This window comes from Stenotrophomonas sp. 21LCFQ19, from assembly GCF_056861425.1.
The window spans coordinates 140,599-255,941 of the sequence record NZ_JBSPUF010000004.1 but is presented as its reverse complement, the minus strand read 5'-3'; the positions used below and the strand labels follow the sequence as shown (position 1 = coordinate 255,941).

Annotated in this window: 94 protein-coding genes and 4 tRNA genes (2 of these 98 only partly in view); 51 read left to right on the top strand and 47 right to left on the bottom strand. The window is 62.7% G+C overall.

Translation table 11 applies throughout. From position 1 onward, the window contains the following. Nucleotides 1-93, bottom strand: the start of a protein-coding gene (locus tag AC13FW_RS06790) for an LEA/WHy family protein (RefSeq protein WP_481532999.1). The gene continues 384 nt to the left of window position 1, outside the view; the window shows 93 of its 477 coding nt (coding positions 1-93); the start codon lies at nt 91-93; its stop codon lies off the left edge, out of view. Between the two features lie 185 nt (nt 94-278). On the opposite strand from AC13FW_RS06790, the gene AC13FW_RS06785 reads away from it, so the two are divergent. The 6 genes from AC13FW_RS06785 to AC13FW_RS06760 all read left to right on the top strand — a co-directional run bounded on the left by AC13FW_RS06785 (nt 279) and on the right by AC13FW_RS06760 (nt 9,261). Continuing rightward, a complete protein-coding gene (locus tag AC13FW_RS06785) occupies nt 279-3,644 on the top strand; it encodes a TonB-dependent receptor (RefSeq protein ID WP_482988604.1) in 3,366 nt (1,121 codons plus the stop codon). 52 nt (nt 3,645-3,696) lie between these two features. Then, nucleotides 3,697-4,284, top strand: coding sequence for an RNA polymerase sigma factor (locus AC13FW_RS06780; RefSeq protein ID WP_296253322.1), 588 nt, complete (start codon nt 3,697-3,699; stop codon nt 4,282-4,284). Next, nucleotides 4,268-5,272 carry a FecR family protein gene (locus tag AC13FW_RS06775; protein ID WP_482988603.1) on the top strand — a complete coding sequence of 335 codons (1,005 nt, stop codon included), beginning with the start codon at nt 4,268-4,270 and terminating at the stop codon, nt 5,270-5,272. The genes AC13FW_RS06780 and AC13FW_RS06775 overlap by 17 nt, the downstream gene beginning before the upstream one ends. A 14-nt stretch (nt 5,273-5,286) precedes the next feature. After that, the gene (locus AC13FW_RS06770) at nt 5,287-7,098 is read left to right on the top strand and encodes an amidohydrolase family protein (protein WP_482988602.1); all 1,812 of its coding nucleotides are present in this window, start codon (nt 5,287-5,289) and stop codon (nt 7,096-7,098) included. 17 nt (nt 7,099-7,115) lie between these two features. After that, nucleotides 7,116-8,558 carry an amidohydrolase gene (locus AC13FW_RS06765; protein WP_482988601.1) on the top strand — a complete coding sequence of 481 codons (1,443 nt, stop codon included), beginning with the start codon at nt 7,116-7,118 and terminating at the stop codon, nt 8,556-8,558. Nucleotides 8,559-9,057: 499 nt separating this feature from the next. Next, on the top strand, nt 9,058-9,261 hold the full coding sequence (locus AC13FW_RS06760) for a hypothetical protein (RefSeq protein ID WP_482988600.1): 204 nt from the start codon (nt 9,058-9,060) through the stop codon (nt 9,259-9,261). A gap of 179 nt (nt 9,262-9,440) precedes the next feature. Here AC13FW_RS06760 and AC13FW_RS06755 read toward each other — a convergent pair whose 3' ends face one another. The 13 genes from AC13FW_RS06755 to AC13FW_RS06695 form a co-directional block, all read right to left on the bottom strand. Continuing rightward, nucleotides 9,441-9,884, bottom strand: a complete 444-nt coding sequence (locus tag AC13FW_RS06755; RefSeq protein WP_482988599.1) for a DUF4265 domain-containing protein — start codon at nt 9,882-9,884, stop codon at nt 9,441-9,443. Continuing rightward, a complete protein-coding gene (locus AC13FW_RS06750) occupies nt 9,881-13,006 on the bottom strand; it encodes an RHS repeat-associated core domain-containing protein (RefSeq protein WP_482988598.1) in 3,126 nt (1,041 codons plus the stop codon). Before AC13FW_RS06750 ends, AC13FW_RS06755 begins: the two co-directional genes overlap by 4 nt. 144 nt (nt 13,007-13,150) lie before the next feature. Then, a complete protein-coding gene (locus AC13FW_RS06745) occupies nt 13,151-15,076 on the bottom strand; it encodes a hypothetical protein (RefSeq protein ID WP_482988597.1) in 1,926 nt (641 codons plus the stop codon). Nucleotides 15,077-16,935: 1,859 nt separating this feature from the next. Then, a complete protein-coding gene (locus AC13FW_RS06740; protein WP_482988596.1) occupies nt 16,936-18,279 on the bottom strand; it encodes an McrC family protein in 1,344 nt (447 codons plus the stop codon). 8 nt (nt 18,280-18,287) lie between these two features. Next, nucleotides 18,288-20,669, bottom strand: coding sequence for an McrB family protein (locus tag AC13FW_RS06735; protein ID WP_482988595.1), 2,382 nt, complete (start codon nt 20,667-20,669; stop codon nt 18,288-18,290). 6 nt (nt 20,670-20,675) lie between these two features. Further along, nucleotides 20,676-21,440: a M48 family metallopeptidase gene (locus AC13FW_RS06730; protein ID WP_482988594.1), complete on the bottom strand. Its 765-nt coding sequence runs from the start codon at nt 21,438-21,440 to the stop codon at nt 20,676-20,678. Nucleotides 21,441-21,444: 4 nt separating this feature from the next. Then, nucleotides 21,445-24,762 (bottom strand): type I restriction endonuclease subunit R, encoded by a 3,318-nt coding sequence (locus tag AC13FW_RS06725; protein WP_482988593.1) that lies wholly within the window; start codon nt 24,760-24,762, stop codon nt 21,445-21,447. Continuing rightward, complete coding sequence (locus AC13FW_RS06720; RefSeq protein ID WP_482988592.1) at nt 24,762-26,129, bottom strand: restriction endonuclease subunit S; 1,368 nt, start codon at nt 26,127-26,129, stop codon at nt 24,762-24,764. Before AC13FW_RS06720 ends, AC13FW_RS06725 begins: the two co-directional genes overlap by 1 nt. Then, nucleotides 26,122-28,626, bottom strand: coding sequence for a type I restriction-modification system subunit M (locus AC13FW_RS06715; protein ID WP_482988591.1), 2,505 nt, complete (start codon nt 28,624-28,626; stop codon nt 26,122-26,124). The genes AC13FW_RS06720 and AC13FW_RS06715 overlap by 8 nt, the downstream gene beginning before the upstream one ends. Nucleotides 28,627-28,672: 46 nt before the next feature. Beyond that, nucleotides 28,673-29,587, bottom strand: coding sequence for a helix-turn-helix transcriptional regulator (locus AC13FW_RS06710; RefSeq protein ID WP_482988590.1), 915 nt, complete (start codon nt 29,585-29,587; stop codon nt 28,673-28,675). Nucleotides 29,588-30,785: 1,198 nt separating this feature from the next. After that, on the bottom strand, nt 30,786-31,913 hold the full coding sequence (locus AC13FW_RS06705; protein WP_482988589.1) for a hypothetical protein: 1,128 nt from the start codon (nt 31,911-31,913) through the stop codon (nt 30,786-30,788). 688 nt (nt 31,914-32,601) lie between these two features. Continuing rightward, entirely contained in the window at nt 32,602-32,943 is a 342-nt protein-coding gene (locus AC13FW_RS06700) for a hypothetical protein (RefSeq protein ID WP_482988588.1), read from the bottom strand. Nucleotides 32,944-32,996: 53 nt separating this feature from the next. Then, nucleotides 32,997-33,503, bottom strand: coding sequence for a hypothetical protein (locus AC13FW_RS06695; RefSeq protein ID WP_482988587.1), 507 nt, complete (start codon nt 33,501-33,503; stop codon nt 32,997-32,999). A 195-nt stretch (nt 33,504-33,698) separates the two neighbouring features. Here AC13FW_RS06695 and AC13FW_RS06690 point away from each other — a divergent pair, with 195 nt between their 5' ends. Beyond that, entirely contained in the window at nt 33,699-34,034 is a 336-nt protein-coding gene (locus AC13FW_RS06690; RefSeq protein ID WP_482988586.1) for a helix-turn-helix domain-containing protein, read from the top strand. 16 nt (nt 34,035-34,050) lie between these two features. Here the strand turns inward: AC13FW_RS06690 and AC13FW_RS06685 are convergent, their stop codons facing one another. Beyond that, nucleotides 34,051-35,268 carry a tyrosine-type recombinase/integrase gene (locus AC13FW_RS06685; protein WP_482988585.1) on the bottom strand — a complete coding sequence of 406 codons (1,218 nt, stop codon included), beginning with the start codon at nt 35,266-35,268 and terminating at the stop codon, nt 34,051-34,053. 303 nt (nt 35,269-35,571) lie between these two features. Here AC13FW_RS06685 and AC13FW_RS06680 point away from each other — a divergent pair. The 8 genes from AC13FW_RS06680 (at nt 35,572) to AC13FW_RS06645 (ending at nt 42,074) form a co-directional block, all read left to right on the top strand. Beyond that, a tRNA-Ala gene (locus tag AC13FW_RS06680) sits at nt 35,572-35,647 on the top strand. A 250-nt stretch (nt 35,648-35,897) separates the two neighbouring features. Then, nucleotides 35,898-35,973: transfer RNA gene (locus AC13FW_RS06675), tRNA-Phe, on the top strand. A gap of 396 nt (nt 35,974-36,369) precedes the next feature. Further along, nucleotides 36,370-36,741, top strand: a complete 372-nt coding sequence (locus tag AC13FW_RS06670) for a helix-turn-helix domain-containing protein (RefSeq protein ID WP_296248702.1) — start codon at nt 36,370-36,372, stop codon at nt 36,739-36,741. Nucleotides 36,742-36,964: 223 nt separating this feature from the next. Continuing rightward, the gene (locus tag AC13FW_RS06665) at nt 36,965-37,270 is read left to right on the top strand and encodes a hypothetical protein (protein WP_296248704.1); all 306 of its coding nucleotides are present in this window, start codon (nt 36,965-36,967) and stop codon (nt 37,268-37,270) included. A gap of 71 nt (nt 37,271-37,341) precedes the next feature. Further along, the gene (locus tag AC13FW_RS06660) at nt 37,342-38,595 is read left to right on the top strand and encodes a hypothetical protein (protein WP_482988584.1); all 1,254 of its coding nucleotides are present in this window, start codon (nt 37,342-37,344) and stop codon (nt 38,593-38,595) included. Then, entirely contained in the window at nt 38,588-39,451 is an 864-nt protein-coding gene (locus tag AC13FW_RS06655) for a hypothetical protein (RefSeq protein WP_296248708.1), read from the top strand. The genes AC13FW_RS06660 and AC13FW_RS06655 overlap by 8 nt, the downstream gene beginning before the upstream one ends. A 68-nt stretch (nt 39,452-39,519) precedes the next feature. After that, entirely contained in the window at nt 39,520-40,830 is a 1,311-nt protein-coding gene (locus AC13FW_RS06650) for an ABC transporter permease (protein WP_482988583.1), read from the top strand. Beyond that, entirely contained in the window at nt 40,827-42,074 is a 1,248-nt protein-coding gene (locus AC13FW_RS06645) for an ABC transporter permease (RefSeq protein ID WP_482988582.1), read from the top strand. The genes AC13FW_RS06650 and AC13FW_RS06645 overlap by 4 nt, the downstream gene beginning before the upstream one ends. A 126-nt stretch (nt 42,075-42,200) precedes the next feature. Here the strand turns inward: AC13FW_RS06645 and AC13FW_RS06640 are convergent, their stop codons facing one another. Then, nucleotides 42,201-42,407 (bottom strand): hypothetical protein, encoded by a 207-nt coding sequence (locus tag AC13FW_RS06640; RefSeq protein ID WP_343229769.1) that lies wholly within the window; start codon nt 42,405-42,407, stop codon nt 42,201-42,203. Between the two features lie 41 nt (nt 42,408-42,448). Between AC13FW_RS06640 and AC13FW_RS06635 the strand changes: the two genes are divergently transcribed. Continuing rightward, nucleotides 42,449-42,736, top strand: coding sequence for a hypothetical protein (locus AC13FW_RS06635; RefSeq protein WP_482988581.1), 288 nt, complete (start codon nt 42,449-42,451; stop codon nt 42,734-42,736). A 515-nt stretch (nt 42,737-43,251) separates the two neighbouring features. On the opposite strand, the gene AC13FW_RS06630 is transcribed toward AC13FW_RS06635, so the two are convergent. The 9 genes from AC13FW_RS06630 to AC13FW_RS06590 form a co-directional block, all read right to left on the bottom strand. After that, complete coding sequence (locus AC13FW_RS06630) at nt 43,252-44,217, bottom strand: ABC transporter substrate-binding protein (protein WP_482988580.1); 966 nt, start codon at nt 44,215-44,217, stop codon at nt 43,252-43,254. Nucleotides 44,218-44,243: 26 nt separating this feature from the next. After that, nucleotides 44,244-45,956 (bottom strand): amino acid ABC transporter permease/ATP-binding protein, encoded by a 1,713-nt coding sequence (locus tag AC13FW_RS06625; RefSeq protein ID WP_482988579.1) that lies wholly within the window; start codon nt 45,954-45,956, stop codon nt 44,244-44,246. Next, the gene (locus AC13FW_RS06620; RefSeq protein WP_482988578.1) at nt 45,956-46,486 is read right to left on the bottom strand and encodes a GNAT family N-acetyltransferase; all 531 of its coding nucleotides are present in this window, start codon (nt 46,484-46,486) and stop codon (nt 45,956-45,958) included. The genes AC13FW_RS06625 and AC13FW_RS06620 overlap by 1 nt, the downstream gene beginning before the upstream one ends. Then, nucleotides 46,483-47,661 (bottom strand): M20 aminoacylase family protein, encoded by a 1,179-nt coding sequence (locus AC13FW_RS06615; protein ID WP_482988577.1) that lies wholly within the window; start codon nt 47,659-47,661, stop codon nt 46,483-46,485. The genes AC13FW_RS06620 and AC13FW_RS06615 overlap by 4 nt, the downstream gene beginning before the upstream one ends. 9 nt (nt 47,662-47,670) lie before the next feature. Then, on the bottom strand, nt 47,671-49,047 hold the full coding sequence (locus AC13FW_RS06610) for an LLM class flavin-dependent oxidoreductase (RefSeq protein ID WP_482988576.1): 1,377 nt from the start codon (nt 49,045-49,047) through the stop codon (nt 47,671-47,673). A gap of 45 nt (nt 49,048-49,092) precedes the next feature. Continuing rightward, nucleotides 49,093-50,190: an MsnO8 family LLM class oxidoreductase gene (locus AC13FW_RS06605; protein ID WP_482988575.1), complete on the bottom strand. Its 1,098-nt coding sequence runs from the start codon at nt 50,188-50,190 to the stop codon at nt 49,093-49,095. An 8-nt stretch (nt 50,191-50,198) separates the two neighbouring features. Beyond that, nucleotides 50,199-50,561 carry a DUF3088 family protein gene (locus AC13FW_RS06600; RefSeq protein WP_482988574.1) on the bottom strand — a complete coding sequence of 121 codons (363 nt, stop codon included), beginning with the start codon at nt 50,559-50,561 and terminating at the stop codon, nt 50,199-50,201. A gap of 219 nt (nt 50,562-50,780) precedes the next feature. Beyond that, nucleotides 50,781-51,347 carry an FMN reductase gene (gene msuE / locus AC13FW_RS06595; protein ID WP_296248730.1) on the bottom strand — a complete coding sequence of 189 codons (567 nt, stop codon included), beginning with the start codon at nt 51,345-51,347 and terminating at the stop codon, nt 50,781-50,783. A 28-nt stretch (nt 51,348-51,375) separates the two neighbouring features. Continuing rightward, nucleotides 51,376-53,859 (bottom strand): TonB-dependent receptor plug domain-containing protein, encoded by a 2,484-nt coding sequence (locus AC13FW_RS06590; protein ID WP_482988573.1) that lies wholly within the window; start codon nt 53,857-53,859, stop codon nt 51,376-51,378. Between the two features lie 199 nt (nt 53,860-54,058). On the opposite strand from AC13FW_RS06590, the gene ftrA reads away from it, so the two are divergent. Further along, nucleotides 54,059-55,087: a transcriptional regulator FtrA gene (gene ftrA / locus AC13FW_RS06585; protein ID WP_482988572.1), complete on the top strand. Its 1,029-nt coding sequence runs from the start codon at nt 54,059-54,061 to the stop codon at nt 55,085-55,087. 71 nt (nt 55,088-55,158) lie between these two features. Here the strand turns inward: ftrA and rnd are convergent, their stop codons facing one another. After that, the gene (rnd, locus tag AC13FW_RS06580; RefSeq protein WP_482988571.1) at nt 55,159-56,241 is read right to left on the bottom strand and encodes a ribonuclease D; all 1,083 of its coding nucleotides are present in this window, start codon (nt 56,239-56,241) and stop codon (nt 55,159-55,161) included. Between the two features lie 84 nt (nt 56,242-56,325). On the opposite strand from rnd, the gene AC13FW_RS06575 reads away from it, so the two are divergent. The 3 genes from AC13FW_RS06575 to AC13FW_RS06565 all read left to right on the top strand — a co-directional run bounded on the left by AC13FW_RS06575 (nt 56,326) and on the right by AC13FW_RS06565 (nt 60,556). Then, nucleotides 56,326-58,275, top strand: a complete 1,950-nt coding sequence (locus tag AC13FW_RS06575; RefSeq protein ID WP_482988570.1) for an SUMF1/EgtB/PvdO family nonheme iron enzyme — start codon at nt 56,326-56,328, stop codon at nt 58,273-58,275. Nucleotides 58,276-58,341: 66 nt separating this feature from the next. Then, entirely contained in the window at nt 58,342-59,256 is a 915-nt protein-coding gene (locus tag AC13FW_RS06570) for a M48 family metallopeptidase (RefSeq protein WP_481509276.1), read from the top strand. An 85-nt stretch (nt 59,257-59,341) separates the two neighbouring features. Then, complete coding sequence (locus AC13FW_RS06565) at nt 59,342-60,556, top strand: virulence factor family protein (protein WP_482988569.1); 1,215 nt, start codon at nt 59,342-59,344, stop codon at nt 60,554-60,556. Here the strand turns inward: AC13FW_RS06565 and xseA are convergent. The 3 genes from xseA to queG form a co-directional block, all read right to left on the bottom strand. After that, on the bottom strand, nt 60,547-61,917 hold the full coding sequence (gene xseA, locus AC13FW_RS06560) for an exodeoxyribonuclease VII large subunit (protein ID WP_482988568.1): 1,371 nt from the start codon (nt 61,915-61,917) through the stop codon (nt 60,547-60,549). The two genes, AC13FW_RS06565 and xseA, sit on opposite strands and share 10 nt — an antisense overlap. Nucleotides 61,918-62,002: 85 nt before the next feature. Further along, nucleotides 62,003-62,377 (bottom strand): hypothetical protein, encoded by a 375-nt coding sequence (locus AC13FW_RS06555; protein ID WP_482988567.1) that lies wholly within the window; start codon nt 62,375-62,377, stop codon nt 62,003-62,005. 50 nt (nt 62,378-62,427) lie between these two features. Continuing rightward, nucleotides 62,428-63,510 carry a tRNA epoxyqueuosine(34) reductase QueG gene (queG, locus tag AC13FW_RS06550; RefSeq protein WP_482988566.1) on the bottom strand — a complete coding sequence of 361 codons (1,083 nt, stop codon included), beginning with the start codon at nt 63,508-63,510 and terminating at the stop codon, nt 62,428-62,430. 23 nt (nt 63,511-63,533) lie between these two features. Here queG and AC13FW_RS06545 point away from each other — a divergent pair, with 23 nt between their 5' ends. The 6 genes from AC13FW_RS06545 (at nt 63,534) to AC13FW_RS06520 (ending at nt 71,225) form a co-directional block, all read left to right on the top strand. Beyond that, a complete protein-coding gene (locus tag AC13FW_RS06545) occupies nt 63,534-65,006 on the top strand; it encodes an NAD(P)H-hydrate dehydratase (protein WP_482988565.1) in 1,473 nt (490 codons plus the stop codon). 8 nt (nt 65,007-65,014) lie between these two features. Beyond that, nucleotides 65,015-65,494 carry a tRNA (adenosine(37)-N6)-threonylcarbamoyltransferase complex ATPase subunit type 1 TsaE gene (gene tsaE, locus AC13FW_RS06540; RefSeq protein WP_296248751.1) on the top strand — a complete coding sequence of 160 codons (480 nt, stop codon included), beginning with the start codon at nt 65,015-65,017 and terminating at the stop codon, nt 65,492-65,494. Nucleotides 65,495-65,574: 80 nt separating this feature from the next. Next, nucleotides 65,575-67,185 carry an N-acetylmuramoyl-L-alanine amidase gene (locus tag AC13FW_RS06535; RefSeq protein ID WP_482988564.1) on the top strand — a complete coding sequence of 537 codons (1,611 nt, stop codon included), beginning with the start codon at nt 65,575-65,577 and terminating at the stop codon, nt 67,183-67,185. 307 nt (nt 67,186-67,492) lie between these two features. Further along, nucleotides 67,493-69,352: a DNA mismatch repair endonuclease MutL gene (mutL, locus tag AC13FW_RS06530; RefSeq protein WP_296248755.1), complete on the top strand. Its 1,860-nt coding sequence runs from the start codon at nt 67,493-67,495 to the stop codon at nt 69,350-69,352. Then, nucleotides 69,352-70,293 carry a DUF1684 domain-containing protein gene (locus AC13FW_RS06525; RefSeq protein WP_296248757.1) on the top strand — a complete coding sequence of 314 codons (942 nt, stop codon included), beginning with the start codon at nt 69,352-69,354 and terminating at the stop codon, nt 70,291-70,293. Before mutL ends, AC13FW_RS06525 begins: the two co-directional genes overlap by 1 nt. Continuing rightward, nucleotides 70,290-71,225, top strand: coding sequence for a TraB/GumN family protein (locus AC13FW_RS06520; RefSeq protein WP_482988563.1), 936 nt, complete (start codon nt 70,290-70,292; stop codon nt 71,223-71,225). Before AC13FW_RS06525 ends, AC13FW_RS06520 begins: the two co-directional genes overlap by 4 nt. 143 nt (nt 71,226-71,368) lie before the next feature. Here the strand turns inward: AC13FW_RS06520 and phaR are convergent, their stop codons facing one another. The 3 genes from phaR to gluQRS all read right to left on the bottom strand — a co-directional run bounded on the left by phaR (nt 71,369) and on the right by gluQRS (nt 73,738). Then, nucleotides 71,369-71,893: a polyhydroxyalkanoate synthesis repressor PhaR gene (gene phaR, locus AC13FW_RS06515; protein ID WP_296248760.1), complete on the bottom strand. Its 525-nt coding sequence runs from the start codon at nt 71,891-71,893 to the stop codon at nt 71,369-71,371. A 160-nt stretch (nt 71,894-72,053) separates the two neighbouring features. Further along, on the bottom strand, nt 72,054-72,794 hold the full coding sequence (gene phbB / locus AC13FW_RS06510) for an acetoacetyl-CoA reductase (RefSeq protein WP_482988562.1): 741 nt from the start codon (nt 72,792-72,794) through the stop codon (nt 72,054-72,056). Between the two features lie 56 nt (nt 72,795-72,850). Then, nucleotides 72,851-73,738 carry a tRNA glutamyl-Q(34) synthetase GluQRS gene (gluQRS, locus tag AC13FW_RS06505; RefSeq protein WP_482988561.1) on the bottom strand — a complete coding sequence of 296 codons (888 nt, stop codon included), beginning with the start codon at nt 73,736-73,738 and terminating at the stop codon, nt 72,851-72,853. A 92-nt stretch (nt 73,739-73,830) separates the two neighbouring features. Between gluQRS and htpX the strand changes: the two genes are divergently transcribed. Continuing rightward, nucleotides 73,831-74,697: a protease HtpX gene (htpX, locus tag AC13FW_RS06500; protein ID WP_296248767.1), complete on the top strand. Its 867-nt coding sequence runs from the start codon at nt 73,831-73,833 to the stop codon at nt 74,695-74,697. A 259-nt stretch (nt 74,698-74,956) separates the two neighbouring features. Beyond that, nucleotides 74,957-75,772 (top strand): hypothetical protein, encoded by an 816-nt coding sequence (locus tag AC13FW_RS06495; RefSeq protein WP_482988560.1) that lies wholly within the window; start codon nt 74,957-74,959, stop codon nt 75,770-75,772. A 203-nt stretch (nt 75,773-75,975) separates the two neighbouring features. Here the strand turns inward: AC13FW_RS06495 and AC13FW_RS06490 are convergent, their stop codons facing one another. Continuing rightward, the gene (locus AC13FW_RS06490; RefSeq protein ID WP_282266749.1) at nt 75,976-76,803 is read right to left on the bottom strand and encodes an inositol monophosphatase family protein; all 828 of its coding nucleotides are present in this window, start codon (nt 76,801-76,803) and stop codon (nt 75,976-75,978) included. Nucleotides 76,804-76,922: 119 nt separating this feature from the next. Here AC13FW_RS06490 and AC13FW_RS06485 point away from each other — a divergent pair, with 119 nt between their 5' ends. The 3 genes from AC13FW_RS06485 to AC13FW_RS06475 are packed head-to-tail and all read left to right on the top strand — an operon-like array spanning nt 76,923 to nt 80,812. Then, nucleotides 76,923-77,690 carry an RNA methyltransferase gene (locus tag AC13FW_RS06485; protein ID WP_282266745.1) on the top strand — a complete coding sequence of 256 codons (768 nt, stop codon included), beginning with the start codon at nt 76,923-76,925 and terminating at the stop codon, nt 77,688-77,690. Between the two features lie 60 nt (nt 77,691-77,750). Further along, a complete protein-coding gene (locus tag AC13FW_RS06480; RefSeq protein ID WP_482985832.1) occupies nt 77,751-78,668 on the top strand; it encodes a phosphate/phosphite/phosphonate ABC transporter substrate-binding protein in 918 nt (305 codons plus the stop codon). Beyond that, nucleotides 78,665-80,812, top strand: coding sequence for a putative bifunctional diguanylate cyclase/phosphodiesterase (locus tag AC13FW_RS06475; protein ID WP_482988559.1), 2,148 nt, complete (start codon nt 78,665-78,667; stop codon nt 80,810-80,812). Before AC13FW_RS06480 ends, AC13FW_RS06475 begins: the two co-directional genes overlap by 4 nt. A 42-nt stretch (nt 80,813-80,854) precedes the next feature. Here AC13FW_RS06475 and epmB read toward each other — a convergent pair whose 3' ends face one another. Next, a complete protein-coding gene (gene epmB, locus AC13FW_RS06470) occupies nt 80,855-81,883 on the bottom strand; it encodes an EF-P beta-lysylation protein EpmB (RefSeq protein ID WP_296251588.1) in 1,029 nt (342 codons plus the stop codon). A 100-nt stretch (nt 81,884-81,983) separates the two neighbouring features. Between epmB and efp the strand changes: the two genes are divergently transcribed. From efp to AC13FW_RS06440, 6 genes are all read left to right on the top strand, one after another. Next, on the top strand, nt 81,984-82,550 hold the full coding sequence (efp, locus tag AC13FW_RS06465) for an elongation factor P (RefSeq protein WP_282266739.1): 567 nt from the start codon (nt 81,984-81,986) through the stop codon (nt 82,548-82,550). A gap of 76 nt (nt 82,551-82,626) precedes the next feature. Next, nucleotides 82,627-83,217: a TMEM175 family protein gene (locus AC13FW_RS06460; RefSeq protein WP_482988558.1), complete on the top strand. Its 591-nt coding sequence runs from the start codon at nt 82,627-82,629 to the stop codon at nt 83,215-83,217. 42 nt (nt 83,218-83,259) lie between these two features. After that, nucleotides 83,260-84,603, top strand: a complete 1,344-nt coding sequence (locus AC13FW_RS06455) for a TRZ/ATZ family hydrolase (protein ID WP_482988557.1) — start codon at nt 83,260-83,262, stop codon at nt 84,601-84,603. Between the two features lie 43 nt (nt 84,604-84,646). Next, nucleotides 84,647-85,369 (top strand): bifunctional 2-polyprenyl-6-hydroxyphenol methylase/3-demethylubiquinol 3-O-methyltransferase UbiG, encoded by a 723-nt coding sequence (gene ubiG / locus AC13FW_RS06450; protein ID WP_282266737.1) that lies wholly within the window; start codon nt 84,647-84,649, stop codon nt 85,367-85,369. Beyond that, on the top strand, nt 85,366-86,055 hold the full coding sequence (locus AC13FW_RS06445) for a phosphoglycolate phosphatase (RefSeq protein WP_482988556.1): 690 nt from the start codon (nt 85,366-85,368) through the stop codon (nt 86,053-86,055). The genes ubiG and AC13FW_RS06445 overlap by 4 nt, the downstream gene beginning before the upstream one ends. Before the next feature lie 19 nt (nt 86,056-86,074). Continuing rightward, nucleotides 86,075-86,755 (top strand): phytoene/squalene synthase family protein, encoded by a 681-nt coding sequence (locus AC13FW_RS06440; protein ID WP_481533032.1) that lies wholly within the window; start codon nt 86,075-86,077, stop codon nt 86,753-86,755. 354 nt (nt 86,756-87,109) lie between these two features. On the opposite strand, the gene AC13FW_RS06435 is transcribed toward AC13FW_RS06440, so the two are convergent. The 3 genes from AC13FW_RS06435 to yidD are packed head-to-tail and all read right to left on the bottom strand — an operon-like array spanning nt 87,110 to nt 89,581. Continuing rightward, on the bottom strand, nt 87,110-87,961 hold the full coding sequence (locus AC13FW_RS06435) for a M23 family metallopeptidase (protein ID WP_482988555.1): 852 nt from the start codon (nt 87,959-87,961) through the stop codon (nt 87,110-87,112). After that, on the bottom strand, nt 87,961-89,307 hold the full coding sequence (locus AC13FW_RS06430; RefSeq protein WP_482988554.1) for a dihydroorotase: 1,347 nt from the start codon (nt 89,305-89,307) through the stop codon (nt 87,961-87,963). The genes AC13FW_RS06435 and AC13FW_RS06430 overlap by 1 nt, the downstream gene beginning before the upstream one ends. A 1-nt stretch (nt 89,308) precedes the next feature. Further along, nucleotides 89,309-89,581 carry a membrane protein insertion efficiency factor YidD gene (gene yidD, locus AC13FW_RS06425; RefSeq protein ID WP_282269833.1) on the bottom strand — a complete coding sequence of 91 codons (273 nt, stop codon included), beginning with the start codon at nt 89,579-89,581 and terminating at the stop codon, nt 89,309-89,311. A 259-nt stretch (nt 89,582-89,840) separates the two neighbouring features. Between yidD and dksA the strand changes: the two genes are divergently transcribed. Next, a complete protein-coding gene (dksA, locus tag AC13FW_RS06420) occupies nt 89,841-90,983 on the top strand; it encodes an RNA polymerase-binding protein DksA (protein ID WP_282269831.1) in 1,143 nt (380 codons plus the stop codon). A 329-nt stretch (nt 90,984-91,312) separates the two neighbouring features. On the opposite strand, the gene AC13FW_RS06415 is transcribed toward dksA, so the two are convergent. Then, nucleotides 91,313-92,035, bottom strand: a complete 723-nt coding sequence (locus AC13FW_RS06415; RefSeq protein WP_296251633.1) for a TetR/AcrR family transcriptional regulator — start codon at nt 92,033-92,035, stop codon at nt 91,313-91,315. Nucleotides 92,036-92,409: 374 nt separating this feature from the next. Between AC13FW_RS06415 and AC13FW_RS06410 the strand changes: the two genes are divergently transcribed. Next, nucleotides 92,410-93,768 carry a carbohydrate porin gene (locus AC13FW_RS06410; RefSeq protein WP_482988553.1) on the top strand — a complete coding sequence of 453 codons (1,359 nt, stop codon included), beginning with the start codon at nt 92,410-92,412 and terminating at the stop codon, nt 93,766-93,768. Nucleotides 93,769-93,961: 193 nt separating this feature from the next. Beyond that, nucleotides 93,962-96,274: a beta-glucosidase gene (locus AC13FW_RS06405; RefSeq protein WP_482988552.1), complete on the top strand. Its 2,313-nt coding sequence runs from the start codon at nt 93,962-93,964 to the stop codon at nt 96,272-96,274. 65 nt (nt 96,275-96,339) lie between these two features. Here the strand turns inward: AC13FW_RS06405 and AC13FW_RS06400 are convergent, their stop codons facing one another. From AC13FW_RS06400 to cysS, 3 genes are all read right to left on the bottom strand, one after another. Further along, a complete protein-coding gene (locus AC13FW_RS06400) occupies nt 96,340-97,575 on the bottom strand; it encodes an MFS transporter (protein ID WP_482988551.1) in 1,236 nt (411 codons plus the stop codon). After that, a complete protein-coding gene (locus AC13FW_RS06395; protein WP_296251620.1) occupies nt 97,572-98,009 on the bottom strand; it encodes a SufE family protein in 438 nt (145 codons plus the stop codon). Before AC13FW_RS06395 ends, AC13FW_RS06400 begins: the two co-directional genes overlap by 4 nt. Before the next feature lie 201 nt (nt 98,010-98,210). Then, nucleotides 98,211-99,578: a cysteine--tRNA ligase gene (gene cysS, locus AC13FW_RS06390; protein ID WP_296251622.1), complete on the bottom strand. Its 1,368-nt coding sequence runs from the start codon at nt 99,576-99,578 to the stop codon at nt 98,211-98,213. Between the two features lie 164 nt (nt 99,579-99,742). On the opposite strand from cysS, the gene AC13FW_RS06385 reads away from it, so the two are divergent. From AC13FW_RS06385 to AC13FW_RS06335, 11 genes are all read left to right on the top strand, one after another. After that, a complete protein-coding gene (locus AC13FW_RS06385) occupies nt 99,743-100,300 on the top strand; it encodes a hypothetical protein (protein WP_481533040.1) in 558 nt (185 codons plus the stop codon). Between the two features lie 302 nt (nt 100,301-100,602). Next, nucleotides 100,603-101,613 (top strand): N-acetylornithine carbamoyltransferase, encoded by a 1,011-nt coding sequence (locus tag AC13FW_RS06380; protein WP_481533041.1) that lies wholly within the window; start codon nt 100,603-100,605, stop codon nt 101,611-101,613. 146 nt (nt 101,614-101,759) lie between these two features. After that, nucleotides 101,760-102,950: an argininosuccinate synthase gene (locus AC13FW_RS06375; RefSeq protein WP_482988550.1), complete on the top strand. Its 1,191-nt coding sequence runs from the start codon at nt 101,760-101,762 to the stop codon at nt 102,948-102,950. A gap of 159 nt (nt 102,951-103,109) precedes the next feature. Beyond that, nucleotides 103,110-104,207, top strand: a complete 1,098-nt coding sequence (locus AC13FW_RS06370) for an acetylornithine deacetylase (protein WP_482988549.1) — start codon at nt 103,110-103,112, stop codon at nt 104,205-104,207. Nucleotides 104,208-104,279: 72 nt separating this feature from the next. Next, nucleotides 104,280-105,608 (top strand): acetylglutamate kinase, encoded by a 1,329-nt coding sequence (locus tag AC13FW_RS06365; protein ID WP_482988548.1) that lies wholly within the window; start codon nt 104,280-104,282, stop codon nt 105,606-105,608. Then, nucleotides 105,605-106,219: a GNAT family N-acetyltransferase gene (locus tag AC13FW_RS06360; RefSeq protein WP_482988547.1), complete on the top strand. Its 615-nt coding sequence runs from the start codon at nt 105,605-105,607 to the stop codon at nt 106,217-106,219. The genes AC13FW_RS06365 and AC13FW_RS06360 overlap by 4 nt, the downstream gene beginning before the upstream one ends. Next, entirely contained in the window at nt 106,216-107,169 is a 954-nt protein-coding gene (gene argC, locus AC13FW_RS06355) for an N-acetyl-gamma-glutamyl-phosphate reductase (RefSeq protein ID WP_482988546.1), read from the top strand. Before AC13FW_RS06360 ends, argC begins: the two co-directional genes overlap by 4 nt. 82 nt (nt 107,170-107,251) lie before the next feature. Then, nucleotides 107,252-108,550, top strand: coding sequence for an argininosuccinate lyase (locus AC13FW_RS06350; protein WP_482988545.1), 1,299 nt, complete (start codon nt 107,252-107,254; stop codon nt 108,548-108,550). Nucleotides 108,551-108,896: 346 nt separating this feature from the next. After that, nucleotides 108,897-109,154: a YciI family protein gene (locus tag AC13FW_RS06345; protein ID WP_482988544.1), complete on the top strand. Its 258-nt coding sequence runs from the start codon at nt 108,897-108,899 to the stop codon at nt 109,152-109,154. 4 nt (nt 109,155-109,158) lie between these two features. After that, entirely contained in the window at nt 109,159-110,307 is a 1,149-nt protein-coding gene (gene proB / locus AC13FW_RS06340) for a glutamate 5-kinase (RefSeq protein WP_481533047.1), read from the top strand. Between the two features lie 30 nt (nt 110,308-110,337). Further along, entirely contained in the window at nt 110,338-111,594 is a 1,257-nt protein-coding gene (locus AC13FW_RS06335; RefSeq protein ID WP_482988543.1) for a glutamate-5-semialdehyde dehydrogenase, read from the top strand. A gap of 320 nt (nt 111,595-111,914) precedes the next feature. On the opposite strand, the gene AC13FW_RS06330 is transcribed toward AC13FW_RS06335, so the two are convergent. The 6 genes from AC13FW_RS06330 to AC13FW_RS06305 form a co-directional block, all read right to left on the bottom strand. Beyond that, nucleotides 111,915-113,126: a CynX/NimT family MFS transporter gene (locus AC13FW_RS06330; RefSeq protein WP_296251443.1), complete on the bottom strand. Its 1,212-nt coding sequence runs from the start codon at nt 113,124-113,126 to the stop codon at nt 111,915-111,917. Nucleotides 113,127-113,206: 80 nt separating this feature from the next. Next, nucleotides 113,207-113,283 (bottom strand) — tRNA-Pro (locus AC13FW_RS06325). A 160-nt stretch (nt 113,284-113,443) separates the two neighbouring features. Continuing rightward, nucleotides 113,444-113,520, bottom strand: a tRNA-Pro gene (locus AC13FW_RS06320). A gap of 60 nt (nt 113,521-113,580) precedes the next feature. Beyond that, nucleotides 113,581-113,691, bottom strand: coding sequence for a cytochrome bd-I oxidase subunit CydX (cydX, locus tag AC13FW_RS06315; protein ID WP_282269734.1), 111 nt, complete (start codon nt 113,689-113,691; stop codon nt 113,581-113,583). Nucleotides 113,692-113,721: 30 nt separating this feature from the next. Further along, the gene (cydB, locus tag AC13FW_RS06310) at nt 113,722-114,873 is read right to left on the bottom strand and encodes a cytochrome d ubiquinol oxidase subunit II (protein ID WP_313169661.1); all 1,152 of its coding nucleotides are present in this window, start codon (nt 114,871-114,873) and stop codon (nt 113,722-113,724) included. A 15-nt stretch (nt 114,874-114,888) separates the two neighbouring features. Beyond that, a protein-coding gene (locus tag AC13FW_RS06305) for a cytochrome ubiquinol oxidase subunit I (protein ID WP_296251448.1) crosses the window boundary here: on the bottom strand, nt 114,889-115,343 show its 3' end. Its footprint extends 1,132 nt past the window's final position; 455 of the gene's 1,587 nt are visible here — the last part of the coding sequence; its start codon lies beyond the right edge, outside the window — the gene reads right to left on this strand; its stop codon occupies nt 114,889-114,891.

Genomic DNA, 115,343 nt, shown 5'->3' with positions numbered 1-115,343 from the left:
CGGTTCGGAGACGCGCTTCACCGGACCATTGCCGCAGGCGGTGAGTACAAGTGCGAGTACGGCCATCAAGGCGTACTGGGGGCGAAAACGCATGGGGCGTGGTCCTCGGGTCCTGAGCTTATCTCCCAAGAATACTACGGCGTATGGCGGCCTGCTGGGTACAGGTCTGCAAGATCAGCCAATATGACGATGGGATGGCGGAACCGCCGCGGTCATGCATCGACTAGTGCAGGGGGCAGAGGTTGCCGTCATTCGCGTCATTTTCTGGGGATTCATCAATGCGTTCATTCAAGTTGTTGCCGCTTGCAAGCGCTATCCGCGGCGGTCTGGCAGTTGTGGCGCTGTGCGCCTCCGTTCCGGCGCTGGCAGCGCCACCACAGTTCGATCTTCAGGCTGGCAGCATCGAGGAGGTATTGCCGGAATTCGCCCGCCAGGCTGGCGTGCAGATCATCGCCCCGGCGCATTCAGGCGGCGCCCAGCGCATCGAAGTGGCCGAGCTGAAGGGGCAGATGGAGCCGCGCCAGGCGCTGGCCCGCCTGCTCACCGGTACCGGCCTGAGTGTGGCATCGGATGACGGTCGCACCATTACCCTGCGCGCGGCAACGCCGATGCTGGCTTCGCTCGGTGGTTTGGGTGGCCTGGCCGCCGGGCAGGCAGCGGCTCCGGCTGCGCCACAGGAAGCCGCTGAACCCGCGCCAGCGCCAGCCAGTCCAAGCGTCAGCACGCTGGACCAGATCACCGTGGTCGGCAGCCAGATCAAGGGCGCCAAGACCGCCGCGATCCTGCCGGTGGCGACCTTGCAGGCCGAGCAGATCGAGGCAACCGGCGCTGTGTCCGGCGACGAGCTGTACCGCTCCATCCCGCAGATGGGCGATGTCTCGTTCAGTGGCACCAATGGTGGCAACAGCTCCAACTACGCCCGCGGCGACATCGCCTCGGTCAATCTGCGTGGCCTTGGCGTTGGCAATACCTTGCTGCTGATCAATGGTCGCCGCACCGTGGTCCATCCCACCAGCCAGGCCGATGGCAACCTGGTGCCGGTGCTGACCTACAACGCCAATGCGGTGCCGGTGTCCAACCTGCGCCGTGTTGAAGTGCTGCTGGACGGCGCGGCGGCTATCTACGGTACCGATGCGGTGGCTGGCGTGGTCAACAACGTCCTGCGCGATGACATGGACGGCGGCACCATCAGCGTGCAGAAGGGCTTCGGTGAAGGCACTGACCTGCGCGATATCGGCGTCAACGGCATGTGGGGCAAGAACTCCGAAGACCTGCGCTCCAACATCACCATCGCCTTCAATTACTACAACACCACCGGCTTGAACTCGCTGGACCAGGACTGGACCAAAAACGGTAACCGTGCGGCCGACTTCCTCGGCACGCCGTTTGAAGGCCTGGCTGGCACCGACAATCGCAATACCAACAGTCCGTGGGGCAACTTCACCGTGGTTGGCCCGCGCGTGTCGCAGAACGGAACCTGGCTGACCACCACCGCCGGTGCCTTCCATGTGCAGCCCACCAGCAACAGCGGCTGTGCGGCGACCATTGCCGATGGCCTGTGCGTGCAGTCCGGCAGCAAGGCGACTTCCGGTGCCGACGCCAACCTGCGTGACAACCAGCAGGGCCAGTATCCGCTGTCGATCAGCCCCGATGTGCGTCGTCTGAACCTGTTCGTCACCGGCAAGCATGATTTCGACAACGGCCTGTCCTTCTTCAGCGAGGCAGGCGTCTACAACTCGCGCGCCTACAGCCTGCAGAACGGCGTCAACACCATCACCGCCTTGCCGATGACGGTGGCAGCCAGCAACTACTGGAATCCCTTCGGCGCGATGTACCTGCCCGACGGTTCGCTCAACCCCAACCGCCTGCAGGGCCTGAACATCGACGCCAACGGCGTGCCGGTGACCATCACCAGCTACCGCTTCGAGCGGCCGACCCGCATCGAGGTCAACAACACCCAGGTGCGTGCCTTGGCCGGCCTGCGTGGCTTCCACTACGGCTTTGACTGGGAAAGCGCTGCGCTGTACTCGGCAGCCAGGGTCAAGGACACCCAGGATGCAGTGAGCATGTCGCTGTTCCAGCAAGCCCTGGCCAATCCCACCGCGTCGGCCTATAACCCGTTCTGTGGCGGCTGCAATGACTGGGACAAGCTGGACCAGTTCTTCTACAAGGCGCAGCGCCAGAGCAAGACCGAGCTGTTCCTGTGGGACTTCAAGGCCTCGCGCGCGGACCTGTTCAGGACCTGGGCCGGCGATGTCGGCATGGCCGCGGGCCTGGAAGTGCGGCACGAAACCCAGCGCGATGATCGCGATGCACGCGTCGATGGTTCGGTGACCTTCACCGATGCGATTACCGGCGTTGCCTATCCCAGCGACATGTACGGCGTCAGCCCGACCCCGGACACCTATGGCTCGCGCACCGTCGCCGGTCTGTTCGCCGAGTTCTCGGTGCCGCTGGTGTCGCCGGAAATGAACATCCCGCTGGTGCGCTCGCTGGACCTGCAGGTGGCCGGCCGCGCCGAGCGCTACAACGACTTCGGCAATGTCGCCAAGCCGAAGCTGGCGCTGGGCTGGCAGGTGTTTGATGGCCTGACCCTGCGTTCGTCCTGGGCCAAGGGCTTCCGCGCGCCCAACCTGGAGCAGATCAACGCCACAGTGGTGAGCCGTTCCAATACCCGCACCGACTACATCCAGTGCGAGGCGGACAAGCGCAGCGGTGCACAGCCGGCGTTCGCCAACTGCGGCGGCTACAGCTACTCCACCACCGCACGGCGCTCGGGCAACCCGGACCTGAAGCCGGAAACCTCGACCAATACCAGCGCGGGCCTGGTCTTCCAGCCGCGCTTCATCCCGGAGAACTACGGCCGCTTCACCTTCGCCGTCGATTACTACAAGTACGAGCAGGAAGGCATCATCGGCCTGTTCGGTGAAGGCAATGCGCTGATCCTGGACTACATGCTGCGCCAGCAGGGCGGTAGTAACTCGGCGGTGGTGCGTGCAGATGCGACCGCTGACGACATCGCCCGCTTCGCCGGCACCGGTCTGGCTGCTGCCGGCAAGGTGCTGTACGTCACCGACCAGTACGTCAACCTGGAGCCGCAGACCCTGCGCGGCGTGGACTACAACTTCAGCTGGAACTCGCCGGAAACCGCGATCGGCCGCTTCGATCTTTCGGTTACCGGTACCCATCTGATCGAGTTCTACCGCCAGCGTTCGCCGGCACTGCAGGCGCTGGAAGATGCCAAGTCGGCGGGGTTGGTGGATCCGTCGATCCGTATCACCGGTGGTGGTGACCTGATCGGCAATGGCGGTAACCCGGAATGGAAGTGGTCCGGCACGCTGACCTGGCGTTACCAGCAGCTGTCGATGGGCGCGAGCGCGCGTTATGCCAGTTCCTACGTCGAGAATGGCCTGACCCTGGCCGATGGCACGCCGTGGACGGTGAAGTCGCAGACGCTGGCTAACGCTTTCGTCAAGTACGACTTTGCACGCGAAGGTTGGCTCAACAACGTGGCGGTCAAGGTCGGTGCCAACAACATCGCCAACAAGCGCCCGCCGATCTCCGACGATGTGTTCGGTTACCCGTCGGGTGTCTACCAGGCCAATCCGCGTTACTGGTACGTCAACGTGAGCAAGGCGTTCTGATGCAGAAAAACGTTTCATTCCGCCACCTGGCGGGAGCCGGGCGGGTGCCGCGATGAACGCGGCGCTTGCGCGGGAACGTGCCGGCTGGTTGGCCGAGCACATATTGCCTTGCGAGCCCGCGCTGCGGGACTGGCTACGGCGGCGCCTGTCGCTGCGCCAGGACGTGGATGACGTGATCCAGGAGACCTACGCCATCCTCGCCGGGATGGCGGATGTATCGCACATCCTGCAGCCCAAGGCCTATGTGTACTCGGTCGCCCACTCGGTGGTGCTGCAGCAGTTGCGGCGTGCGCAGGTGGTGTCGATCGAGGCGGTGGCCGAGATCGACCGTGTCGCCATTGTTGGCGACGAAGTCAGCCCGGAACGGATGGCCTCATCGAGACAGGAACTGGCGCGCATAGGCGCTTTGATCGAGAGCCTGCCGGACAAGTGTCGGCAGGCGTTCGTGCTGCGGCGTGTGGAGGGCTACTCACAGCGCGAGATCGCCGAACGCATGCAGATCAGCGAGAACACCGTGGAGAAACACATCTGCAAGGGAATCCGGGTATTGATGGATTCGATGAAGCGTGATGACGACGTAATGCAGAAGAGTAGTGAGCGGTTCGCCGCGGAAGGAGCAAGGCATGCGCGTCGGCGCTGATGCGAGTATTGATGATGTAGCCGCCAGTTGGGTGGCGCGCGAGGACCGCGCGCAACTCACGGTGGAGGAACGTGCGCAACGTGATGCCTGGCTGGAAGCCGATACGCGCCACTTTGGCGCTTATGCCCGCGCCCATGCGGTGCTGGCGCGTACCGACCGCGCACGCGCGCTGTCGGCCGGCGAAATGGACCGTGCATTCACCGCACGCGCGCCACGACGGGCGCGGCGTGTGCTGCGCTGGGCAGTGGGCCTGGCCGCCGTGGTTGGCGTGCTCGCCATCGGCGTGCAACGTCAGGACGATGGGGCCGAGTACTTCGCCACCCGCAAGGGCGAGATCCTGCGCGTACCGCTGCAGGACGGTTCGGCGATCACGCTGGATTCGGACTCGCAGGTGCGGGTGCAGTTCAGCGCGACCCGCCGTGATATCCATCTGCTGCAGGGCGAGGCTTTGTTCGATGTGGCCAAGAATCCGCAACGCCCGTTCGTGGTGCGCGCGGAGGAAACCGATGTCACCGCGGTAGGCACCAGTTTCGCGGTCAGCCTCACCGAACGCCGCAGCGGCGGCGTGGAAGTGCTGGTGCGCGAGGGCATCGTCGATGTGACCGATACCCAGGGCGCGGTCGCCCCTGCACGGCTGGTGGCCAACTACCGCGCGCTGGCCAACCGCAGCCACGGCATCCGCATCGAGGCGGTGCCCACGGATGACGTGGACCAGCAACTGGCCTGGCGCGAAGGCATGTTGTCGTTCAATGGCGACACCTTGTCGGTGGCGGCGGCGCAGTTCCTGCGCTACAGCGATACCCGCATCGTCATCGATGACCCGCTGGTTGGCAGTCGCCGCATCGTTGGCTTGTATTCGGCCAGTGACCCGCGCGGCTTCGCCAATAGTGTCGCGCTGAGCCTTGGCCTGGTGGTGCAGCAGCGCGGAGACGTGGTGCGGCTGAGCTCCCCTGATGCCGCGCCGCAGGCGGCGCGGTCCATGCAATGAATCCGGATAAAGACATGCATTACAACAGCAAGCGTGGTTTCGCCTTGGCGGTGCTTACCGCTGCACTACTGGGGGCAGGGCAGGCCAGTGTGGCCGCTACTACCGGCGACAAGGCTGTGTTGATCCGCGATGCCATGGTCTTCGATGGCACCGGGCGCGCGCCTTATGCGGCCAGCGTGCTGGTCGAGGACGGTCGTATCGCTGCTATCGGCGCCGAGCTGGCAGCCCCCAAGGGCGCACGCGTGGTCAATGCGCGTGGCCAGGCGTTGCTGCCGGGTCTGTTCGATCTGCACACGCACTGGACACCGAACGCCACGCCGTCGGAACTGCCGCAGGTAGCGAACCTCTACATGGCGGCTGGCGTCACCACGGTCAGCGATTTCCACGAGCCGCCAGAAGCCTATGCGCCACGGCGTGCGTGGCTGGCTTCGATTGCCGCACCCGACGTTAAGTTCGCCGCGCGCATGAGCACGCCGCTCGGCCATGGCGCGGATTGGGGGGATGAGAACACCACGCGCTGGGTGAACTCACCCGAGGCTGCACGTGCAGGCGTGCGCGCGGTGGCCGCTTACAAGCCGGATTTCATCAAGGCCTTCACCGATGGCTGGCGCTATTCCAATGCCGCCGACAACAGCAGCATGGACGAGGAAACCCTCACCGCGCTGGTCGACGAGGCGCACAAGAATGGCCTCAAGGTGTTCACCCATACAGTGATGGTCAAGCGCGGCAAGGCCGCAGCACGTGCGGGCGTGGACGTGATCGCGCACAGCGTGCAGGACGGTGCGGTTGACGAGGAGTTGATCGCATTGATGCGCGAGCACGGTACCGCTTATGCACCTTCGCTGGCGGTGTATCTGCCCGAGCGCGTCGATGGCAGCGGACGCAACAACGGCAAGCCGGATGTGCTGGCCCAGCGCGAGCAGAACTTCGCCAACGCCTTGCATAACGTCAAGACGCTGCACGATGCCGGTATTCCGGTCGTGGTGGGCACCGATGCCGGCATGACCGGTACGCCGCATGGCACCTCAACCCTGCGCGAACTGGAGCTGCTGGTGCAGGCTGGGCTGACCCCGAGCGAGGCGCTGCTGGCTGGTACCTCGGCCAGCGCCAAGGCGCTGGGCGTGAATGACCGCGGCAGCATCGAAGTTGGCAAGCGCGCGGATCTGTTGCTCGTAAGCGGTCGCCCGTGGGAGCGCATCGGCGACGTTCGCAATACGCAGCAGGTATACGTGGCCGGTCGCCAGGTGCAAGGCAAGGGTGCGGTGTTGCCGGCCGGCAACAAGGCCTTGGCCTTGCCTGCGCAGCCGGTGCAGGCCCTGGTTGATGACTTTGAGCGCACTGATGGTCGTACCGCGCTGGACACGCTGCGCGTGGACGAAGCCGATGGCGGTAATGACCGTACCGCGCAGGTGACCGAGATCGTCGCACGCGAAACTGGCGGCAACGCATTGGCGACCCAGGCCAAGCTGTCCAGCAAGGACACTGCCTTCGCTGCGGCCATCCTGCCGTTGAGCCGTGGTTCGGTGGCGCCGGTGGATGCGCGTGCCTATCGCGGCATCCGCTTGGAGCTGCGCGGCAGCGCACCGGAACTGCAGCTGGAAGTGCGGGCGTTGGGTAACCGTCGTTTCGTTGCACCACTGCAGGCAGGGGCGCAATGGCAGACGGTGGAGATTCCGTTCACCGCACTGCAGGGCCAGCCGCCGTATCGCGCCAAGGCACCCGTGGCGGTGTGGAAGGGCGATGACCTGCAGCAGCTGGTTGTCTCCGGCAGCGGCGAACCCGGCAGCAAGCTGTGGTTCGAGATCGACAACGTCAGTTTCTATTGATGCGTGGGGCTGGCTGGATGAAGACCCGTTATCTGCGTGCTGCGTTGCTGGCAGCGTTGCTTCCTCTTGCAGGAACCACACTTGCCGCGGACGTGATCAGTACGTTGGACAGCTACGCGCAGCGGCAGGCTGAGCTTGGGGAGCAGTTGTGGCAGCAGCCTGAGCTCGGCTATCTGGAACATGCATCATCCGCGCTATTGCAGAAGGAGTTGCAACAGGCCGGCTTCCATATTCAGGCCAATGTTGCCGGCATGCCGACGGCCTTCGTCGCAAGCTTCCGCAACGGCAGCAAGGGCCCGGTGATCGGGCTGCTGGCAGAAATGGATGCGCTGCCCGGCATGGCACAGGCGGCGACGCCGGTGCGCAGCGTCATTGCCGGCCAGGATGCCGGCCAGGCCTGTGGCCACAATCTGTTTGGCGCGGCTTCGGTAGGCGCTGCCCGCGCCCTGGCGCAGTGGATGCAGCAGAGCGGTACGCCAGGCGAAGTGCGGCTGTACGGAACGCCAGCGGAGGAGGGTGGCTCCGGCAAGGTGTACATGGCCAAGGCGGGGCTGTTCGATGATGTGGATGTGGTGCTGCATTGGCATCCGTCCGACGAGAACTCCGCTGCGCAAGGCACGACACTGGCCAACATCAGCGGCAAGTTCCGTTTCCACGGGCGCGCCGCCCACGCCGCCATTGCCCCGGAACGTGGCCGCTCCGCACTGGACGGCGTGGAGGCCTTCAATTACATGGCCAACCTGATGCGCGAGCACGTGCCCGATGGCACCCGCATCCATTACGTGATCAGCAACGGTGGCGCCGCACCCAACGTGGTGCCGGATGCGGCCGAGGCGTATTACTACGTACGCCATACCGACCCGGCAGTCGTACGCGATGTGATCGAGCGCCTGCAGAAGGCAGCCGAAGGCGCAGCAATGGGCACGGGTACCACGGTCGAATTCGAGCCGACCGGTGGCGTGTACTCGCTGTTGCCCAATGACACGCTTGGGCAGGTGATGCAGACAGCGCTGCAGCAGGTTGGCGGCGTGCAATACGATCCGGCCGAGCTGGCATTCGCAAAGAAGCTGCAGGAGAGTCTGCAAAAGCGCCCGGACCTGCAAGAGGCAACACAGCTGCAGCCCTACCGAGCGGATCAGGCGGGCAGCGCATCCACCGATGTTGGCGATGTCAGCTGGAATGTCCCCACGGTTGGCGTGAGCACCGCCACCTGGGTGCCCGGAACCCCGGCGCACAGCTGGCAGGCAGTAGCGGCATCGGGCATGTCGATCGGCGCCAAAGGCGCATTGAACGCAGCCAAGGTAATAGCCCTGGCCGGCGTGCAGTTGCTGCAGTCGCCGGAGCTGGTGGCCAAGGCCAAGCAGGAGTTCGACGAGCGCCGCGGCGTAGGCTTCCGCTACGTGCCGCTGCTGCAGCGGGATGCGCCGCCGCTGGATTATCGGCGCAAGACCAAGGACTGAAGCACGCTGTCGCGCGATTGCAATCTCGGTTCTACGCAGGCTTCACCGCAGCGTGGGCAAGGTGGCGACCGGAGTGATGTTGCTGGGTAGCCCATCGCGCCCTCGGGCGGCGGCCCGATCCCCTCCATCGGGTCGCCGTTCGTGTTCGGGCAGGGCATCGGCCTTTTGCGAAGCGCAGACAACAGCGCTATGCTCGGTTCACCGTGTGGGGTGGTAGCTCAGCTGGGAGAGCGTCGCGTTCGCAAGCTGGCCGCTAAAAGCCGGAAACACCTCACCGATCAATGATTAGATCAACGCTCGCTCATCAGCGGGCGTTTTGCGTAAGGCGGTCGCGTGGTTGAGTTGGCAACCCGATACTTAGGCTGACTTCTACGATGAAGCATCAATGCGGACAAGGGCGAGGACCAGTCGCATTGACATGGGCTGGGCTTGATGATCGCTTGAACCTCAGAGCGTCTCCTAGCAGGCAGTCACGGCCTATGAAAGCGGGCAGCGGCGAGTGCCAATCTCCATGCTGCCGCTGCTGGCGGATACTCTGGCGGTGACGGTGGAAGAATTGATTGGCGCGCCGACCAAGCGCACTGGCAAGCGCGGCCCGGCACCGAAGCTGCAGCAGCAGCTGGAGCGCGTTGCTGCGCTACCCAAGGCACAACAGCGTTTCGTTATGCAGATGCTGGATACGGTCCTGCAGCAGAGCGGTTGATTCGATCAGTCAAGGCAAACAAAAAGCCCGCCAATGGCGGGCTTTTTGTTTTCTTATAGAAGGGGCATTTGCTTTCTTGCAGGCAATCATCCGTATTGGTTCAATCACTGCGAATCAAGAGATATGGATTGATTTCTTGGAATTTCTCTATGAAAGAAGCATGCGCCTCGCCCCATTATTTAATGTTGGATAGATGCCTCTTCATAATCCAATATGCCTTGATCTGCATGCTGAGCCAGAAGATTAATAATGGCCTTGTAGTCAGACTCCGGCGGAACATCAACAGAAAAGAACGATGAAATATGACTCAGCTCTGTAGAGCAGCCGTAACTCTCCAGCTCCTCCCGAATGTGCGAAACCAAATCACCGCGATACATTATGACGCGGATCGTTGAGTGGCCGCCCGGAATTAGAATATTTTGAAATACCCACTCATCATTAGCCCAGGACGCACTTACAACATCGCCAAAACTAATTAATTTTGCGTAGAATGGAATATTGTCAATGCGAAATCGTTCTGCACCAATAGGCATAGCCCACAGACCCTCCCAATCAGCAGGTGGATATCCGTCATTATCCTGCTGCAGTTTGAAAGCGATCCTTGTATGTTTGACTTCATTCATGGCATACGATCTTTAGGGGGAACCCAGTCCGTCTTATTGCTCTTGTCAATGTTACATGAACTACACAACACTTGACCATTGGAGGGAGCACCATCTCCGCCTTTCGATTTTGGAATGATGTGATCGACTCTGGTCTCAGCCGGTGAAGTGGGAACACCTCGCTGGCTTTGTTGCGCAGGAGTAGTGTTAATGTTGCAACCTTCGCATTTCGTCTGGCCACCATTGGCCTCTCGATTCGACTGAATAACTTCTTGTTTGCCCGCTCGAGTGAAGCCTTTGCCTGCACGGGGTCCCCCTGACGTTCCTTTGGGTTGCTGCTCTGCCGAATTTCTCAAAACAGCACGGGTACCCAAGGCCAACTCAGGGCCGATCACGGGGGTAATAGCAACAGCGGCAATAGCGACAGGAACGGCCACCGCCTCAAAGGGGGCACGTTCTTCAGCTGTCCACCTCCCGTAAGAATCACCAAATCTCTCAGCTGCCCGTTCCTGTCGGCCATCTGGGTCAGTGAACCGGTACGGGTTATTCGCCGCATACTTGTAACGATTGAACGCACCCACCGGGTTGCTATAGGCCGTCACCGGATCCACCGACAGGAACCTGCCGATCTGCGGATCGTAGTAGCGCTGCTGCATGTAGGTCAGGCCGGTGGCGGCGTCTTCGGCATGTCCTGTGTAGCCTGCGCCATCGCGCGCAGCGCGATTACCTACCCGACCAAATGGCTCGTACTCACTACTTTCAATGACCGTGCGCGAAGCGTTCGTCACTGCCACCGGACTGCCCAGCGCATCCGTGTGCTGATAGGTCACTGTTCCCGTGCCACCAGCTAGCGGCCGCTCAACAGTGGCAACGAGATCGCCATTGAGCATGATGTAGTCCGTCGCTTTTCCGGTGCGGTCATTGCGCTGGTACAACAACTCGCCCGCGTTCGAGTACACCGACCGCAACGATCCTCCTGCATTCCAGGAGCGTACTCGCCGTCCATGGACATCGTAACGGTAGCTCTCGACCGTCGCACCCGCGTAATGGGCAATGCGCAGCCGGTTGCCATAATCAAATGTATGCGTGGTGCCGTTTCTGTTTGCCAGATTGCCTTGCAGGTCGTACGACAGACCAATCACGGACGCGCCAGTGCATCCGCCTGTCTTGACGTTGGTCAGCTGCCACTTGGTGTCGTAACAGTAGTAGTGATCGCGTGCAGCCAAATTTGGCGTCGCCCCTACCGTTACCCGCGTCAGGTTGTCCAGCACGTCGTAGGCGTAGGCAGCGCTGCCAAACATCGTGGACGTAGCTGTCTTTAGCCGGTCTAGCCCGTCATAGGTCATGGTGCGGGTTGCTCGCCCGCCCGTACGACCATCGGTGATCTTGCTGACGTTCGCATTGGCGTCGTACGCATAGGTGTCGTTGAGCACCGCTGCGGCACCACATGCGCCATAGCTGTCGCAGCTCTGCTGGGGCAGGCCACGAGCATTCTGGCTCAGGGTGTGCGTGATAGCGTTCCCGTAGTTGAACTGCTTGACGCCACCATTGGGGAAATAGCTCACACCGGTGGCATATGTTCCTGCTTTGCTGGGCTGCCCCAAGGCATTGGGCGCATAGTCAACCAAGGTGCCAGAGGGATAATTGAGATTGCTCAAATGCCCGTTGGCGTTATAGCCGTAGCTGAAGGTACTGACCAGCTCACCGGGCTGGTTCTGGGTTTCCTGCGTAAGAAGACGCCGCTTGTTGTAGATATAGCTATTAACAACCTGGGAGGCACCTTCAGTGTTGAGCGTGGTAACGCTCAGTGGTAACCCATCGGCCGTATACGTCCAATTCTGATTTCCATTGCCATCAGGGAAGGTAATGGTTTTGAGGCGATTCCGGGCATCATAGGTGCGCGCGATCCGGCGGTTCTGGACGCCGGTAACAAGGCCAGTCTCGTGGCATACGGTTGTCGCCGCGCCCAAACCACCTGCCGACCACGATAGATTGCCCGCGCCGTCATAGCCCATGATTGCTGCGCCGGTCTCTGGCTCAATTACACGGCACAACTCCTGATTGGCGTTGTAGGTATATGAGCGAGTGGCTTGCACCGTATTCCCGCTATTCCCCCGAGCAATGGACGTCGGTTTGCCAAACACATCGCGGGTGATGGTGGTGACCGCCCCTTCCGGATGGGTGATCTTGACTGGCGCGTCATAGCTGGGCTGGTCAAACACCTGGTACCAGGTGCGGGTCTGACCACCACCGGGTACGGTCACAAGCGTATATGCGCCGGAAGCGTCGTTCAGATAGCTGGTGGTCGTGGTCAGCAAGCCCTGCTCGGAATCCTGCGCAACCGAGCGGGTTCGCCCAAGCGCGTCGTACGTGCTCCAGACGCCTTTGTCGGGATTGCTGACAGCAGAAGGATAGGCGGCGAATACAACGCGACCTTCATGGTCGTACTCGTAGCCGATGAAGCGCTCGGTCCCGGCGATATTTCCGGAGTCATACTCACGCACCAACAGCGGGCGCCATAGGGCATCGAAGTAACTGACCTTGACGCCGTTCCCGGTGGTAACCGTTTGTCTCCAGTGACCGGCCGGAATGCCGTACTCAGCTGCAGCCACCTGGACGAACGCCTGAGTCGTCGTCGCCCATGCCGTACTGTCGCCTGTCGGATAGGTCGTGCTGGCCAAGCGTCCCATGGCGTCGTAGCCATAGTTGGTGGCAAAGCCGTTTTCATCGGCTACTTGAGTGATCCAGCCATTGTCGTTCACGACTGCTGACTGGGTCTTGCCATCGGCGAAGGTAATCAGCTGCGGAATTCCGCGCTTCCAACTCGACAAGGTGGTGACGTTGTTGTTGCCATCCTTGACCGTGGCGACTGTGCCGTCGGCGTTATAGGTCAGCGTCTGCTTGAGCTTGCCGAACGACCAGGACTGCAAGGGCAACGCGGTGTTGGCGTCGTAGGAGGTCTGTTCCGCGATCACACCATTGGTTGCTTGGCTGGCCACTTGGCCCAGAACCCAATTGGTGGTGTTGTCGTGGTAGGTGATGGCTGTGGTTCGAGTGAAATTCTGTGCGTGCGCTATAGATGGCCAAGATGCGATCGCTGCGCAAGTAAGCAATTTGATCAGGCAAATGTTGAATCCATTCATGAACATTTAGTGCTCTCTATTGTTTTCCGCAATTGACTGAAGGTCGATCAGTCAAAGTAATCCATCTTCTTTGACATTAATCACGCTTTCCAGAAGGGCCTGTTTGATGCCGTGGGCGGGACATAAAATAATGGTTCTTAGCTATCAAAAAGAACTGGACTCTGTCACTTCTATTGGTCGCGCCCAAGCGTCGAAGCCATCTACGCGTCTCTCAAAAATCCCCGCATCCTGCTGGGTCGCTCTGTAGACTTCAGGCCGGTGAAATTCCGCCTGCCAGGCTGAGTCTGTAGTCCCATAGCCAAATTGCGCGGGATATCCCGCATTGACCATGCTGAGGTCATAGCGGAACTGCTGTGTAGAAAAAATTTGGCTTCCTGCCCCCATCTCAACCTTCAATAGCTTCCCTTCGTTGTAATGAAAGGTGTTGCCGTAGCTGTAGCGAGTCCATGACCCATCGGGGGCTGTAACCGTCGTCTTGCTGCTCCAGGCGCAAGCTTCACTTAAGCATGGTGGTTGATAACACGGATTCTGATTTGCTCTGCATACTGGGTACCTATATGTTACGCCTGGATAAAAATAGAAACTGACATTTGGCGAATAGCTAAACAGCCAGCGGTCAGTGCTTAGCCCGGGTCCGGAAATGATCTTCTCGATGAGAGTGTACGAATAGGCGGAGATATCATATCGATTGACGTCATCCTGCGGATCGTTCCCTGTGCCTGGTGTCGCATTGGAAGGAGTTGTTGTGACATTGGAGCACGATACAGGAACAAAGCTCCTGCCATGTTCAATGAGGCCTGCCTTGAATGAAATAACTGCCCCCGAGGAGTGGGACACTACCCCAATAGGCGTATCCTGAATGTTCTGGGGAATCTCCGGTGACAGGCAGGTGCGCATTATTTCTCCTGGAGCTATGATTTCTCCAGTCTTTATCTCTGCCGTGGTGAATTGAGAAAAGTCATAGGTGGTGCCAGATCCATCCGGATATGTCACCCGACTTAATGAAGTCCGTCCACCCGCAACTGAATTGTAGTCATAACTCCAAGTCCTGCCGTTGGAGACAACGCTCGCAACCCTTGGTCCTGCGTAGTTCAATTTAACAATCCTTCCGTCGATTGATGAAATTTCCGTCAGGCGCCCGGGGGCTGCTTGGTCATTGCTGTATGAATACGCAATCCAGTTGCCAAACCTGTCTTCCACGCGCGTAACAAGAAGCTCGCGATGTTTGCGTTCAAGATACTCGTAGGCGGTCAGCCCTGTGACTGCGTTCGTCGTTGCGCGCTTAAGCTTCGGGCGCGGGTGCGACGCCATCCAGGTAAACCAGTACTTCTTGCCGTTGGGGGTGGTGGCGAGAAATCCTTCGCCGGTGCCATTCGCAATAGTTGGCGTGCAGGACACTCGTGTCATGCCATCGGAAGTGGTCCAGGTATGGGTGCCTCCACTTGTTGGGCTTGCTACGTCTGCAAGCCTCAGCAGTGGCTCTGCCCCCCCACCAAGATCGATGGACAACCCGTTGAAATAATCACCTTGATGGAATCCTGCGCTGTATCCCGGGCCAGTAGCATCCGAGCATCGCTTTGAAGGATCGGAGCCCCCTGATGTCCAGTTTGGCGCGAATTCGCCACTTATCTTTGGCATATCAAGAGCCCAGTCAGCGAGCATTTCGGTTGTTTCGAGTTCCTTTCGATTTATTAGCGTGTAGGAACGCTGCACTTCAATCGACATATCTTGTGGGCCGGGAATGCTCAGATCCACTACGCTGAATGATAGGCCTCCATTGGAATAGGCGACCCTGTCGCCGGCCAGGTCAGGCCCCAAGGTCGGGATGCTTGAGCTGGCCTTCAAGCGGTCTGCAGCCTCTTCCCACGCGAACCTTCCTTGATTCTGTGCCACCGCCGCATCGGGCAGAAGTGTAAGCAATGCAGTTATAGTGACTAGGCACGTTTTCGAATTGAGCTTCATATATACCCATGAAGAAATTTCAGGTAAGAAATTGGTGGGGCAAGAGGAAAAACTCTTTGTATGACCTGTAGTCTGCTCCCAAGTGGGCTGGCTGCTAACGTACTTCACAAAAAGGCCTGGCCACTTCCGAGATCGATGCTCGCAAGGCAGTCAGATATGCGGCACAAAGGCCATCGTCGTTGTTGCTATCCCCATTATTCCCGCCTTGAGTCAGGCCAGTTTCCACGGATTCGGTCGCAGCGTTTTCCCTTTCTTCGGCTGCTGTCGCATCTGACGCGATGGATAGGTCGGAATTCCATAACTCTGCGTTATCGGGTGAAACAGCAGCAGGCTCGTTGAGGGTGCTCGGGACGCTTTTCTTCGGCTCTTCGGACGTTGCGGTTGTTTCGTGGCTGTCAAGGGCCGGCTTGGTTTCGATTCGCTGACGAAACTCGTCAGGTGCAAGGGAATCTGCTGAAGTTCCGTCCCTCCCAAAAAATCCCGGTGCTTCTTATTCACCCTGTCCCGGCTGGTCGCCTACGAGCCATATCCAACCGAAAGCGGCAACATGCAACGCCACAGAGATGGCTGCAGCCATGCTTCGATCACGGAGGTCCCCACTACCGCTTGTTGCCGCATCCTTGGACATGAACGGAGTGTAGTCATAGATATAAATGGGTGCATGACGCGATGCCGCATGTTGGGAGGGACGATATGCGGGTGGCGTGTTACCGCCCCCCCCCCCGGAGGCTTCGAGTTGATCCGTGCAATCTCGATGTCATTGCAAAGCGATCTTGATTTGCGAAAGCGTGGGAGCTTGGTCGTCGCCCCTTGTGGGGGTTACTGATCTCTCTGCAGATACAAGGTCAATCCCATGCAGGGGTTTCAGATCCAGCTCCAAACCTGCGCCGCCAGCGGCACCCACCAAGCTGCTGTCGCTGGTCCGTAAACCTGAGTGCAGGTGCCATGGCATTGCTGGATTGCCTCTTGGGCAGGGGCGAGATGCAGTGGGGCTACTATGGTCGCTCCCATGGTTCGGCACATACAGGCGCCCACGACGCGATCCTTGCTTTGTGACCTGGTGGCTACACTAGCAAGATCAGTCCTCGGACCTGGGCCTCCCGCACTTCATAGAGACGCTCTAGGGGCTGATAGGCTTCGACTTGGAGCTTGGTCAGTTGGACATGCATTGAACGGGCTTCTGTTAGTTGGCTTACCGCCAAGATAGGACGCCGACGTAGGCCGAGGCTGGATGCGGATCGTCCGCGTTTGGTGGCCTGGGGTAGCGATGCTGCGAGGTGCTCGGCTACCTGTGCTTTCGGTTGTCCCGGTGTGCGGGCTCGTTGATAAGTAAGCGGTGTCGTTGCTTTGCTCCTCCGGCTCCATAGGTAGACTGATCCTGCTTTTCGCTCGGCGACCACTCGGCGGGTGCAGGCGAACGGCTGCAAGTGCAGCAAGGGGCGTTTTGCGTGACGCGGGCAACAGCGCTATGCTCGGTTCACCGTGTGGGGCGGTAGCTCAGCTGGGAGAGCGTCGCGTTCGCAAGCTGGCCGGTAAAAGCTGAGAACATCTCGCGGATCAAAAACTAGACCGACGCCCGCTCATCAGCGGGCGTTTTGCATAAGGCGGTCGGGGAGGGCGAGCGAGTCGCCGACACTTACGCTGACTTCTAAGATAAAGCGTCAATGCAGATGAGGACGAGGACCAGCCTCATTGGCATGCGCTGGTCTCGTTGATGGCTTGAGCCTGTAAGCGTCGCATGTGCAATGCGTCTGGCGAGTGAGTGGGTATCCTTGCGGATCAGTAGGTTAGTCAATGGCGGAGGAAATGGAAGCCGGTGGCAAGCCGGTTTCCCTTTTGCGAGCGCGGACGCTATGAGCCGATCTCTGCCACCACTTGCTGCAGCAACACCGCGCCTTTCTCCAGCGCCTGGCTGCTGGCCTTGTTGCCAAGATTAAGCGCTATTTCTTACCTCTCGTTCGGATTGCTCAGATCGACACAGAATTGAACTCTTCGGCCTGGGTTCCATCCATCCCAATGAACATCGACCGCAGTCCAAAGGAGCTGGGCACCTTCAGTCTGCGCTCCCTAAGACAAAATGGTACGACCCATAGCCGCATTCCTCTGATCTTCGGAAAATCAAACACAGGCAACGGATCGGCGAAGGCATCGGTTCTGGGATAGATCAGTATCACATCACCAGCGCCGTCGAGATAACTCAATCCATACGCCTGCAACTGGTAAAAGTCAGCCTGGGACAATCCGTACTTGTCTGTTCCGTTCGCCCTCAGGCCATCCAGCAGCTTCCACTTAGTGTCGAGCACCAGAAGATCTCGTTCCGAATTTCGGACCAACAAGTCCGGCTTAAGCCGAAACCAACTCTGTTCGCGGTGGCGAACCAAGTGATGACTACGTGCTTGTGTCTTCAGAATAAGTGGCGCAGTCAGCTGCCGTGAAAGATGCTTGGCCACATAGGCTTCAAATACAGCCTCCATCGGAAACAGCAATGATGGGGCATTGTGGCGGCCAGAGCCTGTCAGCGGTGATTCCTCATCCAAGATGAGGCGCGCCCATGCCAAAGCATCGCTGTAGTAGCTCATCCCGCGATCGAGTCGTACCTGCAGGAAATCGATCCGTGTTTGCGTGGAAGGTGGAACATCTGCAAATACGAAATCCAGCTCTCGGGCCAACTTCTGGTTAGCCTGCGTCCCCGTCAGAAGCAACACGCGCCGTAACGCCGCGTGGACTAGTCGGTTTTCCGGTCTGTCCGTAGAAAACTCATCGTGCTCGGTGAAGAACCGGTCTGCCCTAAACATGTTCTGCCGCAAATGTGGCGACACCAGGAGCTTGCCACGCAAGGCAAACAAGTTGTCCTGCCGCTGGCGATAGTCACTCCGAAGTCCCCGCTTGACGATATGCTCGACAGTGCGCAGAAACTCACTGATGAAAATTTCCAGTAGCGGCATCCGGGCGGCGGATAGCTTGGCGCTGTCTGTCAGCACATGCCGAAATCCATGCAAACAGCACAACATATCAATCAGCAACTGACGCGCCTCGACTGGTCCCCCACCGATGGCCTTGCCGACTTTAGGCAGCACCTCAATCTGGTATCCGTCCGGCGCGCGAATGACGCCGACAAAGCTGGTTACCTGAATAACGCGGCGCCCACGACGCTGTGCCCAGCGCAGCCAGGCGGCATCTCCCGCGTCCGCAACGCGCAAGCATTGGTTCTCAAGCCAGCCAAATACGCTTGCCGGAACCCGATGCACACCATCGATACCCGAGAAATCTTCCCCAGCTGATGCGAGGGCGTCAAACTCGTAAATCGTCAAGCCACTCATCAGGCTGGTAGCGTCTGGTAGATACCGATGTAGGCGTCTGGGTTGGTGAAAGACGCATCCTGAACCACGTAGCGCTGCTTGGTGGCATAGCTGTCTAGCCCGTGATCGCTGCCGAACAAGCGCGCCAAGTCCTCTTCGTGATCCTGGCTGTCAATCACAAACCGCGCCGCTTCGGGCTTCTGGTTATCTGCCAGCACAAGCCGGATTTTTTGCCAGTCTTCAAAGAAATACTCTTCGAGCAATGGGACGATGCGATTGCTGAAGACCTGCGACAACGCCACCAGCCTTTCATCGCCATCAGGCACTTCCGCAAGCGATGTGAAGTAAGCATGACCAATGCAATGGTCTCGGTCGTAAAGTGCTTCGACGCGCTGATTGATAACCGACAGCATTCGCGGGATATTGATCACATGCCCGCCCAATGTCACCCGTAGGTCAAAAAGTGGCGCACCCGCCTCATCACGAGCATCAGGCAGCACGGGCACAAAGTCGAACCTGCGACGCAACGCTGTATCAAGCAGGGCCAATGATCGGTCTGCCGTGTTCATTGTGCCGATGATGTCAACGTTAGAGGGTACCGAGAAGGCTTCGCCCGAGTACGGCAATGTGACAGAGATGGCGTTTTCCGCACCCTCGCGCTTGTCCTGTTCGATCAACGTGATCAGTTCGCCGAATATCTTGCTGATATTGCCCCGGTTAATTTCGTCGATGACCATGGCAAAGCGCTGATCCGGTGCTAGGCGCGCCTTGCGACACAGATCTTTGAACGCGCCAGGTCGTATTTCGTACTTGATAGCACCCGATTCAGTATCGTCGTCCAGCACTGGGCGTAGGCCTTCCACGAATTCCTCATAGCCATATGACTGGTGGAACGTGACAAAGCTGTAGTGACGGAGGATTTCCGAAGACTGAGCGCCAGCCTGGTATTCCTTGAGCAAGGCGACGAGGTCGGCACAGGCGTCCTCCCATTCACCCGCGAGGTGCCAGACACGCTCGTCGCTCTTGTCGAACACCTGCGGGCTAAAACGCAGCTTCTGCTTGACGGTCGTGGACTCATCAACCGTGCGCTGCTGCAGCGTCGTCCAGATTGTCTGCCGCACGTTGTCCCTGCGGCCTTTGGCCGTGGCCAGCGCATCGATGAAGGGGTGCGCTAAAAGCTGGCTCACGTTGGCCTTGCCGCCAAGGTCAACCAACGCCAGAACAGCAGCTTCCCACCACTTCAGCGGAACAATCCTGTCAGCGATAAATTGGCTCTGCCATTCTACCGCCGACACCGAGGTCGTCGCCTGCTCATAGTCCCGCCGCAGCAATTTGGAAACCTCGTAAGTCTTGCCGGTCCCGGGCGGCCCATAGTAAATGCGATTGAAGGCTTGCGTGACGACTGCATCCATCGTTGGCTCCTCGTCATCGGATTCCTCGTCGGACTCAGTGGGGTCATCCCGAAGTTGGTCAGGCCACAGGCCTGGGCGTTCGGTTTCCAACACCAACCACTCGTCCAGCATTTCACGCTCGGCGACCAAGGCGGCTTCAATTTTCGCCACCAGATCATCGGTCAGTAGTTCCCTGTTCAACTTGGGCACGGCACCGACATCACGTGTCCAGGATATCTTTCGGGTGCGGGAGCCACGGATCACACCGAGCACGCCGATCGCACGCTCACTGCCAGGGCTCTTGCGGCCAAAGCGCACCTGAATCCCTTTGCCCATGTGCCACCAATCCAGCCCCGCCGCGTGAACGGCTCTGGATAGTCGGCAAAACGTAGCCACGTCCTGCGCCGACCAAGAAGCCCGGAAGGTTTTGAAGGCGGGCTTGCCATCGAAGTGCTTAAGCAGGTCTTCGTCGCTGAGCTTTTCACCCAAATCCAGCTTGGTCACTACCTCGTCATAGCGGACCCGGAATTTTCGAATGGCCTCGACGCTCCAGTCGGCCAATTCAGCCAGCGATTTGCCCAGCCCTTCTGACATCGAAAGCATGGCGACAATGGGCGACGCGTTGTCGTAGCCGCCGCGCAGTGCAAGGTAGTCACGACGAACGGGCGCGCCATCTTCAAGCCCGACCGTATCGATCTTGACCACAAAACCATGGACCGCATCGATCCCTACCGTATAAGCTAATTTCTTGGGGGAATCCGCTGCCGGATAGATACGCGCCCAGTTATAGGCGGCAAAGTTGTTGCCCTGATTTGTCGGGCGCTTGCGACACTCAACGTACCCCAAGGGAAACAGCTCGACCTTCAGCTTATTTGCCCACTCCTCAGTGATCTCGTAGGCTTGCTTCAAGGCGTCATAGGCTCGCTTCTGCTCAGGATTAGAGGCGTCATGCTTTTGCCCCTTCCACTTGTTCAGCAGTTTGAAGTGGTCACTGGTGAAATAGTCCGCCATGTCTTCTTATATCCCCTCAACATCGATTCCGTGTTCGGCCAGCCAGGCCTTCCGCTGCGCATAGTCGGGCATTGCGCGCTCAACGAGCAGCCAGAAGGCAGGGGTGTGGTGTGGCTCGTGCAGATGGGCGATCTCGTGCACCACCACATATTCTGCTATACGGGCTGGCAGTAAGATGGTCTTCCAGTGGAAGTACAGCCAGTCGCCCTTGCCGCAAGAACCCCAGCGATAACCGAGGTCCTGCACCTTTACGCCGGCAGGCGCCACCTCCATGCGTGACTGGTAGTCGGCCACCCGGGCCGACAGCCAGAGGCGAGCCCTTTCGCTATACCAGCGGATGAAGTGCTCCCGTGCGCCTGCCTGCGCATCGCGGTGCAGCGCAAAGCGGCCATTCACCAGCTTCAGGGGCGCGTCTTGCTCATCCACCAATTTCAGCCGATGGCTGCGCCCCAGATACAGGAAGCCCTCGCCGCCAACGAACTCTTTGCGCGGCACCTTGCGTTGCAATCGGTCCTTCTCGGCAAGCTTGGTATAGATCCAGAAGCGCTTCTCGCTGACAAAGTCACGGAGTTGGTCGATGCCAACTTCAGGCGGTGCGCTCAGAATCAGTTCCCCCGTTCTTTCCACGGTGATTTGCATTGTCCGACGCCGGGCACTGCGCCGTATCGTGAAGAGCAAGTCGTCCACCTGGAAGCTAGCCTCTGTCTCTGTCTCTGCCTCGGTCGCAGGGGTGTCCGCATGGTGGCGGATAGATTTCAGGGTTGCCAGCATGGCTCTACACCTGCACCAACTTGTCGTGACTGGCGCGTGCCTGCTCCATCAACTTGTCCGCCAGCACGCCCGCTTTGTCGGTGTCCACCAACGGTGGCCGCAGGCGCATCAAGTGCTCGAACAGTTGCGTGTTCAGGTCTTCCTGTGCCGCACGTTTATGGGGGCTCCAGATATCGCGGTTGCTTTGCAGCTCCTGCACCAGCAGATCCACCAGATCCACGGTCACATCCTTCAGTCGCAGCGACTCGGCTGCCGTGGGTGCCTGGCCAGCACACACCACGTCCAGCACGGTGCGCAGGAAGGGCGCGCAATGCTCGGGCAAGTCGCTCGGTGCATCGGCGCTCCCCGCCTTGCCCGTGCGCAGCTCGTCGATGATCTTCTGCAGTTGCGAGATCACCTCGGTCCACTTTTCGCCCAGTGTTTTGAGAATATCGTTCAAGTGCTCTGAGAGCTTGCGATACAGCACCGGGTCTTCATCGGTGTGCTTGCGGATGTGCGAGCGAATTGCGTGTTCCATTTCAGACGCCTTGGCACGGTCGTTCGCGGCCCGCGCAACGTGCGTGTCGAACTGGGCATCGGTCAGCTGAATCGGCGGGATCTTGGGGTCAATACCCAGCGAGATCACATGGTCGTCAATCAGCTTGCGTACTTTGGCGCCGACATCCTTACCTAGTACCGGCGTGTCCTTGTAGCGGTTGCGGGCGCGGGCGTAGATGTAGGCCAGGCGCTTGGCGTCGCCGGAATAGGGCAATCCTTCCGGCCGCGGCAACACTGTGTCGAGCGATCCGAGGAAGGCCTTGAGCTTGACGGCAAATTCGGCGCGCAACTTCTCGCTACCCAGCGCCTCGACACAGGCTTCGGTGTCCTCCAGCGACTCGATGCCGCGCCGGCGGAACAGATCCACCACGCGCAGATGCCGGTCGCGCAGTACCGGCACCTCGTCCTTGAGGCTGGCCAGCGCGCCTTCCACGTCCTCATCGGCGTAGGCCGCCAGCGCCTCCTTCAAGTGCTGTGCCACGCCGTAGTAGTCCACTACGATGCCGCAACGTTTGCCGAAGCCGGTACGGTTGACGCGGGCAATCGCCTGCAGCAACTCCGCCTCGCGGATCGGGCGATCGAGATACATCACGCCCTCAATCGGCGCATCAAAGCCGGTGAGCAACATCGACTTCACCACCAGGAAGGCCAATGGGTCGGTCTTCTCTGGCTTGGCATGGAATAGCGGCTTCTTGAAGCGCTTGATCAGCTGCTCGTGTGCAGCCCCGTCAGTCCATTGCTTCCACGCTGGGTCATCGTTGTTGCTGCCAGAAATGATGGGCGCGAACTCAATGCGCGCCAGTGTGTCGCGCCAGCGCCAAGCCTGCACTAACGCCTGCATGCTCACAGGACGCTGACATAGCGCTTCGTCATCCAGCGCCTTGTCCTCGGGCGAGAGCGCGTTGGCCTCGGCCAGCAACTCATCGCGGGCTGATCGCAAGGCTTCGAAATAACGAATCGCTGCCAACCGGCTATACGCCACCACCTGCGCCTTGTAGCCATTGGGCAGGATGTTGGTCACGTAGTGGCGAAGGATGTCGCGGGCCTTGTCGGCGATCAGCGCCGGGGCGTCAAAGATGTGGCCCTTGGTGGCGTACTTTTTCTTGATCGCCTCCAGCTCCTCCGGCGAGTGCTGGCGGAACAGGTCTTCGAACAGCTCGTCCAGGCTGGCGCCGTCCTTGATTGCGCCGTTGGCCGTGCGGCCCTCGTAGAGCACCGGCACCGTAGCACCGTCGGCCTCGGCTTCCTTGATGGTGTAGCGGTCGATGAACTCGCCAAAAATTTCATGGGTGCGCTTCTTGTCGCCCATGATGATCGGCGTGCCGGTAAAGCCGATGCGCGCGCAGTTGGGCAGGCCCGCCAGCAGGTTGGCGTGCAGGTCGCCCGCCTGGGTGCGGTGCGCCTCGTCCACCAGTACGAGGATGCTGTCGTCCTCGTTCAGCACCTCAAATTTTTCGTCGGCTTTATAAGTAGCCTTCGGTTCTTCCACCTTGGGCAAATCGCCGGCCGTCAGCGGAGTATCACCTGCTGTATCCGGGTCGCGATATTTCTGGATGGTGGCAAAGATCAGCCCTGGCCCTTTGCGCCGCGCCAGCGCTTTCACGCCCGCCGTGCTCTCAGCCACGTCCACCACTTCGCCGGTCAGGGTGGCAGTCACCGACAACTGACCCTGCAGGTCCTTGCGGTCGGTGACGACGATGACCTTGAAGCGCCGCAGGTCAGCTTCCGCGCGCATCTTGCGCACCAGGAACACCATGGTCAGGCTCTTGCCCGAGCCCTGGGTGTGCCAGATGATGCCGCCGCGCTGGTCGTGCTCGCCATGCTGCAGCCGGGTCAGGCCGGTTTTGAGGCGCGCAATCGCCCGGTTCACCGCCCGGTACTGCTGGTAGCGGCACACGGTCTTGATGGTCTGGCCGCCTGCTTGCATGAACAACATGAAGTTCTTCACCACATCCAGCAAATGAGCAGGGGTGAGCAACCCGGCGATCAAGCGTTCCTGTTCGGAAATGGGCGCCTTGCCCAGCGCCTGCGCCACCTCAATCTCGCTGCCTGAACCCTCCGGGCCGACCACCGTTTTCCATTGGGCATAGTGCTCAAAGGCCGCGCCCACGCAGCCCACCCGAGCCTCGTCGAAGCTACTGGCTACGAGCAACTGGTTGGTGGCAAACAGGGGCTCGTTGCCCTCGTTGTCGTCCACCTCAAAGGCGGCCTTGCGCTGGTTGCTGTAGCGCCGCAGCTGATCCACCGCCTCGGCTAGGGGCTCGGGGACGGACGGGCTCTTGCACTCCACTACCACCAGCGGAATGCCGTTCACCAGCAGTACCAAGTCGGGCACGATGAAGGCCTTGCCGCTATTGAAGCCCGGCGGGCAATCGACACGGTACTGGTTGATCACCGTGAAGCGATTGTTGGCCGGGGTGTCCCAGTCGATGTACCGTATCGTCTGGCCGCGTCCACCGTCCCAGCCGGGCAGGCCATCCACAGTCAAGCCTCGGATCAACAAGGCGGTGGCCTTCTCATTGGCCTCCATCAGCTTCTGCGTGCCCAGACGGCTGATGGCTGCCACAGCTTCATCCACCCGCGCCTCGTCCAGCCAAGGGGCACCGTCAGGGCCAAAGTTCAGCGCGCAAAGTTTTTCACGCAGCAGCCCTTCTTGGATCACTTCGGCAAAGTCGGTGCGGCCGGTCACTGCCGGGGCGTCAATGCTGCCTTCAATGTGTGTCCAACCCAGCGCCTGCAACTGGGCTACGAACGGCTTTTCGACATCATCTAGTTCCCGGCCCATCAGGCGCTCCCATCTTGTTGTGCGGCTTCAGCCAGCAACGGCGTGACGCGGACGCGACCGGTGAGGAGGTCGTCCATGAGGCCGGACTTTTCCTGCTTCTGTTTCTCAAGCGCCACCAATTCACTTGCCAGTTTCTGCTCCACCGAGAAGATTCTTTGTGCGATCCACGACTGTTCATCGACGGGGGGCGCCTTGAAGTGCAGTTTGACCAGCTCCGCGCGTTGAATCCCTGTAGCGGTACTGCCGGTCGATCGTTTGACCATCGCCCGCTGGAATTCAGTGTTTTGCATTTGCCAGAAAGCGAAGTCATTCAGCACCATGCCTGGCTTGAATCGAAGATCAATCACGCGCTGACTCAGGATGTACCTAGAGTCATCGGGTATCTGCGCCACGTTGCCAAGAGGTGCTTCCATAGTAAGCAGGACGTCACCTTTACGCACATCACCGCTTGTCATCCACTTGTTATACAAGCGTTCTCCACCGAAGTAAGCCTCGCGACTGACGTCAATACCGCCGGGCTGCACGTTGTTGGCCGAGAGTGCAAGGATGTCGCCGCCACCCCAATCCATCCCGAGTTTCCTCGGAGTGCGGCCACGAAAGTCGATGATGTGCTCGATGGTGTCGCCGAAAACATGGGCATCCCACTCCTTCGGAATCCACCCCAGCGGCGACTCCTTGTAGAGATGCGGTACCTCAGACTGCGGTGGGCGCAGTTCGCCGTTGATGTCGATGCCGCGTGTTAGCAGATCCTGCAGCAGGCCCTGCTTGACGGCCTTGAGCTTGGCGATGATCGCCTCGGTTTCTTGGATGGCGATGTCGAGGGTGTCGAGAATCTCGGAGATCTTCAGTTTCTCGTTCGGCGACGGGCTGGGCACTTTGATGGCGCCAAACTCAGCACCAGAAATTTCCAAAAAAGTGGTTCCCGATGCGCGACGCACCAGTTCGGATTTCACCTTTTCAAAGAGGTGGAAGTAGTAGCTGGCCTCCTCGGGTCTTTTGAATACAACGGACTTGAAGCCCTGGTTTGTTGCCATGGGCACCGCATTGATAACGCGGGCGCCCAGCGTGGCTCGCGTTGTTACTAGCAGTGACCCGGCCGGTAGCAGATTCGCGCCGCTACCTGCCAGGCCCGATGCGCTGATGTAGTCGTTCGTATCGTGGAGCAGCTTGGCCTCTCCGCCACTGACTTCGCCCGGCGTTACCCATGGGATTGACCCCCGCCAGAAGGATGGCACCTCGCGTGACGGTGTGCCGCCGCCGACAACGGCCCCAATGTGAGTGATCTCCTTCTGCTCCCAGTCGTTAGGCAACTGCTTCAGGAAGGTGCCGTATTGGTGGCGGGGTAGGACATTCACTGGCTCAGACATACTTGAGCCCCTTCAAAAACTCCTGCAACGCCTTAGACGCTTCATCCCGCTTGCCTTCGATCTCGGTCAACGTCACCCGGTACTTATCCCACCAATTTTCGAACGAAGAGACAATTTTCTTGCGTTGCGCGGCCATGTAGTGCTCGACGATGGCCCGCATGTCGTTGTGCAGGATGGTCAGCAGCAAGTCAGCGGCAGCTTCCGTCGTTAGTCTGTCAACAGCCGCGCCGATGTGTTGCTTGAAGCTGTCGTTCTTGGCCTTGAGCTGCTTCTTGACGGCGGTGAGTTCCTTTTTCCAGGCTTTGAGCTGGGTTTCGTCTACGGCGTTCTCTTCGTCCGCATCGTCCTCTGCTGCCTCGGCGGCTTCACCATCCCCGCCCTCGGCATCTTTCGGGCTAGCGGCCTTGATCTGGCTGTCCAGTTCGGCCTTCTTGGCTTCCAGCTCGGTGATGGCATCCACGAAATCACTCATCAGGAACTTGACCAGCTTGTGCTCCAGCGGACTCTCCTTGCTGGCCTTGTCTTCCAGGGCGGTGACGATGCTGGTGCGCCAGGCGTCGGCCACGCCCTTGGCACCGCGCGCCATCAGGGTGAGGAAGTCGTACTTGGTCTGGTACCAGAAACCGGCCACGATGCCGCGCACATGGAAGGGGTCGAGCAGGCCGATGGCCTCCAGACTCTGGCTAAAGCTGGCCAGCAGGTCGTTGCGCAGTTCGACAAGGCTGGCAGCGTTGTCCATCTGCCCTGAGAGTGCGGTAACGCGGGCGCTGTGGTCTTTCCACCATTGCTCGAACGCGGCGCGGACGGCAGCTTCCTTAGCGACCAGGCTGGCATTGGTTTCGATGGCCGGCTTAAGCGCTTTCCGGGTATCGAGGGTGGGCGCGAAGTCGAAATACTTGGCGTCGCGCTCCACCAGCAGGTCAATCGGGTTCAGCCCGTGGGCGCTGAACAGTCTGGCTTTGTCGGCCACCTCGGCCTTGGGGATGCCGCCCACAAGATGGGCGCGGACGTCGTGCGGCTCGGGTGTGGGTGCGTTGTCGGCGTAGCGGCGGATGTTGAGGTTGTAGTCGTTGGCCTTGAGCGTGGCGTTGTCCACGATGGCCGAGAAGCCATCGATGGCACGGAATTCGTCGAAGGTGGTGACTATCTTCTCGATATGCTCAGGCAGTAGGTAGTTCTGGGCGCGGCCTTCGAAGAACTCGCGGTCGGCATTGATGAACAGCACCTTCCCCTGACGTTCGGCGGGCTTGCCGCTGACACGGTTGGCGCCGTTCTGCACACGCTGGCGCAGTACCAGAATGCAGGCCGGAATGCCGGTGCCGTAGAACAGATTAGGCGCGACGCCGATGACGGCTTCGAGCAGGTCGTCCTCAATGATGCCGGCGCGGATGGCTTTTTCCTCGCCACCGCGGAACAGCACGCCGTGGGGCAACACCGTGGCCACCATGCCGCCGTCGCGGGTGACGGCCAGCATGTGCTGCAGGAACATCAGGTCGGCTTTCTTGGCGCCGAGTGGCACCTGGCCGTAGGGAAAGCGCTCAACCTCGAACTTGGGCTTCCAGGCGGCATTGCCGTCGGCATCCTTCTCGGTATTGCCCCAGTGGATGGAAAACGGCGGATTGGTGAGCACGCGGTCGAAGTGCATCAACTCACCGCCCTCTACGTGCTGCGGCTCGGCCAGGGTGTCCTCGTTTTGCAGGTTGGCGGTGCTGATGCCGTGCAGCAGCATGTTCATCTTGGCGATGGACCACACGGTGCCGTTGAACTCCTGCCCGAACAGGTTGGCCTTGCGGCCGTCTTCGCCGTGCTCGTCGATGTATTCTTTGGCGGCGATCAGCATGCCGCCGGAGCCACAACAGGGGTCGTAGATGTCGTGCTTGAGCTCGGGCTTGATGAGCCGCACCATCATCCGCACCACCGAGCGCGGGGTATAGAACTCGCCGCCTTTTTTGCCCGCCGAGTCGGCGAATTCGCCGATCAGGTATTCGTAGGCCGCGCCCAGCAGATCGGGGAACTCGAAGTCTTCATTACGCAGGCGGTGCAGGCTGAAATGGGTGATGAGCTGCTGCAGCTTGATATCAGGGATCTTGCTCTGGCCGATCTTGCGGGTGAAGTCGATGTGCTCCAGCACGTCGTACAGGCTGACGTTTTCGCCTTCGATCCCGGCCAGGGCCTTGCTCAGCAGGCTGCCGACGTTGGCCTGGCGCGAGTTGTCGAGCAGGTAGCTGTAGCGCGATTCCTTGGGCACCCAGAAGTAGCCGTCCTTCTTGTACCAACGCTTGTTCTCGGCTGAGGCTTCCGCCTCGGCGGGCGTCTTGCCTACATCGATTTCAAGCTGGATCACTTCGGCGCGGCGCTGCTCGAACACGTCGGAGCAGCGCTTGAGGAACAGCATTCCGAAGATGTATTCCTTGAACTCGGAGGCATCCATCTTGCCGCGCAGGATGTCGGCGGCTTTGAAGAGGTGGCGCTCAAGCTGTGGCAGGGTTAAGGGCATGTAGGGAATCCAGTCAAATTCGGTTGTTCTGTATTGGTGCGGCGCATCAGTCGGCCTTGCCCATGATGTTTTGTGAATCTGGAGATCTATAACCAGGGGCTAGAAGCGCATTCTTTACGCCATAAAGCGCCAGGTGATCTTTCAGCCAGAGACGGTACTCGTGGCCCCGCAGGCTGTGGTCGGGCGAGCAGTCGACGCTCCAGCGCAGCAGCATGTAGCCCGCGACGGCGGCACGGAAGCGCATGCGGATCGAGCCGTCGGCCATCCCGTAATCCCTTTTGATTATCTCGGGGCGCTCAAGTCGTGGGTGCGGCACGAAGTCCAGCTCCACGATGCGCGTCCACTGGATGTCGTTATCAGGGCGCTCGTTGGCACGTGGCTCATCGTTGAGCAGGGTTGGCGCTTCGATGCGGGTGATGATGAAGTCGCGAAACTCGGCGCTCTTGCGGTCGAAGGCGCGGACGTGCCAGCACAGGCCTGTATCCACCAGTGCAAACGGCACGATGACCCGCTCGGACTCGCCGCTGCTCATTGAGTGGTAGCGAACGGCGATTGGCCGTTTGGCGTGGATCGCCCGGCAGATCGGGGCAAGCACATCCATCCTGGGGTTGTTCAGGGCGGAGGGTGACTCGCACGGCAACAACGGTTGCGAGTCGACATTCACTCCATCACCAAACCCAAGAGCAAGGGCCGACAAGACACGCTGCGTCGCGTGTTCGAAGAGCGGAGCGAACGTCTTGCCGATGCGGTAGATCTTGTTGCTACCGTCGAAGCTGATGTTCTGCGGCGCAATCTCGCGGTACAGCCCTAAATCGCGTGTTGCCCCCGCAGGCGCAACGCCAAAGCGCTGGATCAAATCGGGGCGACCAATCTCACCGAAGAAGTAGAGTCTGAAATCGATGTAGGCGATCCGTTCGCGCAGAGCGTGGTTCAGGTTGTCGATACGCTGGGGGGACGTCACTGATCGATCCTGTTCCAAGGTGGACGCTCAAAGAACTGCGGATAGTTTTACGTCCGCAGATTGCCAAGCGTTCCATATCATCAAAATGATGACATTATTCCCTGCAATACGGATGTGCGCAACCAAAGCCGTGGGCCCGCCTGTGAGGCCCGAGCACGGAGCCCGCAACGATTTAGTTCCGCGCTTCTGCTGCTTGGTTTTGGGGCGTTCGCGAACTTCGGCACAGGTGCAAGGCTAATCCCACGCCAGTACTTCATACATGGCTTCAAAGCCTTGGCGCAGCAGGCACCCACCAAGCCACCGCCGCCCACGTGTCGCGCGCTGTCGGCATCGAGCATGCGTTTGGCGTGGGCTTTACATGGGCAAAAGCACTCAAGCAGCCGCTTGGCTGCGATGATCGGCGTGGTCGCGGAGTCACCTGGGCCAGCGGCGCGGTGATGTGCATGCGTAACGGTGCAGCTTTGTTGTGCGTTTTACGACTTCGTAGGCGGGAGGGCGTCGGGTATCGCCAGCAAGCTGGCTATGGAGTGCTGCTGCAGAACGCCGGTGCAGTCACGCCGTCATAGGCCGGAATGAAAGATCAGTGACCGGATTGCGGGCGAAAGCATGGGCTTAAATTCTGCATGGTTGGGATGGCGCTGCTTGCGGCGATTCCGCATGTATCAGGTCAAATCGTCGAAAAGCTTCATACTTGGGCGGGCGTCCGTACCAGCGACGGAACTGCCTGAGTATTCCGCGACGATTGGTACATTCAATGCCCCTGAAAGCTCGCCAGGGCCTCGCTGTGCGCACCGCAGGTGTGCGCAGCGTAGCCTCTGCCTGAATGGTTAGTGTTGGCCTTGTAGGGCCGCTGGAAGGGTTTTAGCTGCGAGGGTTTTTTCCAGCAACTTTCCCTTCCACCAAACCCTCCGGAATGAAATCCATTGCGCGTCCCGAAGGGCGCGCAACAGAGCCGAGGAGCGAGGGCCGAAGGCCCGAAGTGACGTTGGCTCTGGCTTATCAAAGCTCCCCGCCTCCACCTCCTTCAACAATTCCGGAATCAAGACTCTGCGCGGCCCGAAGGGACGCGCATCTGGACCCAAGGTGCGAGGGCCGAAGGCCCGAGTGCCGTTGGGTCCAGGCTCGGTACGTCCCAAAGTGCAGGCCGCATAGATTTTAATCTTCTTCGTAGAAGAAGATTGCTCTTGATCTGTAGCTTCTATGGAGCGGCTGACATTTTGCCTCCCATATCACTGGGGGCGCTTGAAGCAGCTACTTTCGCAGCCGTTTCGCGCCGCAGTTTATCGCGACGCCTGCGTTGACTATCCCGGTTCTGCCGACGCCTGCGATCAGCGCGCGGGTCACCCGAGCCGCCAATTGCGATCAGCTTGCGCGTCACCTTACGCTTGAGCGCTGAGCATTGCACCGCGAACTGACAAGAATGGCACGGTGCACCGCGCTCGTTAGTCCGATTGCCGATGCATGCAGGAACATAGGCATCAGACGCTTTGCCCACATCGGCTGACTCGCCGACTAGCGCCATCGCATCACGCATCAAATCCGGATCAAACATCGTCCCGGCACGCTCTTCCGTCAATGGGCCGCCCACGCTGAGATATCGTGCCAACCGTGCAGGACGATCTTTGGCGTACAACACATCGGCATGCAACATCCGCATTGCTGCCGCATGGACGGGATCGTCGCTAATCGGCTCGACAAAAAACCGCTCATCCCAATCCGGCAAGAACAATCGCTCACTGGTTTCAGCCCATGTAGGGTGTCCACGCATCCAGCCGTTGAACAACTTCCCGGAACACAACTGGTTGGGCAGCGGAGGCTGCTTGGCTTTCCGGCCTACGATCCAGCGCTCCATGATGATCTCGCAGAACAGATCGTATGGCATGTTTCGGGAATCTGCTTCCTGTCGGGCTTGCCACAACGAAGTCATATCTGCCAAGTCGTTCATAGCAAAGCTAGCTTCCACGGGCTGCTTGCCGGGCGCTTCGTTGGCGCTGAAATGGCGCGCCCACACACGTCGGTAGGCAGCGATGTAGTCGCTGGTGAACTGCTGGGTGGCTTGCAGTGGTGTCATGTACCGATGGCTGATCCATCGGGTTTGATGGCATGCGGCCTCTTTGGCAAGCAGTTCCGGTGCGATGTATGTTCGCTGGAAGCCCCCTTCGGCGACGCGTCGCTGCTCGGGATCAGTGGTAGCGAGCACCTTGGCGTAGATGCTGTTCCGGCGATGTGCCTCGACCCGGTTCTTGACGGACTTCTTTTTCCGCGCCGGGTTGGTCCGCTTGGTGGTCTTGCTGGTCTTGGTCTTGGTTTTTTCCTTGGTCGTCATCCTGATTTCTCGGTGTGTAGAGATCAGTGTTATATCGAGGGAACTGACGAAGCTAATCTGTGTGTTTATTTTTCATTCATAATATAATGGGTGCCGAATTTCATATTTAAAAACATAGGCTTATGCGACGCTCTCTATGGAGTTGCCCGCCCCGGTGCTCCACTTCGCCTGCAACGGATAGCGATTCCGGCATCCCATCTAGGACTTCTGTCGTGGACACGGGTCATCCGCATTCGCGCGCTGCGGGAACGCAGTGCACCAGGGCTCCTCAGTACGCACCTGCCGCACTCCGTATCGCATCGCTACATGGGTAGCAGTGAAGGTGTAGGCGAAGCACCAAAAGCTGCACAGCCAGTCTGGCGTGCGTTGAAAAGCGACGTTGTGTGCGATTGCAATCGGTGTAGTCAGAACATGCGTGCAATGCCGAATCGGTTGCATTTGAGCCTGGAAAACGCACGTCGCACTGAAGCGCACCAGCGTGCTTGTGGGGCGTACTTCGATCCGGGGTTGCGATGGATGCGTGTAAGGGTGGACGAAGCACCATGAGCGTTACAGACGTTCTGGCGTGCCCCCCCAATCCGAAGTCATGAATCGCGGGAATCAATCCAGCCGAGCTCCGCATGCCCAGCAACGCAAAAGGCGCGCTGACATCGCTGCCAACGCGCCCTTGTACGTAACGATTCGACGATCAGCGCGGGCGAATACCAAAGCCCAGCAACACCGCACCGGCGACGGTGAATGCTTGTCCCAACGCAAGTGCATGCGCATTCGCGACGTTGCTGTATCCGTTCGCACTTGGATTGATCAGGAAGTACAAGCCCGCGCACAGCGCGATCACGCCCAGCCCAATGCATGCGTCGGTTGAGCCCTTGCTCGGATTGGTGGGTGCTTCAGCTTGCAGCTTGGCTACTAGTTCCTTTGGCAGCTTGGCGTAGCACTTCGGGCAATTGGTGGACTGCCGATTGGACGGAATCGCGGCTCCGCATGCGCTGCACTGATACGGATTTCCGCCGCTGTTAGCATCTGACATTGCTATTTCCCCTTGTTTTAAGTGTTTCGTTCAACGCGTTCCGCCAAGAATGTTCAATCGGCGTTGGACGGCGGTGAGCCCTGGATCGATTCCATGAAGCCAGATACATGCAGCATCTGATCACCAGTAAGCGTGTAGACCGTGTCGCATGTACGAATTTCGACAAGCTTGGCTTTGCTGAACGCCACGGCTTCGTTGTAGCTCAGCGGTTTTCCAAAGGAGAGGATTGCAAATCCTCGGTGAAAGACCGGAGGCATGCTGGCGGCCATTGATGAAGGCTTTCCGTCCACCAACAGATCGACGCTGGTACCCGCACATTGCGCGTTGTACCGCATGTCGTAGGTCACCATGGCATTGATGGTGAAAGTGTCGCTTTTGTCCGTAGCGCGATTGCCGGCGACGATGTTGCTGAGATCAAACGTGACACCTCGCCGACCTGGCTGCTCGATGCTCGAGAGCTCGAACTTGATGGTGTTGCTAGAACGGTCTTTGAAGCGGTCGTACTCGCGGGCGATGTTTTGTGACCACGCAACGGTGGGCAGTGCGGCGAGCAGCAACAAGCTAGGAACCAAGCGCATGACAGTCCTTTGGTGGGGCATCCGTGATTGATGAAGATTGAGGTTCGATGGTCTGGGCGCCCCTTGCGACCGACACGACCCCGTGCAAAGCTATATACCGTAACGGTAAATGATTCTACTGCTGAGGTATATACGTCATGCTCTTTGAGGTTCAGTCACCGTTGCCTGCTTGTGTCCTTGCCCGAAGTCATAACCGCCACCTTTGCCAAGCGCTTGAAAGAAGCTCGCGATCTGCGGGGTTTGTCGCAGCGCGCGCTGGGAGGGCTCGTGGATAAGGGCGGCGACAAAAATCGTGGCGCGATTCGGGTCAATCGCTACGAGCAGCAGGTCAATCAAGCCGATATGACCAAGGCGGCAGAGCTGGCCCAAGCGCTCGATGTTCCGTTGGCGTTCTTGTTCGCCGAGGACGACGATCTGGCTGCTGCGATTCTTGCCTTTGCGAAGCTGCCTGCTGAGCAACGTGCTCGTATGCGGGCGGAATTGGAGCGCTTGGCGGGCCAGCAGGGTTCGTAATCATTGCGGGCCAACGTCACGCAGCCAACTTCGCAACGGCTGCTGCGAGCGTGTCGGGTGCCAGGTGTGCATACCGAAGCGTCATCGTGATGTCGGCATGGCCCAGTAGCTCGCGGACAGTATTCAGATCGACACTTGCGCGGACTAATCGGGACGCGAAGTGATGGCGCAGGTCGTGGAATCGGAATTGCTCGATGCGGGCATCAGCCAACAGCTTCGTCCAGCCGGTTTTTACGTCGTTGACGTTGAACACCCGTCCGATTCGTTGTCCACCAGTGCGGGTCGACCAGCGTTGTAGTACGTCCAGCGCTTCGATGTTCAGCGGGATATGGCGCTGGCGCCCTGATTTCGCGTTCTCAGCCCGGATCGTCAGCATCTTGGCTTCCAGATCGACATCCGCCCATGCCATCGACAGCAGTTCACCACGTCGCATGCCAGTGTTCATGGCAAGCAAAACGACCGGCGTCAGATGATCGCCATAGGTGTCTGCCGGGATAACGGGATACAAGTCTTCTTGTCGCAGCGCGCGCCAACGGTTGCCTGATACGCGGGCAGCAATCATGTTGCGATCCCGTGCAGCCATGACCGTACGCAAGCGCGCTTCTTCGTCCAACGACAGATAGCGAACGACCTTGCGGGACTGTCCGCCCTTGATGCGCATGCCAAACAGTGGATTGGTCGCAATCAGCCCCCAGCTGACCGCTTTGGACAGCGCAGCCCGCAGACAGGCTAGATCGCGTGCCGCAGTCGAGCGAGTAGGCGGGGATTTGGTCTTGCCGGTCGGGGTAGACAAACGCAGCTGTAGCCATTGATCAGCCCATGCGGTGTTGAAGCCAGTCAGCGGGTCGTCCAGATGTTCGGCGAAGACTTGCTCCAGCCGATTGGCGTACATGTGGCCGCGCTTGAGTTCCAGCGTCGCCCAAGCCCGATATCGCTGATCGATGAAGTCTTGCAGGGTAGGGGCGTTGGACTTGCTGTGTCCGATCCGGGGTAAACCCGATTGCAGGTACTCAGCGATGGCGTGAGTGGCTTGGGCGCGGGCAAGATCCAACGGGATCGCAGTCGTAGGTCCGATGGTGCGTCGCTTCCCGTGCGCCCAAGACACGATCCATGCTTTATGGCCCGATGGCTGCACCCGCAAGATCAGTCCTCGTACCTGGGCATCCCGGATCTCATAGGGGCGCTCTTGTGGTTGATAGGTCTCGACCTGGCGTTTGGTCAGCTGGATACGCATTGAACCGGCTTCCGTAAGTTGGCTTACCGCCAAGATAGGACGCCGGGATGGGCGGAGGCTGGATGCGGATCGTCCACGTTGGCTGACGTGGGGCAGTGATGTTGTGCGGTGATCCGCTGCCGGAGCTTTCAATTGTCCCGGCGTGCGGGCCTGTTGATAGGCAAGTTGTGTTTGTGTTGTTGTTTTGGTCCTGCCGCGCCGTTGGCAGGCTGACCGAGCCCCTCGCTCGGCGAACTGTCCTGCGAGTCCAGCTAGGGGCTTTTGCGTGGCGCGGGCAACAGCGCTATGCTCGGTTCACCGCGTGGGGCGGTAGCTCAGCTGGGAGAGCGTCGCGTTCGCAATGCGAAGGTCGGGAGTTCGATCCTCCTCCGCTCCACCAAGTCTTCAAGCAAAGAAGCCGCATCGGATGATGCGGCTTCTTTGCGTTTTTGCGCTGGGAACCGGTGTTCTGGCTATTTTTTCGCCATGCGGCTGTGCGGCTTCTGCGTCTGAAGCCTCGCTACACAAGGCATTTCGGGGAATTTTCGGCGGATGTGAAATTTTTTGTGAAATTGTCTTGCCGAAACCGAAATAGCTCCGTAATATACGCCTCCTCGACGGCAGCAACGCCGACGAAAACAAAACAAAGTGGCCGAGTAGCTCAGTTGGTAGAGCAGGGGATTGAAAATCCCCGTGTCGGCGGTTCGATTCCGTCCTCGGCCACCAAAATTTCAAAAAGCTCGCAGAAATGCGAGCTTTTTTTGTTTTCAGAATTGCTCGTCTTGTGTGCCAATCCCAGGTGCGGATCTCTGGGGATGACAGGCTGGTATGGCGGTGCCGGTGGGTGCACGCTCGCTCTGCCCGGGGGCGTCATCCTGAGCGTTTGGGGTGCTCGCTGGCTTGGGCAGGTTTACCTCTGTCGCACAGGGCACGGTTAACCAGAATGGGCAGCATGTTTGCCACTGTGCCGCTCAGCGCGCAGGGTCTGTCTGCTGGTGCCGCTGTTTGCAGAGGTTCTCCGCTGGCTGCGGTGAGGTATAGAACCAAACATGATTGGACGCTGGCGTCTGCGCTCGGAATTCTTTCCGTCTTGTTGGTGCTTGTGTCGGCCATGGAGGCAGCATGGACAGTGGTGAGGATACCCGGGCGATATCCGAGCGCATCCGCTCGGCCAGGGTGAACTTGGGTTTGTCGCAGACCGAACTCGCCAAGGCAATTGGCGTGAACCGGGCAACGGTTGGTCATTGGGAACGCGGCGGTGCATTCGCGCCGAGTCGCGCACATCTGCAGGCACTCAGCACGACGTTGCAAGTGAGCCTGGATTGGCTTGCCAATGGCGAACAAGGGCGCATGGTTGCGGTGGTGGATACCGCCGGGCCACCTTCATCCCGCGCCGTGGCTGAAGAGGAAATGCTGGAACTGTCACGGCAATTGCCGATGTCGTTTGTCGCCCAGGTGGTAGCGCTTATGGCCAGTATGAAAGCCTATTTCTGAGTTGCCATCAGGTTGGGAAATCGCTGCTGTGCATAGCGCAGCAAAGCGTTTGCAGCGCAGGCCGGGATTGTTTCTATTGAGGGTGCGGACGGTGCAGCAACGCAGCCCCTGCCGCCGATGGTCATGGCAGGTGTTGCTAAAAGGCGCGAAACGCGTTTGCTCGCGATATCCATTGCTCATGACGGTCGTAGTGGTTCCATCCCCCCCAAGAAGGAGTACTGCAATGTCTGACAATCGTACGCTTCCAAAAGCCCTCTCCGCGCTGGCAATGGTTGTAGCTGGTAGTGCGGCCGGCGGTGCATTCGCAAACACGGTTGATTCTCCGTCGCTTGACCAGCAACTGGTTGCAGCAACACGTATCAGCCCGGCCACAGGTACAGCTGGCTTTACGGCAGTGGTGGGTGACAACGCGCAAGCTGAAGACGAACCCAAGCACGTTGATGAGATCCATCACCACGGCGTGGTGTCGCAGGCTGCGCTGGAAGATGACGCAAGCTTGGGCTCAGACGCGGCCACATTCAACGTTTGACGCGGTGATGGTCCGGCAGCCCCGCATGGTCGGGGCTGCCGTGTGCGATGCGGAGCTGACAAGGACTGAGCGTGAATATGGGTGCGGCGATCAATCGGGCAGTGAGTAGTACGGATGCGGTACGCGGTTTGTTGGATATGGCGCGAGCCGCAGGCAATGCCGCAGCCGTTGCGGACACCATGTTGTGGGCCAGGTTGGACACGATGCGGCAGCGTTTGTCGGCGTTGTTTGCAGCCGGTCAGGGCCAGCTGCTGGTGGAGAACCTGCGCGCGAGTTACGCGCAGCTGTCGCCAAGACACCAGGCTCGGGTCCTGCTCAGTCCCGAATTCTGCGACAGGGGCATGGCATGGGAGCACGCGTTCAGAAGAGCGTCGTCCGCGAAGGATGGTGTGACTGAACTGCTACTTCTCGATCAGCTTAATCCGTTGTTGGACATCCATGATCTGGTTTCCAGGGAACTGGCGCTGGCGCAGGTGGCGTCAGGGTTTGATAGTCCGTATCTGCAGCAGGCCCAGCAGTGGGAGGTGTACAGCCCTGCAGGAGACATCCTGGCAGCCAAGGATGATCGTGGTGATTGGGCTATCCGGTCATTACCGATAATTGGAGACTGCGTAGCGATCGATCTGGAGAGTCCCGCTGCGAGGTTCCATGAAAGTAGATCGGGTGTGCTGAGTCAACGCTGCCTTGCGTTCACTGCAGACGAGCGTACGGCGCTCGTTTTCAAGCTGGAGCAGGCGTTGCAGATGATCGACCAGGCCGAGCCGGTCTATGGCCAGATCGTCCGCACGTTTGTGCGGCGGATCATTGTCCGCAAGTCTCAGGAGGAAAGTGAAACATCCGTGCATCATGGTTCCGAACATGCCGTGCGTCACCCAGGGTCGTTGCGTCTGTTGAATGTGCATCGCCAGCAGGTGAGCATCGAAGCCTGCATGGAATCAGTTATGCACGAGAGTACGCACAGTTTTTTGGGGGCGTGGGAACTGGCGAACGGTTTTTTTGCTGCCAATGACGACAGCTGCCGCGTTGTATCGCCTTGGTCGGGCAACCCGATACCAGGCTCTTCCTTCATCCATGCCGCATTCGTCTACTACGTATGTCACCGGATGCATCGGAAGCGACTTGGAATCGCCGATGGCCTCAACGACCAGGTGCATGCCTATCTCACGGAAAGGCTGGCGGTATGCGCCGCGGGGTTTCTCGTGCAGCAGCGGTTGAGCACGCTTTTCCTCGGGCGCGCACCGTTGAATCCTGAACTTGGCGCGTTGCTTGATGAAATGCAGGCAGATATCCGTAGCGAATATCGCGTTGGAGCTGCTCATGAATAAGATCACAATCCTTCACGCCGATGCAGAAGATCCGGTGGCCAGGATTGCCGCCACACTTCGCGACAGTCTCGATGTGGAGATCTTGCAGGTGGATGCATTGCTGCCCCGTTTAGAAGTCCGAGCTTGGCCACAGATGCTGCACTTGGCCGTCGAGGGTGATCAGGGCAGTACCTCTGGCCCGGGTCACGTCATCAACAGGTTGTTCAGCCTTTCCGGAACCGGAATAGGGCGCTATCTCAAGACGAACCGACGTGATGAGCGGTGGTTGCATGTGCGCCTTCAGAACTATTTTGCAGGTGCGATGAGCCTTGCTTACGACCAGGGCGTACGTGGTGTGTCGCGCTCATTGCTGCCGCTGAACGCGCAATGGTTGTCGATTCAACAGGCGCTTCCCTCCATCCGCGTTCCTCGCTTCAGCTATGGGTTTGGTTATCAAAGGCCGGATATTGCAGGGCTCGACAACCCCATGCAGAAGTCAGTCTGGTCACTGTTCGACTGGAAGGAAGAACATCACCTGCCAGCGGCGGAAGAATCGCGGCACCAGTTTTTCGTTGAGCGTCCGTTCGGCAAACCGTTGATTGCATATTTCTTCGGCGACAGTGTGGGTCGTTCGGATCAACCTGGCGGGGCAGGAACCGCCGACGACGCTGAGCTGCAGCGGATATGCTTGGCGGCGCGCAAGGCTTTCCGCGCCGAGGCCGGTGAGTTGCTGCTGTACCAGCAAACGCAAGGGCTGGTGTTCCATGCGTTCTCTCCTTACATGCGTTCCGCACAGGTGCTTCCACAATTCGAGCTGGACGCGATTGCATGGCTGCAGGCGCTGTCATCGGCGCGTGGGTCGGTACTTGCCTGCTGACAAGCTGCTTTCTGCAGCAACAAGACGGTGGGTTTCCGGAAGATTGTTTGACGTAGCGAGGATAGGTAATGATTGCCCACTATTTTGCGTTGGCTCTGCGCAACCTGTCCAAGTCGCCAATGATGAGCGCTGCGCTATTGGTCGCGTTGGCGTTGGGGGTTGGAGCAAGCATGACCATGCTCACCGTGGTCAGGGTGATGTCATGGGATCCACTGCCCGGGCGCAGTGCACAGTTGTACCACCCGTTCATTGATCCATTGCCGCTGACGGCCAAGCCCCGAGAGGGCTCCGATCCGCGCATCTCCCTGACCTGGGTGGATGCGAAGGCCTTGCTGGATGGCGGGCCCGCGGACGGGCAAGTGGCCTTGGCCAGTGGCAGGGTGCTGCTTCCCGCCCAGTCGCCGGGTGATGATCTGTCCTATGTGGAGGGCCAGTTCGCGACGTCACGGGTGTTCGACCTGTTTGGCATCCAACTGCTGCAAGGCAGCGGATGGACCGACGCCGATGACGCCGATCACGCCAACGTGATCGTGCTCAGTGCCAGCCTTGCGCGGCGCTTGGCCAGCCAAGCGCCCTTGGTCGGCCAGCAGATAACGTTGAGCGGGCATGGTTTCAGGATAGTTGGCATTGCCGCCGACTGGCTGCCTGCGCCTCGCTTCCACACCGACATGCAGCGCGATGTGTTTGCCGGCAAGGACGACTTCTTCATTCCGCTTGAAACCGCCATCGCTTTGGGCCTGGAAGTGCGCAATGCCATTTTCTCCTGGGGTGACGTTGTCAACTCCAGCAACCTGCAAGGACCATCGGCGACCTGGTTGCAGTTCTGGATAAAGCTGGACAGCGACAGGAAACGCGATGAATACAGTCAGTTTCTGCAGAGCTACGTGCAGAGCCAAGCCGATTCAGGGCGGTTCCAGCGGCCGCAGATGCCGGCCATCCTGCCGTTGCGCGCCTACCTGCAAGCACGTCATATCGTGCCGGCTGAGGTGAAGCTGCAGCTATCGCTGGCGTTGGCTTTCCTGTTTGTCTGCGTGGTGAATATCTGCGCGTTGTTATACGCGCGCTTGAGCCGACGCAATCATGAAATCGCAATCCGTCGTGCGTTGGGAGCCCGGCGCGTGGATATCGTGCTGCAGTTGGTGATTGAAGCGTTGCTGATCGGTGCGCTGGGAGGTGGCTTTGCAGTGCTGGTGGCAGAGTCGGGATTGTGGTTCCTGCGCACGCAGCCCGATGGCTACGCTGCATTGGCGGTGATGGATTGGAGCATGGTGCTGGTCACGCTGGCGATGGCTTGCGTGTGCAGCTTTATTGCTGCCGGACTGCCCGCGCTACGTGCCGCGTCTACCCGTATCGTCATGCAGATGAAGGCCGCGCAATGAACGTATCGCAGTTGCCCTTGGTTGCCAGAGCGTTACGTCGACACCGTTTGATCGTCGTCATAGTCGCCTTGCAGGTCATCGTGACCGTGGCGGTGGTGACGAATATCGCGTTCTTGTTCGTGCAGCGGTTAGGGGCACTTTCTTACCATACCGGGCTGGAAGAGTCGGGGCTGGCCATCATCGAGGGAGAATTTGTCGGTGACGCTGTGGGTCGGGTTGCAAGCGTGGTGCAGGCAGATCTGCAGGCGTTGCGCGAGCTGCCCGCTGTCTCAACGGTCGCAGCGGTTTCATCATTGCCGCTAGGGCAGAGCGGTTGGACGATAGGTGTGACCAATCTTCCCAGTGATGGAGCCGATGCGGTGGGTCTGGTCGATACCAGCGTTTCTGTGTTTGCGGTATCAAACGGCGGATTGGCAGCGCTGGGTTTGCGCCTTGAAGCCGGTCGCGATTTCAGTGCCGATGCCTACGTTCCAATGCGCGCCGATGATTACTTCTCGGGCCTTTACCAGGCAGGGGAAGTGATTGTCTCCAGAGCGACTGCTGATCTGTTGTTTCCAGGTCAGGATGCGGTGGGCCGGATAATGTACGCCGATGGTCGCCATCCGCTGCAGATCGTCGGTGTGGTGGCGCATCTTGCGCGGCCGGTGTTGAGCGCCGGGGGCGACAACGACGTCAGCGTGCTGCTTCCGTTGGTCCCCGATGCTGCGCGTGTGATCTATGCGGTCCGCACGGAGCCTTCGCATCTGCAGGCCGTGCTGGCGCAGGGTGGCATTGCGATGAAGCGGGTGGAGGGCAATCGGGTGTTGCGGCGCTCGATCGGCTACCCAGACCTGCGTCGAAACTATTTCAGGCACGACATGACGATGGCTGCGCTGTTCATCGGTGCAGGTTGTGCATTGCTGCTGGTCACCGGGATAGGTGTCTATGGACTGGCTAGCTTCTGGGTGCGGCAGCGCTATGTCCAAGTCGGCATACGCCGTGCGCTCGGCGCGCGCAGGCGCGACGTGCTGCAGTACTTCCTGTCGGAGAGTTTGATGATATCGGTCTTCGCGGGGCTGCTTGGCGCTGCCGCTGGAGTGCTGCTGAATCTGGCGCTGGGGCGTTTCTATGAAGTCCCTGTGATCCAGCCGGTTTATTTGCTGGGCGGCGTTCTGGTAGTGGTGCTGGTTGGGCAGGTGGCGACATTCATACCCACCTGCCGTGCTGTCAATGAAGAACCCGTTGTGTCCCTTCGTGGTGATTGAGTAGTTGGATTCAGTGCCCCTAGTTGCCCGGTACCCGTGCTGTCAGCAATCGCCAGCGGGTTGCCGGATGCACTCGGCTGCACCCGGCGTTGCTCAGGCGCCCGGCAACAAAGGCCGCAGTACCGGCTACAGCTGTTCGCGGCGCCAGCCGCCCAAGGCGGCTGGCCATTCGCCGCCTTCAAGCAGTGCTTCCAGGTGCTTGCGCGATGCCAGTAGACCCTCGGTCAGTTCCCGCTCGGCGCTGCGCTTGCTGGCCGCCAGCGTGATGGCGCAACCGGAAAACCAACGCCAGGCATTGGCCCGGGCCGCCGAGATCGCTGGCGTCGCGGTCAACTTGGCGCTCGAGGGCAAGGCTGAGCGGCCCCTGCGGCGTAATGGTCGCCTTGCAGGGCGCCCGGGTGCGCATCGAGGGCGTCCGTATCGCCCAGCTCGATGCCCTACGCGAAGGTGGCCTGCGTGACATGGTCTCGTCCAAGGGCCTGAAGGATGCGCTGCTGAAGCTGGCCCAGGCCAAGCACATCGCGCTGCCCGGCGACCGCAGCGTGGCCCTGCTGCGCGTCGGCCACGACCAGCCCGGCCCAGACGGAATCCAAGCATGCGACAAGATCCTTTCGGTAACCAAGGCAATGGCGGTCAACGTCGGCGGGGTGGCGGCCTGTTAGGGAGTATCCGCTGGGTGATCCTGCTGGGCTTCGCGGTCCATGGTGGCTGCTGTTACTTCGGCAACTGCTCGGTGGACCGGTAAACCACCGAGTTTGCACCAATAGACGTTCGTGGTGCCTATCAGCTCAGTGCAATAAGGCTCTGAAGCGGCCGGAGGCCGGCGAGTGCGTTGTGTGTGTGCCGCCAAAAGTCTGTCCCCGCTTGCTTGCCGCGGCAGACGACGGTACAGCTGTTTGCTGTTCGTGGCTGGCATGGTTCGAAATGCCTAGGACGGCTAAAGATGACTAAATACAGAAGTATCTATTGCCTATGTTGAAGTCATGGATCGCGCTGGATGGGCTCGGACGCCTGAAACAGGGATTGAGAATTCCTTGTCAGCGGGTCGATGCCGTCCTCGGCCACAAAAATCTCAATGGATCGCAGAAAAGCGAGCCCTTTTTTGTTGTTCGCTTTCAGTGGTTCTGCATCTGTATAAGCGATGTGCTCGCGTCCTTTGTGCAATGCGCAGTCGACGTCACAGATCTGCCAGCCCTGGCGGATTGGTCTGCGAACGCGGCACGGCTTCCGATTGCAGGTTCCAGCGTGCCAGCGCGGTGGCGTAGTTGCCGTTGTCGATCTGGGTGTTTAGGCTCCGGGTGATGGCTGCGGCCAGTCCACTGCCTTTGCGGGTGGCTACCGAGATGGACGCTGCGTTTGGCCAGCCACCGGGGAACAGGCCAACCTGACGCACCTTGCCGTCGCGTGCGGCGTAGGCGCCGGTGGCATTGGGCTCGAATGAAACGTCCGCACGTCCGGTGATCACCGCCAGACGGCCAACGGTTGGATCGTCGAGGTATTGATACTCCACCGGCGCCAATCCGGCGGCTACGTTCTGTGCATCCCACTGGCGAAGTATCTGGTCCTGGTTGGTGCTGGCGCCTACGACGACCTTCAGCCCAGCAACGTCGCGCGGCTGGGTGATTGCTCGAATCGGGCCGCCGCTGCGGGTATAGATGCCGAGCAGGTCGTAGCGGTAGCTGGAAAAGTCGAACTTGCGCTTCCTGCTCTCGGTGACGGTGATGTTGGAGATCACCGCGTCGTACTTGCCCGACTCCAGTCCCAACGGCCAATCCGGCCAGGCCACCGGCACTAGGTTCAAACGCAGGCCTAGCGAATCAGCGATCAGTCTGGCGATGTCCGGTTCAATGCCGATCACCTGCTTGCCATCGGCGGTGTAGTCGCCCAGCGGTAGCGCGCCAGGGGTGGTGGCGATGGTGAGGGCGCCCGGCGTGGCGAAGACATGGTCTTTCGGTAGCAGGGCGATTGCGGCAGTGTCGGCGTGCGCATGCGGCACCGGTTTGTCTGCTGCATCCGGCGCAGGCGCGGCGACGGCGTTGTCCGGCGCTGCGCCCGCGCGGGTGTAGAGGATCAACCCGACACCTGCGGCCAGCGCGGAGATGACGATGAGCGTGCCGAGATGGCGGCGGATGGGGGCAGGCATGGTGGGCTCCGATGGCTGAAGTGGGTTCAAAGCACGCTTGCAAGAAACTCGGCGGTGCGGGCCTGTCGTGGTTGTTCGAACAGCTGTGCCGGTGTGCCCACCTCCACCACACGGCCGCCTTCCATGAAGACCACCTTGTCTGCGATGCGACGCGCGAAGCCGATCTCGTGGGTGACGATCACCAGCGTGGTGCCCGAGCGGGCGAGTTCCTCGATGAGTGCCAGCACTTCGTTGACCAGTTCCGGATCCAGTGCCGAGGTGGGCTCGTCAAACAGCAACACCTTGGGTTGCAGTGCCAGCGCCCGGGCGATGGCGACGCGTTGCTGCTGACCACCAGAGAGTTGGCGTGGATAGCTGTCTGCCTTGTCCAACAGGCCAATACGCGTCAGCAGCGCCAGCGCCAATGATTCGGCGTCTGCCTGTGTTGCGCCGCGTACCGCGATTGGTGCCTCGATGAGGTTCTGCAGGACGGTCAGGTGCGGGAACAGGTTGAAGTTCTGGAACACCATGCCGATGTCGGCACGTCGCCGGCGTACATCGGCTTCTTTCAATTCATGCAGGACATCGCCGTCGCGGCGGTAACCGACCAGCTCACCGTCGACACTGACGAAGCCGGCGTCCACCCGTTCCAGGTGATTGAGGGTACGCAGTAGCGTGGATTTGCCGGCACCAGAGGGGCCGATGATGGCGGTGACGCTGCCCGCGCCAAGCTCCAGTGAAACGTCATCGAGTACCTGCAGCTCCGCGTAGAACTTGTCGACGTGCTGGATCGAGATGCTGCCGCCTGCGCGCAGCGCCAACGGCGCGCTGCTTGCCGCCGGCGGGCGTCGGTCCCGCTGCCTGCGGGGGCGTGCGTTGCGATTGCTCCCACGTGCGAACGCCCGTTCAACACCGACCTGTATCACCGACAGGAAGGTCAGCAGCACCAGGTACCAGACGGTGGCCACCATCAATAGCGGCACGACGTCCAGATTGCGGCGGTAGATCACCTGGATCGTGTAAAACAGTTCCGGCAACGCCAGTACATAGACCACCGAGGTGGCCTTGGCCAAGCCGATGATGTCATTGAAGGCGGCCGGCAGGATGCTGCGCATGGCCTGTGGTAGCACGATACGGCGAACTTCGCGGTGACGCGGCAGGCCGAGCGCCGCAGCGGCTTCCAGTTGGCCTGGGTCAACCGACAGTATGCCGCCACGGATGACCTCGGCCGAAAATGCAGCCTGGTTCATCGCCAAGCCAAGGATCGCGGCGGTCAGCTGGGTGATCAATTGTGTGGTCGGGTAGCGGAAAAGCAGGATGTCGGTGAACGGCACCTTCAACTGGATGGTTTCGTACAGATAGCCCAGGTTGTTGAGCAACAACAACAGCACCAGCAGCGGGATGGAGCGGAACAACCACACATAGCCCCAGGACAGGCGCGCAAGCAGTGGCGAGCCGGAGACGCGCGCCAAGGCCAGGGCAGTGCCCAGCGCGAACCCGAGCACGGTGCCGCTGGCGGTCAGCAGCAGGGTCAAAGCCAGACCCTTGAGTACCTGGTCAGCGAAGAACCACTGGGCGAAGACCGACCAGCCCCAACGCGGGTTGCCAAGCACCGATTGCATGATGGCCAGGAGGATGACGATGGCCGCGACGGTGCCGAGTGCGCGCAGCGGATGGCGTGCGGGCACGATGCGCGGTGTGGCAATGAGGGTTGCGTGGTCGGCGTGCTGCCGGAGCTGCGCGAGCGTCTGTGCGTTCATCAGGCGTGGGCTCCCGCAACGGTAGCGAGGTTGACTGTGTTGCTGAGCTGCTTTTCGAACGGCAGGTGCACGACGCGTTCTGCGGCTTCATCCAGGTCGAACAAGGCTTGGTAGCCATGCTTCAGGTACAACTGCACGGCTTCGGGTTGACGGAATCCAGTGGTCAAGTAGATGCGCTCATAGCCTTGTCGGGCTGCATTGCGCTCCAGTTCGGCAAGTACGCGCGATGCAATGCCTTGGCGGCGTACGTCGTGACGGGTCCAGATGCGTTTGAACTCGGCGGTGCCCGCATCGTGATGGGCCATGAAGGCGCCGCCAGCGATGGCCTGGCCATCGCGCAGAAACAGCAGGAACGCGCCGTGCGGTGCGCTGAAGGCGGCGGCTGGGTAGCGCTCAAGCTCCTCACGGGCGCTGCCACCAATCTGCTTGATGACATCGCGGTAGCGATCGCCGTATTCCTGCTCCAGGCCTTCGAACAGCGGTGCAGCCCGGGGGTCATCCACCGAGGTGAGGACGAAGTGTTCGCTCATGCCGGCTGCTCCAGGAATCGTTCGGTGAGGTGGGCCCAGTAACTGGCGGCCGGAACGATGCTCGCGTCGTTGAACACGTAGCGCGGGCTATGCAGCGGCGCGCTGTCGCCATTGCCGACGAATAGGAAGCTGCCCGGGCGCTGCTGCAGCAGGAAGGCGAAGTCCTCGCTGGCGGTACGCGGCGGCAGCTGGTCTATCACCGCATCGGCACCGAACAGCTGCCGTGCAGCGTTGCGCGCGAAGGCGGTTTCGGCAGTGTGGTTGAGCACACTGGGGAAGCCCACCGGGAAGTCGATCTGCGCTTCCGCGCCGAAGCTGCTAACCAGTGCGGTAGTCAGTGTCTGGATACGTTCGCGCAGGTGCTGGCGGACTTCGGGCAGGAACGCGCGGACGGTCAGCTTCAACTCCACGCTGTCGGGGATGACGTTGGCGGCGTTGCCACCGTGGATGGCACCGACGGTAACCACCGCCATCTCGCGCGGGTCGACATTGCGCGACACCAGGCTTTGCAAGGCGGTCACCAGATGCGCCGCCGCCAGGATCGGGTCCACGCCGATATGCGGCTCGGCACCATGTCCACCCTTGCCGATGATGCGGATGCCGGCCCAGTCCACCGACGCCATCGCCGGGCCATCAACAAAGCCAAGCCGGGCGGCGGCGATCCCTGGCCAGTTGTGCAGGCCGAAGATCGCATCGACCGGGAAGCGCTCGAACAAGCCGTCTTCGATCATCCGGGTTGCGCCCTTGCCGGTTTCTTCGGCCGGTTGGAACACCAGCTGCACGCTGCCTTCGAAACGACCATGGCGGGCCAGATGGTGGGCGGCGGTCAGCAGGATGGTGGTACGGCCGTCATGGCCGCAGGCGTGCATCAGCCCTGGCGTACTGCTGGCGTATGGCAGGCCCGAGTTCTCGCTGATCGGTAACGCGTCGAAGTCCGCACGCAGCCCGATGCTGCGCGTGCCGCTGCCGCGGCGCAGCGTGCCAACCACGCCGGTGCCGCCGACGCCGGTGGTCACGTCATAGCCCCAGTCCGCCAGCAGATTGGCGATGCGGGCACTGGTGCGGTGCTCCTCGAATGCAAGCTCGGGATGCTGATGCAGGTCGTGGCGGATGGCGATGGCCTGATCCGCAAAGGCGACGATATGCCGGTTGTGGGACGGGACTGGGCTGGTCATCGGCGTGGCTCAACTCGCGTTGCGCAGGGCTGCCTGCGGCTGTTCGGCATGGCGGCTGGTCTTGTAAGGCAGGCCGAGGTGTTCGCGCAGTGTCCGTCCCGGCAGGTCCGGCTGGTGGTAGCCACGTGCCTGCAGGATTGGCAACACGTACTGGACGAAGTCATCCAGGCCCTGAGCCTGCACCGGGAAAGCGAGAATGAAGCCATCGCAGGCATCGGCCTGGATCCAGCGGATGATTTCATCAGCGACTGATTCGGCACTACCGATGAAGGCACTGCGCGGGGTCACCGACTGCAGCGCAACCTGGCGCAGGGTTGCTCCCTGTTCGCGGGCTTGCTGTTTGATGCTGTCGGTTGTGGAGCGGAAGCTGTTGCTGCCCAGCTCGCCAAGCTCGGGAAACGGGCCGTCCACGGGGTACTGGCTGAAGTCGTGGTGGTCGAAGAAACGGCCGAGATTGGCAAGCGCATCATCGATATCCGCCAGCGCCACAATCTGCTGATACTTGCGCTCCGCTTCTTCGGCGTCGCGGCCAACGATGGGCGAAATGCCAGGCAGCACCTTGACGTCGGTAGCGCTGCGCTGGTGGCCGAGCGCGGCCTGCCGCACCCGTTGGGTGAAGGTGCGGGTGGCCTCCAGCGAGAGCGATGGGGTGAATACCGCATCGGCATACTTGCCGGCCAGGCCGATACCGGCATCGGAGGCGCCGGCCTGGAACAGCACTGGTTGACCCTGCGGCGAACGCTGGATGTTCAACGGGCCTTCTACCTGGAAGAACCTGCCCTTGTGCGCCAACGGGCGGAAACTGCCCGGGCTGACATAGCGGCCGGTTTCGCGGTCACGGACGAAGGCATCGTCATCCCAGGAGTCCCACAGTCCCTGCGTCACCTGCAGATATTCATCGGCGATCTCGTAGCGCAGCGCGTGGTCGGGATGCGCACGGCCGTAGTTGCGGCCTGAACCTTCCAGCGGCGAGGTGACGACGTTCCAGCCCGCGCGGCCGCCGCTGATCAGGTCCAACGAGGCGAACTGGCGCGCGACGGTGAACGGATCGCTGTACGAGGTGGACAAGGTACCTGCCAGGCCGAGCCTGGTGGTGGCCGTGGCCAGAGCCGACAGAATGGTCAGTGGCTCGAAGCGGTTGAGGAAGTGCGGGATGGATGTCTCGGTGATGTACAAACCGTCGGCGACGAAAGCGAAGGCAATGCCGTTTGCTTCGGCTTTGCGCGCGATGTCGATGAAGAAGCCCAGGTTGACGCTGGCATCGCTGGGATTGGAAGGGTGCTTCCAGGCGTTTATATGGCCGCCAGGCCCTTGCAGCATGATGCCGAACGGAATGGGACGTGATGGAACAGCGCGAGCTGCTACAGGGTTTGAGGTGGTACTCATCAGGCAACTCCAGGGCGGGGGAGGGCGTCGGTAGCCGAAGATCAGTCAGAGCAGCGCGGGTTCGGGCTGGTTGGCGGTAGTTGCCGCTGCGTTGGTTGCGGACGATGGCGTCTGCGGCGGTGTGGAAGGGGCCAGCAGCTCCAATGAACGTAGCCGCACCTGGGCATCGGCGACGGGAGCATCCAGTACGAATTCCTCGATGCCGAAGTAGGTATGCAGGCGATCCAGTTCGCCGCGGACATGCTGTGCCGTGCCGGCCAATACGCTGGGCTGCAGTTCTTCCACGTTGTAGTCGGTGATGCCGGCTTGCCGTGCATAGTCGGCAGCGGCCTGTGACGAGGGCAGGTTGATCGTTTGCCTGTCGCCGAAGTGCAGCCTGTGGATGCGCAGCTCACCAATGTGGCGAGCGGCTTCGGCAGCGCTATCGGCGGCAAGTGCGATGACGGCGAGCAGGGGTGCGAGATTGCTGGCGCGGCGATAGGCAGAGAACGCGCGCTCGATACTGCGGGCATCACCGTCGAACTGCCCGGCATAGACGAAGCGCCAGCCCAGGCTGGCAGCAAGCTCGGCACTTTCGACGCTTGCACCCAGCAGGAAACGTTCTGCCTGGACGCCAGCGGTGGGCGTGGCAATGGCATCGGCGTGGCGATGCCACGGCGGCAGGTTGCCGCTGAGGAAGCCCTCCAGATCGGTGAGCTGCTTGACGAAATCCAGTGGCGTCTCACGACCATAGGCCAGGGCCTGGCTTGCGGCCGGCAGCCCGCCCGGTGCCTTGCCAACACCGAGGTCAACCCGGCCCGGGGCAAGATTGGCCAGTAGATTGAAAACCTCGGCCACCTTGTACGGGGAGTAGTGGCGCAGCATCACACCGCCGGTGCCAATGCGGATGCGTTGGGTCTGCGCCAGCACGAAGGCCGCCAGTACTTCCGGTGCGGGCCCGGCCGACTGCGGGAGTGCATGGTGCTCGGCAAACCAATAGCGGTGGTAGCCCAGCTGCTCGGCGCGTTGCGCCCGCACCACGCTGTCGCGCAGCGCCTGCTCGGCGGTGCTGCCATCGGCAACGAGGCTCTTGTCGAGGATGCTCAGGTGATAGGTCATGGTCGCCGTGCTGGTTGGGTTGCCGACGCGTTGCTGCGCGGACAAATGGGGTATCAGGGATGTGGCTGGGCGATGCCGTACAGCTCGCCCAACGTGGCGAAGATGCGTTCGGCACCGGATACGTATTGGCGCGCGGCGTGGTGGCCGCTGGCATGTTGGCTTTGGACGTCGACAGGCAACACCAGCTTGGGTAGCGACTGATCGGCGTCACCCACAAAGTCGATCACTGCATCACGCGGGCGCTGGAAGCCGACATGGCGCACATCCAGTTGCTCGCGCAGGCCGGGCAGTTGGGTCAGCGCGCCTTCGAGCAGAAGGGAGTGGCGACAGAAAAAGCGTTGATCCTCGATGGCGGGATCCTGGAACTCTGGTTCCAGCAGCAACAGGATGGGTTTTGCAGTGGACGTGATTGGCATGGGGCTGCTCGCTTGCGGCAGGGACAGCGTCGGCGCTGTGGATTCATCCTAGGCAAGCGCTTGGCCGGCGGCGCTGTGCAACTCGTCAATCAGCGGTCAGATCCGGCCATGACCATGCGCAGTAGGAATAAGTACATGCCATTGCTGGTTGGCGTTGAGTGTTGCGCAGATGATGGCTGCAGTTACCGCAGAAACCTGCGGCAGCCTGCCTGGCTGTGCTCAGGCAATCCTGCGCAACTGTGAACCCCGGGCGACACCCAGAACATCGGCCGCACGCTCGGCGGCCAGTGCAATGCGTTCCTGCAGCTGGCCTGCAGGCCGCTGGTCAGCGTCGAAGTCCGCAGCGGTTGCATAGACCCCGATTGGCAGCGTCAGTGCCTGCAGGAATCCGAACAGTGGCCGTAGCTGATGCTCGAGCATCAGCGCATGGCGCTCGCTGCCACCGGTGGCTGCCAGCAACACCGGTGTGTTGATCAAGGCATCCATGTCGATCAGGTCGAACAGATGCTTGAACAAACCCGGGTACGCGCCGCGGTAGACAGGTGCGGCGGCCAGCACAAGATCGGCATTCTCTATCCTGCGCAGCTGCAGCTCGACCTCGGCAGTCAGCTCACTGCGCTGCAGGGCGCTGCCCAGCGGGCGGGCGATGTTGACCAGCTCCACCAGCTGGATGTCCAGTGGCAGATGCTGCTGCAGCTGTTGCAGGATGCTCAGCGCAAGGCTGCGGGTGCGCGAAGCGGACGAGGTACTGCCGATGACGGCGACGGCTTTCAGTGCGGTGGACATGCGCGGCTCCAGATGAAGGGCGGGGCGATCAGAAGCGATAATTGATGCGGCCATACCAGTAGCCGCCGGTTGTGCCGACGCTGTCGACGCTGGCGTAGTTGAAAACGTAGTTGGCTTTTTCGCTGGCACTGCGCGAGGCGTCCGGGCGCTTGCGCTGGCGTTCGTCAAACAGGTTGTTGATGCCTGCATCCACACTCCAGCCATGGCCGATGTCATAGCTGCCGCCCAGGTTGGTTACCAGCAGCGGTGCGAGCTGGTATTTGTAGCCGTTGTTGATGCTCTTGATCGGCCCGAAGTAGCTTGCATCCAGACTCAGCTGCCATGGGCCGTTGCTCCAGTGCACGCCGACCAATTGGGTGTAGCGCGGGGTGTGGTAGCGCAGTGCGTACTCGGCCGTCTCATTGAGCAGGTCGATGTTTGGCAACTGCTGCAGGGCGGTGGGTACGCTCGCCACCTGGCGGATGTCGGTACGGCCGAGGTTTGCCGCATAGTTGTAGCGAAGTTGGCCGATTGCGGTGTGCTGGGTGGCTTCCAGGGTGAGCTCGACGCCACGGGTACGGGTGCTGCCTACATTGGTGATGTAGCTGGCGTAATAGGCTTGGCCAGGTGTGATGCTGACGCCGGCGGCACCAAGCAGGTTGTCGATGATGGCCTTCTGGCTGGCGTCCAGCGGGCTACCGCTGTTGTCGGTGATCGCGTTGGGATTGGTGGAGTCGTAGCCGATCTGGCTGGATTGACCCAGCTGGTTGCGGATATTGATCTGGTACACGTCCACGGCCGCATTGAAGCTGGCGTTGGGCGCGAAGGTGATGCCCAGGCTGTAGTTGGTGGCCTTTTCCGGTTTGAGCGCTGTGGCTCCGAGGGCCAGCGCCGTTGGCGAATTCACGCGCGCCACCACGGTGGTGCCGCAGGGGCAGTTGCCGGTGGCCTGGTAGAACTGTCCACCCAGACTGGGGGCATGGAAACCATTGCTGATCGTGCCGCGCACGGCCACGGCATCGGTGAAGTCGAAGCGGGTGGATAGCCGTCCGGTTGAGACACTGCCAAAGTCGGAGTGGTCTTCGTAGCGCCCGGCCAGGTCCACAAACCAACGCGCGGTGACGTTGGTCGATACGCCGGCATAGATGGCCTTGCTGTTGCGGCTGGCGTCTACCGCGTCATCGGCCGAGTAACCAACGAAGCTTGCCGCGCCGTAGCCAAGGTAGGACTCGGGTTGCCCAGGCAGGCGCTTGTACTGTTCATGCTGGTATTCCGCGCCAATGCTGACTTCAAGCGGTGAAGAAAACACGCCGGTGTCGAAGGCGCGGCGCAGGTCCAGGTTGTTGACCAGTTGCTGGTAATCGACCTTGCCGTCGTACAGATCGGTGGGCGAGCCCGGGTAGGGCAGCGAAAAGTTGAGCGTGTCGCGGGTGTAGGTACGGATGGTGTCGCGATTCCAGGTAGCGCTGAAGTCGTAGTTCCACTGCGACAGATTGCCTTTGACGCCAACGGTACCGCTGTACTGCTGCTCCTTGCTCTCGATCGAAGGCGAGAAGCCATCCGGGTATACCGCCAATGCGGCGGGATTGAGCGCGGCAATCGTGCCGGGAAGGCGATAGTTCTGGATGGCACTGCCGGTGCGATCCGCGGCGTTGAGCGTGACGTAGAAATCTGCTCCGGCGCCGAGCGGGTGGCCAGCGCTGATCACCGCCGACGTCAGGCGGTAGGAAGGGCTGCTGAAGATCTTGTTGGCATCGCTGCCGGCGCTGCCGTCGTACCAGCTGGCCGGGTACAGGATGCGCCGGATCGCATGCTGTTGCACGGTGTTCTCCGCCGACACATTGACGAAGCCAGTGGTTCCCCATGGCAGGCCAAGATTGCCGCGTACACTCGTGCGGCTACCGTCGCCGTCGTAGCTTTGCCCGCTCTCCACGGCCAGCGCGCCGCCGCTGGCCTGTGTCTTCAGGATCACGTTGATCACACCGGCAACGGCATCGGAGCCGTAGATGGCTGATGCGCCATCACGCAGTACTTCAACGTGGTCAATCGCAGATAGCGGGATCAACCCCAGGTCGGCCCAGGAATGGCCGGGGAAGGCGCCGCCATTGGCGCCGCTGACATAGGCGCTGGCGTTGCGCCGTTTGCCATTGATCAGCACCAGCGTGTAGCCCGGGGAGAGATTGCGCAGCTGGTAGCCGCGGATCAGGCTTTCCTGGTCGGATTGGTAGCCACCTACCTGGCTCAATGACGGCAGTGCACGCTGCAGGGCCTCAAGCAGGGTGGCTTGGCCGGTAGCGGCCAGCGCGTCGGCGGAAATGACATCGATCGGGGTGGAGCTGTTCGCCACTGTGCGGGTACTGTTGCGCGAGCCGGTGACGACTACCGTGTTCAAGGTCGAAGCTGCGGCGGCCGGTGCCAGCACATCATTGGCGCTGGCGGTTGATGAGAGCACCGCGGCCAGCAGCAGTGCTGCCGATGCAGCGCGCTGGGGCGGGTGGGAAGTGGGGTTCGGCAACTGCCGGTCGGCGGACATCGTGGCGGGACTCGTCGTTTGGGGGGACGGGTCCTATTCAAGTTGCAGTTGACGCTTGCGAACATGCGCAAAGGCGCCAGCGGGCGGTCAAGTCCGGCCACGCATATGACGGAGCGTCATCTGTAAACAGCCTGCGGATGTAAACGATCGCATGTTCTGGATACGTGCAGGCCGCCGACCATGCGTAGTATCGATGCCCATGAACATCCTCGCCGAACCGGATTCCTCAGCGCCGCTGGTGGCGATTCTGGCTTACGACCAGATGGGAATGTTCGAGTTCGGGTGTGCTGTGGGCATGTTCGCGCCGGTACGCCCCGAACTGCAGGTGGGCTGGTACCGCACCGGCATCTTCGCCTGCGAACCCGGGCCGCTGCGGGCCTTGGGTGGTATCTCGGTAGCGGTGCCATATGGCCTGGAGTTGATCGATGAAGCCGATACCGTGCTGATTCCTGGTTGGCGCAATCCTGACGAAATGCCGCCGCCACAACTTCTGGATGCGCTGCGCCGTGCGCATGCGCGTGGTGCGCGTCTGGCCAGTATCTGCTCCGGCGCATTCGTGCTGGCGTGGGCGGGCTTGCTCGATGGTGGCAGTGCAACCACCCATTGGCGGCTGACCGAACGACTGGCGCAGCTGTTCCCGGACGTGGCGGTGCGTGCGGACGTGTTGTACGTCGACAGCGGCCAGATCATCACCTCGGCCGGCTCCGCCACCGGCATGGACATGATGCTGCACATGGTGCAGAAGGATTACGGCAGGCGGGTTGCGAATCTGGTGGCGCAGCGCCTGGTGCTGGCGCCTTGGCGCGATGGCGATCGCAGCCAGCTGGTTCCACGGGCCATTCCGCATGGCGAGCCCAGCCGTCTGGCGCGGTTGATGGAATGGACACGCGAGAATCTTTCGCAGGAGCACACGCTGGCCAGCCTGGCCACACAGGCGCTGCTCAGTCAGCGCACCCTGCAACGGCAGTTCATGGATGCCGCCGGGGTGTCACCGATTGACTGGGTGATACGCGAGCGTGTGGCTTACGCCAAGGAGCTGCTGGAGACCACCGCGCGGCCGTTGCAGTGGATCTGCGAGCAGGCCGGGTTTGGATCACCGGAGTCATTCAGGCGGCATTTCCGGGCCGCTACCGGTACCAGTCCGGCCGCTTACCGTGCAGGTCTTGCTGTAGCGGCCGATGCTGCAGCAGGGCTGCAATCCCCGCCAGGCGTGATTGCCGCGCGCTGAGCTGCCAGTGGTGCAGAAGCCTGGCCGGGCGCAGAGGACTGCACCCAGCGCGGACGATTCGGCGCGGAGGATCAGGCGGCGGGCAACAACGGCCGCAGCACCGGCTCCAGCTGTTCGCGACGCCAGCCGGCGAGGGCCGTGGGCCAGTTGCCACTTTCCAGCAAGGCCTCCAGGTGCTTGCGCGAGGCGAGCAGGCCGTCCGGCAATCCCAGCTCGGCGGTGCGCTTGCTGACGGCGTCCTGCAGACGCTTGAGTGCGTTCTTGTTGCTGTCGGTGGCCGGCAGGGCCATCGGTGCGTCGGCTTCGTCGGCAAGCGGGGTGTTCAGTGCTTCCCATACCTGCTGGGCCAGCTTGCGCGGGGCCTTGGGGAAGCGGCCGAACAGCTTCAGCATGGCGTCGTAGTCGGCTGGCGGGGTGCGCGCCAGCACGTTGGCAAGTTCATTGTCCAGGATCCAGCTGCGCGGCTTGTCGCTGCTGCGGGCCTGCTGGTCGCGCCAGCGCAACAGGCGCAACAGGCGCAGCTGGGCGTCGCGTTCCAGCACCTGCGAGGAGCGCATGGACAGGTGCGGCCAATGCTCGCCTTCGTCACCCTCGACGCTGGCCAGCAGGCGTTCGCCATCGTCCTGCAGCCATTGCAGGCGATCAGCAGCCTGCAGCTTGGCGCTGATGGTGTCGTGCATGGCGAACAGGTATTCGACGTCGTCGGCGGCGTATTCCAGCTGCGCGTCGCTGAGCGGGCGCTTGAGCCAGTCCGAGCGGGTCTCGCCCTTGGGCAGGGTAACGCCGGTGATCTCGGCAACCAGCTTCTGGTAGCCCATGCCGCCGCCGATGCCGGCCAGTGCGGCACCGATCTGGGTGTCGAACAGCGGCCGCGGCAGCGCGTCGCAGGCGCACTTGAAGGCGACCAGGTCTTCGCTGGCGCTGTGCATGATCTTGGTGATCGAGGTATCGGTCAGCCAGGGCTTCAGTGCCTCGCACATGCCGGGGATCAGCGGGTCGATCAGCAGGATTTCATCGCCGACCGCCATCTGTACCAGGGCCAGCTGCGGCCAATAGGTGCGTTCGCGGATGAATTCGGTGTCCAGCCCGATCCGGCTCGGGCGCTGGCGGTAGCGTTCTTCCAACTCCGCCGGGTGTTTGATCCAGTAAGCCACGTGGGGTTCCGTCAACTGCAGGGTTTGCTCAGGCAGGCGAGAATAGCCTAACGTCGGGCCGCTCCCGGGAAAGTGTGCAAGGTAATGGAGGCGTTTTTGGGTAAAACCGGCCAATTGTTGGGTCTGACGGCGCTGTTGCTGGCGTTGGTGGGGTGTAGCGGCAGCGCGCCGCAAGCGCCGTTGGCTGCGCCAAATGCCGAGCCTGCGAAGAAGCCAAGCCTGGCCGAGCGGCTGGAGGCGAGGGCTGAGGCACGTGCCGAAGCCAAGGCCGAGGCGGCTGCGGCAGCAAAGGGCGAACCCGCAACGCCGGACCCCACCCCGCAGCTTGAGGACATCACGTTGCCGGTCTGGAGCGCACCGGAAGTCAGCCTGCAGCCCGGGCAACTGGCCGAAGCGCGCAAGGCGGCCGACAAGGCGCTGGCCGAGGACAGGCTGTACCGTGAGGCCGAGGATGCCATTCCGCTCTACCTGGCGATCCTGGCCCAGCAGCCGAAGGACCGGGCCGCGCAGCGCGGCCTGGACAAGGCCCGGCAGCGTCTGCGCGCGCAGGCCAGCGCCTTGATGGCGCAACCGGAGAATCAACGCCAGGCCCTGGCCCAGGCTGCCGAGATCGCTGGCGTAGCGGTGGCGTTGGCGCCCGAGGGCAAGGCCGAACAGGCCTTGCAGCAGCGCATCGCAGTGGCGCGGCGGTTGTTGGCGCTGAATCGCGCCGGCGAACAGGCGCTGCGCCAACACCAGTTTGGCGAGGATGGCGGCGGCGCACAGGCGGCGTTCCGCGAAGTGCTGGCGTCCGATCCACTCAACAGCCGCGCCCGGCAGGGCTTGGCGGCGGTGGAAAGCGGCCTGATCCGCCGTGCCGAACATGCCGCGGCAATGGACTCGGACTTCGAGGCGGCCGCGCGCTGGCTGGACAAGGCCACCACTATCCGTGGCGAGGCCGTGACCTTGAAGGATGCACGTGCGCGCATCGAAGGCATCCGCACCGCCCAGCTTGATGCGCTGCGCGAAGGCGGCCTGCGTGATCTGGTTTCATCCAAGGGGCTGAAGGATGCGCGGCTGAAGCTGGCCCAGGCCGAGCGCATCGCGCTGCCCGGCGACCGCACCGTGGCCCTGCTGCGCGAGCGCATCGAGCTGGTCACCCATTACGGCAGCTTCCGCCCGGGGCAGGTGTTCAGCGATGCCCTGGCCGATGGCAGCCGTGGTCCGCAGATGGTGGTGGTGCCCTATGGCAGCTTCCAGATGGGGGCGACGGAGGGCGAGATCGGCAGCGCCGATGCCGAACGTCCGCAGCATCTGGTGAGCTTCGAGCGCGGTTTTGCGATGTCGATCACCGAGGTTACCGTCGCCGACTTCCGTCGCTTCGTGGAGGCCGCCAAGGCGCGCCCGCGTGCGACCCGGCGCGGCCATTCGATTGTCTATGACGAGCGTAGCGGCAACTTCATCCGTCGCAGCGGGGTGGATTGGCAGTCCGACTACAACGGTGCCAAGGCCGCGCCCAACAGCCCGGTGATGCATGTCAGCGTCCGCGATGCTGAAGCCTATGCGGCTTGGCTGTCCGATCAGACCGGGCGCTACTACCGCCTGCCCAGCGAATCGGAATTCGAATATGCACTGCGGGCTGGCAGCCAGGGGCGCTATCCGTGGGGGCGATCGATGACGCCGCCGGAGAACGCCGGCAACTTCACTGGCAGCCTGGATGTATCGCCCAGTGGTCGGCACTGGAACAATGCCTTCGTCGGCTATGGCGATGGGTTCTGGGGCACCGCGCCGGTGGCAATGTTCAGTGCCAATGCCTGGGGCCTGCACGACATCAGCGGCAACGTCAGTGAGTGGGTGGCCGACTGCTGGCACGCCAGCTACCGGCGCGCACCGGCCGATGGCGCGGCCTGGTACAACCCCGGCTGCCGGCAACGGGTGATCCGCGGTGGCAACTGGGCCAATGCCCCGGAGCAGACCCGCGCGGCGTGGCGGCAGTCACAGGACTCGGACGTCACCTCGGCGCGCATCGGTTTCCGCCTGGTACGTGGAATTTGACCTTGCAGCGGCCTGCGCTGGCGGTACCATCGGCGGGGGCCAGCCCGGCCCAGACGGAATCCAACCATGCGACAAGATCCTTTCGGTAACCAAGGCAATGGCGGTCAACGTCGGCGTGGCGGCGGCCTGTTCGGGAATATCCGCTGGGTGATCCTGCTGGGCTTCGCGGTCTATGGTGGCTGCTACTACTTCGGCAACCGCTCGGTGGACCCGTATACCGGGGAGAAGGTGCTGATCGACAGCTCGCTCAATGCCAGTGAAGAGAAGGCGATGGGCCTGCAGGCCTACCAGGAGATCCTGGCGCAGGAGCGGCCGGTCGATCCCAATTCGCAGATCGCCCGCCAGGTGCGCGAGATCGCCAGTCGCCTGATCGCCAAGGTCGACGTGGTGGAAACCTCGCTGGCGCAGGAGCACGGCCTGCAGCCGCAGCACTTCGCCAAGGACTTCGAGTGGGACGTGAACGTGCTGCAGTCCGATGAAGCCAATGCGTTCTGCCTGCCCGGCGGCAAGATGGCGGTCTATACCGGGCTGATTCCGGTCGCACAGAACGCCGATGCCCTGGCGGTGGTGATGGGGCACGAAATCGCCCACGCCTTGTTACGGCATGGCGCCCAGCGCATGGCCCAGCAGAAGCTGACCCAGATCGGGCAGATGGCTGGCGCGGCCAGCGGCATGGATGTTCAACAGCAGCAGATGATGATGTCGGCCATGGGCTACGGCTACCTGCTGCCGTATGCGCGCTCGCATGAGACCCAGGCAGATGAAGTCGGCCTGATGCTGGCCGCAGCTGCCTGCTTCAATCCGGAAGAAGCGGTGCCGCTATGGCAGCGCATGAGTCAGGCCAGTGGCGGGCAAGCGCCGCCGGAGTTCTCCTCCACCCATCCCAATCCCGGCACCCGCATCCAGAACCTGCAGGCCTTGATGCCCAAGGCGCTGGAGTACAAGCAGCGCTTCTGCACCGCCGGCGCTGCAGCCAGGTAACACGCGGCGCAGCGGACTGCACAGGGACATAACGAACGCCGGAGGATGCTCGCCGGCGTTCTTGCTTTGTGGCCAGAGGTTACGGATGCGACGTGGTGCGTTGTTGGCTCTTGGTGCGCTGTTGATCGTGGTGGCGCTTGGCTGGGGCTGGGCGGCACACGCCAGGCAGTTGTCCGCAGGTCGCTACGGCCGTGTGCAGGTGATGGAGCCGCCGGTCGCGCCGCGTGGTCTGGTGATCTACTTCGCAGACCCGGCCTTGCCACGTGCGCAGCGCAGGCAGTTTGCCGGGCAGCTGGCACACGCCGGCGCATGGGTGGCGGTGGTGGACGCAGCGCGTTATCGACAGCGGCTGCAGAAGGGCAATGGCAGCTGCCGGGCGATGGCCGATGATGCGGCGCTGCTTGCCCAGAAGCTGCTCAAACGCGAGCGTGCCGAGCAGTTCTACCTGCCGGTATTGGTCGGTCAGGGCAGCAGTGCAGGCTTGGTGTGCGACAGCGCAGCCGGTGCCGCAGCCGGCGAGTTCGCCGCCGTCCTGGTTGCTGCGGATGGCGCAGCATCGAACAATGTCAGCTGCGTTGGAGGAACGGCCACCGTGCAGGTCAAGTCCTTGCCGACGGATGCGCTGTTGGCGGCGGTGCCGGCGGCGCTGCACGCCGCACCTGCATCAGGGGTGGCGACGCTGCCCTTGGTGGAGATGCCGGTTGCAGGCAGCAAGCGGCTGGTGGTGTTGATCTCCGGTGACGGCGGTTGGCGTGACCTGGACAAGGGGCTGGCGCACGAGCTCAACCAACGCGGCATTTCCGTGGTCGGCTGGAACAGCCTGCGCTACTTCTGGAAGAAACGTACTGCTGCCCAGATAGGTGCCGATCTGGACAATGTGGTGCGTACCTATCGGCAGCGCTGGCAGGCTGACGACGTGGCGCTGGTTGGCTATTCGTTTGGCGCGGATGTGCTGCCCTTTGCCTATCCGCTGCTCAGCGGGGAGCAGCGCCGCGCGGTACGGCTGGTGTCGCTGTTGGGGCTGGCCCACGGTGCTGACTTCGAGGTGCGCGTAGGCGGCTGGCTGGGCTGGTTCCGTGCCCAGGAAGTACCTGTGCAGCCTGCGTTGGCCGGCTTGCAGCCAGTCGCGCACCAGTGCATTTACGGCGTCGATGAGAAAGACAGCCTTTGCCGCGACCTGCGAGGTGATGCGCATATGCAGGTGGTTGAGCTCCCTGGTGGGCATCACTTCGATCGTGACCCGGGCAAGCTGGCGCGGATCATTGTCGATCGTTGGGATGCGGCGCCGGCTCAGCCCTGAGTGGAATCGCCGGGCGCTGGTTTTGCGCTGATCTGCTCAACCCTCAATTGCAGCTCGCCTTCGGCCAGACGGGCGCGCAGCTGTTCGCCGGGCTTGACCTGCTCGGCGCTGCGGACAAGGGCGCCGTCCTCAAGCGTGGTCAGGATCGAATAACCACGCGCCACGGTAGCCAGGGGGCTCACCGCTTCCAGTGAGCGGGCGACGCCGCGCAGACGCAATGCATCGCGCTGCAACTGGCGCGCCATCGCCGCATGGGCGCGAGGTGCCAGGGTTGCCAGCTTCTCGGCCAATGCGTTCAAGCGTCGCTGTGGCTGGGTGCTGCGCAGCACGGTGGCGGCGTGGCGGAGTCGAGATGCGCGACGTTCCTGTTGCTGCTGCCAGGTGGCGTGCAGGCGTGCGAAGGCGGCTTCCTGTCGATGCTTGAGCAGGTTCAGTCGTGCCTGCGGGCTATGCGCCTGCAGCCGCAAGGCTGCACGGTCGGCGCGCTGCATGGCCTGGCTCATTGCGTGTACCTGCAGCTGCTGCAGGCGTTGCGCCAACCGGCGTACCCGCAGCGCAAGATCGCGCTGGTCAGGGACCAGCAACTCGGCGGCCACGGAAGGCGTCGGTGCGCGCAGATCGGCGGCGAAGTCGCTCAGGCTGAAGTCGGTTTCGTGGCCTACCGCCGAGACCACCGGCGTGTTGCTGGCGGCGACCGCACGCGCCAGCTGTTCGTCGTTGAAGGCCCACAGGTCTTCCAGTGAACCACCGCCGCGGGTCAGCAGGATCACGTCGTAGCGGCCACTGGCGTCGGCCTGGCGCAGCAGCGAGGTGATCTGCGGAGCGGCGGTGGCGCCCTGTACCAGCGACGGCAGCAGCTCGACTTCCAGCATCGGGAAACGTCGCTCCAGCACGCTCAGCACGTCGCGCACCGCCGCGCCACTGGGCGAGGTGATCACCGCTAGGCGGCGCACGTGCGCTGGCAGCGGACGCTTGCGCGCCGGGTCAAACAGGCCCTCGGCTTCGAGCCGGGCCTTGAGTTCGTCGTAGGCGCGACGCAACGCGCCTTCGCCGGCTTCTTCCATGTGGTCGAGGATCAGCTGGTAGTCGCCACGTGCTTCGTACAGGGTCAACCGGCCACGCACCAATACGCGCATGCCTTCGCGCGGTAGGAACTTCAGCCACTGGCTCTTGGGCTTGAACATCGCCGCACGCACCTGGGCGCGCGCGTCCTTCAAGGTGAAGTACAGGTGCCCGGAGGCGGGCCGGCTGACACTGCCCAGTTCGCCTTCCACCCAGACCATCGGGAACGTGCTCTCCAGAAGATCGCGCGCCAAGGTGTTGAGCTGGTTGGGGGTGAGGACGTCGTTGCTGGAGGTCATGGTTGAACTGCTATGCCGGTGGGACGCTCGGCCGCGCCGGGGGCGCAGACGAGCTGACGGCCGCTATCTTACGGGAGCGACTGTGCTAGTCGAAGAAATCGAACAGGGAGATGTCCAGATCGGGGAAATCCAGCCAGGAGAGGTCGAAATCAAACCAGCTCGAGCTACTGTCGGTCGCCATCGAGCGCAGCATTTCTGCTTTCATTGCGGCGTAGTCGCAGGCTTCACCACTGGCTGCATGTAACTGGTCAAAGTCGGAATGGGTGTTGAACAGGGCGTGTGACCAACATCCGAGATCGATGTTGATCTTGCTGCGCTGGTTGGCGTCGCGCACCTGTTGCACCGAGTAGAAGTTGCGCTTGCCGTAGTGGCGAAGCAGGTCGTCGCCGACCAGTTGGGCTTGGCGGCGCTTGTCCTCAGGCGCGATGGCGCAGGGGGTGGGCAATAGTTCGTTGCTCATTCACATTCCTTGTGGCGATTGCGGGGAGTGATGTTGGAATCGAAAGGGGGCTAACGCTTCTGCGCCGCGTCAGCATGCCGCTGCAGGGCCCATTGCACATGCTCACGCACCACTTCGGAAGCGTGCGACTGACGACTCAGCAGTGCGTTCTGCGCGGCAGCCGAAGGTGTTGCATTGCCCAGTGCCACGGCAATATTACGCAGCCAACGCTCATGGCCGCTGCGGCGGATCGGGCTGCCCTCGGTGCGGCGCAGGAACTCGTCTTCTTCCCAAGCGAACAGCTCGGGCAGGGTGGCGGTGTCCAGATTGTTGCGGGCGCGGAAGTCCGGCTCGTCGGTGCGCCGGGCGAACTTGTTCCACGGGCATACCAGCTGGCAGTCATCGCAGCCATAGATGCGGTTACCCATCAATGGACGCATTTCCAGCGGAATCGCGCCTTCATGCTCGATGGTCAGATAGGAGATGCAACGGCGCGCATCCAGCCGGTGCGGGGCGATGATGGCGGCAGTGGGGCAGACATCGATGCAGCGCGTGCAGCTGCCGCAATGCGCGGTGGCGGGCACATCCACCGGCAAGGGCAGGTCAACGTAGATCTCGCCGAGGAAGAACCAGGATCCGCCGTTGCGGTCGATCAGGCAGGTGTGTTTGCCGATCCAGCCCAGCCCGGCATTGCGCGCGAGTGCGCGCTCCAGCACAGGAGCGGAGTCGACGAAGACCCGGTAGCCGAATTGCCCGATCTCGCCGGCGATGCGCTCGGCCAGCTTCTGCAGGCGGTTGCGCATCAGCTTGTGGTAATCGCGGCCCAAAGCGTAGCGCGCCACATAGGCGCGCTCTCCATCATTCAAGGTTGCCCAGGCTTCGGCATCGTCCTTGTGGCCGTAATCCAGGCCGACCGAGATCACCCGCAGCGTGCCGGGCAGCAGTTCCTGTGGGCGTGCCCGCAAGGTGCCGTGGCGCGCCATCCATTCCATCGTCCCGTACAGGCCCTTGCCCAGCCAGTCGGCCAGGTGCGCTTCATCCTCGCCCAGCTCGATGCCGCTGACCCCGCAGCGCTGGAAGCCCGCCTCACGGGCAAGCTGGCGGATGCGCAGCGACAACTGCACCGGATTTGCGGCGGTAACGGCTTCAGACATGGCGCAAGTATAGAATTGCCGGCATGTCAGAGCCCGTCGAATTGTTCGATATCGCCGCTGCCCGCCAGATTGATGGGCAAGCGACCGCCGCCCTGGGCGGCGATGCTTACCTGCTGATGCAGCGTGCCGGCCACGCCGCGTGGCAGACCGCGCTGCAGTATTGGCCGCAGGCGCGGCGCATCGTGGTGGTGTGCGGGCCCGGCAACAACGGCGGCGACGGCTATGTGCTGGCCCGTCACGCCCGCCAGTCAGGACGTGACGTCAGCGTGCTGCACTTGCCGGAGGCGTCACCGCGCACGGCCTTGGCGCAGCGCGCCTGCACCGATTACCTGGCCGTTGGCGGCCACGTTGAGATTTTGCCGCATTGCCTGCAGCAGGCCGATCTGATCATCGATGCGTTGTATGGCATCGGCTTCAGCCGCGCGCCAGATACCGAAGACGCGGCCCTGATTGCAGCAATGAATGCTGCGTCTGCGCCGGTGTTCGCGCTGGATGTGCCCAGTGGCGTTGATGCGCTCAGCGGTAACGTAATGGGCGCCGCGGTGCGTGCGGCGCGGGTATTGCAGTTCATCGTGCCGCATCAGGGACTGCACACCGGTGCGGCGCTGGAGCACGCTGGGCAGCGCCTGCTGGCTGATCTGGAGGTGCCGGCTGTCGCCTTTGAGGGTGTCAGTGCGAGCGCACTGCGCTGGGCCAGGCCGCAGTTGCCGAGGATGCTGCCGCCGCGTCGGCTCAATACCCATAAAGGCGAATCCGGGCATGTGCTGTGTGTAGGCGGCAACCACGGCAGCGGCGGCGCGGTGATGCTTGCTGCCGAGGCTGCGCTGCGCAGTGGTGCCGGTCTTTGCAGTGTTGCAACCCGCGCGCTGCATGTGGCGCCGTTGTTGGCGCGTTGTCCCGAAGCGATGGTGCACGCCGTCGATAGTTCCGAGGATTTCGCGCCATTGCTGGCACGCGCCACTGTCATCGCGCTGGGGCCTGGACTGAGCCAGGATGATTGGGCGCATGCCTTGTGGTCGGCGGTGCTGGGCAGCGGCAAGCCGCTGGTGCTGGATGCCGATGGTTTGAATCTGCTGGCCGCTGAACCGCGGCCGCTGCCGCAGGCGATTCTCACCCCGCATCCGGGCGAGGCCGCGCGCCTGCTCGGTACCGATACCGCCAGCATCCAGCGTGATCGTTTTGCTGCAGCGCATGCCTTGGCAGCGCGCTATGCGGCAGTGGTGGTGCTCAAGGGCGCCGGTACGGTGATCGCCGCGCCCGGGCAGCTGCCGCGGGTGATTGCCGCGGGAAATCCGGGCATGGCGGTCGGCGGCATGGGCGATCTGCTGACCGGCGCCATCGCCGCCGTGTTGGCGCAGGGCCTGTCGCTGTTTGATGCAGCCAGCACCGGCGCCTTGCTGCACAGCCTGGCTGGCGATGCGGCAGCCGCCGAAGGTGAGCGCGGGCTGTTGCCGCGCGATCTATTGGCGCACCTGCGGGCGCTGGCCAATCCATAATGTCTCCCATGATCGAATTGTCTTTGCCCCACGCCGAGAGCACCGACCTGCTGGGTCAGGCCTTGGCACAGACCCGGCCCGCGCAGGCGGTGGTTCACCTGCAAGGTGATCTTGGCGCCGGGAAATCCACCTTGGCCCGGGCCCTGCTGCGCGCGCTGGGCGTGCAGGGGCCGATCCGCAGCCCGACCTACACCTTGATCGAGCGCTACCCGCTGGATACCGGCGAGGCCTGGCACCTGGACCTGTACCGGATCGGCAACGCCGGTGAGCTGGATTTCCTGGGGCTGGACGATGCCAGCGCCGACCTGTGGCTGATCGAATGGCCCGAGCGCGGGGCTGGCGGATTGCCGCCGTTGGACCTTGTGGTGGCGCTGGAGATCGACGGCCATGGCCGCCGTGCGCGGCTGCAGGCATATAGCCCGACCGGTGAGGCCTGGCTGCAGCGGTTGCGCAAAACGCAACACTTGCAGGGGCTTTCTGCCCTGTAACAACAGGAAGTTACGGCAGGTTGCGGATTATTAAGGGAAAAAATGTTGCAATTACCGAAATCCGGTGATTGAATCCGCCCATGACTACGGGAAACCGCCTGTTCGCATTGTCTGTCGCCGTTGCCGGCCTGTGCCTGGCCAGCGCTTCCGCGTGGGCCGGTGAGGTCCGTGGGCTCGGTTTGAGCGCTGGCGCAACCGGCACCCGCGCCGAGATCCAGCTCGCTGGTGGTGGCAGCTACAAGACCATCAGCCTGGCCGGCCCCAACCGTCTGGTCATCGATTTCCCCGAATCCACCGGCGTGCGCGGCCTCAAGCTGCCTGCACCTGCAGGTGTGGTCACCGCCGTGCGCACCGGGAACCCGGTCCCCGGTACCTTCCGCATCGTGTTCGATCTGGCCGAATCCGTGGCTGCCTTCAAGCCGCAGATGCAGGGGCAGGGCGCCGAATCCAAGTTGCTGATCGAATGGCCGGGTGAAACCGCGCCGCGGGCAGCTGTTGCTGCCGCGCCCAGCGCAAGCTCGCCAGCGCTGGTGCCCGCTGCCGCTCCCGTGGTGAATCCAGAGCAGGCACGTGCTGAAGCCGCCCGCGCCACCGCTGCGTTGACCGCAGCCGTGCGTCAGCAGGCGACCACACCGCCACCGGTGCCGGTCCAGACGGCTCCAGGTCCGGCAGTTGCAGGCGCGACGACCGTCGTCGCCAGCAGCGGCAATACGCCGGTTGCTGCTTCGACATCTTCGCCGGCTGCGATCCTCAATGGGCAGGGCACCCCGGTCCGCACCACCATCGCTACCGGCGTGCCGACTCCGATCGTGGCAAGTCCCGCTGCTGCGGCACCTGCGGCCGCCGCGCCGGTCGCTGCAGCGCAGGCGCCTGCGCCACGTCCGGTCATGCCAAGTGACGCGTCACGAATTCGGATGGCGCCGGGCATGCGCAATCTGGTGGTTGCCATTGATCCGGGCCACGGTGGGCAGGATCCGGGTGCCGTTGGCCCCACTGGCAAGCGCGAGAAGGACGTGACGTTGGCGGTTGCACGTGAACTTGCCCGCCAGGTCAATGCAACGCCGGGCCTGCGCGCGTTCCTGACCCGCGACACCGACGTGTTCATTCCGCTGCCGATGCGCGCCCAGCGTGCGCGTGCGGCCAGGGCTGACATCTTCATCTCGATCCACGCCGATGCGGCCGAGAATCGCTCAGCGACGGGTTCATCGGTGTATGTCCTGTCGACCAAGGGCGCGTCCTCGCAGCGTGCGCGTTGGCTGGCGGACAAGGAAAACGCCGCCGACCTGATTGGTGGCGTCAGCCTCAGCCGTACCGAAGGCACCTTGGCCAACGTACTGCTGGATCTGGCCCAGAGCGGCAACATGAAGGCGTCGGAAGACGCGGCCGGGCACGTGCTCGGCGGCCTCAAGCGTATCGGCAACAACCACAAGCCCAACCTTGAGCGGGCCAACTTCGCCGTGCTGCGCACCTCCGACATGCCGGCAATGCTGGTCGAAACCGCGTTCATCTCCAACCCGGATGAAGAGCGCCGCCTGATTGATCCGGCCTACCAGCGCCGCATCGCCGGTGCCGTGCTCGATGGCGTGCACACCTTCTTCAGCCGTCAGCCACCGCCGGGCACCTTGTTCGCCGCCCGCGCCCAGGCCGAGATGGATGCCGCCGCTGGCACCGTTGCGGGTGGTAGCAAGTAAGACTGCGCTTGTTTGAAGCCCCTCTCCCTGCGGGAGAGGGGTTGGGGTGAGGGTGGGGCGAAGTAAGGATCGATGAACTACCAGTCCTTGTCCGGCTTTTCTGCTGAAATCTCACATTGTCAGCAGGCTTACCCTCATCCGCCCCTTCGGGGCACCTTCTCCCGAAGGGAGAAGGGATTGGCGCCTTGGTCGCGGTGTTCGGCCCATGCTCGGCTATCATCGTCGGCATGCATGAAGTCAGCCTGATCCCCCGCCAAACCTCGTTCCCGTATCGCGCCACAGCCCCGCTATTGACCGGCGGTGCGGCATGAATGCGATCCGTCCGTTGCCGGAAATCCTGATCAACCAGATCGCCGCCGGCGAAGTGGTCGAGCGGCCCGCCTCGGTGGTCAAGGAGCTGGTCGAGAACGCGCTCGATGCCGGTGCCACCCGTGTCGATATCGACCTGGAGGAGGGCGGTGTACGCCTGATCCGCATCCGCGACAACGGTGGTGGCATCGCCGCCGAGCAGCTGCCGCTGGCGGTGTCGCGTCACGCCACCAGCAAGATCGCCAGCCTGGATGACCTGGAATCGGTGGCCACGCTGGGCTTCCGTGGTGAAGCGCTGCCGTCGATTGCCTCGGTCAGCCGCTTCACCCTCGCTTCGCGCCGTGCCGATGACGAGCACGGCTCCGCGTTGCAGATCGAGGGCGGCAAGCTCGGTGATGTCACCCCGCGTGCGCATGCCCCCGGTACCACCGTGGAAGTACGCGAGCTGTTCTACAACGTGCCGGCACGGCGCAAGTTCCTGCGCGCCGAACGCACCGAGCTCGGCCACATCGAGGAGTGGCTGCGTTCACTGGCGTTGGCCCGTCCAGACGTGGAGCTCCGTGTCTCGCACAACGGCAAGCCCTCGCGGCGCTACAAGCCCGGTGATCTCTATTCGGATGCACGACTGGGCGAAACCCTGGGCGAGGACTTCGCACGCCAGGCCTTGCGCGTGGATCACAGCGCCGCCGGCCTGCGCCTGCATGGCTGGATCGCCCAGCCGCAGTATTCGCGCGCCAGCGCGGACCAGCAGTACCTCTACGTCAATGGTCGCTCGGTGCGTGATCGCAGCGTCAGCCATGCGGTGAAGATGGCCTACGGCGATGTGCTGTACCACGGCCGACAGCCGGCTTACGTATTGTTCCTGGAGCTGGATCCGACGCGGGTCGACGTCAACGTGCATCCGGCCAAGCACGAAGTGCGCTTCCGTGATTCGCGGTTGATCCATGATTTCGTCTACCGCACTCTGAAAGACGCGCTGGCGGAAACCCGTGCTGGCATGGAGCCAGCCGCAGCGCAGGCACACCCGGCTGACCCACAGGCGCAGCCGACGCCCAGTTACAGCGCAGCTGGCTACATGCTGTCGCGTCCTGGCGGCAGCGCAGGTGGTGGTGGCAATGGCAACTGGCAGGCGCGGCAGTCGCCGCTGGGCCTGCAGGTGGCAGAAGCGCCCTCGGCTTATGCGGCGCTGTACTCATCCGTGAATGGCGATGCGGATCTGCCGCGGCAGATGGATGCGGGGCCATCCCTGCCAGCGACCTCCAATGATGCCGGCGTGCCACCGCTCGGCTACGCGATCGCCCAATTGCACGGCATCTACATCCTGGCCGAAAACGCCGAGGGCCTGATCGTGGTGGACATGCATGCCGCCCACGAGCGCATCGGCTACGAACGCCTGAAGAACGCGCACGACGGCATCGGCCTGCATGCGCAGCCGCTGCTGGTGCCGATGACCCTGGCGGTGGGCGAGCGTGATGCGGATACCGCCGAGCGTGAAGCGGCGACCTTGGCGGCGCTGGGTTTCGAGGTCACCCGTTCCGGGCCCGGCTCGCTGCATGTGCGCAGCATTCCGGCGCTGCTGGCCAATGCCGAGCCAGAAGGCCTGCTGCGCGATGTGCTCGGTGATCTTCGCGAGCACGGCCAGACCCGCCGCATCGCCACCGCGCGCGACGAACTGTTGTCGACGATGGCCTGCCACGGTGCGGTGCGCGCCAACCGGCGCCTGACCATTCCGGAAATGAATGCCTTGTTGCGCGATATGGAAATCACCGAGCGCTCCGGGCAATGCAACCACGGCCGCCCGACCTGGGCGCGCTTTTCCTTGACTGAAATTGATCGCTGGTTCCTGCGGGGGCGTTGATGAAACACGTAATGGGGTGTGTGGCATTGCTCGCTGCGGTGCTGCTCGGTGGCTGTGGCGATGACGCGAAGAACGCAGCGCCGACGGCGAAGGTTGATCCGGCGTTCGCGCAGGACAATGAACGCTGGCGCGAGCAACGGTTGACCGAATTGCTGGCTCCGGATGGCTGGACCAGTCTGGTTGGGCTGCATTGGCTGGACCTGAAAGCGCATTACATCGGCAGCGGCAGTACCAGTGGTGTCCGCCTGGCGGCGGGTCCACCGCGCATGGGAATGGTCACGCGCGTAGGCGACGGATGGTTCTTTACCCCGGAAGCCGGTGTGTCGGTGACAGTGGACGGGCAGATGGTGAAGGGCCGCATCCCGTTGCACAGTGACCATGCCGAGGCGCCGACGCTGATCCATTTCGATGATGACAAGGGCACCTTGAGCCTGATCGAACGCGGGCCGCGTTTCGGGCTGCGGGTGAAGCATGCCGATGCACCCGCACGTGTGGATTTCACCCATCTGGATTACTGGCCGGCGGATCCGAGTTGGCGCATCACCGCGCGGTTCGTGCCGCATGACGTCAACAAGACCATTCCGATCGTCGATATCACTGGGCTGACCAGTGAACTGGCCAATGCCGGGGTGATCGAGTTCGAGCGTGACGGACGAACCTGGCGGCTGGAAGCGCTGGGTGATGTGGGCCGCCCGCTGCAGGTGATCTTCGCCGACCGCACCAGTGGCCGCGGCAGTTATGCGGCCGGGCGCTACATCGACGTGGATGTGCCGGATGCAAAAAGCCAGGTGGTGATTGATTTCAATCGTGCCTACAACCCGCCGTGTGCATTCACCCCGTTTGCGACCTGCCCGTTGCCGCCGCCGGAGAACCGCTTGGACATGGAAGTGACGGCGGGTGAAAAAGCCTATGCCAAGCACAAGCAGGAGCCAGCCGCATGAAGTGGATCACGCGTATGGGCATGTTGCTGGCCACCGGCCTGTTGGTTGCAGCACCGTTGTTGGCAAGTGCAGCCACGCCCAAGCCGGCCGCGAAGCAGCCACCGGTACCGCTGCTGTGGAAAGTGAGCGGCGGCCAGGGCAGCGATCTGTATCTGCTGGGTTCCTTCCATCTGCTCAAGGCCGATGACTATCCGTTGTCCGCCGATGTCGACCGCGCGTTCGCAGGAGCGCAGCGGCTGTTGTTCGAGCTGTCGCCGGAGGAAATGAACTCGCCGCAGCTGGCCACGCAGATGATGCAGGCGGCGCTGCGTCGTGATGGTCGCCAACTCAAGGATGATCTTGATCCGGCCACCTGGCAGCAGCTGGAACGATGGGGCGCGGCCAACAACATGCCGGTCGATCGGCTGGCTGGATTCAAACCCTGGTTCGTTGGCCTGACCATCAGCATCGCGCAGATGACCCAACAGGGCTTGGACCCGAAGTCCGGATTGGATCGGCATCTGATGGACCGTGCCGCGCAGGCCAACAAGCCGGCTTCCGGTCTTGAAAGCGCGGCATCACAGATCACCATGCTCGACAGCATGAGCATCGATGAGCAGCGCCAGTTGTTGCGCGAAGCCTTGGAGCAGGTCGACAAGGGCGACGAGCAGAGCCGCCAGCTGCACGATGCCTGGCGCCGTGGCGATGATGTGATGTTGTGGCGGGACATGGCCGCGCAGATGAAACGCGAGTACCCGGGCCTGTATCAGCGGATCAACGTGGACCGCAACAATGCCTGGCTGCCCAGCCTGCAGCAGTGGTTGCAGCCAGGGCGCGGAAATACGCTGGTGGTAGTCGGTGCACTGCACCTGCTGGGCAGCGATGGCGTGGTCGAGAAGTTGCGCGCGCAGGGCTACAAGGTCGAGCGGATCTGCAGCGCCTGCAAGCGTTGAGTCTTTTTTGTGGGAGCGGCGTTAGCCGCGAAGCTCCCGCAGTTTCAGGCCTATGTGGTTTCGCGGTTTACGCCGCTCCCACAAAATGAAACAGGGTGCCACAAAGCAAAAGGCCGACGCTTGCGTCGGCCTTTTCGTTGCCCTCAGCGACCGCTGCGGGTCTTGCTTCCGGTGCCGCCCGGCGGCGGGTCGGTTGGCTTGCTGGTGCCTGCCGGCGGACGAGCGCCGCCAAAACCACCGCCCATGTTGCGCTGGAATTCCTGCCACAGCTCCAGGTTGCGCTCGGTGAGCTGGTTCATCATCGCCCACGGCGTCTGCCCGAGCAGGTTGCCCATCTGCTGGCGGAACTGCTGCTGCTGGTCCAGGAACACCTGCATGCTGCGCTCCAGGTAATTGCCCATGAAGCCCTGCAACGAGTCACCGTAGAACCGGATCAACTGGCTCAACAGCTGGGTGGACAGCATCGGCTCGCCGTCCTGCTCCTTGTCCGCAATGATCTGCAGCAGCACCGAACGGGTCAGGTCGTCGCCACTCTTGGCGTCGCGGACCTCGAAGTCCTCACCGTCCAGGATCAACTGGCGGACGTCTTCGATGGTGATGTAGCTGGAAATCTCGGTGTCGTAGAGCCGGCGATTCGGATACTTCTTGATGATGCGGGTCGCAGCCATTAAGCAGTCACTCGTCACGGTAGGTGCGCAGCATGGCGCAGTGCAGCAGGGCTTGCAACCGCCAAAAGTACAGGTTGCAAGCGTCGGGGAACTCTAGGTTTGTTGCGCAACATGAATCGCCATGTTGTGCAACATGGCGTGGGCGGTCAGCAGCCGGTTGTCACCAGCCCATGTGGTGACCACCGTTGATGTCCAGATTCGAGCCGGTGATCCAGCTGGCTTCCTCGGCAACCAGGAAGGCGACCGCGTAGGCGATCTCCTCCGGCTTGCCCAGGCGCCCGGTGGGGATGTCGGCAATGATCTTTGCCCGGACTTCCTCGGGAACGGCCATCACCATGTCGGTGGCCACGTAGCCCGGTGAGATGGTGTTGACGGTAATGCCGAAGCCGGCGTTCTCGCGCGCCAGGGAGATGGTGAAGCCATGCATGCCGGCCTTGGCGGCGGCGTAGTTGGCTTGGCCGTACTGGCCCTTGAGGCCGTTGATCGAGCTGATCTGGATCACCCGGCCCCAACCGCGCTTGCGCATGCCTTCGATCACCGGACGGGTGACGTTGAACACCGAATTGAGGTTGGTGTTGATCACCTCATGCCACTGTTCCGGGCTCATCCGGTGGAAGGTGGTGTCGCGGGTGATGCCGGCGTTGTTGACCAGGATCTCCACCGGCCCCAGTCCGGCTTCCACGGCCTGGATCAGGGCGTGGCCGCTGTCCGGGTGGGCCACGTCGCCTTCGAACAATGCGATGTCATAGCCCTTGCTACGCATGGTCTGCTGCCACTGCTGCGCCTTTTCGGCGTTGCGGTAGTTGGTGGCGACGCGGTGCCCTTGGTCGACCAGGCGTTGGCAGATGGCAGTACCGATGCCGCCGGTACCACCGGTGACCAGTGCGACGCGCGATGTCATGGGCTCAACTCCAGGGCAGATGTGCAGGGCAGTCCCCGATTCTAATGAAACTGCGCTCAACCCGGGGGCTGCAGCGGCGCCAGAAGCGAGGTTTTTTGCAGCCTGGTCGGCTCGAAGGCGGCGGCCGCGTGCTGCAGCGCCTCGGCAACGCTGGTTGCAGCATCCAGGGCAGGCGGCGGCTGGCCCAATGCCGCCCACAGCCAGCGCAGCACGGGCAGGGGCTGGGCGCTGTCCACGGGGATGGCGGCCTGCGACTTGGACAGCTTCTGTCCGGCACTGTCCAGCAGCAACGGCAGGTGCAGGTAGTGCGGGGTGGGTAGGCACAGTGCCTGCTGCAGCAGGATCTGCCGGGCAGTGGAGTCGATCAGGTCAGAGCCGCGTACCACGTGGGTGATGCCCTGCTCGGCGTCGTCCACCACCACGGCCAGCTGATAGGCCCAATAACCATCGGCGCGCAGCAGGACCACGTCGCCGACGTCGCGGTCTACGTCCTGTTGCTGCCGGCCCTGCAGGGCGTCGTCGAAGCTGACGTGGCTGCCGTCGGCCACGCGTAGACGGATTGCCGGTTGCGGGCGCTGCTGGCTGGCGACGCAGCGGCGGTGGATGCCGTGCTGACTGGCCAGGTCGGCGCGGCTGCAGTGGCAGGCAAAGGCCTTGCCCTGATCCAGCAGTTGTTCGATGGCTGCCTGGTAAAGGGCATTGCGCTGGCTCTGGAATTGCACCGGCAAGTCCGACGTCAATCCGAACGCGCTGAGCGTGGCCAGCTGTGAATCGACCGCGCCGGGGACTTCACGAGGGGGGTCTACGTCCTCCACGCGCACCAGCCATTGGCCACCGGCATGGCGGGCCAGCAACCAGCTGCCGAAGGCGGCCAGCATGGAGCCCAGGTGCAAAGGGCCGGTCGGGGAGGGCGCAAAGCGGCCGCGGTAGGGAATAGCTGGCATCGAAACTGAATCGTCGGTCAGATTAATGCTTGAATTCAAGCTGTCTGCGCCGCAAATTGCCTCTATCTCCAATCCTTATGGATCTGTTTCCCATGTTTACCCGTATCGGGCTGTTTCTTCTGACCAACTTGGCAGTGCTGGCATTGGCCAGCGTCGTCATGTCTCTGCTGGGGACTGACCCCTCGAAGATGAGCGGCTTGCTGGTCATGGCGGCCATCTTTGGCTTCGGTGGCTCGATCATCTCGCTGCTGCTGTCCAAGTTCATGGCCAAGCGCGGCACCGGCGCGGTCGTCATCACCGAGCCGCGCAACCAGACCGAGCGCTGGCTGCTGGACACCGTGGCCCGCCAGGCCAAGGCGGCCGGCATCGGCATGCCGGAAGTGGCGGTGTACGACGCTCCCGAGATCAATGCCTTTGCGACCGGCGCCAACCGCAACAACGCACTGGTGGCGGTGTCCACCGGTCTGCTGCACAACATGAGCGAGGACGAGGCCGAGGCAGTGCTGGGCCATGAAATCGCCCACGTCGCCAATGGCGACATGATCACCATGGCGCTGCTGCAGGGCGTGTTGAACACCTTCGTCATCGTGCTGGCGCGTGTTGTCGGCGGCATCATCGACAGTGCGCTGTCGGGCAATCGCGAAGGCGGCGGCCGTGGTTTTGCGTACTACATCATCGTGTTCGTGCTGGAGATGGTGTTCGGCCTGTTTGCAACGATGATCGCGATGTGGTTCTCGCGCCGTCGCGAGTTCCGCGCCGACCACGGCGGTGCGTCGCTGGCCGGTCGCCAGAAGATGATCGCCGCACTGGAGCGTTTGAAGCTCAACCACGGCCAGAGCACCCTGCCGACCCAGATTGCAGCATTTGGTATTGCCGGTTCCACTGCCAAGAAGTTGTTCTTGAGCCATCCGCCGCTGGAAGAGCGTATCGCCGCGCTGCGTTCCTCGACGGTGGCCTGAGCCGGCAATTGAAGCTGCTGCGCGCAGCGCGTGCGGCAACTGTCCCGGTTCCAGCAAGGTTCGCAAGTGATTGACGACAACGCCCCGCAAGGGGCGTTGTCTGTTTTGCTGCCGCGGCTGTAACTGTGCCCTCGTCGCTGACTGTGCATGCACGTAGCAGTTTTGCTTTTTGCCGTCCGTAGAAATCAGACACTTGTATTCTCGGTCCACGGGTTTGTGTCTACCCTCCTGGGCACTGCGGACGAATGGGGAGCATGTGGTGCAGGACGCGCAATATTGGGCAATGGAGTTCTGGAATGGGCTGAGCGTGCTGGACCTGTTTGGCGGCTCCTTGCTCGGGGCGGCTCTGGGCCTGGCCTTGGGGGTCGCAGTGTGGGTCGCTCTGGCGCGCAGGGGTTGCCTTGCCCGGCGACGGCGTTGGCATCACTGGCTGATTGCCAGCTATATGGTGGTGCTGCCGCTGCTGTTTGCCTTCATTGGATTACAGGTGGGGCTGGTTGCCGGCGGGCAGCGTGCGCTGTACAAGCAGATCGATCACTTCCAGCCACATCTGCAGGCAGCGACCGAGCAGTGGCTGGTCGAGTTCGGCCGGTCGCTGGATACGCCGGAGTTGGAGGCGATGCTGCGCGATGATGTTTCCGCGCACGAAGCCGCGCGCATGGCTGTGGAGTCCTATCTCGGTGAGCACAGGCTTGCCGATATCAGCATGCTCAGCGGTGAAAGCATGCCGCAGCGCTGGATGCGCAAGGGCATCGAACACCTGCGCAGCGAAGTGATGCTGCGCTGGGTGGAGGACAGCCTGGTGAAGGAGGTGGGTGGCCGCAGCGGGCTGGACAAAGCCGTGTTCCGCGAGGCGCTGGGCATGCGCATGAGCGAGCTGCTGCATACCAAGGGCGTGATCCGTCTATTGAAGGCGCAGATCAGCTCGATGATGCCGGGTATCTACTTTGGCTTGCTGTTGCCTTTGCTGATCGTGATGGCGCTGGTAGGCCTGGAGATATGGTTGGCCGCCCGCCATGGCTGGGGCCGGCAGCCTGTGGCTGTTGCGGTGCTTCCTGCGGTGTCGGCCGGCTGATTGGGCCGACGTTGGGGGAGCTGCGTCAGCTGCAAAGCCGGCAGTGCTGGGGCGCCGGCGGCTTGTGTCATCTGATGGATTTGCTGCTTCGCGGCTTACGCCGCTCCCACGGGAAAATCGGTGAGCAGAGCTTTGCCCACAAAAAATCCGATGCCAGGAGACTGGCATCGGATTTCGGATGATTCACTGCGATGGCAGCTGAATCAGAACTTCGGGTCGAACTCGGCAGCGTAGCCGGTGTTGACGATGACCTTCTGCAGGGCTTCGCATACCTTGATGTTGCCAGCCACGACCTGCTGGGTCTCCGGGCCGCGCGAGTCCATGCGGTCCAGTGGCGCGCCGCGATAGTTGCAGACCTTGCCACCGGCTTCGCGAACCAGCAGCACGCCGGCAGCGATGTCCCATGCCTTCACGCCAGCCTCGAAGTAGGCGTCGGCGCGGCCGCAGGCCACGTAGGCAAGGTCCAGTGCGGCGGAGCCGGTGCGGCGCACGTCTTCCGCCTGCACCAGCAGGGTGTCGACGGTCTTGAGCTGGGTGCTGGCACGGCTGCGTTCGCGCGGGGCGAAGCCGGTGTGGATCATCGTGCCTTCCAGGTCCTTGCGGTCGGCCACGCGCAGGCGGCGGTCGTTGAGCACGGCGCCATTGCCCTTGGAGGCAGTGAACAGCTCGTTGCGCAGCGGGTCGAAGATCACCGCATCGGTCGGCTCGCCGTTTTCAACCAGGGCGATGGAGACGCAGTAGTGCGGGAAGCCGCGCAGGTAGTTGCTGGTGCCATCGAGCGGGTCGATCACCCACATCATGCGGTTGACGCCCTGGATGCCGCCTTCCTCACCGAAAATGCCGTATTCCGGGTAGGCGCGCTTGAGTTCCTTGACGATCACCTTCTCAGCGTCGGCATCGACTTCGCTGGCGTAATCCATCCGACCCTTCTGTACCACGTTGAGGGCTTCAAGCTTGTTGATGTTGCGGAGCAGGACGTTGCCGGCGAGGCGGGCGGCCTTGACCATGACGGTTACGGCGGGTTTCTGCATGGCGAAAGGCTCCCGTGAAGGCAGAGATCGGATTGGCGGGGGAAAAGAGCGGGTCCGGCGCATTGACCGGCCGCGCAGTTTACCATCTACAGCTGTCTCGCTCCTGATTTTTTAACGCCATGTCTGTTTCCGCTCATATTCGCTTCGTTCTTGTTGGCACCCAGCACCCCGGCAACATCGGCGCGGCGGCCCGTGCGATGAAGACCATGGGGCTGGCACGGCTGGTCCTGGTGGCCCCGGAAAAGCCCCTGGACGAGGACGCCTTCCGGCGCTCGGCCGGTGCCGAGGACGTGCTCGGCGATGCGCCGGTGTTCGCCAGCCTTGCCGAAGCGGTGGCCGATTGCCGCCTGGTGATGGGCTGTACCGCGCGCGCGCGGCGGGTGCAGCTGGAAGAGCTGCTGCCGGAAGTGGCCGGACAACGCGCCGTGGCCAAGGCAGCCGAACCGGCGGAAGTGGCCTTTGTGTTCGGCCGCGAGCGCACCGGTTTGACCAATGAGGAACTGCAGCTCTGCCATGCTGCAGTGCACATCCCGTCCGATCCCGAGTTCAGCTCGCTGAATCTGGCCGCCGCGGTCCAGGTCCTGGCCTACGAGGTTCGCATGGCGGTGCTGGAAGCGCAGCCCGGCGTGGCAGCGCCAGTGGTGGCTGAGCCTGGCCGCGACGAAGCCCCTGCCAGCCATGCCCAGTTGGAAGGGATGTTCGGTCAACTGGGCGATACCCTGGACCAGATCGACTTCCACAAGGGTCGCGCCCCGGAATCGGCCATGCGCAAGCTGCGTCGTCTGTTCATGAAAGCTGACCTGTCCGAGCAGGAGGTCAGGCTGATGCGCGGCATCCTGTCCGATGCCCAGCGCATGGCCCGACTGGCCTCGGCGGACAAAGGCTGAGGACTGCGTCACCCTTTGCTAAAAGCGGTACTCTGTGGGGATGGATTAGGGGGTGTCGTTTTGGGTGTCTTGCGATGGCTTTGGGGAGCCGCACTGACACTGGCTGCACTGCAGCCCGTAGCGGTGGCGGCGGTTGATCGTTCGGTATTGGTCTTGGGGCGGATCAGCGATGATCCGAAGTCGCATTACGACCAACTCAAGCCACTGCTGGACTATGTGGTGCCGCGCATGCGCGATGTCGGGATCGTCGAAGGACGCATCCTGATGGCCAAGGACGCGCAGCAGATGGGCAGCTATCTGCGGCGCGGCCGGGTCGATTGGGTCACCGAGACTTCGGGCACGGCGATGGCGCTGGGCCAGCGGGCGGGCGCCAAGCCCTTGCTGCTGACCGAGCGCAATGGCGTGGGCACGTATCACAGCGTGTTCTTCGTGCGCCGCGACAGCCCGATCACCACGCTGGAGGGGTTGCGCGGGCGTACCCTGGCACTGCAGAGCGCGCTGTCCACCAGTGCCTACCTGGTGCCGGCCATGGAGCTGCTCGACCACGACCTGCAGCCTGAAATCCTGCTGGACCCGCGCGACACCCCGGTCGAGGACTCGGTGGGGTATGTGTTCGTGCGCACGGAACTGAACATCTCCACCTATGTACACAAGCGGGTGGTGGATGCCGGGGTGATCAGCAGCATCGACTGGAGTGACGACCAGGCCATGCCGCCAGCCTTCCGCCAGGACATGCGGGTGCTGTACCGCAGCGAGCCGATCCCGCGTGCGGTGGAAATGGTGCGCGCCGACCTCGATCCGGCGGTACGTGATCGCCTGCAGCAGGTGTTGCTGCAGGCCAGTAGTGACCCGGTGGCCGGGCCGGCGCTGGCCAAGTTTTTTGGAACCACGGGCTTTCACCCCGTCGACCCGGACAACCTGCGCGCGCTGGAGCGTCTGCGCCGTGGTCTGGTCCGTATCCGGATGGAGGTGGAATGAGCACGCCCCGGTTTGGATTGCAGGCCCGCTTCCTGGCAGGCAGTGCCGTGGTGCTGCTGGTGGTGGTGGCGATTGTCGGGTTGATGCTGGTGCGTCAGGCTGCCGCCCAGCGCGAGGCCTTGCGCAACAGCGGCGAGGTGCTGAGCCAGGTGTTCGACCAAGGCGTGCGTGAGCGCGGCACAGCGCTGGCCAACGCCTTGGCGGATACGCTGATTAATCCGCTGTACTACTCCGATCTTGCTGCCATCGGTGCGGCAGTGCGTAATACCGCACGGCAGAAGTCGGTCAGCTACGTGCTGGTGTACGACCCGGATGGTCGGCTGATCCACGACGGCTCGTTCGATGTGGCTGGCTACGGCCAGCCGATGAATGATCCGTTGGCCAAGGCGGCGGTGCGTTCGCGCAAGCCCCTGGTACAGGAGTCACCATCGATACTCGAGGTGGATGTACCGCTGGCGATTGGTGACCAGCCGCTGGGTGGGCTGCGTGTAGGCATGAATCTGGCGCCGGTGCGAGCCCAGGAGGCCAAGTCCATGCATGCGCTGGAGCAGCGCATGCGCGAGACGCAGCGACGGGAACTGGGCTGGGCCTTGGGCCTGATGCTGCTGTTGCTCGGTTTTGTCTGCGTAATGGCGTTCTACGTGCAGTACACGCTGGTGCGGCCAATCCGCTGGCTGGGCGCGGCGGCGCAGCGTATCGAGCGCGGCGATTACCTGATCGAGGCGCAGGCGACCCGACGTGGCGACGAGGTCGGGGAGTTGCTGCGCACCTTCGATCGCATGAGCCAGAGCATCGCCCGGCACGATCGTGACGTGCGCCAGATGGCCTATACCGATGCACTCACCGGCTTGACCAACCGGCTCGCTTTCCGTGAAGCCCTGGACCACCGCTTGCTGCGCGCGCAGGCGGCTGGGCGTGGGTTGGCGCTGCTGTTCATTGATATCGATGAGTTCAAGCGGGTCAATGACACGCTGGGGCATGAGGCCGGTGACGATGCCCTGCTGCAGTTTGCGCAGCACATCTCCAGCGCCGTTGAGCAGATTGGTGGGGACGACGCCTTGCTGGCGCGGTTCGGCGGTGATGAGTTCGTCATCCTGATCAGCCAGGGCCAAAGCAGCGCTGCAGAGATCGCCAAGCAGCTGGCCGAGCGGCTGGTGATCGATCTGGGCAAGCCGCTGCACGTGCAGCAGCGCGAGATCTTCCTCGGTAGTTCGATTGGTATCACCCTGTTCCCCGAGGATGCAGGTGATGCCACCGCGCTGCTGAAGAACGGCGATATCGCGATGTACCAGGCCAAGTTGGCCGGCAAGAACTGTTTCCGCTACTACAGCCTGGCCATGGACCATGCGGTGGAGCGGCGTCTGCATCTGGAGCAGGAGCTGCGCGGAGCCTGGGAGCGCAACGAGCTGCGCCTGGTTTACCAGCCGATCTTCCGTACCCGTGATCGCATGCTGTGTGGGGTGGAAGTCCTGCTGCGCTGGGACCACCCGGCGCTGGGGGCGATTCCGCCTTCGATGTTCATCGATGTGGCCGAGCAGAGCGGTCTGATCCAGATAATCGGCCCCAAGGTGCTGCGCGCGGCCTGTGAGCAGGCCCAGCAGTGGCCGCGCAATGCGCTGGGCGAGGAGTTGTTCATTTCGGTCAATGTCTCGCCCAAGCAACTGCGTAACGGCGACCTGCTGCAGGAGGTCGAAAGCAGCCTGCTCGGATCGGGGCTGGCGGCCGCGCGCCTGCATCTGGAACTGACCGAAACTGCGGTGATCGGCGATGAGATGCTGGCGGTGTCCCTGTTGGAAAAGCTGCACCGGGCCGGGGTGAAGGTCTGGCTGGACGACTTCGGCACCGGCTTCTCCGGGCTCAGCCATCTGCGCCAGGTGCCGGTGGACGGGGTCAAGATCGACCGCAGCTTTGTTGTCGACATGGAGCGTGATCCCGACGATCTGGCCTTGACCACGGCCATCATCGCCATGGCCCACGCGCTGGGGATTACCGTGGTGGCCGAGGGGGTGGAGCAGGAGGCGCAGTTCGAGCTGCTCAGCCAGCGTGGCTGCGATCTGGTCCAGGGTTACTGGCTGGGACGGCCGCTGGAGGCGGCTGGCTTGGTGAGCTTGCTGGAACGCGGTGCGATGGCGGCGGTGCGCTGACCTGGCCGCCTGGTTGCCCCGCGGAAACCCAGCCGCTCTGTCTCAGAGCGGCCGCTTGCTGGTGTCGCCGGCGATCTCGCGCACCAGCTTGGGTACCAGATAACCGGACAGCCGGGCCATCAACGCGGCGTGCAGGGCCAGCGCCTGCTCGTCGCTGACCTCGAAATGGGCCGCGCCTTGTACCTTGTCCAGCTGGTACAGGTAGTAAGGCATCACGCCGCCGGCAAAGCTGCGCTCGCTCAATGCCGCCAGCGCGTCCAGGTCGTCGTTGACGCCGCGTAGCAATACCGCCTGGTTGAGCAGTTGGGCGCCGGTAGCGCGGATGCGGGCCAGGGCGGCATCCACCTGGGCGTCGAATTCATTGGCATGGTTGGCGTGCAGTACGAAGGCCACCGGCCAGGGCAGGCTGGCAAGCCATTGCACCAGACCATCGTCCACGCGCTCGGGCAGGACCACCGGCAGGCGGCTGTGGATGCGCAGGCGTTTGATGTGCGGGATGGCGGCCAGGGCATCGGTCAGCTCGGCCAGCTTGGAGGTGTTCAGTGACAGCGGGTCGCCGCCGGAAAGGATGACCTCGTCGATGCCCGGGTCGGCGGCGATCGCCGCCACCGCCTCGCGCCAGCCGCCCTTGGCGGCGTTCTCGCCGGCATAGTCGAAGTGGCGGCGGAAGCAGTAACGGCAGTTGATCGCGCAGCTGCCGGTGGTCACCAGCAGGGCGCGGCCGCGGTACTTCTGGATCACGCCGGTGGCTTTCTTGGCCGCACCGTCGCCGACGGCGTCGAAGCTGAACCCGGGCACGATCCGCATCTCGTCGGTGATCGGCAATACCTGTCGCAGCAGGGGGTCGGTGGGGTCGCCATGGCGCATGCGGGCGACAAAGCCGCGCGGCACCCGCAGTGCGAACTGCGCCAGTGCCTCGGCCGAAACCCCGACCGCTTGGGCATCCAGTCCCAGCATGGCCAGCAGCTCCGCCGGATCGCGGATGGCCTGGCGCCAGTGCGCCTGCCAGCGGTCGTCGGGCAGGGTCAGGATGGCTTTTTCTGGAGTGAGGACGGGGGCTGCGGTTATCATTGGCGGTCAGAAAAACAGATGGCCCACCAGACGGCGGGCGTTCCATTCTAATCCGGCCGCCCGCAACACGCGGCGGTTTTGCCAATTCAGGAGTTTCAGCATGGCCAGTTACGGCATGAACGACGTAAAGAACGGGATGAAGATCCTGGTCAACAACCAGCCGGCTGTCATCATCGACACCGAATACGTCAAGCCGGGCAAGGGCCAGGCCTTCACCCGCGTGAAGTACCGCCTGATCAAGGACGGCCGTACCCAGGAAGTGACCATGAAGTCGACCGATTCGCTGGATGCAGCGGACGTGGTCGATACCGACATGAACTTCATGTACAGCGATGGCGAGTACTGGCACTTCATGGACCCGGAATCCTTCGAGCAGGTGCAGGCTGACAAGGCCGGCATGAACGGCGCCGAGAAGTGGCTCAAGGGCGAAGAGTCCTGCGTGGTGACCCTGTGGAACGGCACCCCGATCGACGTGACCCCGCCGAATTTCGTCGAGCTGAAGATCGTCGAGACCGATCCGGGCGTGCGCGGTGACACCTCGGGCGGCGGCGGCAAGCCGGCCACCCTGGAGTCGGGCGCCGTGGTGCGCGTGCCGCTGTTCGTCAACCAGGATGAAATCATCCGCGTTGATACGCGTTCGGGCGAATACTCGGCTCGCGTCAAGTAAGCCGATGAGCGAACCGGCCAGCGACGAGCAGGCAGTTGGGGAACCGGTCCGAGAGGACCGGTTTCCATATGATCGAGTGGTTTTTTTCTGTGATGCGGTGTTCGCCATCGTCATCACCCTGCTGGCGATCGAGTTGCGGCTGCCAGGCAAGGAATTGATCGAGCAGTTGGGCAGCGATGCCGCCAACAGCGAATTCGCCACGCTGTTCATCTCGTACTTCATCAGCTTCATCGTCACCGGCCTGTTCTGGACCGGGCACATGCTCAGCTGGAAACACGTCACCCGGGTCAATGGCCGGCTGGTGTGGCTGGCCTTGCTGCAGCTGTTCTTCGTGGTGCTGATGCCGTTCGCCACGCGCGAGTACTCGGCGGCGGTTTCCGAGCAGCAGCCGGACCGGTTCGTGTTCTATTCGCTGGTTTTGACCGGCATATCGCTGTTCTCCTGGCTTACCCGCCGTCAGGTGGTGAAGCAGGAAGGGCTGTACGCCAAGCTCGGCCGTGCGCAGACACGCTGGTTGCTTGCGCGTGGGCTCATTCCCTTTGTTGTTTTCGCCTGCACCATTCCGCTTGGCTTCGTGTTGCCGGCGGGGGTGGGGGTCTATGTGTTCGGGCTGATCCTCCCGTTCTCGTTCATTGCCAAGCGTTGGATTTTTGCCAAGGGTGACTGAGGCAGGGTGGCGCAAGGCACCGTAATGGCAGGAAGTAATGCAATGACTACAAGCCAGACCGCGCCTGAGGCGTGTGACCTTTTGATCGAAGCCGGTTACGTGGTGCCGGTAGAGCCGCATGCAGTGGTGCTTGAGGACCACGCGGTGGCGGTCAGCAACGGCGTGATCGTCGCGGTGCTGCCGCGTGCCGAGGCCCGCGCGCGTTTCAGCGCCAGGCAGGTCGTATCGCGCCCGGAAGCGGCGCTGATCCCCGGCCTGGTCAATGCCCACACCCATAACCCGATGACGCTGCTGCGCGGCGTTGCCGACGACCTGCCGCTGATGACCTGGTTGCGCGAGCACATCTGGCCGGTGGAAGCGGCGGTGATCGGGCCGGAATTCGTTGCCGACGGCACCACCCTGGCCATCGCCGAGATGCTGCGCGGTGGCACCACCTGTGCGAACGAAAACTACTTCTTCGCCGACGTGCAGGCCGCCGTCTACAAGAAGCATGGCTTCCGTGCGCTGGTGGGCTCGGTGATCATCGACTTCCCCAGCGCCTGGGCCAAGACCGATGACGAGTACTTCGCCCGCGCCACCGAGCTGCACGATACCTGGCGCGACGATGCGCTGATCGGCACCGCCTTCGCGCCGCATGCGCCGTATACGGTGAGCGATGCCAATTTCGAGCGGGTGCGGATGCTGTCCGACCAGCTCGACAGCCGCGTTCACCTGCACACGCATGAGACCGCACAGGAAATCACCGATTCCATCGCCCTGCACGGGCAGCGCCCATTGGCGCGACTGGATCGCCTTGGACTGGTCAACGAGCGCCTGATCGCGGTGCACATGACCCAGCTGACCGAGGCCGAGATCCACCTGTGCGGCGAGCGTGGTGTCAGCGTGGTGCATTGCCCGGAATCCAACCTGAAGCTGGCGTCGGGCTTCTGCCCGGCCTGTGCACTGGTCAGGGCCGGCGTCAATCTGGCGATCGGCACCGACGGCTGCGCCAGCAACAACGACCTGGACATGTTCAGCGAGAACCGCACCGCGGCCATCCTCGCCAAGGCCGTGGCCAATGACGCCACTGCCCTGGACGCGGCCACCACGTTGCGTGCGTCGACGCTGGGCGGCGCACGCGCGCTGGGTTTCGGCGACCGCATCGGCTCGATCGAAGTCGGCAAGCAGGCCGATCTGGCCTGCGTGGACCTGTCCGCGCTGGAGACCCAGCCGCTGCATCATGTGCTGTCACAGCTGGTGTATGCCGCTGGCCGTCACCAGGTCAGCGACGTGTGGATCGCCGGCAAGCCCAAGCTGGTCCAGCGCCAGCTGGTCGACATGGACATTGCCGCGATCACCGCCAATGCGCGCCAGTGGCGCGACCGCATCCGTACCATCCGCGCCTGACCGCGCAACCGGCCGCCCCACGCGGCCGCACGAGGAAACCGATATGAGTGCAGCTTCCACCTCCACCAATTTCGATCAGGCTGAACTGGACAAGTTCGCCGCATTGGCCACCCGCTGGTGGGACGCCGACGGCCCGCAGAAGCCGCTGCACGCACTGAATCCGGTGCGCCTGAAGTATGTGGCTGATCGCGCGCCCCTGCGCGGCGCCAAGGTGCTGGATATCGGCTGCGGCGGCGGCCTGCTCAGCGAAGCGCTGGCAAAGGAAGGCGCGCAGGTGACCGCCATCGACCTGGCCCCGGAGCTGGTGAAGGTCGCGCGCTTGCACGGTCTGGAATCCGGCGTCAGCGTTGATTACCGGGTGCAGGCAGCCGAGGACCTGGCCGCAGAACAGCCGGGCAGCTACGACGTGGTGACCTGCATGGAAATGCTGGAGCACGTGCCGGACCCGGGTGCGATCATCGCCGCCTGCCATCGACTGCTGCGTCCGGGTGGCAAGCTGTTCCTGTCCACCATCAACCGCACCCCGGCGGCGTTTGCGGTCGCCATCGTCGGTGCCGAGTACATCGCCCGGCTGCTGCCCAAGGGCACGCACCACTACCAGGAATTCATCAAGCCGGCCGAGCTGGGCGCATGGCTGCGCGCTGCTGATTTCTCGCTGCAGGACGTCAGCGGCATGGCCTATGAGCCGTGGCGCAACCGTGCCCGCCTGAGCAGCCGCACCGACATCAACTATCTGGCCTACGCGGTCAAGCCGGAACAGGCATGAGCGCGGGCAGGTTCCCGGCAGCGGTGCTGTTCGACCTGGACGGCACCTTGCTGGACAGCGCGCCGGACTTCGTCGTCACCGCCAACCGCATGCTGCAGGCTCGCGGCATGGGCGAGGTGACGCTGGAGCAGCTGCGCCCGGCGGTGTCCAAGGGCGCGCGGGCGATGCTGACGGTCGCCTTCCCGCACATGGCCGATGCCGAACGGCATGCGTTGGTGCCGGAGTTCCTCGAAATCTACGAGGCGCTGATCGGCCAGTGCGCGACGCTCTTCGATGGCGTTGAGACCATGCTGCAAGCGCTGGAAAAGGCAGGCACCACCTGGGGCATCGTGACCAACAAGCCGGAGTACCTGGCCCGCCTGATCCTGCCGCAGCTCGGCTGGGAGCAGCGCTGCGCGGTGCTGATCGGTGGCGACACCCTGGCCGAGCGCAAGCCGCACCCGTTGCCGCTGGAGGTGGCTGCGCAGCGGATCAATACCGCCGCCAGTGCCTGCGTCTATGTCGGCGACGACGAGCGCGACATCATCGCCGCGCGCGCTGCGGGGATGCCGTCGGTGGCCGTGTTGTGGGGTTACCGTCCCGAAGGGGATGACCCGTCGACGTGGCAGGCCGACAGCATTTGTGAACTACCGCAGGAACTTTGGCAGCCAGCCGCATGGCCAGCTACCCAACCGGCTTCGGCCTGATTCAACAACGAGGTTTGATGTGAGCAGTGCGCTGGACAGCTTCCTGGACAAGTGGCGTGAGCGTTGGCCGGAATGGGCCTTCGTGGAGCGCTTTGTCGACGAGGCCGATCGTGAGCGCAGCGTGGCCTGGTTCGCGCTGTTGCAGGAATTCGATGACATCTTGAACGCCAGTGGCGACACCACACCACAGGACGCCAAGCTGGCCTGGTGGGGCGAGGAGCTGCGCAGCTGGGAGCTGCAGCGCTCGCGGCATCCGCTGGGCCGCGTGCTGGAGCCGGTGCGTGCACCGTGGGCACAGTTGGCCGATGCCTTGCCGAGCTTGATCGACGCGCGTGATCCTGTGGCCGATGCCGCGCAGGCGCGCAAGGGGTTGGCGCAGTACGCCGCGGCGGCGGCGGCGGTGGAGGCGGCGATGTTTGGTAGCAAGCCGTCACCGTCTGCTGCCGAGGCGTTGACCACGCAGATGCTGGCGCTGCGCGTGCAGGAACAGGCGGCTTCGGTGCCGCAGGCCTTCAGCAATGAAATGGAATGGGACAAGGCCCTGCAGGCGGCTTGGCCGTCGCGCGTCGCCGGCCCACGTCCACGTCGCGTCTATGCCGTGCTGGCGCGTGGTCGCCAGCAGGCGCGCATTCGTGGCGGTGAGTACCAGCCGAGCCCGGCGGGCCTGCTGTGGCGCAGCTGGTGGGCTGCGCGGGGCTGAGGCGGTAGGGAGTTTGCCGGAGTCGCTCCCTTCTCCCGTTTACGGGAGAAGGTGGCCGAAGGGCCGATGAGGGCAGCTTTGCGCTGTTGATCTACCTGCTTCGCGGCCTGCGCCGCTCCCACAAGCATTGTTGTGCATGGGCCTGTAGAGCCGAGCCATGCTCGGCTGAGGCTCTACGAGCCATGCTCGGCTGAGGCTCTACCGGTAAGGCCTCTGCCGAGCATGGCTCGGCACTACAGGTGAAGCTCTTGCCGAGCACGGCTCGGCACTACAGGTGAAGCTCTTGCCGAGCACGGCTCGGCACTACAGGTGAAGCCTTTGCCGAGCATGGCTCGGCTCTACAGGCGCTTTGCCCTATTTGCCGCGTTCCAGCACCAGCAGTGGGTCGATGCGGGTGTCGAACCAGTTCATGCCCCAATGCAGGTGCGGGCCGGTTGCGCGGCCGGTTGCGCCAACTGCGGCGATGTTCTGCCCTTGTTCGATCCTGTCGCCGACCTTCACGTCGATCCGCGACAGGTGCAGGAAGTTGGAGCTGATGCCGAAGCCGTGGTCCAGCACCAAGGTCCCGCCAGTCAGGTACAGGTCCGGGCCCACAAATGTCACCACGCCGGCTGCCGGCGCCTTCACCGGCGTACCCGTGGGCACGGCGATATCCATGCCCGAATGGCCGCTGCCCGGCTGTCCGTTGTAGACGCGGGCATTGCCGAAGCGGCCGCTGATGCGGCCCTGCACCGGCCAGATGAAGGTCTGGGTGAAGTCGGTGCGGTTGTCGTCGCGCTTGCGCGATTCGGTTACCTGCGCCTGCTCACGGGCAATGCGTTCGGCGATTGCCGGCGGCGGATTCACCGTCTTTGGCGGTACGCCGTTGACCCGTTCCACCGGCCAGTCGCGCGCAGTGACCGCTATCGAAACGCTCTCGCTGCCGCCATCCGGGCGCTGCACCTGTACCTGCAGCGGACCTTTCTCATCGCGGCCGATACCGAACACCACGCTGCCGTAGCCACTGACCCGCAGCTCGCGACCCGCGTAGCGGACCGTGCTGCCGGCCGGGACCTTGCCGATCACCATTGCGCCCTGCGAGGCACTGGCAGGGAACACGACCCGGTTGTCGAGCAGGTTGCCAATGCCATCCTGGGCCTGCGCGGGCGGGGCGGTGAGCAGGGGCGCTGCAAGCAGCAGCGCACCCATCATCAGGACCGAACGCATCAACGGTCGTAGGTCATGCGCTGGCCGGCTGGTGCGCCCACCAGCTTGCTGCCGTCCCATACCTGCTGGCCATTGACCCAGGTGGAAGCGATGCGCGAGCGGAAGGTGGTGCCTTCGAACGGCGACCAGCCGCACTTGGACAGCACGTCCTCACGCTTGACCGTGAACGGCACGTCCTCGACCAGCACCAGGTCGGCGAAGTAACCCTCGCGCAGGAAGCCACGTTCTTCGACGTCGAACAGCTGTGCCGGAGCGTGGGCGAACTTCTGCACCACCTGTTCGCGGCTCAGCTTGCCTTCGTGCACGCGCTCCAGTGCGGCAACCAGCGCGTACTGCACCAGCGGCAGGCCGGACGGCGCCTGCGCGTACGGCTTCTGCTTCTCTTCCCAGGTGTGCGGGGCATGGTCGGTGGCCAGTACGTCGAGCACGTCATCGACCAGGGCGGCGGTGATGGCCTCGCGGTCGGACACTTCCTTGATCGCCGGGTTGCACTTGATCAGGTTGCCCTTGGTGGCATAGTCCGGGCGCGCGAAATGCAGGAAGTGCACGCAGGTCTCGGCGGTGATCTGCTTGCGGCTGCCGTCGGCACGGATCAGTGGACCCTTCTCGAACAGCGCCAATTCATCAGCGGTGGAGATATGCAGCACGTGCAGGCGGGTGCCGTGCTTGCGTGCCAGCGACATCGCCAGTCGGGTGGACTTGATGCAGGCCTCACGCGAGCGGATGTCCGGGTGCATGTCCGGGGTCAAGGCGTCGCCGTATTTCTCCTGGAACGCCTTCATGTTGGCGTCGATCATCGGTGTGTCTTCGCAGTGCGTGATGATCGGGGTCGGGCATTCGCGGAAGATCGCGTCCAGGGTTTCCGGGTTGTCGACCAGCATGTTGCCGGTGGAGGCCCCCATGAACACCTTCACGCCCGGCGCCTTCTTCGGGTCGAGCACGCGGATTGCTTCCAGGTTGTCGTTGCTGGCGCCGTGGTAGAAGCCGTAATTGGCCCAGGCACGGCCCTTGGCCAGCTCGTACTTGGCTTCGAGGATGGTCGAGTCCAGGGTTGGCGGGTTGGTGTTGGGCATGTCCATGAAGCTGGTCAGGCCGCCGGCCACCGCGGCAGCCGACTCGCTGGCGATGTCGCCCTTGTGGGTCAGGCCAGGTTCGCGGAAGTGCACCTGGTCGTCGATCATCCCCGGCAGCAGCCAACGGCCAGCCGCGTCCACCACCTGCTCGCCCTCGCGCGGGGTCAGGCCGCTGCCGATCTGCGCAATACGGTCGTTCTCGATGCGCAGGTCGCCGTCGAAGGTACGACCTTCGTTGACCATGCGGGCGTTACGGATGAGCGTGGAGGACATGTCAGTGTTTTCCTGTGCAGCGGCAAGAGGGGGAATCGGCGCGCTCCGGGACCGGATCCAGTCCGCCCGGGTGGAACGGATGGCAGCGCCCCAGTCGGCGCAGGGTAAGCCAACATCCCCGTAGCGGACCGTGTATACGGATCGCGTCCATGGAGTATTCCGAGCAGCTGGGATAGAAACGGCAGCGCGGCCCGAGCAGGGGGCTGATGAAGCGCTTGTAGGAGCGCAGTACGGCAATGAGGAGTCGGCCGATCACGGTTGAATGATAAGCCACTTGGCAAGCGAGCAGGATTTGTCGCAGGATGCGGGATGGCGCCGGTAAAGACGACGTGCTTTCCGCTGCCAGCCAGGGGCGATGGCGCGCCTGGTTACGTTCCGAACTGCGCGAAACGGTCCGGTGACGCCACCGGACCTGGACTGCACGGGTCGGGCATCCGTTCACATACGGTGCCCGGCGCGGTTGCTGCTGCTGGTCGGGTAGGCTATAAAGGCCCGCTTTCCCGGGCCCCGGGGGAAACAAGGAAGAGCGTTTCGTGGCTGCTAAAAAACCTGCAAAAAAGGCCGTCAAGGTCGCCAAGAAAACCGCCAAACCTGTAGTCAAGAAGGCGGTGTCCAAGCCGGTTGCAAGCAAGCCGGTGGCCAAGGCTGCCAAGCCGGCCGCGAAGAAAGCGCCCGCCACCAAGGCGGTTGCAAAGAAAACGCCGGTCAAGCCAGCAGCACCTGCCAGCAAACCCGTCGCCAAGAAGGCTGCGGTTAAGACGGCAGTCGCTAAAAAGGCGGCCCCTGCCAAGAAGGCGGCGGTCAAGAAGGTGACCAAGCCGGTTGCCGCGCCAGTTGCCAAGAAAGCAGCTGCGCCGGTTGCCAAGGCCACCAAGCCCGTTGCCAAACCCGTAGTCAAGAAGGTGGCCGAACCAGTGGCTGCCAAACCGCTCAAGACTGCTGTCAAACCCGTGGTCAAGTCCGTACCGAAGCCTGCTGCAAAGCCGGCGGCGGCCAAGTCTGTCCCGGTCGAAGTCGCCAAGACGGCCCCAGCTCCGGCACCTGCGCCGGTTGCTGCCAAGCCGGCTCCAGCGGCCAAGGCCCCGCAATCCAAGAATCCCGTGCCTGTTTCGAAATCCAACGTCAAAACTCCCGTCAAATCCACCGCTCCTGTTGCCGTCCGTCCCGTGGGCAAGGTTGCAGTTGCTGTAACCGCGCGTTCGACCGCTCCGGCACCGCGCAGCAAGTACAAGGTTGTCGAATACAACGTCGACGAGGCCACTGGCCGTCCGATCCTGCCGGCTGGCTACAAGCCGTCTGCAGATGAGGAGTACATGAGCACGCTGCAGCAGGAGTACTTCCGCCAGCGCCTGCTCAACTGGCGTGCGGACCTGGTCGAGGAATCGAAGCAGACCATCGAGAACCTGCGCGAGGAAGTGCGTGACATCGGCGATGAAGCCGAGCGTGCAACCCGTGAGACGGAAAATTCACTGGAACTGCGTACCCGCGACCGCTACCGCAAGCTGATCGGCAAGATCGACAGCACGCTGAAGCGTCTGGAAGCCGGCGATTACGGCTTCTGCGTCGATACCGGCGAGGACATCGGTCTGGATCGCCTGGAAGCCCGTCTCACCGCCGAGCGCACGATTGATGCGCAGGAGCGTTGGGAGCACCTGCAGAAGCAGCAGGGCGATTGATCCTGGCGTAGAGTCATTGCCGCCCGAAAACCCCGCTACGGCGGGGTTTTTCTTTTCTGGAGTGCTGCATGTCCACAAAAGAAGATTTCATCCATCGTGCTGTTGCGCTGGCGCGGGCCACTATTGCCGATGGCTGACGCCCGTTCGGCGCAGTTTTGAACGAAGACGGGGCGGTGTTTGGCTTGTCCACGGCAGCAATCTACTCGCGGCTGGCATCGGGGCCGCAGGCGCCTGGTTCTGGCCCTCGGCGTTTGCTGCGGGACGGTGGGCAGGGCTTGCATGCCGAGTGGTCTGCGGTGCGCTGAAGGCAATGCTTGCAGCTTGGGTGTTCAGCTGATCTGCACGGCCTGCTGCAGGCGTTGTAGATAGCTCTCGAAGTAGCTGCCGAGCTCGACCTTGTCGGGATGGCGCAGCCATAGCAATTGCAAACCATCCATCATCGCGATCAGTTCGGCGGCGATCTGGTCCGGATCAATCGCGGTGTTTATCTCTCCGGACTCCTGACCATGGCGCAGGCTGTGCGCGATGTATTGGAGCATCAGTCCGGAGCGCTGGTGAAACCATTCCTGTGCAGGGTGGTCCTCGCCGAGACTTTCGGCATTGAGCAGCGAAAAAGCCCGGATTACGCCGGGTATCTCGGCATTTGCGCGATTGACCAGGCGCAGTTGATCCACCACCTGCGACCACGGAAGTGGTGGGCCTGCGGCAGCGTCTTCAAGCGTGTAGTCCTGCGGATAGTCGGGCAGGCGGGGGCTGCGTTGATCGCGGACCTCCAGAACCGCCAACAGCATGTCGGTCTTGCTGGGGAAGTAATGCAACAGGCCGGGCAGGGTGAGGCCGACATTGCTTGCCACCTCGGCAATGGAGGCATTGCTGTAGCCATCGCGGGCGAACACGCGCATTGCCGCGTCCAGAATCTGTTGCCGTCGCCTGTCGCCCTTGGGGGAGCGTCGGCGTGTGCGGCTGACGGACGAGATTTGCGTTGAAGTGGGCAAAGTCCAATCCCGCGTCGGGTGAGTGCGCAGTGTATCCCCGGCGTCCGCGGGCGCCATACATGCCGGATCTGTACCCGCGTCACAGTTTTTGACAAACCTACTAGCTAGTAGGTTTACTGCCGCGGCGTCGGCGCAACGGTCATGAATCGTATCGCCGCAACAACATCCCGGAGGGGCTTGCACGCAGCTGGTTCCCGCCATCGCAGGAAACGCGACGGCAGCAATCTGACTGGCCCCGCCTGATGGGAGGCGCGCCGAGAGGCCGACGTCGCAGTGCCTGGGTTGGACGGGTGCCTCAACCCAGTGCATGTCGAGCTGTTGTGTTCGCGCAGGCGGCCGAGGTTTTGGCACGGGCCGCTCTTCATCAATCTGGGAGAGAAGCAATGAGCACGTACTGTTGTAACGGGAGCGGCAGCATCCTCGGCAAAGTGATGTTGGCGGTCCTCCTTGGACTAGGTGCCTCGATGGCCCATGCGCAGCCCGATACGGGTTCTGCAGTTGCACGATCGCTGGACGAGCTGTCTTCAAGCGAGCGCCAGGACGATTCGTTGGCAGCATCGGCCTCGGCACCGAGCTGTCGCGACTACGACACCTTCGTCAGTCGCGGCTCGGAGGCGCCCATCATCACCACCTGTGAGACGCTGTCACCTGATCTATTGGGTCTGCGGCCGAAACTGTATGAGAACGGGTGGATGTTCATGGGTTTCTACAGCGCCACCGAAACCTATGACCTGCGTGGCCAGGAAGCTCGCCCGCAGACGTACAACGGGCAGCGGCCGAGCTTCGGCAGCACCTTGTCGACCATCACTACCTATGACCTGTCGCGGCTGGGCTGGTGGGGCAAGCGATCCCAACTGACCTTTGAAGCCAACAGTTGGCGCACCGTGTATCGCGATGCGGGCCTGAATGATGATGCAGCGGTAGCGCAGCTCTCGGTGCAGCAGGAGTTCGCTGACGGTCGCGTGCGCATCCAATATGGCTACTACGGCATGCTAGGCCAGTTTGTTGGTCTGTTCCTGGGGGCAAGTACGGCATCTTCCGCGCTTGGCCCGACCAGCATCATTCCCAACCTGGTTGGCATGGCAGGATTCAAGCCCGTGCCCGGCATGGATATCCGCCTGTACTCGAAGAGCGGCCGCTTCTATGACCACTTTGGTGTCGCGCGCTCACAAAGTCCCGATGGCTTCCTTGCCGACAGCAAGGCCAACCCCAGCGGGCTGAAGTGGAGCGTGGAAGGCACCAAGCCGATCTACGTCAATGAAATCGGCTATCGGGTTGCGTCCACTGCGAATACCCGGATGACATGGATCCGCCAGGGAACGATCTACAACCGCACGCTTTACACCGATTACCGCAACCCGGAGCGCAAGGGCACCAATCGTGGGTTCTACCTGGTGGCCGACCATCAATTCACCCAGCCGGACACGTCGCTTCCCTACCGCGGTTGGTACGTCAACGTGAAAGCGAATTATGCGCCGGCCGAGCACAATATCTTCAGCTCCGACTACGCGCTGACGCTCTACAGCCTGGCGCCCTTTGCAACGCGTCCCGGCGACATGGTGTCGTTTGGCTACACCCGTACCGAGGTGAGCGATGACGCGCGACGCTACCTTGGTGCCGCGGGCATGGATCCGGTGCGCTTCAGTTCCACGGGGTCGGTTTCATATGCCTTGCGCGCATTCCGTGGCATTTATTGGGTCAATACCCTGAGCTATACGCGCAACCCGGTCGTCACCAGCCAGCATCCGGATGCGGTGAATCTGCAGAGTCAGTTGACGTTCTCGTTCTGAGTCATGTGTGGCCAGCCTCGCTGGATCGACCTTCGTGCCGCAACAGGCGGCGCAAGGATGGCGCTGGCGTCTGAGTGTTGTCCGTGGTTTCAGCTCAATGATCGCGCGCTGCAGGCTTGTGGGCGCGTTACTTCCAAACGCAGCACCGGGCGCAAAGCGCCGGGTGAGAACCGGAGCACGTGAAATGGCAGCAATGCAGAAAAAGCCTGGATTCAAACCGCTGTTGATCAGCATCGCGTTGACAGTCTTGGTGATGAACGCGGCACAGGCCAAGGAGCTTCCGCAATTGGGCAGGGCACCGTTGGACGATGTGATAGCGGCATTGACCCTGCAGGAGAAGATCGAACTGGTGACCGGCCAGGGGATGAGTTTCCCCGGCCTGCCTGAGGACATGCAGGCGCCGGTAGTGGGTGCGATTGAAGACAAGGTGGCCGGTGCGGCGGGCGCGACTGTGGCGGTGCCGCGATTGGGCATTCCTTCGCTGGTGCTGGCCGATGGTCCGGCGGGGGTACGTATCGAGCCTACCCGCAAGGATGCCCCCGGCCGAACCTTCCATGCCACCGCGTTCCCGATCGGCAGCGCCCTGGCCAGCTCCTGGGACCTGGCGCTGGTACGCAAGGTGGGTGCAGCCATCGGTGATGAAGCGGCTGCCTATGGCATCGACGTGATGCTGACGCCGGCGCAGAACATCCACCGGTTTCCGTTGGGCGGGCGCAATTTCGAGTACTACTCCGAAGATCCGGTGGTCAGCGGCGAGATGGCGTCTGCCTTGGTCAATGGGTTGCAGGCGCGTGGTGTCGGGGCATCGGTGAAGCACTTCGTGGTCAACAACCACGAGTGGAACCGCAACACCATCAATGCGAAGGTGGATGAGCGGACGTTGCGGGAGATCTACTTGAAGGGCTTCGAGATCTCCCTGCACAAAGGTCAGCCGTGGACGGTGATGTCCAGCTACAACAAGCTCAATGGCAGCTACACCTCGGAGAGCAACTGGCTGCTGACCGATGTGTTGCGTGCCCAATGGGGCTACCAGGGCGTAGTGATGACCGATTGGTTCGGCGGGACGGATGCGGTCGCGCAGATGCAGGCCGGCAACGAGCTGCTGATGCCCGGCACCGGCAAGCAGCGTGCGGCTATCCTGGCGGCGGTGGGCAGCGGTTCATTGGATGAGGCGGTGCTGGATCGCAATGTGCAGCGTGTGCTGGAGCTGGTGCTGCGCAGTCGTGCCTACAGGCAGCTGCCGCATTCGGACCAACCCGACCTGTCCGGTAACGCACGGATCTCGCGTAGCGCAGCGACCCAAGGCATGGTCCTGCTCAAGAACCAGGCGGCCGCGCTGCCGCTGCCTGCCAACGCCAGCGTCGCGTTGCTGGGTCATGGCAGCTACGAAGTGAATATCGGTGGAACCGGAAGTGGCGACGTCAACGAGGCATATGCCGTTACCCTGGCCCGTGGATTGGAGAGCGCGGGTTTCAGCAATGCGGGCGGGCTGGAACAGGCCTACACACGCTATATCGACGAAGAGGTCCCCAAGCTTCCGAAGACCGAGTGGTACCTGAGCAAGCCGCGCATCGCAGAGCGGGTTGTGAGTGATGACGAGTTGCAGAGCCTGGCGCGGCAGCAGGATGTGGCGGTGGTGACCATCGGCCGTGGCTCGGGTGAGTTCGTTGATCGCAAGGCGGAGGGTGATTTCAATTTGACCGCAACCGAATACGCACTGCTGGAGCGAACTTCAAAGGCTTTCCGTGCGCGGGGAAAGAAACTGGTGGTGGTGCTCAATATCGGTGGCGTGATCGAGACGGCCAGTTGGAGCCGCTTCGCCGATGCCATCCTGCTGGCCTGGCAACCAGGGCAGGAGGCTGGGAATGCGATTGCCGACGTGCTGTCCGGCACGGTGAACCCCTCCGGCAAGCTTGTCGATACGTTTGCGATGCAGCTGGGTGACTATCCGGCCAGTAAAGGCTTCCCCGGCAGGGAGTTGCTGGGCCCGGATCCGAATGCGAGTTCTATCTTCGGGCAGATCTCACGTGCCGCCGAAGTGGAATACGACGACGGCATCTGGGTGGGTTATCGTCACTTTGATACGCGCAAGGTGGAGGTGGCCTATCCATTTGGTTTCGGCCTGTCTTACACCACGTTCGCCTATAGCGACCTGAAAGTGGATGTCAGTGACGCCGGACCGGTGCGGGCCAGTGTGAAAGTCACAAACACCGGCAAGTTGGCGGGTAGCGAAGTCGCACAGGTTTATGTCAGTGCGCCGCAGGGCGTGCTTGAGAAGCCGAGTCAGGAGTTGCGTGCATTCGGAAAAACGGGCGTGCTGCAACCGGGCCAGTCGCAGGTGCTGCAGTTTGAGATCGAAGGCAGGGATCTGGCCTCGTTCGACACAGGTCGTGGCCGTTGGGTAGCGGACGCGGGCACCTACAACCTGCGTGTGGGCGCTTCATCGCGTGATATCCGTGCGCAGCAGGCCTTCGAGAAAGCGCAGGCCAGCGACTACGCACCCTGATGCGTACTTCTGCATGAGATGGATGTGCCGGGGCAAGCGTGCTGCTTGCCCCGGCGTCGATCTGGCTAGAGATCCTGCAGGTTGTCCAGTTTGCGCAGCTGCGGCGCTTTCCATGCGGTAACCGCGGCCACGCCGAGCACCGCGCAACCGCCGACTACCACCGCCGTCACCAGGCCCAGCAGGCGCGCCATGCTGCCGCCGTAGAATGCGCCCAGCTCGTTGGACGAGCTGATGAAGATGCCGTTGATCGACGACACCCGGCCGCGCATTTCATCCGGGGTCACCAGCTGCATGATGGTCGAGCGCACTACCACCGACACGCCGTCGCAGGCACCGTAGAACACAAGGATCGCCGCCGACAGCCAGAAGCTCCTGGACAGGCCAAAGGCAATCACGCACAGGCCGAAGCCGGCCACCGCGGACAGCAATACGCGACCAGCATTGCGCCGCAAGGGGTGACGGGCCAGCCACAGGCCGACGGCGATGGAGCCCAGTGCCGGTGCCGCGCGCAGGATGCCCAGGCCTTCCGGGCCGTAGTGCAGGATGTCCTGGATGAAGGCCGGCAGCATCGCCACAACGCCGCCCAGCAGCACCGAGAACATGTCCAGCGCCATCGCGCCAAGCATGATCTGGTTGGACAGCACGAAGCGTGCGCCTTCGGCGATGCTGGCGAAGATCGGTGCGCGGGTCTGCGGCGGTGCCGGCTCGCTGACCTTGAGCGAGGCCAGTGCAACCAGTGCCAGCACTGCCATCGTCGCCGCCACGCCATAGGACAAGCCCTTGCCGCCAACGGCGACCAGTACGCCGCCCAGCGCAGGGCCAATGACCATGCCCATCTGGAACACCACCGTGCCGAAACCGGCACCACGCGCGAACTGCTCACGCTTGAGCACCCGCGCGAACAGTGCGTTGTAGACCGGCGACAGGAAGGCGCGGACCATGCCGGTCAAGGCCACCGCCAGATAGATCGGCCACACGCCTTTGACCGGCAACCAGCCGGTAGCCACGGCGACCAGCATCAAGGCGGTGGCGATCAGCCCGAGGCAGGCGGTCATGCCGAGCTTGCGGCGTGGCAGGTGATCGACCAGGTAGCCGGCGAACGGTGCCACGCAGAAGTAGGGCAGTACCTCGGCCAGGCCGATCAGGCCCAGCGAGAATGGATTGCGGGTGACTTCATAGATATGCCAGCCGACCGTGACCGCGACGATCTGGTAGGACAGCATGCCAGCGATGCGGTACAGCAGCAGCTGGACGTAGCCGGGCTGGCGCAACAACTCGGAGATGGAACCGGTGTTGTTCACTGCTTGGCTTGGGCGGTATCGCGGATGAAGGCCAGCATCGCGGCAAGGCCGTTGCTGCGGGTTGGCGACAGGTGCTTGGCCAGGCCAATGGCGGACACATAGTCCGGATCGGTGGCGAGGATCTCAGTGGCCGAGCGGCCCGAGTACACGCGCAGCGCCAGATAGATCAGGCCCGAGACAATGGCCGAGTCGCTGATCGCATGGAACACCAGCTTGTCGGCATCGCCTTCGGGCACGATCCAGACCATGGACTGGCAGCCGAGCAGGCGGTGTTCTTCGGTCTTCCATTCCTCCGGGAAGGCGGGCAGCTTGCGACCGAGGTCGATCAGGTACTGGTAGCGCTCGGACCAGTCACCGAAGAAGGAAAACTCCTCGGCAATGGCGGCCTGGGCTTCGGCGGGGGTGGGTTCGAGCGGGAAGGGGGAGTTGATCATCGTTGGTCCTGTGCTTGGCCGGTCGCGTTGGCGGCGAGGGGCTTTGGAGTGGGTCGGGGCGTTGTTGCCCTCACCCCAACCCCTCTCCCGCAGGCGGGAGAGGGGTTTAGTGCGTCGCTAGCCGACGCCATGTGTGCAATTGCAGCTTCCGCTCAAGCCCCTCTCCCGCGCGCGGGAGAGGGGTTGGGGTGAGGGCAAGCCTTACCCGCGCTTCCAGCGCACACCCTGCGGCGTGTCTTCCAGCACGATGTTCTCCGCGGCCAGCTGGTCGCGGATGGCATCGGCACGGCCGAAATCGCGTGCCTGCTTGGCGGCGATGCGTTCGTCGATCAAGGCCTGGATACGTGCATCGTCGCCGGCTTCAGCACCACGCCCGAACCATTCGGCTGGCGCCTGCTGCAGCAGGCCAAGAGCGAGGCCTGCGCCGAGCAGCTCACGCTTCAGGCGCGACTTCTCTTCGCTGGACTCGGCCTTGCGCGCTTCGCTGGCGATACGGGCCACTTCGGCCAGTGCCAACGGTGTGTTGAGGTCATCGTCCAGCGCCGCCTCGACGCCGGCCGGAATAGCGCCCTCAGCGCTGATATCAACCAGGTCACGCAAGGTGCCGTACAAACGGTCCAGCGTGCGCACCGACTGCTCGATCAGCGCATCGGACCACTCCAGCGGTTGCCGGTAATGCGCCGACAGCAGCGCATAGCGCAGCGCTTCCGGCGGGTGCTGGCGCACCAGATCGTGCACGCGCTCGATGTTGCCGATCGACTTGCTCATCTTGGTGCCGCCGAAGTTGAGCATGCCGTTGTGCAGCCAGAAACGGGCGAAGGTCTGTCCGCCGTGGGCGCAGACGCTTTGCGCAATCTCGTTCTCGTGGTGCGGGAACTGCAGGTCGACGCCGCCGGCGTGGATGTCGATGGTCGGGCCCAGATGCGCGGCAGCCATCGCTGAGCACTCGATATGCCAGCCCGGGCGGCCACGGCCCCAGGGCGAGTCCCAGCCCGGCAGGTCGTCGCTGGAGGGCTTCCACAGCACGAAGTCGCCGGCGTCTCGCTTGTAGGGGGCTACCTCGACGCGCGCGCCAGCCAGCATTTCCTCCGGGTCGCGGCGCGAGAGCTTGCCGTAGTCGGCGAAGCTGCTGACCGAGAACAGCACATGGCCCTCGGCGGCATAGGCGTGGCCGGTGCTGATCAGCTGCTCGATCATGGCGATGATCTGCGGCATGTGCGCGGTGGCCTCCGGCTCGATCTCCGGCGGCACCACGCCCAGCGCGGCCATGTCCTCGCGGTAGGCGGCGGCAAAACGGTCGGTGATGGCCGAGATCGGCACCCCCTGATCCTTGGCCGCGGCATTGATCTTGTCGTCAACGTCGGTGATGTTGCGGGCGTAGCGCAGTTTTCCGTAACGGCGACGCAGTAGGTCGGCCAGCACCCCGAACACCACCGGGCCGCGCGCATTGCCGATATGTACATAGTTGTAGACCGTGGGGCCGCACACATACATGGTGGGGGCGGCGGGGTCGAGCGGAGCAAACGGCTCCAGCTGCCGCGTCAGGTTGTTGTGCAGGCGCAGGGTCATGGCAATCCGGGGGTAAACGAACCCGCCAATTCTAGCGGTCCGGGCCGGGTCGGGCATCCCCGGGCTGGGCAATACGCGTACGGATGGGTAATGTTCAGGCCCGGGGCAGCTGTGCTGCCTACACTAGTACCCGTCACCCGCGCCCTGTTCCTGCCGATATCTTGATGAAACCTGCTCCATTGCTGTCGACGATCTGCCTGTTGGCTGGTGCCGCCGTGCCCGCGTTCGCGCAGGAGCCGGAGCAGCGCAATCGCGTGGTGATCGTGGAAAACGTGCGCTACGACTACGCGCAGGTGCTCAATGTCGAGCCGGTCTTCCAGACCCTGCGCGCAAGTCGTACCGAGGAGCACTGCGAGCCGGTATCGACCCGCACGCTGGCGCCTGTGCAGGTGAAGGGTGAGGAAGACAAGGGCGGTTTCCGCCGCTTCTGGGACTCGGTGCGTGGCATTTTCAGCCAGCACGAAGGGCAGGCCCGGGAAGAGGAGATGGCGCTTGCCCCACAGGGTTCAGGCGGTTCTCCCGCGCTGCTGACCCCGGAGTGCAAGATCGTCGAGGTTGGGCGTGAATTCCGCCGGCCCATCGCCTACGACGTGGATTACGTCTACAAGGGCATCAAATTCCGCTCACGGCTGCCGGAAGACCCCGGTAACCGGCTCAAGCTGCGGGTGTCGATCACCCCGGATATCGGCCAGGCGCCGCCGGCCGCGAACAGCGTTCCGTGATGTTGCACCGCGACACTTGCGCCGGCCTGACCCGCGTGCGAGTATGCGCGACGATGAAAGCAACCAGCTTCCAGCACGAAACCAGCACCGCCCGGATGGCCACCGGCATGACCTCGCGTGCCCGCCGACCGGAATCCCACATATTCGCTGGGTGACCGGAGCTTCGTGCTGTCTGTTCGGAAAACCCAGCCCAGGCTGGGTTTTTTCGTTTCTGGTTCGGCAAAAGTTTCAAACGCAATGAGCCGCGCGCATGCGCATCCGCCCACCGGCGACGGTGGATCTCCGCAATAAAGGATGGATCGATGTCTCTGAAGCACTTTTTGAACACCCAGGACTGGAGCCGCGCCGAGCTCGACGCGCTGCTTACCCAAGCGTCGTTGTTCAAGCAGAACAAGCTGGGTGATGACCTGAAGGGCAAGTCGATCGCCCTGGTGTTCTTCAACCCGTCCATGCGCACCCGCACCAGCTTCGAGCTGGGCGCGTTCCAGCTGGGCGGCCACGCGGTGGTGCTGCAGCCGGGCAAGGACGCATGGCCGATCGAGTTCAACCTCGGCACGGTGATGGACGGCGATACCGAAGAGCACATTGCCGAAGTGGCCAAGGTGCTGGGCCGTTACGTCGACCTGATCGGCGTGCGCGCGTTCCCGAAGTTCGTGGACTGGAGCAAGGACCGCGAGGACCAGGTGCTCAAGAGCTTCGCCAAGTACTCGCCGGTGCCGGTCATCAACATGGAGACCATCACCCATCCGTGCCAGGAGCTGGCGCACATCCTGGCGCTACAGGAGCACTTCGGTACCAGCGACCTGCGTGGCAAGAAGTACGTGCTGACCTGGACCTACCATCCCAAGCCGCTGAACACCGCCGTGGCCAACTCGGCGCTGACCATTGCCACCCGCATGGGCATGGACGTGACCCTGCTGTGCCCGACCCCGGACTACATCCTGGACGAGCGCTACATGGGCTGGGCCGAGCAGAACGTGGCCGAAAGCGGTGGTTCGCTGCAGGTCAGCCACGACATCCAGAGTGCCTATGCCGGGGCCGACGTGGTCTACGCCAAGAGCTGGGGCGCGCTGCCGTTCTTCGGCAACTGGGAACCGGAAAAGCCGATCCGCGACCAGTACAAGCACTTCATCGTCGATGAAGCCAAGATGGCGCTGACCAACAATGGCGTGTTCAGCCACTGCCTGCCGCTGCGCCGCAACGTCAAGGCCACCGACGGCGTGATGGATTCGCCGCAATGTATTGCAATCAACGAAGCCGAGAATCGCCTGCACGTGCAGAAGGCGATCATGGCGGCAGTGATCGGCAAGTAATGCTTTAGCCCCTCTCCCAGTGGGAGAGGGGTTGGGGTGAGGGCAACGCTCCTCGCTCCAGGCAACGCCTCCACTTCATTACCCCCTCCCCAACCCCTCCCCCGGCGGGGGAGGGGCTCAAGAACCACAGCAGAGATTCCTTCCCCATGAGCAAAGACATCGTCCTCGCCTTCTCCGGCGGCCTCGACACCAGCTTCTGCGTGCCTTACCTGCAGGAGCGCGGTTACAACGTGCACACCGTGTTCGCCGACACCGGCGGCGTGGATGCCGACGAGCGTGATTTCATCGAAAAGCGTGCGGCCGAGCTGGGCGTCGCCAGCCACGTCACCGTCGATGGCGGCCCAGCCATCTGGAATGGTTTCGTCAAGCCGTTCGTGTGGGCAGGCGAGGGCTACCAGGGCCAGTACCCGCTGCTGGTCTCCGACCGTTACCTGATCGTCGATGCCGCGCTCAAGCGCGCCGCCGAGCTGGGCACCAACATCATCGCCCACGGCTGCACCGGCATGGGCAACGACCAGGTGCGTTTCGACCTGGCGGTGAAGGCATTGGGCGATTACCAGATCGTCGCGCCGATCCGTGAAATCCAGAAGGAACACACCCAGACCCGCGCCTACGAGCAGAAGTACCTGGAAGCGCGTGGCTTCGGCGTGCGCGCCAAGCAGCAGGCCTACACCATCAACGAGAACCTGCTGGGCCTGACCATGTCCGGCGGCGAGATCGACAAGTGGGAAGCCCCGGGCGAAGGCGCCCGTGGCTGGTGCGCACCGCGCAGCGCCTGGCCGATCGAGCCACTGACCGTGACCCTGAAGTTCGTCGAAGGCGAAGCGGTGGCGCTGGACGGCAAGGAATTGCCGGGTGAGCAGATCCTGGCCAAGCTCAACAAGCTGTTCGCGCAGTACGGCGTCGGCCGAGGTGTTTACACCGGCGACACCGTTATCGGCCTGAAGGGCCGCATTGTGTTCGAAGCCCCGGGCCTGGTCTCGCTGCTGGCCGCGCACCGCGCGCTCGAAGACACCGTGCTGACCAAGCAGCAGAACCGCTTCAAGCCCGAAGTCGCGCGCAAGTGGGTGGAGCTGGTGTACGAAGGCTTCTACCACGACCCGCTCAAGACCGACATCGAAGCCTTCCTGAAGGCCTCGCAGGCCAAGGTCACCGGCGAAGTGGTGCTGGAAACCCGCGGCGGCCGCGTTGATGCGGTGGCGGTGCGTTCGGAACACATCCTCAACGCCAAGGGCGCAACCTATGCGCAGTCGGCCGATTGGGGCGTGGAAGAAGCTGAAGGCTTCATCAAGCTGTTCGGCATGAGCTCGACGCTGTACGCGCAGGTAAATCGCTAAGCGCACAAAGCCCCTCTCCCACCGGGAGAGGGGTTGGGGTGAGGGAAGGGGCGCAGCTGCATGCAACGGCGGCGCAGCCTTACCCTCATCCGCCCCTTTGGGGCACCTTCTCCCGCAGGGAGAAGGGAGCTTCGTCCGCCTCCGCCATGAACTGAAACCATGACCAAGCTGCTCCAATCCACCCTCGATCACCTGGAAAAGCTGGTGTCCTACGACACCCGCAATCCGCCGCGTGCCATCACCACCGGTGGCATCTTTGATTACCTGCGCGACAACCTGCCGGGCTTCAATGTCGAGGTGATCGACCACGGTGCCGGTGCGGTCAGCTTCCATGCGGTGCGTGGCACGCCGAAATACCTGTTCAACGTGCATCTGGACACCGTGCCGGATTCGCCGCACTGGTCGGCCGATCCGCACGTGATGCGCCGCTTTGATGACCGCGTTGTCGGCCTTGGCGTCTGCGACATCAAGGGCGCCGCCGCAGCGCTGGTGGCCGCCGCCAACCTGACCGACGGCGATGCTGCCTTCCTGTTCTCCAGTGACGAAGAAGCCAATGACCCGCGTTGCATCGCCGCCTTCCTGGCGCGTGGCATCGCCTATGAAGCGGTGATCGTCGCCGAACCGACCATGAGCGAGGCGGTACTCGCGCACCGTGGCATCAGCTCGGTGCTGATGAAGTTCCAGGGCCGCGCCGGCCACGCCTCGGGCAAGCAGGACCCGTCCGCCAGTGCCCTGCACCAGGCGATGCGCTGGGGCGGCAAGGCGCTGGAGCATGTCGAGTCGCTGGCGCATGCACGCTTTGGCGGCCTGACCGGCCTGCGCTTCAACATCGGCCGCGTCGAAGGCGGCATCAAGGCCAACATGATCGCGCCCGAGGCCGAGCTGCGCTTTGGCTTCCGGCCGTTGCCGTCGATGGATATCGACGCGCTGCTCGGGACCTTTGCCGGCTTCGCCGAGCCGCAGGCCGCGCATTTTGAAGAAACCTTCCGTGGCCCGAGCCTGCCATCCGGTGATATCGCCCGCGCCGAGGAACGTCGCCTCGCCGCGCGCGACATCGCCGACGAGCTTGGCCTGCCGATCGGCAATGCCGTGGATTTCTGGACCGAGGCTTCGCTGTTCTCGGCCGGTGGCTACACAACCATGGTGTACGGCCCGGGCGATATCGCCCAGGCCCACACCGCCGATGAGTTCGTCACGCTGGAGCAGTTGCAGCGCTACGCCGAGTCGGTGCTGCAGATCCTGCAACGCGGCGCCTGAGCCGCCCGTGGCCCGGCGGCTTGCCGCCGGCTCCTTTCCGCGACCCTCAAGGTCGCCATGTAGATACAAGCAATGTCCCCAGCCATGCAGCCGCACCGCCAGACCCGCCAGACCATCGTCCGCCTGCTTTCGAGCATGGCCAGCGCGAAGGAAATCAGCCAGTACCTCAAGCGCTTCTCGCAGCTTGATGCCAAGCGCTTTGCCGTGGTCAAGGTCGGTGGCGCCGTGCTGCGCGACGATCTGGAAGCGCTGACTTCGTCGTTGTCGTTCCTGCAGGAAGTCGGCCTGACCCCGATCGTGCTGCACGGCGCTGGTCCGCAGCTGGATGCCGAGCTGTCGGCCGCAGGCATCGAGAAAAAAACCGTCGATGGCCTGCGCGTGACCTCGCCCGAGGCACTGGCGATCGTGCGCAAGGTGTTCCAGCAGTCCAATCTCAAGCTGGTCGAAGCGCTGCAGCAGAACGGTGCACGCGCCACCTCGATCACCGGCGGCGTGTTCGAGGCCGAGTACCTGGATGTGGATACCTACGGCCTGGTTGGTGAGGTGAAGAAGGTCAACCTGGCGCCAATCGAGGCCAGCCTGCGTGCCGGCTCGATCCCGGTGATCACCAGCCTGGGCGAAACCCCGAGCGGGCAGATCCTCAACGTCAACGCCGACTTTGCCGCCAACGAGCTGGTGCAGGAACTGCAGCCGTACAAGATCATCTTCCTGACCGGTACCGGCGGCCTGCTCGACGAGGAAGGCAAGCTGATCGACTCGATCAACCTGTCCACCGAGTATGACCAGTTGATGCAGCAGCCGTGGATCCACGGCGGCATGCGGGTCAAGATCGAGCAGATCAAGGACCTGCTGGATTGTTTGCCGGAAGAGTCCTCGGTATCGATCACGCGCCCGGCCGACCTGGCCAAGGAGCTGTTCACCCACAAGGGTTCCGGCACGCTGGTACGGCGTGGTGAAAAGGTGCTGAAGGCGACGTCGTGGGACCAGCTGGATACCGCGCGATTGAAGTCGCTGATCGAGTCGAGCTTCGGCCGCACCCTGGTGCCGGACTATTTCGAGAAAACCAAGCTGCTGCGCGCCTACGTCAGCGAGAACTATCGCACTGCGGTGGTGCTGACCGATGAAGCCGAGGGCGTGTACCTGGACAAGTTCGCCGTGCTCGATGACGCGCAGGGCGAAGGCCTGGGCCGCGCGGTGTGGAACGTGATGCTGGAAGAAACCCCGCAGCTGTTCTGGCGCTCGCGCAACGGCAACCCGGTCAACCATTTCTACTATTCCGAGTCGGATGGCTGCTACAAGCTCGATCACTGGAAGGTGTTCTGGTTCGGCGCCAATGACTTCGACAGCATCAAGGGCTACGTCGCGCACTGCGGCGAGCGCAAACCGAGCCTGCAGGGATGAGCATGGATCTGGCCGCCGCCGGACACTGGGGTCAGGTGCCCATCCTGAAGGGGCGGCATGTGACGCTGGAGCCGTTGCAGCTTGCGCATGTGCCGGCGCTGCAGCGCGCCTTGGGTGAAGGCGAGTTGTCGCGCTGCTGGTACACCAATGTGCCGACCCCCGAGCACGCCGGTCACTACGTCGTTGCTGCGTTGGAAGCGCAGTCGCAGGGCAGGGTGCTGGCGTTCGTGGTCCGCGATGCCAGCGGCGAGGTGGTTGGCAGCACCCGCTTCTACGCGCTGGAAGCCGACGTGCCACGCCTGAACATCGGCTACACCTGGTACCACCCGCGCGTGCAGCGCAGCGGGCTGAACACCGAAGCCAAGCTGCTGTTGTTGCTTCACGCCTTCGAAACCCTCGGTTGCATCAGCGTGGGCTTCGAGACCAGCTGGTTCAACCATGCCTCGCGCACCGCCATCGCCCGCCTCGGCGCGAAGCAGGATGGCGTGCTGCGCAGCCACAAGCGTCACGCCGATGGGTCGCGCCGCGATACCGTGGTGTTCTCCATCATCGACACGGAGTGGCCGGCGGTGAAAGCCCACCTGCAATTCCTTCTGGATTCGCATTCATGACTGACAAGAAATTCTCGGTAGGCATTGTTGGCGCGCGCGGTTACACCGGCGCCGAGTTGATCCGCCTGCTGGCCGCACACCCGCGCATCGAGCTGGCCTTCGTGTCCTCGCGCGAGCTCGGTGGGCAACGCGTGGCCGACCATAACGAGGACTACAAGGGCGAGTTGCGCTACGAAAGCCTTGGTCCGGACGCGGTTGCCGCCAAGGGTGTGGACGCGGTGGTGCTGGCATTGCCCAACGGCAAGGGCGAACCGTTTGTGGCCGCGCTGGATGCAGACGCGCCGGATACGGTGATCGTTGATCTGTCAGCGGACTATCGTTTTGACAACAGTTGGTACTACGGTCTGCCGGAATTGACCCGCGCCCGCTATGCCGGGCAGAAGCGGATCAGCAACCCGGGCTGCTACGCCACCGCGATGCAGCTGGCCATCGCGCCACTGCTGAGCCAGCTGGCCGGTCCGCCGACCTGTTTCGGCGTTTCCGGTTGGTCCGGTGCCGGCACCACGCCGTCGGACAAGAACAACCCCGAGCTGCTGCGTGACAACCTGATGCCGTATGCGCTGACCAACCACGTGCACGAGCGCGAGGTGTCGACCCAGCTCGGCGTACCGGTCGAGTTCATGCCGCATGTCGCGCCGCATTTCCGCGGCATCACCATGACCGTCAACCTGTGGCTGCAGCAGCCGCGCAGTCGCGAGGAAGTGATGGCGCTGTACCAGCAGCGCTACGCCAACGAGCCGCTGGTTGAAGTGGTGGATGAGGCGCCGTGGGTCAGCCGCATTGCCGGCAAGCACGGCGTGCAGATTGGTGGCTTCACCATGGCGCCGGGCAACAAGCGCGTGGTGGTGGTGGCGACCATCGACAACCTGCTCAAGGGTGCGGCCACGCAGGCATTGCAGAACCTCAACCGGGCGTTGGGGCTGGATGAGCTGATGGCGGTTCCGTACTGATTCTGGTGGGTAGCGGCGACTGGAAGGTTGCCAGCTTCGCGGCCTATGCCGCTCCTACATGGCTGCATTTAGAGAGATCGACATGACTAATTTGCTTTGGCAGAAACCCGGCGTTGCGGTGGACGCGAAGATCCAGACCTTCCTGGCCGGTGACGATGTCATCCTGGACCGCGAGTTCTTCCTGCACGACATCCAGGCCAGCGCCGCGCATGCCGAAGGCCTCCAGCACATCGGCATCCTCAGTGCCGACGAGTTGGCAGCACTGAAGCGCGAGCTGGCGATCCTGGCTGACGATTTCCGCAGTGGTGCCTTCGTGCTGGACGAGCAGTACGAGGATTGCCACTCGGCCATCGAGGCGCGGCTGACCGAGCGCCTGGGCGATGCTGGCCGCAAGATCCACACCGGCCGCAGCCGCAACGACCAGATCCTGGTCGCTACCCGGTTGTGGCTGAAGGACAAGCTGGAGCGTGTTGCGCAGATCAGCACCGAAGTTGCGAAGGTCGCGCTGGACCGCGCCGCTGCCGAACAGCTGCAGCCCTTGCCGGGTTACACGCATATCCAGCGCGCCGTGGTTTCCTCTGCTGGCATGTGGTGGGCCGGCTGGGCCGAGGCCTTCATCGACAATGCCATCCGTGCCCGCGACACCCGCGCGCTGATCGACACCAATCCGCTGGGTACGGCCGCCGGTTACGGCGTCAACCTGCCGCTTGACCGCGAACACACCACGGCGGCGCTGGGTTTCTCGCGCATGCAGATCAGCCCGATCTACGCGCAGCTCTCGCGCGGCAAGTTCGAGCTCGCCGCATTGGAAGCCCTGGGCGGGGCGACGCTGGACCTGCGTCGTATCGCATGGGATCTGTCGCTGTTCACCACGGGCGAGTTCGCTTTCGTCGCGTTGCCGGCGCAGTACACCACTGGCAGCTCGATCATGCCGAACAAGCGCAACCCTGACGTGATCGAGTTGATGCGCGCTACCCACGCCAGCATCGCTGCCGCGCGTACCGAGATCGAGCAGCTGCTGTCGCTGCCATCCGGTTACCAGCGCGACCTGCAGAACTCCAAAGGGGCAATCGTGCACGGCTTTGGTCGTGGACTGGCCGCGCTGGAACTGCTGCCTGCCTTGCTGTCGAATCTGGATTGGCGCGATGACAACATCCGCGCAGCGATTGATTCGGGCATGTATGCGACCGACGTTGCGGTGGAAGCCGCGGTGGCGGGCGTGCCGTTCCGTGATGCTTACAAAGCCGCAGCAGAGGCGGCGGATACGGCGGGGCAGGGGCGTACGCCTGAAGGCAGCCTGGCGGCGCGCGTGTCGCCCGGTGCTGCCGCGGATCTGCGACTGGAAGAGCTCAGTGCGCGCTGGAGCGCGTTGCAGGGCTGATGTTCTGATGCGGGCGCCGGAAGGCGCCCGTATTGGTTTGGCTCTTGCTCAAGCTCCTCTCCCGCTTGCGGGAGAGGGGTTGGGGTGAGGGGAAGCTTCTAGCTAGTTAAAGTCACAAGCCCCCTCATCCGCCCTTCGGGCACCTTCTCCCGCAGGCGGGAGAAGGGACAGCCAAAGCCAAAGCCAAAGCCAAAGCAGAAGCCAAAGCAGAAGCCAAAGCCAAAGCAGAAGCCAGAGCAGAAGCCAGAGCAGAAGCCGAAGCCAAAGCCAACGCAAGTTCCAAGCGAAAGCAATCGCGCCAACTTCCGCTTTGGCGTGGTGTCATAGGCAGCTAAAGGAGAATGCAATGAAGCTCTACCTGGTATTGGCCATGCGCAAACCGTCGTTCGACGACGCGGTGATCGCGCCACACAAAGCCTTTCTCGATGTACTCAGCGGCAATGATCAGCTTCACCTGACCGGCGGCTTCAGCGACGGCACCGGCGGTGCCTACGTGCTGAAGAATGTCGACACCCTCGACGCCGCCAAAGCCATCGTCGCCAGCGACCCCCTGGCCATCCACGGCAGCTCCGAGCTGACCATCCATGAGTGGAATACCCGCTGATCCCATGATCCAGACATCGTTCTCGCCGTTCACCGAACAAGCGCTGCCGCAGTGGCGCCGCGCCGTCCTCAAGGTCGGCAGCAGCCTGCTGGCGGCCGATGGTGGTGGCTTGACCCCGCGCTTCGCGCTTGGGCTGGCGCAGTTCGTGTCGGCCAATGTGCTGGCCGGGCGCGAAGTGGTGATCGTCTCTTCCGGCGCAGTGGCCGCTGGCCGCGCCATCGTACCCAAGGCCGCCGAAGCCGGCGCGGCCATGGCGGCCAGGCAGGCCTTGGCTGCACTGGGCCAGGCGCAGTTGATCGGGCTGTGGCAGCGCTTCTTTGAACGCCCGGTGGCGCAGGTGCTGCTCACCCATGACGACCTGCGCAACCGCCGCCGCTACCTCAATGCGCGCGCGACGCTCAACGAGTTGCTGGCGCTCGGTGCGCTTCCGGTCATCAACGAGAACGACACCGTGTCGGTGGATGAACTCAAGCTCGGCGACAACGACAATCTCGCCGCCATCGTTGCGGCGTTGGTCGATGCCGATGCCTTGTTCATCGCTACCGACATCGACGGCCTCTACACCGCCGATCCGCGCAGCAATCCTGATGCAGAACCGATCAATGAGGTCACCGAGCTGACGCCGGAGGTCCTTGCCATGGCCGGCGGCAGTGGCAGTGCGGTCGGTACTGGAGGCATGCATACCAAGCTGCAGGCTGCTGCCAAAGCTGGAGCCGCGGGGATCGACACCTTCCTGTTCAATGGGCGCAGCGGCGATGTCGTGCGCGGGCTGGCGCAGGGGAGGTTGCATGGCACGCGCCTGCATGCCGGGCAGTCACGTATCGCCGCGCGCAAGTATTGGCTGAAGCACGCACCGCTTGAACCAGGCGCGATCCTGATCGACGCCGGCGCTGCACGTGCGCTGCGCGACAAGGGCGCCTCGCTGTTGCCCGGTGGCGTGGTGGGCGCGGAAGGTGAGTTCCGTCGTGGCGACATGGTGGAAGTGCGGTTGTTCGATCCGCACGGCCAGCAGCGCGTGGCACGTGGCGTCAGCCAGTATTCCGCCGTCGATATCCGCCGCATCAGCCAGCACCACACCAGCGAGATCGAATCCATCCTCGGCTACAACTACGGCGACAACGTGGTCCATCGTGACGACCTGGTGTTGCTGTGAGTTTTCCTTTGATCATCGGCAGGACAGAACATGAGTGATATCCGCACCCTCGCATTGCAATGCCGCGATGCCGCGCAGCAACTGGGCCTGCTTTCCAGTCAAGCCCGCAGCACGCTGCTGAAGTCGATGGCCGCTGCGCTGGAAGCCGATGCAGGCAGCATCCTCGCCGCGAATGCGCGTGACCTGCAGGCGGCGCGCGACAAAGGTGTGGGTTCGGCGATGCTGGATCGTTTAGCTCTGAATCCAGAGCGCCTGCGTGGCGTGGCCGATGCGCTGCGTGAAGTGGCCGCTTTGCCGGATCCGGTGGGCGAGGTGACCCGCGACTACGACCGCCCCAATGGTATCCGTGTGCAGAAGGTGCGGGTGCCTTTGGGGGTGATCGCGATGATCTACGAGGCGCGGCCGAATGTGACGGCTGACGCGGCAGCGCTGTGCATCAAGGCCGGCAATGGCGTGATCCTGCGCGGTGGTTCCGAGGCCATCCATTCCAATACGGCGATTGCCGCCAGCCTCAAGCGCGCATTGCGCGAAGCAGGTTTGCCGGATGCGGCTTTGACACTGGTTGAAGACCTGCGCCGCGAAACCATGTTGGAGCTGCTGCAGCTCAACGACATCATCGATCTGGCCATCCCGCGCGGCGGCGAGGGCCTGATCCGCTTCGTCGCCGAGCATGCGCGGGTGCCGGTGATCAAGCATTACAAGGGCGTCTGCCACCTGTTCGTCGATGACAGTGCCGACCTGCAGTTGGCAGTGGATCTGCTGATCGATGGCAAGACCTCGCGTCCGGCGGCCTGCAATTCATTGGAGACCCTGCTGGTGCATGAGGGCATTGCAGCTGAGTTCCTGCCATTGGCAGCAGCGGCGCTGCGCGAACGCAGTGTCGAGCTGCGGGGTGATACAGCGACCCAGGCGCTGGTTGCCGATATCGTTCCGGCAATCGAAGACGACTATGCCGCCGAATACCTCGACCTGATCCTCGCCATCCGCGTGGTGCCGGACCTGGCTGCCGCCATTGCCCATATCCAGACCCATACCTCGGATCACACCGAAGTCATTGCCACCGGCAATCCGGCGCATGCCGAAACCTTCGTGCGCGCGTTGCGTTCGGCGGTGGTGATGGTCAATGCCTCCTCGCGTTTCTCCGATGGCGGCGAGCTGGGCCTGGGCGCGGAGATCGGCATCTCGACCACACGCCTGCATTCCTACGGCCCGATGGGTCTGGAGGCGCTCACGGTAGAGCGCTTCGTGGTGCGCGGCGAGGGACAGATAAGGCATCCGTTGAGGTAAGTCGCCGTCGTAGCCCGGGTAAGCGCAGCGCACCCGGGAGCTCCTAGCATTCGTTGACGCGTTGTTTCGATCGTTGCATTCCCCGGGTGCGCTGTGCTTACCCGGGCTACATCGGCTGGCATTGATCTTCGTTGTTCTATAGTGGCCGTGTGAGCCGCGCAGTCTCCGCAGCTTCAGCGTGCACAGAGTTTCAATGCTTCCAACACCGTCAGCTTCGCGGCTTACGCCGCTCCCACAACGACCGGTCAGTTCCGGTGCTGGTGCGCGAGTACGAAAAAGCCGCCGAATCACTTCGGCGGCTTTCGTGTATCAGCAACAACTCATTTCCAGTGGTCTTCCAGCTGCTGCGGTTTGCAGGCAAACCACGCACCGGTCAGCAACACGCCGGAACAGCAGGCGAGGAAGGCAAACGACCATGCCCAGCCATCGCTCATGCCATGCAGCCAGCCGAACAACAGCGGGCCCAGGCTGGCCAGGCTGTAGCCCACGCCCTGCATGAAGCCGGACAGCGCTGCCGAGCCGGCCTGGCTGCGGGTGCGCAGATTGATCAGGGTCAGCCCCAGCGGGAAGGTCGATGGGCCAAGGCCGGCGATGACGGCCCATAGCAGCGGTGCGCTCATCGGCGCCCATAGCAGGCCGGCGAAGGCGATCATGTTCAATACGAACACCATCACCGCGATCGGGAAGGGGTTGCGCATGCGCACCGCCAGTGCGGGCACCAGCAGCGAGGGCAGCAGGCCGATGGCCGAATACACCGCCACCATCACGCCGCCGAAGGATTCACTGGCACCGGCTTCCACCATCACCTTCGGCAACCAGGTGAACAGTGAATACGTTCCCAGCGAGGTCATGCCGAACATCAGTGCCATGCCCCAGCCGAGTTGCGTCTTCCAGACGCGACCAGCGGCGTGCTCGGTGCTGGTGGTGGTTGCTTCCGCGCGTGGGGCGCTGCGTGCCAGCAGGATCCACGGCAGCAACGCGGCCAGCGACAGCAGTGACCACATGCCCAGCGAGATGCGCCAATCGAATTGATCAGCCACCGGCACCGCCAGCAGTGCCGGCACCATCGTGCCAGCCTGCAGCACGGTGATGTAGATCGTGCTCAGTGTGCCCACGCGGTCGGCGAAGTAGCGTTTCACCAGTGGTGGCACCACCACGTTGCCCATGCCCATGCCGGCCAGGGCGATCGCCGAGCCCAGCAGCAGCATGCCGACGTTGCCGGAGAAGGCACGCAGCAGCAGGCCGATGGTGGCCAGCACCATGGTCAGCACGGCAGTGCGCTCCAGGCCGATGGCGCGGGTGATACGTGGCGTAGCCAGGCCAAACACGGCGAAGGCGGCGGTCGGCATCATGCCGAGCACACCGGTCATGGTGCTGCCGAAATCGAAGATGTGGCCAAGCCGGTCCAGCAGTGGCGTCAGCGAGGTGACCGCACTGCGCAGGTTGGCCGAGACCAGCACGATGGCGATGAATGCCAGCAGGCGGCCCTTGAGCAGGGGGTGCCGGGGAAGGGGCTGGGCGGACGTGGACATTGCTTACTCCGACGCGGTGGGTGGCGTCGTTTGAAACCCACCAAAAACAAAAGCCGACCAGAGGCCGGCTTTTGTCAAATTGGTCGGGGAGACAGGATTCGAACCTGCGACCTCTACGTCCCGAACGTAGCGCTCTACCAGACTGAGCTACACCCCGAAGGAGCCGCCTATGATAGCGGTGAACCTCGTGCCCTGCAAGTTCTTTTGTTCAGTCAGCGCTGCCTGCAAGGCGTGGTGCGTTGGCTGCCGGTAATCATGTACCGGCGAATAAAAAGCCTGGACAACGTTGCCGTTGTTCCAGGCTAGTTTCGACCCTTTGGTCGGGGAGACAGGATTCGAACCTGCGACCTCTACGTCCCGAACGTAGCGCTCTACCAGACTGAGCTACACCCCGCGAAGGGAGCCGGAAAGATACGCTCAGTCCGGCGTTTTGGCAATACCTTCACGCAGTTTTTCAGCGCTTTGCATCGATCTTGTTTGCTTCGCGCGCTTCAAACCACATGCCGTTGAGGATGGCGACCGTCGCAGCGAGGCCAGCACCCAGAATCCAAGCGAAGTACCACATGAGTTGTCTCCTTAGTGTTGTCGTTGCGGATCAGTAGGCGTTCGGGTTTTCACCCATTTCTTCCAGCGTGGTCTTGCCCTTCAGTACGCGGTACACCCAGGTGGTGTAGGCGATGATGATCGGCAGGAAGATCACGGTGGCCAGCAGCATCACCCACAGGGTCAGGTGGCTGGAGGAACCGTCCCACACCGTCAGGCTGGAGCCTGGCTGGGTGGAGGAGGGCAGCAGGAACGGGAAGATCGCAAAGCCAACGGTGAAGATGATGCCGGCAATGGAGGCACCGGAGGCGATGAAGGCAAGGCCGCCACGACGCTTGCGCAACAACACCGCACTGGCCAGTGCACCCAGCAGGCCCACCACCGGCGCCAGGATCGTGGCCGGCATGGTGCTGTAGTTGTGCAGCCAGCCACCGGCCTGCGAGAACTCAGCCGTCTTCAACAGCGGGTTGCTGGCACCGTCGGTAACCACCTGCGAGGTGATCTGGTAACCCGGCAGGCCGAAGGCAACCCAGGCACCGGCAAGGGCGAACAGTACAAACGAGGCGATGGCGGCGATGCTGCCGATCTTTGCCGAACGCTCAGCGACCGGGCCGCTGGTCTTGAGTACAAGCATGGCGGCACCGTGCGACACCAGCATCGCCACGCTGACCAGCCCAGCCAGCAGGGCGAACGGGGTCAACAGGCCGAGCAGGTTGCCGGTGTAGAACACGCGCTGGGTGTCATCGAAGTGGTACGGCACGCCAAGCAGCACGTTGCCAACCGCCACGCCCATGATCAGCGCCGGGATGAAGCCGCCGATGAACAGCGCCTTGTCCCAGTTGTTGCGCCAGCGCTGGCTGGGCATCTTGCCGCGGTACTTGAAGCCGACCGGGCGCAGGATCAGGGCGAACAGGATCAGGAACATCGCCAGGTAGAAGCCGGAGAAGCTCACCGCATACAGCGGCGGCCAGGCGGCGAAGATCGCGCCGCCACCGAGCACCAGCCACACCTGGTTGCCTTCCCATACCGGGCCGATGGTGTTGATCACCAGGCGGCGCTCTTCATCGGTCTTGGCCACGAACGGCAGCAAGGTGCCAACGCCCAGGTCGAAACCGTCCATCACCGCGAAGCCGATCAGCAGCACGCCAAGCAGCAGCCACCAGATCACGCGTAGCGTCGTGTAGTCCAGAAGAATGAATTCCATGTGTGTTCTCCTGCCTTATGCCTGGCCGTTGCCGGCGGCATTGGCGTGGTTGTTTGCGACGGCCGACTGCTGCAGCGAGGGCAGGATGTCGTCCGGGCCCTTGCGAATGGCCTTGAGCATCAGCTTGACTTCGATGACCAGCAGCACCGTGTACAGCGCGGTGAAGCCGACCAGCGTTGCCAGGATTTCGTAGACGGCCAGGCCCGAAGCGGCATAGAACGTCGGCAGCACACCATCAACAGCCCACGGCTGACGGCCGTACTCAGCGATGAACCAACCGCATTCGATGGCGATCCACGGTGCGGGCAGCGACCACAGGGCAACCCGCAGGAAGGTGCGCTTGTCCTCGAAGTTGTTGCGGCAGGAGTAATAGAAGGCCAGGGCGAAGAAGCCGATCATGTAGATGCCGAGACCGACCATGACGCGGAAGGTCCAGAACAGCGGGCCAACCGTCGGCACCGTATCCAGCG

Coding starts and splice junctions, on each gene's coding strand:
- tsaE (WP_296248751.1), top strand. CDS start 65,015: ATGATCGAATTGTCTTTGCCCCACGCCGAGAGCACCGACCTGCTGGGT.
- AC13FW_RS06545 (WP_482988565.1), top strand. CDS start 63,534: ATGTCAGAGCCCGTCGAATTGTTCGATATCGCCGCTGCCCGCCAGATT.
- AC13FW_RS06670 (WP_296248702.1), top strand. CDS start 36,370: ATGGACAGTGGTGAGGATACCCGGGCGATATCCGAGCGCATCCGCTCG.
- AC13FW_RS06370 (WP_482988549.1), top strand. CDS start 103,110: ATGACCAAGCTGCTCCAATCCACCCTCGATCACCTGGAAAAGCTGGTG.
- AC13FW_RS06555 (WP_482988567.1), bottom strand. CDS start 62,377: ATGAGCAACGAACTATTGCCCACCCCCTGCGCCATCGCGCCTGAGGAC.
- AC13FW_RS06435 (WP_482988555.1), bottom strand. CDS start 87,961: ATGCGTTCGGTCCTGATGATGGGTGCGCTGCTGCTTGCAGCGCCCCTG.
- AC13FW_RS06615 (WP_482988577.1), bottom strand. CDS start 47,661: ATGACCAGCCCAGTCCCGTCCCACAACCGGCATATCGTCGCCTTTGCG.
- AC13FW_RS06715 (WP_482988591.1), bottom strand. CDS start 28,626: ATGCCCTTAACCCTGCCACAGCTTGAGCGCCACCTCTTCAAAGCCGCC.
- AC13FW_RS06405 (WP_482988552.1), top strand. CDS start 93,962: ATGCAGAAAAAGCCTGGATTCAAACCGCTGTTGATCAGCATCGCGTTG.
- htpX (WP_296248767.1), top strand. CDS start 73,831: ATGTTTACCCGTATCGGGCTGTTTCTTCTGACCAACTTGGCAGTGCTG.
- AC13FW_RS06410 (WP_482988553.1), top strand. CDS start 92,410: ATGTTGGCGGTCCTCCTTGGACTAGGTGCCTCGATGGCCCATGCGCAG.
- gluQRS (WP_482988561.1), bottom strand. CDS start 73,738: ATGCCAGCTATTCCCTACCGCGGCCGCTTTGCGCCCTCCCCGACCGGC.
- AC13FW_RS06600 (WP_482988574.1), bottom strand. CDS start 50,561: ATGCCAATCACGTCCACTGCAAAACCCATCCTGTTGCTGCTGGAACCA.
- AC13FW_RS06360 (WP_482988547.1), top strand. CDS start 105,605: ATGAGCATGGATCTGGCCGCCGCCGGACACTGGGGTCAGGTGCCCATC.
- AC13FW_RS06590 (WP_482988573.1), bottom strand. CDS start 53,859: ATGTCCGCCGACCGGCAGTTGCCGAACCCCACTTCCCACCCGCCCCAG.
- efp (WP_282266739.1), top strand. CDS start 81,984: ATGGCCAGTTACGGCATGAACGACGTAAAGAACGGGATGAAGATCCTG.
- cysS (WP_296251622.1), bottom strand. CDS start 99,578: ATGACCCTGCGCCTGCACAACAACCTGACGCGGCAGCTGGAGCCGTTT.
- AC13FW_RS06525 (WP_296248757.1), top strand. CDS start 69,352: ATGAAACACGTAATGGGGTGTGTGGCATTGCTCGCTGCGGTGCTGCTC.
- mutL (WP_296248755.1), top strand. CDS start 67,493: ATGAATGCGATCCGTCCGTTGCCGGAAATCCTGATCAACCAGATCGCC.
- AC13FW_RS06520 (WP_482988563.1), top strand. CDS start 70,290: ATGAAGTGGATCACGCGTATGGGCATGTTGCTGGCCACCGGCCTGTTG.
- AC13FW_RS06685 (WP_482988585.1), bottom strand. CDS start 35,268: ATGCGTATCCAGCTGACCAAACGCCAGGTCGAGACCTATCAACCACAA.
- AC13FW_RS06655 (WP_296248708.1), top strand. CDS start 38,588: ATGAATAAGATCACAATCCTTCACGCCGATGCAGAAGATCCGGTGGCC.
- AC13FW_RS06645 (WP_482988582.1), top strand. CDS start 40,827: ATGAACGTATCGCAGTTGCCCTTGGTTGCCAGAGCGTTACGTCGACAC.
- AC13FW_RS06650 (WP_482988583.1), top strand. CDS start 39,520: ATGATTGCCCACTATTTTGCGTTGGCTCTGCGCAACCTGTCCAAGTCG.
- AC13FW_RS06475 (WP_482988559.1), top strand. CDS start 78,665: ATGAGCACGCCCCGGTTTGGATTGCAGGCCCGCTTCCTGGCAGGCAGT.
- AC13FW_RS06335 (WP_482988543.1), top strand. CDS start 110,338: ATGAGTGATATCCGCACCCTCGCATTGCAATGCCGCGATGCCGCGCAG.
- AC13FW_RS06385 (WP_481533040.1), top strand. CDS start 99,743: ATGAAACCTGCTCCATTGCTGTCGACGATCTGCCTGTTGGCTGGTGCC.
- AC13FW_RS06720 (WP_482988592.1), bottom strand. CDS start 26,129: ATGTCTGAGCCAGTGAATGTCCTACCCCGCCACCAATACGGCACCTTC.
- AC13FW_RS06485 (WP_282266745.1), top strand. CDS start 76,923: ATGTCTGTTTCCGCTCATATTCGCTTCGTTCTTGTTGGCACCCAGCAC.
- AC13FW_RS06635 (WP_482988581.1), top strand. CDS start 42,449: ATGGTCGCCTTGCAGGGCGCCCGGGTGCGCATCGAGGGCGTCCGTATC.
- AC13FW_RS06455 (WP_482988557.1), top strand. CDS start 83,260: ATGACTACAAGCCAGACCGCGCCTGAGGCGTGTGACCTTTTGATCGAA.
- AC13FW_RS06755 (WP_482988599.1), bottom strand. CDS start 9,884: ATGAATGAAGTCAAACATACAAGGATCGCTTTCAAACTGCAGCAGGAT.
- AC13FW_RS06665 (WP_296248704.1), top strand. CDS start 36,965: ATGTCTGACAATCGTACGCTTCCAAAAGCCCTCTCCGCGCTGGCAATG.
- queG (WP_482988566.1), bottom strand. CDS start 63,510: ATGTCTGAAGCCGTTACCGCCGCAAATCCGGTGCAGTTGTCGCTGCGC.
- AC13FW_RS06735 (WP_482988595.1), bottom strand. CDS start 20,669: ATGGCGGACTATTTCACCAGTGACCACTTCAAACTGCTGAACAAGTGG.
- AC13FW_RS06765 (WP_482988601.1), top strand. CDS start 7,116: ATGAAGACCCGTTATCTGCGTGCTGCGTTGCTGGCAGCGTTGCTTCCT.
- AC13FW_RS06780 (WP_296253322.1), top strand. CDS start 3,697: ATGAACGCGGCGCTTGCGCGGGAACGTGCCGGCTGGTTGGCCGAGCAC.
- AC13FW_RS06700 (WP_482988588.1), bottom strand. CDS start 32,943: ATGTCAGATGCTAACAGCGGCGGAAATCCGTATCAGTGCAGCGCATGC.
- AC13FW_RS06415 (WP_296251633.1), bottom strand. CDS start 92,035: ATGGCGCCCGCGGACGCCGGGGATACACTGCGCACTCACCCGACGCGG.
- AC13FW_RS06330 (WP_296251443.1), bottom strand. CDS start 113,126: ATGTCCACGTCCGCCCAGCCCCTTCCCCGGCACCCCCTGCTCAAGGGC.
- AC13FW_RS06625 (WP_482988579.1), bottom strand. CDS start 45,956: ATGAACGCACAGACGCTCGCGCAGCTCCGGCAGCACGCCGACCACGCA.
- msuE (WP_296248730.1), bottom strand. CDS start 51,347: ATGTCCACCGCACTGAAAGCCGTCGCCGTCATCGGCAGTACCTCGTCC.
- AC13FW_RS06445 (WP_482988556.1), top strand. CDS start 85,366: ATGAGCGCGGGCAGGTTCCCGGCAGCGGTGCTGTTCGACCTGGACGGC.
- ftrA (WP_482988572.1), top strand. CDS start 54,059: ATGAACATCCTCGCCGAACCGGATTCCTCAGCGCCGCTGGTGGCGATT.
- AC13FW_RS06350 (WP_482988545.1), top strand. CDS start 107,252: ATGACTAATTTGCTTTGGCAGAAACCCGGCGTTGCGGTGGACGCGAAG.
- phaR (WP_296248760.1), bottom strand. CDS start 71,893: ATGGCTGCGACCCGCATCATCAAGAAGTATCCGAATCGCCGGCTCTAC.
- AC13FW_RS06610 (WP_482988576.1), bottom strand. CDS start 49,047: ATGAGTACCACCTCAAACCCTGTAGCAGCTCGCGCTGTTCCATCACGT.
- AC13FW_RS06430 (WP_482988554.1), bottom strand. CDS start 89,307: ATGTCCTCCACGCTCATCCGTAACGCCCGCATGGTCAACGAAGGTCGT.
- phbB (WP_482988562.1), bottom strand. CDS start 72,794: ATGACATCGCGCGTCGCACTGGTCACCGGTGGTACCGGCGGCATCGGT.
- ubiG (WP_282266737.1), top strand. CDS start 84,647: ATGAGTGCAGCTTCCACCTCCACCAATTTCGATCAGGCTGAACTGGAC.
- AC13FW_RS06490 (WP_282266749.1), bottom strand. CDS start 76,803: ATGCAGAAACCCGCCGTAACCGTCATGGTCAAGGCCGCCCGCCTCGCC.
- AC13FW_RS06535 (WP_482988564.1), top strand. CDS start 65,575: ATGACTACGGGAAACCGCCTGTTCGCATTGTCTGTCGCCGTTGCCGGC.
- AC13FW_RS06365 (WP_482988548.1), top strand. CDS start 104,280: ATGTCCCCAGCCATGCAGCCGCACCGCCAGACCCGCCAGACCATCGTC.
- AC13FW_RS06775 (WP_482988603.1), top strand. CDS start 4,268: ATGCGCGTCGGCGCTGATGCGAGTATTGATGATGTAGCCGCCAGTTGG.
- AC13FW_RS06770 (WP_482988602.1), top strand. CDS start 5,287: ATGCATTACAACAGCAAGCGTGGTTTCGCCTTGGCGGTGCTTACCGCT.
- AC13FW_RS06570 (WP_481509276.1), top strand. CDS start 58,342: ATGCGACAAGATCCTTTCGGTAACCAAGGCAATGGCGGTCAACGTCGG.
- AC13FW_RS06620 (WP_482988578.1), bottom strand. CDS start 46,486: ATGAGCGAACACTTCGTCCTCACCTCGGTGGATGACCCCCGGGCTGCA.
- cydB (WP_313169661.1), bottom strand. CDS start 114,873: ATGGAATTCATTCTTCTGGACTACACGACGCTACGCGTGATCTGGTGG.
- AC13FW_RS06380 (WP_481533041.1), top strand. CDS start 100,603: ATGTCTCTGAAGCACTTTTTGAACACCCAGGACTGGAGCCGCGCCGAG.
- AC13FW_RS06345 (WP_482988544.1), top strand. CDS start 108,897: ATGAAGCTCTACCTGGTATTGGCCATGCGCAAACCGTCGTTCGACGAC.
- AC13FW_RS06575 (WP_482988570.1), top strand. CDS start 56,326: ATGGAGGCGTTTTTGGGTAAAACCGGCCAATTGTTGGGTCTGACGGCG.
- proB (WP_481533047.1), top strand. CDS start 109,159: ATGATCCAGACATCGTTCTCGCCGTTCACCGAACAAGCGCTGCCGCAG.
- epmB (WP_296251588.1), bottom strand. CDS start 81,883: ATGATAACCGCAGCCCCCGTCCTCACTCCAGAAAAAGCCATCCTGACC.
- xseA (WP_482988568.1), bottom strand. CDS start 61,917: ATGACCTCCAGCAACGACGTCCTCACCCCCAACCAGCTCAACACCTTG.
- cydX (WP_282269734.1), bottom strand. CDS start 113,691: ATGTGGTACTTCGCTTGGATTCTGGGTGCTGGCCTCGCTGCGACGGTC.
- AC13FW_RS06705 (WP_482988589.1), bottom strand. CDS start 31,913: ATGACGACCAAGGAAAAAACCAAGACCAAGACCAGCAAGACCACCAAG.
- argC (WP_482988546.1), top strand. CDS start 106,216: ATGACTGACAAGAAATTCTCGGTAGGCATTGTTGGCGCGCGCGGTTAC.
- AC13FW_RS06730 (WP_482988594.1), bottom strand. CDS start 21,440: ATGCTGGCAACCCTGAAATCTATCCGCCACCATGCGGACACCCCTGCG.
- AC13FW_RS06565 (WP_482988569.1), top strand. CDS start 59,342: ATGCGACGTGGTGCGTTGTTGGCTCTTGGTGCGCTGTTGATCGTGGTG.
- AC13FW_RS06785 (WP_482988604.1), top strand. CDS start 279: ATGCGTTCATTCAAGTTGTTGCCGCTTGCAAGCGCTATCCGCGGCGGT.
- AC13FW_RS06725 (WP_482988593.1), bottom strand. CDS start 24,762: ATGGGCCGGGAACTAGATGATGTCGAAAAGCCGTTCGTAGCCCAGTTG.
- AC13FW_RS06375 (WP_482988550.1), top strand. CDS start 101,760: ATGAGCAAAGACATCGTCCTCGCCTTCTCCGGCGGCCTCGACACCAGC.
- AC13FW_RS06630 (WP_482988580.1), bottom strand. CDS start 44,217: ATGCCTGCCCCCATCCGCCGCCATCTCGGCACGCTCATCGTCATCTCC.
- AC13FW_RS06750 (WP_482988598.1), bottom strand. CDS start 13,006: ATGAATGGATTCAACATTTGCCTGATCAAATTGCTTACTTGCGCAGCG.
- AC13FW_RS06395 (WP_296251620.1), bottom strand. CDS start 98,009: ATGATCAACTCCCCCTTCCCGCTCGAACCCACCCCCGCCGAAGCCCAG.